Below are 115,343 nucleotides of genomic sequence, written 5' to 3' on the forward strand. Positions count from 1 at the left end.
TTAAATCCAGAGAAAAAAGAAGCAATGCGGGCGGCATAAAATTTAATTTGATGCGACAACTAACTTGAAAAACTCCGGTAATAAGTCTAAAGCGGTTGTTGTTTTTATGTCTTCTCATTTACTCCTCATTCGCTTCTCTTTGTGAATAGAGTTTTATTTAAGCAATTAAAAGCTGCGCTTTTCACGTGAGCAAGCTCGACGTCTACCGCCAAAGTGTAGATATGAGTTTTACTTGTAGACGCGAAGCTTGCTTGCGTGACGGGCAAAGCCCGTAAAGTGATTTATTCACAAAGAGGTTATGAGGCGCTGCGCTTTTAGAAGAAGTAATAGATCTAAAAAATTATTGTTTTTACGTCTTCTCATTTACTCCTCATTCGCTTCTCTTTGTGAATAGTGTTTTATTTAAGCAATTTAAAGCTGTGCTTTTCACGTGAGCAAGCTCAACGTCTACGTCAAAGTGTAGATATCAGTTTTACTTTGTAGACGCGAAGCTTGCTTGCGTGACGGGCAAAGCCCGTAAAGTGACTTATTCACAAAGAGGTTATGAGGCGCTGCGCTTTTAGAGGCAGTGATAGATAAAAAAGATTGTTGTTGGTCTTTATATTTTCTCATTCGCTTCTCTTTGTGAAATAGATTTTACTTTGCGTGTAGTGGTACAAATATTTATAAACAAAAAAACGCGACACTTTATTGCTAAAGTGTCGCGTTTTTAATGCGTTATACACACAAACTTAAAGCAAATTACATGCTTTGTGCGTAGTTATATAGCGCCTTTAAAATTGTAAGATTTTTTTCGCTGTCGTCATGTTCATGCGCTAGGTTTTCAAGGGTGATCATAAAATCTTGCGCATTAATCGATGGTTGATCTTCCCCGTGCATTAACTTGTTTTGGCAATACTGGCGCCATTGGTCAAGCTCTTGCTGGTTTAGCGTTTCAGGCCAGTTACGGGCGCGGTACCTAAACAACAACGTATTAAACTTTTTATCTTCAAAGTCTAACTTCAACCCAGCCAATTCATCTGGTTTAGCATCACGAATAATCGCAAACTTAGCTTTATCGGCATGGCTTGTAAAACCATCGTAAAGTAAGTAGTCAACGTTAGTGGTTGCGCTGTAATCGCCTTGCTCGTTAAACACCTCAGTTACTTTATCGCGAAGGTCGGTATTGGCTTTTAAAATAGCTAAGTTAGCTAAGCACTGCTCGCGGTCAATCCCCAAACGGGCGGCATTCTCAGGCAATAATGTTTTAGCAGGGGCTAAAATAGGGCACTTATTTAAATGCACTAGTTTTAAGCCAACAGGTAAATCGCCTTCGGCTAAATCTAAGCGTTTGGTGTATAAACGTTTGCGTAATTCTTCAACATTTAAATCAATAAGTACTTGCGGGCTTTGAGTTAAATCAAAACAAATAACCGCGTTTTTATTAACCGGATGAAAGCTCATTGGTGCAACCCAGCTGGTACAGCCTTGCGTTGCAGGTATGCGCGACGTGGTATGCACCAGCGGCGTCATGTTAAATACATCAACCAACTCAGCAAGCGCTTTTTTACCACGCAAACCAAAAAAGAAGTTATACAGCTTTGGCTGTTTTTCTTTTATTAATTTAGCCAGTGCAATAGTGGCGGTTACATCGCTTAGCGCATCATGCGCTGCAGCGTGTTCAATACCATTGGCTACGGTTAAATGCTCTAGCTTAAAGCTTGGGCTGCCGTCTTCTTTTAACGGCCATTCAATGCCTTCAGGTCGTAGCGCGTAACAAGCACGTACTAAATCAATAATATCCCAGCGGCTGTTATTGTTTTTGTATTCGCGCTCGTATGGGTCGTAAAAGTTACGGTAAAAGCTATAACGGCTTACTTCGTCATCAAACCGAATACTGTTATAACCGGCAACACAGGTGTTTGGTACACTAAATTCGGCATGAATTTTTGCTATAAACTCAGCTTCAACCAAGCCTTTTTTCATCGCCACTTGTGGTGTAATACCCGTAATTAAACACGCTTCAGGGTGAGGCAAGTAATCCGCTTGCGGCTTACAATATTCAATAAGCGGCTCGCCAATAATATTTAAATCAAGATCGGTACGAATACCTGCAAACTGGCTCGGCTTATCCTTTTGTGGGCTAGCCCCCCACGTTTCGTAGTCGTGCCAATAGATTGTTGCTTGATTTTGCTCTTGATATGCCATGCTGAAAACCCTGAGTAGTTAACTTAAAATCGCCTAAATGCGAGCCAAGTTACTAAAATAATGAATTATTTAGATTATGGCATATGGGCGAGGGAGTTTATAGGTTTGGGTGATAAATGAGGTGTTTGAAAATTCAGTTTATTAATATAAAGAAAATGGATGAATAAATCTGAAATTATTTTCTTTAAATTCACTGCGGTTAATAAGAACTTTTAGATTGCTTTATAAACAATTGTTATTAACTTTTTTAACTGTTAAGTTATTTAATTCGGTTGAATGGAAGTTAATTTTTATCATATTAAGGAAGAGTAAAGCATGCATGAAATCAAATGCCCACACTGCAAAAAAGCATTCAAAATTGATGAAGCAGGATATGCTGATATTTTAAAACAAGTTCGCGATGATGATTTTGATCAGCAGTTACACAATAGGCTTGAATTAGCCGAAAAGGAAAAGTTGAATGCAGTTCAACTTGCTAAAAGTGAAATTAGCAATGAAATGCAAAAAGCAGCCACAGCTAAAGATTCTAAGATCCAAGAGTTAAAATCTTTATTAGAAACTGGAGAAGTTTCAAAAAAACTAGCCGTAACTGAAGCCTTAAGTAATGTTCAAAAGGAAAGGGATGCACTAGCTAATGAACTTGAACAGGCTAAACGAGATAAACAAACAAGTTCTGAACTTGCCTCGGCGAAACTTACGAATGAACTACAGGTAACAACGGCTACAAAAAATAAAGAAATTCAGGAATTAAAAACCAAACTAGATAACATTCAACTAGAGCAAAAAGTGGCTATTAGTGGCGCAGTAAATTTAGTTGAAAAAGAACGGGACGAATTAAAAAGTAGTTTGAAGCACGCCGAACTTGAAAAACAAATAGCTGAAAAATCTCTCAAAGATAAATATGAAACACAGATAAAAGATCGTGATGATGCTATTGAACGTCTCCGTGATATGAAAGCCCGAATGTCTACTAAAATGGTAGGTGAAACACTTGAGCAACACTGTGATACTGAATTTAATCGTATAAGATCGACCGCCTTTCCAAGAGCTTATTTTGAAAAAGATAATGATGCTCGTGGAGGAAGCAAAGGTGATTATATTTTTCGTGATACGGATGAAGCCGGTACTGAAATAGTATCAATCATGTTTGAAATGAAAAACGAAATGGATACTACGGTAACTAAAAAAAGGAACGAGGATTTTCTCAAAGAGTTAGATAAAGACAGGATAGAGAAAGGCTGTGAGTATGCCGTTTTAGTTTCTCTTCTTGAACCAGAAAGTGAGCTTTACAACTCAGGAATTGTAGATGTTTTTCACCGTTACCCAAAAATGTATATAGTCCGTCCACAATTTTTCCTTCCAATCATTACGTTACTACGTAATGCATCTATGAAATCACTTGAATACAAAACTGAACTTGCCCTAGTTAAAGCACAGAGTGTAGATATAACAAATTTTGAAAATGATCTAGATTCATTCAAAACAGCTTTCGCTAAAAACTATGATTTAGCATCCAGAAAATTCCAAACAGCAATTGATGAAATTGATAAATCTATTGACCACCTGAAAAAAACCAAAGATGCGTTAATGAGTACAGACAGAAACCTTCGTCTTGCCAATGATAAATCACAGGACGTCACAATTAAAAAGCTAACACGTCGTAATCCAACGATGGCTGCTAAGTTTGATGAATTGAGTGATGCCAGTTCTTCTGATGACAAGTAATAATTTGGTTAAAGCATAAATATATAAAATGTAATTAATAGAATGGAAGCGAAGTAATATGCACGATTATCATGATCCAGTTAGGCATTTGAAATATCTTCGGCAGTCGTTATCTCAAGATAATGAAGCAATTGGTTTTTTTATTTCAGCTGGCTGTCCTTTATCCGTAAATATGCCTGATGGCCAATGGCCGTTAATTCCTGATGTTAAAAGCCTTACTATTCATATCAATGAGCAATTTAAAGCTAATACTCAATATCAATTGCTACTAAAGGTACTCCAAGAAGCTGGAAAAAATGTAGAAAATATAGAAGACATTCTTAGCTTTTTAAGGAGTCTATTATTGGTATCGAAAGGAGGGGCTGTAAGGGGGTTAACTGAGAGTGAATTGTTAGATCTAGAGAATAAAATTTGTTCAGTAATTGTAGCAAAGCTTGATGTGACCCTACCAGATCAAGAAACACCTTACCATCGCTTGTGTAAATGGATGGGATCTATAGATAGGAAAGTAGCTGTTGAAATATTTACCACAAATTACGATTTACTGATAGAGCAAGCATTAGAGGATTCAGAGGTTCCTTATTTTGATGGTTTTGTTGGATCTCGAAGATCTTTTTTTGATTTAAGAGCTGTCGAGGATTCTTTAATCCCTATACATTGGTCAAGGCTTTGGAAAATACATGGATCAATTAATTGGTACCAAGAAACTGAAAAAGATAAAGAAGGTAAAGATGTTAAAAAAGTCTACCGCTCTTCTGAAATTAAAGAAGGTGCATCACACTTAATATATCCATCACACCTTAAATACGAAGAAAGTAGGAAGATGCCTTATCTTGCTTTAATAGACCAATTAAATAGGTTTATAAGAAAAAAATCATCACTTTTAATTTTATCAGGCTATTCATTCAATGATGGGCATTTGAACGACACTATCGTCAATGCACTAAAAGCAAACCCAACAGGAATGGTACTTGGTCTTATGTTTGATACTTACGAATCAAAGAATGTCGAAGGAGAATTAGTTGACCGCTATCCGGAAGCATATAGGCTAGCAAATAAACGACACAATCTTAATATCTGGACGTATGACAAAGCAATAATCGGCACAAATACTGGTTCTTGGAGCGCACCAAAACATGATGACTATGACTATGATATTAAAAAATTTATTCATCGTAGTGACGCTGATGATGATGGGAAATTTGATACATTAATTAAGCTTGGTGACTTTTCTGTGTTTACCAATTTCCTGAAAAAGATAATTGGTTCTTCAAAGGAAGGGAAGGATGCCTAATCAAGAAACATACCTTGGTGATGTACAAGATGTCAGCGGTACTACAGTCAGTATTTCACTATCAGCAGAATCACTAACTGGTTTTGTATACATTGATGGACAGGGCTACAGAGTTGGTCAAATCGGTAGCTTTGTTAGGATACCAGTTGGCTATATTAATTTGTTTGGAATTATTAGTCAGGTTGGAGCAAGTGCGGTACCTAAAAACCAAATTGAAAACGAGGTTGTCGGCAATAGATGGATGACAATTCAGTTAATAGGAGAAGGTCCAAAAAATGGATTGTTTCAACGAGGCTTATCTCAATACCCTACTATAGGAGATGAAGTCCACCTAGTATCAGAAAAAGAACTTAAAAATATTTATGGGCAACCTGATAAACCTTACTTTGTAAAACTTGGGCATGTCTCCAATGCAGACTCTATACCCGCATTAGTTGATGTAAATAAATTGGTTACTCGGCACTCTGCTGTTGTAGGTACAACAGGCTCAGGTAAGTCTACGACAGTGGCAAGCATTATGAACGCATTGTCAGATGTTGAAAGATATCCATCTTCGCGAGTGATCATGCTCGACCTTCATGGTGAATACGGGCAAGCATTACAAGACAGAGCTTACATTTATAAAATTGATGGTAATTATAAATCAAAATTAAAAGAGAAAAAATTATACATTCCCTTTTGGGCGTTAAATTTTGACGAATTGTGCGAAATAAGTTTTGGGGAATTTAAAGACGAAAAAGTCAAAAATGTTGTTATGGAACGAGTTCTAAAACTTAAATTAGATTCGCTGAAAATATCGCCTAGAAAAGGGGCATCAGCTGATACTCTCAGTGTAGATTCCCCAATCCCATTTAGTATTCATCAGTTATGGTATGAATTATATGTTGAGACGTTTGGAACATATTATAAAGTAGCAGGTATACAACCAATCGATAGCCTTGCTTATGAGAAAGATGCAAATGGGATTGATTTAATTGGTGATGCTTCTAAAGGAATCGCTCCTGTTTTTAAACATGTGGAAACTGGAGCTGGTGAGGCTAAGATTAATTATTTACCAGGATCGCATCAAATAGGAAAACAGCTTTTATTGTTAGGGACAAAACTTAGAATTCCAAGATATGATTTCATTTTTAAGCCTGATAATTGGTTGCCAGATAAAGATGGTAAAGTTGTAGATGATTTAAATTTATTACTTAAAAATTGGATAGGTAGTGATAGGCCTGTGACCATTTTAGATCTCTCAGGTATTCCAGCTGATATTTTACAAACAACAATAGGTGCGTTACTTCGATTGCTTTATGAGGCACTATTTTGGGCTAGAAACCTATCTCAAGGAGGCCGTCATCGACCTTTATTAATTGTTATGGAAGAAGCGCATATATATTTAAACAATGACTCTAAAGGGATGGCATCTAAGATTGTTCAAAGGATAGTTAAAGAAGGTCGGAAATATGGTATTGGAGCTATGATTGTGAGCCAAAGACCATCGGAAATTAACCCGACAATACTTTCACAATGCGGTACTTTCTTTGCGTTGAGATTATCAAACGCTACAGATAGAGGACATATAACATCGGCTATATCTGATAATTTAGATGGTTTAACGGGGATGCTGCCAATATTAAGGACAGGCGAGGCAATAATATTGGGTGAGGCAGTTAAGCTTCCAATGCGGACAACCATTCAAGCTCCACCGAAGAATAGGCGTCCAGATAGTCAAGACCCTATCATTTATGATGAAGTACCTATTGAAGATTCACAAAACCCAGGTGGATGGGGGCTTGATATGGAACCTAATCCTAATTATGAAGAGCTCATTGAAACTTGGAGATCACAAAACCCTAAAATTGATAAAGTTAAATAACAAGGAAATAATTATGAATATGATAAATGTTGATTCTAGTAATGTAGCAGCAGTTGGCTATGATGAAGAGAGTACTACACTTCAAGTAGAATTTAATAACGGAAGTGCATACCAGTACTTTGATGTTCCAGAGCATTTGTTTAACGGTTTACGGGACGCTGACTCAGTTGGTGGTTTCTTAGCTGCAAATATTAAAGGAAGTTATCGTTACTCCAAAGTGTAATAAAGTTATTTAATCGAAGCCTATTAGCCTTAGCTAATGGGCTTTTTTGATTTCACCGCGATAGTAAAATGTCTTTATTAAACATAGTATTTGATATAATTGAAGAAAAATGCATTCGAATATTAACTTAGTACATTATATGCTGTAGTTTATTAAAAATTTATTTTAAATTAGACTAAAGTCTATAGGTTAGATTTATTCACTTATTAGGTTTGTTTTAATCGTTTGTCGGTTTTGTGTTAATTCTCTAAAGTTCAGTTGTCGGCAACAAGCACGGCTTAACCAACAGGACTACGACCATGAAACTTACTCTTATCAAAACTATCGCTCTTAGCTCACTACTTACATGTTCAGCTGCTGCAATGGCTGAGCAAAGTGATTACAAATTAATGGTTATTGAAACTGCAACAGCGCCACAGCCACTTGAGCAATCATTTAATAGCTGCGCACTGAATGTTAAGTCAAAAAATTACGCTGAGGCTGAAGCAATTTGTACTAAAGCAATTGCGCTTTTAAAAGACGCAGATGGCCCTAAATTTAAAGTACGCCAACTTACATCGTTTGCATTAAGTAACCGTGGTGTTGCACGTTTAAAAGCGAACAACGACACTGCTGGCCTTGCTGATTTATACGAAGCAAACCAAATGTCTACAAGTACAATGGTATCGCACAACTTAACTCGCGCTAAAGAAGAGCTTTCTTTATAAACACTTTATAAAGTGCTTACCAAAAGCATGTTATAAAATAGCGAGAGTAAAAAAGCCCATGTTAGGTTAATTCCTAACATGGGCTTTTTGTTTTATTTAATGCGTGAGTTAATACTTTAATAGAGTAGGGTGTGTATTTATAATTAATATTTTGGGTATGCTTGTTTAGGCTACGCGAATATAATGCGAGATAACCGAATAAAAAATAATAACCCTTCTGCTTTGCTTGTTTTGAGCAAGGTATCATTAAATAAATATTGAGATTTAAACCATGGCACCAGGAACCAGCCTAAGCGTACTTGAAATAAGTGCGATATTTTTATCAATTACCGCGTTACTCACCTATGTAAACCATCGCTTTATTGGCTTGCCAACAACCATTGGCGTTATGGTTATTTCGATGCTTTTATCTATCGGCGCTATATTTTTGGGCTTTTTAGGGTTTGATGATCTTATAGATTACGAAGTGAGCTTGCTCGATCAGTTAGATTTTACTGAAGTTTTGCTTGATGGCATGCTCTCTATGCTGCTTTTTGCTGGGGCGCTACATGTAAATGTTAGCGATTTAAGGCGCTATAAATTGCCAATCGGTATTTTGGCCTGTGTTGGTACGTTGCTATCAACGGTTATTATTGCAGGCGCGCTTTATTTAGTGCTTCCTTTGCTCGGTTTTGATTTAGCGTTTATTTGGTGTTTACTGTTTGGCGCATTAATTTCGCCAACCGATCCGATTGCGGTAATGGGAATTTTACAATCTGCGGGTGCGCCTAAAAGTATTGAAACCGTGATTGCGGGTGAATCGTTGTTTAACGATGGTATAGGCGTGGTTATTTTTGTGCTTTTATTGGGTGTTTTATCAAGTGGTGATATTCCTACAACCTATTATGTAGCGCACACGCTGGCGGTAGAAGCCGGTGGCGGTATTGTTTTTGGTTTGGTATTAGGTGGTATTTTATATTACTTACTTAAAAGTATTGATAGTTACCAAGAAGAAGTACTACTTACTTTAGCGGGCGTTATTGGTGGCTATGCACTGGCTAGCCATTGGCATTTGTCGGGCCCACTTGCAATGGTAATGATGGGGCTAATGGTGGGCAATCATGGACGTAGTATGGCTATGAGCGACAAAACACGCCATTACGTTGATTTATTTTGGGAGCTGATTGACGAAATTTTAAATGCCATTTTATTTGTACTCATAGGGCTTGAAGTCGTCATGATTGCATTTTCGAGTAATTTGTTTATTGCTGGTGGCTTAACAATTTTAATCGCGTTACTCGCACGTTTAATTGTTGTGGGTATAACAACCACTACATTTAATAAGCAATTAGAGTTGCCATCTGGCGCATGGAAAGTTTTAACCTGGGGTGGCTTGCGTGGTGGTATTTCGGTTGCACTGGTATTGCAACTACCTGATGGGAACGAGCGCGATATTTTGTTGGCTCTCACTTATGCGGTTGTGGTTTTTTCTATTTTAATTCAGGGTTTGAGTATTGGTAAAGTAGCCAAAACTATCCGTTAAATATAAATCGGTTAGATCAAACCTGTTAAATGTAATTTATTATAAAGCGTGTGAAATAGCTGTATTTCACACGCTTTTTATTTTTCTTATAAAAAAGGGTAATTAAAACGTAAAGCTGAGCTGCACACCGCTGTAAATATGTTCTTGTGCTTCCCAGTAGTCGCCATCTATTTGGCGTGCTCGGGTAAATACTTCTATTTTAAATGGCTTAAAGTGATAACCCGCACCTATACCTGCGTAACCGTCTATGTCGTTGTTCGATTTTTCTATTTGGTAGGTGTTATCGCCTCTATCGTTTTTAAAGGCGAGTTCGAACAGATCTAAGCCTAGCTCGGCGTATATAAAAAAGTCATTGAAATAACCAAGCTTCATGCCATTGTCCCACGTTATAAATTCTTCTTGCTCGCCTTGTTTATTATCGATTACTGCCGCGCCAATTGCGCTGGTAAAAACAACACCAAAGTTACTGTAATTTTGTTTGACCATCATTTCTACACCCGCAGATGTAATGCTGCTATCACCATTAAATTCTGATTTTATAAACATACCGGTGTTAGGCATGTCATTACCGAGCAAAAGCCTTGCGTTAGCATTTTGGCTAAATGATAAAAGCGTGCTTAATAAAACAAAAAGAGGAAGTATGTGTTTCAAAAAAGTTAATCCATTAATGATGAAAAGTTACCAGAGGCGTAATTATAAATACATAACTTAGTATTGCATGTAATTAAATGTATAAATTTGTTTGATTGTTATTCAGCTACGCCAAAGTAAGGTGTTTAAAATAAAACCAACTAAAAAAAGGCATAAAGAATTATATACATTTTAAAATGTAAAGTAGCGATTTTAGGCACGATTATTGGTTCGTAAGTTATTTAAATATATAGAAAAAGTTTAAACGTATTAGACTAAGGTCTATAGGTTAATTTTTCTCACTTATTAGGTTTGTTTTAATCGTTTGTCGGGGTTGTGGTAATTCACTAAAGTTCAGTTGTCGGCAACAAGCACGGCTTAACTAATCAGGAATATGACCATGAAACTTACACTTATCAAAACTATCGCTCTTAGCTCACTATTAACATGTTCAGCTGCTGCAATGGCTGATCAAAGTGATTACAAATTAATGGTTATTGAAACTGCAACAGCGCCACAGCCACTTGAGCAATCATTTAATAGCTGCGCACTGAATGTTAAGTCAAAAAATTATGCGCAAGCGGAAGCAATTTGTACTAAAGCAATCGCACTTTTAAAAGACGCAGATGGCCCTAAATTTAAAGTACGCCAACTTACGTCATTCGCATTAAGCAACCGTGGTGTTGCACGTTTAAAAGCGCATAACGATACAGCTGCACTTGCTGATTTATACGAGGCATCAAAATTGTCTAACAGCTCAATGGTATCGCACAACTTATCTCGTGCTAAAGAAGAATTATCGTTATAAAAAACCTTTATAACGCGTTTTATAAAGTGCTTACTACAGCATGATATAAAATAGCGAGAGTAAAAAAGCCGATGTTGGGTTAAACCCCAACATCGGCTTTTTCGTGTTTATTAACTTTGTACTGTGTTATTAAAAAATAAAAAAACTGTATTCTGCTATTTATTGTTTATTGTTTAGTGATTTGCATGGTTTTTAACTAATTGTAATTATTAAGTATTTTTATAGATGTTAGACTAAAGTCTATAGGTTAGATTTATTCACTTATTAGGTTTGTTTTTATCGTTTGTGGTAATTGAGCTAACACTCTAAAGTTTAGTTGTCGGCAACAAGTACGACTAACAAATACCAATTTTATTAAAACATGATTATTTTAGCGAATTAAATAACTCACTAACGGCGTTAAAAAATTACTTATATAGAACGACTATATTTCATAATTTTTGCCTTGTTATTAAGCTATTTACTTGACGCTAAAAAAGATCACTAGTTTAAACAATTGCCATAACAGGAATATAATCATGAAATTTACACTTTTAAAAACCATCGCTCTTGGCTCATTATTAACTTGCTCAGCTGCTGCAATGGCTAATCAAGGTGATTATAAATTAATGGTTATTGAAGACTCTGTAACTGCAGCCCCAGCATTTGAAAAATCATTTAATAGCTGTGCTTTAACTGTTGAATCAAAAAACTACGAAGAAGCAGAAGCTATTTGTACACAAGCAATTGCTTTACTTAAGCAAAGCCATGGTCCGCGTTTAAAAGTACGTGAACTTACATCGTTTGCATTAAGTAACCGTGGTGTAGCACGTATTAAGGCTCAAAAAGACACTGCGGGTATTTCTGATTTATATGAAGCGGTTCAAATTTCTAAAAACTCACTTGTAACGCATAACTTAACTCGTGCTAAAAAAGAGTTATCTTTATAAGAATGCTTGCATAAAGCACTTATAATTTAGCGAGAGTATAAAAGCCCATATTAGGTAGCACCTAATATGGGCTTTTTTGTATGTTTGCATAACCGTAGTTACTTATAAATACACTCATTTTAATAAAACAGCTTTACTGAATAATAGTGCTCTTAAGAGTGATTTTTATAGCCTTACGTTACTAATTTATATTGGTAAGTACTTGTTACCTAAAACATAGATCTATAAATATAGAAACATAGGTAAAAACATTATTTTTTGACGTGACTAAACTGTGCAGTAAAACGGGATTGTTTTGTTTAAGTTGTTGTTTTTAATTAATAATAAAGTCTAATGTCTTTGACTTTAATCTATTTTTATTTAAAATCGAAGTAATATATATTTTATAGCATTGACGACACGTGGATGCTAATCACTGTTTTGTGATAAATAGCTAGATATTATCTTGGTTTTAATTTTTAGTCCCACCTCCATATTACTAAAAATTAAACAAGGAATAGAGTAGTTATTAACTTGCGCAATAAAAATAAAAAGCGCAAATAAAGGGATTTAAAAATGCAATTCAAACTAAAAAAAATAGCTGCCTTGTTATTCGGGGTGGGTATTAGCCTTTCTGTATTTGCCGAAGATATAGAGCTATACGTAAACCATAATGTTGAAACCGACGAAAACCCTCGCGTGCTTATTGTGTTTGATACATCAGGAAGTATGAAGACTAAGCTGCCTAATGGGGGCCCTAAAAAAATCGATGCTGGTATAAGCGCGATGACCCAATTAGTAAGTGATAACAGCTCGATTGATTTTGGTTTAATGCGTTTTTATAGTTCATATGGTGGATATGTTTTATCTGATGTTGGGACTGATCACGATACTATCACGGATAAAATCGAAGAATTAAGTGCGGGTGGAAGCACGCCTTTAGCTGAGACTCTGTGGGAGGCTTATCGATACCTAAGAGGTTGGTATGTTGATTATGGTCGAAATAAAGGTGATAGGGATTATTCTGCCGAAACAGGGAATCGATATGACGGCTATGATTCTAAATACATCTCGCCCTTTAAAGCTGTTCAAGGTTCTGATGAGCGCTGTGACAACTCTATTAATGTGATTTTAATGACCGACGGTGATCCCTACAACGATAATCAGTCAGACTCAGATATAAAAGCATTATACAAATCTACTTTTGGCTCAAACCCAGCTAAAACAAGTGGCAGTTATTTAGCCGCTTTAGCTCAGATAATACATGGTACAAGAGATGTAGAGGTGGATTTGTACGACACCACGCCAGAGGTTGCTGATACCGGACGCGTTTTTACTATCGGTTTTGGTAGTGGCATGAGTACAAATGGTAAAAAGTTATTAGAAAAAACCGCTTTATTGGGAGGAGGCGAGTACTTACATGCAGATACATCGACTGAACTTTCTGAAGCACTTAATAATACAATATCGAAAATACGCGAAGTTAACGATAGTTTTTCATCTCCTACGGTAGCAAGTAACAATGTTGACCAAACACGTAGCCGAGAGTCAATTTACTTTGCGATGTTTTACCCTGAAACAGGCGCACGTTGGAGCGGAAATTTAAAAAAGCTTAAAGTGTCTGGTGCAAATATAGTCGATTCAACTGATAAAATAGCTCTTGATGAAAATGGGTTAATTGATGAGAAAGCTCGAACTTTTTGGCTGCCAACTAATAAGCCTGCAGATGGGAATTTAGTAGCTCAGGGTGGCGTAAATTTACTTTTATCAACTTTAGACCCTGATAGCCGTAAAATCTACATAGATAAAACGGGCAGTATTATTGATTTTACTTTTGATAAAGTACAAACCATTTTAAATTTAGCGACAAGTACAGTTACCGATCTTGCCCCTGATTTGATTCCTAATATCGGGTTAACTTTACAGGAGAGTGATATTAACTGGGCACGAGGGGTTGATGTTGATAATGAAGATGGTGATGACTCATCAGTAGATCAGCGAATCAATATTTTTGGCGATCCTTTGCATTCAAAACCGGTATCTATAGATTACGGCGATGGAAGTATTCATATACTTGTTGGTACCAATGCCGGCTTTTTACATATGTTCGAAGACAAAGGCGATACTGTTGAAGAAAGGTGGGCTTTTACACCTGCTGCCTTATTAAAAAACATTCCGGCTTTGCGGAGTAATCTCGCAAATACAAAAGTGTATGGCATGGATGGCCCTATAAGTGTGTTCTTTAATAATAAAAGTTTAAACACTGATGGTTTAAATGATGGCGTTGTTAAAGCAAGTGAGGGCGATGAAGTTTGGGCATTTACAGGCATGCGCCGAGGCGGTAAAAATTACTACGGCCTGGATATAAGTGACCCAAAAAAACCTAAAAAATTATGGAATAAGCCAATTGTTGGTGGCTCTGAAGAATTTAAATATTTAGCACAAACATGGTCTAAACCTCAAATTGCTTACATTAAAGCGTTTGGTGAGGATCCATTGCTGATATTTGGCGCAGGCTACGATACAAACAAAGATAATGCGATTAGAACAACAGATGAAACCGGGCTAGGTATTTACATTGTTAATGCTAAAACTGGCGAAAAGGTATGGGCGCTCACTCCAGATGAACATGGTTTTACCGGAGAGCACAGTATTGCAGCGGATGTAACTACGCTTGACTCAGATTACGATGGGTATATTGACCGAATTTATGCAACCGATACTGGCGGTAATATTTGGCGTGTAGATATTCCCACCGATGATGAAGATGAGATTACTCACTTTAAACTTGCTGAACTTGGCAGTACATTAGCGTCACAAGACAGACGTTTTTTTTATAAACCGTTAGTTGCTAGAACGCTGTTTAGTAAAGTTACTAAGACCAATTATGGTGGTGAAATGATCACCACCCGTTTAGACACCCCGTACGACGCAATTGTGATAGGCAGCGGAAATCGCTCAAACCCACTTGCTACTAATGAGCAAGATCAGCTGTATATGATCCGTGATGAAAACACCCTAACAAAAATATTTACTGAATTTCCAGCCCCAATAGTGCCAGATGATTTAATGAAAATGAATGAAGACCCATTTGGTAATGCACTTGATGACGTAGATAAATTTGTTAATCTTGAAGTTAAGTTAGCCGAATTTAAAGGGTGGCGATACGAATTAGGGACGGGCGAAAAGTCCCTTGCTGCAGCAACGGTCGTTGGTGGGGTTGCTTACTTTACTTCCTTTACGCCTGCATCTTCATCATCAACACAAAACCAATGTTCGTTAACGGGTGGCGGTGGTTCGCTTTATGCCTTTCATTTGCATTATGGAACGAAGGTTTATGACGATGTGAAATTTGCAACAAGTAATGATGTACCAGATACACCGAAACTATTTTTTGGGGAAGGCCCGTCGTGTGCAGATAATGATGCTGATGGTAAGTGCGATTGGGATGATGCAACGGATGTAACGCAAGTTAGTCAGTTTTATTTAATAGGCCCTGGGGTTAAAGGTTCTGATAAGCCGATAAAAGCTATTGAAATACTTGGGCCAAATTTAAATGTTGAAGGTGGAAAAGTTAAGCTAGTAAATGGCGCTGAACCAATTGGTTTTGGCTTTAAAACCCAACAAACATATATTTATAAACGCGAAGAAAACGATAGTCAGGCACATTAAAAACACAATGCAATAAACATAAGCCACCTTAATTAGGTGGCTTTTTAATTTTAAGAGCGAATCAAAAATGCTGATGGTTTGCTTATATAATTGTTTTATAGTTATCGAAGCGCTCTAAACCAACCCATGTATGATACACATTCGTTTACAAAATACTGCCTATCACTCAAGCCCTTTATTTTAGGTACCTGTAGTCCATATTAGTCAACAATAGCTGGTCTTAGTTATATTTAATTAACAAATGTAAGAGCAAAATTTAACATGACGTGTCACCATATAGGTACAGGGCATGTTAACTTGTTGCCATCCCCCCATAAATATTCAATAAATTTCTGTTGTTTAAATTTACTTGTTATTTATTAAAGTAACCAATTCAATTTATAACAATATGATTTTTAATAATAATTAAAGTGCAAAAAAGGAAATCTTTGTATGTCTTTTAAAAAAAGTCAGTTAGCTATTTCATTAGCGTTTACGCTAGGCCTTGTTGGATGTGGCGGCGGTGGCGATGATAAAGTGGTCGTTGTAGAGCCAGTTGTAGCTAAGCCTGACCCTATAAAAGTAGACCCCGTAGAAGTTAACACTATCTCTCTTACTGGAAAGGTTATTGATGGCTATGTATCTGGTGCAATAGTATGGCTAGATATTGATGGCGATGGTACTTTTGATGAGCAAACAGAACCTTCTGTAGTCTCTGAAGAATCGGGTAATTATAGTTTTAATTTTACAGAAGAGCAGGCGCTGTGTGTGCCGTATTCAACTATGTATGTTGATGTACCGGTTGGTGCAATTGACGAAGATTTAGGAGAGGTAACACAAGCGTATCAAATGTCATTTCCGCCCTCAATTGAGGCTTTGACTGATGAAGATATTCGAAATATATCCCCTTTAACAACCGTTATTTGGGAGCAGTTAAGCCTTCAATTACAAAAAAGTGGTAACAATAATTTAAGTTGTGATGCACTTAAAGAAAATACTGAGCTACTTGCAAACCTTCAAAGCGAAATAACAAATGTTATGCAAAACTTGGTTGCGCATTATAATTTGTCGACAGAGCAAATTTACTCAGATTTTATTGCTACTAACGACAGCGACGCTTACGACAGAGCACAAGCAATTGTTAAGGGACTAAAAGCGGCCTATAAATTCAAGCAAGAGCTAGATGCTCAGTATCCTGATGCAGAAGAAGTAAGAGCAGTGATTTACCAGGACACAGCAAAAGATGCAGAGTATGGATTTGAAAATGCATGGTACCGCGACAAAGTTATTTTTGCAGGCGCTGAGCTTATTTATGAGCAAGTAAAGCTTCAAAATACAGACGAACTCGACAAAATTGACGTTATTTTGTCTCGATTGGATTCAACAGATACGCCTTGGGGCGAAGAATCGTTAAATGGAAAATTAACAGTTAGAGACGATGTTTACATTAACGCCGATCGTACTTACCGATGCTCTAGCATTGAGAACGTTAGTTTTGAGCAAAGTAATGTGCTTTATGGCGTTGATAATACAAGCCCATCGGTTAACTTCCCAACAGCAGATGAATGCATTAGTGCTAATTTAGATACACCGTTCGAGCGAGGTTTTAGCATTAGCTATACTGAGTCAGGATCGTTTTACCAAACTGACTTTGCCTTTAGAGAGGAAAATGCTGACTTTCAAACATTATCTGATTGGGTAAATGTTAAAGACAAAGCTGCTGATTTAGAAACTCAAGATTTAGTTACTGTAATCGCTGCTATGCCTTATAAGTTTGATGACGAAACATCTATTGATGCTAGCTTTTGGCGTAAATATAAAACCACAGACAACGTACGTATTATTAAAACGATTGAAGGGAAATGGTTTAGAGATACTCGCCAAGAAGATGGAACAATGCTGCATGAGTGCGGTGAAAATGGTGTTGACTGGGTGCAATGCGAATAATTTAAAAGGCACTTTAATAAATATTAGCTTAATGCCAGTCAGTTAATAACTGACTGGCATTTTTTGTTTGAAAAAGCTTACTTTTATGTGCGCTTATAACTGTATACCTGATGAACTTTATTTTTAATCTGTTTTTTACTCGGGTTTACTGTAAAATTACTGGGTTAACATTTGTTAAGTGATGCTTACAATTGTTATTGCTCATTAAGTATTTAAACTAATTTAAGTAGAGCTTATGATTTTTTATATTATAGGGTTAAGTTTACTTGTTATTATTTTATGCGTTGCGCTTTATGTAATTTACAGCAATGTACATAAAAGTCGGGTAAGAAAATCCAAGGAATACAACGTACTGTTTGATAAAGACACGATAGTTGATGATTTAATCACTCAACTAACAGAAAAAAATCAAACACAAGAAAACCAAGATAAAACAGCTAAAGGTAAAGAAGAAATCCTTGCAACATTTGTTGAGTTACATCGCTCTGGTAGCTTTTGCGCACATTTGAGTGAACAGGAAATTATTTACTTTGTTAAAAAGAAATTAAACATGGAGAGTAATAAAAATGGATAGCGAAAAAGCAGTCCCAGCAGTGAAAAGTGACTCATTTATGAGTCGATTTGGTCGTCGTAATGTAATTGTTGTTTCATCAATTGTTGTTGTATTAGCCGTAATTGCAACCCTTACATCGCAAGTTGTTTCGTGGAATGAAGCAGATGAGCGTTTAGTACATCAATCGGCTTTTACAGGTAACTTAACCGTAATAAATCAAGCCGGCCCTTATTTAAAAGCGTTTGGTACTACATCGGCTTATAAAAAAGTAATTTCGATTAACTTTACGGGCGATGCCGGTGCAACAGCAAGCGCAATTGTACCGCTAATACCTATTCGATTTTTAGACACTACAACAGGTGGCGCACGAGGTGTTTCTCGTTTTAGATTGCCAGGCAATGTACCAGCAGCTGAATCGGGTGCTTTACGTGGTTTACTTAAAATACACGAAGAGTTTGGTTCACAAGAAACATTAATATCTAATTTATTAATGCGCGCAACCACTGAAAATGTAAAAGCGTCGGCGCGTATGATGTCGGTAGAGCAACATTACTCTGGTGGTAATGGTCAATTAAGCCAAGATTTTGCTGATCAATTAACAAACGGTATTTTTGTTACTGAACAAATTATTAGTACGGGTGAGCGCGATAAATCTGACGATTTAGGTAATTTAAGTAAACAGCAGCGTGTCACTATTAATATTAAAATGGACGATGAAGGTAATACACTGCGTAATGCACCTATTTTAGGCGCTTACGGTATTACAGTAGTTGATGCCAGCATTATTGATATTGACTATGAAAGCAAAGTAAATGCTCGCCTTGAAGCGCAAAAGCAAGCTGCTGCTGATGAAGCACTAGCGCGTCAAAACCTTAAAAAAGCTGAGCAACAAGCACGTACTGAAGTGGCTTTAGGTGAACAAGCAATTGCTAAGCAACGTGCTGAATCTGAAAAGCTAAAAATAAAAGAGCAAATTGATGCTGAGCGAATTAAGGCAAATGCTATTATTTCTGCGCAGCAACGAGTGGCTGTAAAAGCGGAGCTTGCAAAAGAACAAGAAGAGATTTTAAAGCAACAACGCTTAGAAGCATTAGGTATGGACGTTTTAGCTGAGGCTCGTTTAAGAGCTAAGTCTGCTGCACTTGATCCTAAGTATGTATTTGATGAAACGCTAAAAGCAGAAGTTAAAATTCAAACTGCTTTATTTACAAGCTTAGGTAATAGCCGTTTAGTGCCTGAAATTGTAATAGGCGCAGGCCAAGGCGAGCAAAGTAATGGCTCTGAATTTATGCGTTTATTAGCCGCTGACGCTGCATTGAGTCTTAAAAAGCGTTTAGAAAAAGATAAAAAATAAACGTTAGTTAAGTATTGTACAAATAATAAAAACGTTGGCTGACTTACATCGGCCAGCGTTTTTTATTGCGTAAATTTTGTTATTGTACTGTTTAGGTAAGCCTTGAGGCTTATTAAACATGTATTTAGGTAATAAAAGGTAAATAGTGAGCAGTTATGGATTCGAACAGTAATCAGTTTATTTTAGATTTAGGACAAGAGCATATTACCATTCAGCGACGATATGAAGCACTGGGAGCGTTTAACGATTTTTTGATTGCAGTGTGGTTTTTAATTGGCAGTTTTTTCTTTTTAAATGATGCATTAGTGCAAAGTGGCACATGGTTGTTTATAGCGGGCAGTGCTCAATTGCTTATAAAACCTGTTTTGAAGTTGATCAGCTTAGTACATGTTAGTCGGGTATTTCATTCAAATAAAACACCATAAATAAAACCATAAATACGACTCATGATGAGTTCAGTTATTATGGCTAATAATTTACCTTTATAGGTAAATCACTGGTTATGTAAATACCAAGGATTGAAAAGTGAAAGTACTAAAGTGGATTGTAATTGGAGTAGCGGCTTTATTAGTTATAGGTTTACTAATTCCCGAAAAAATAATGATCCCGGTACAAGGTGCCACAAGTAAAGATTGGAACCATAACACTTTTTGGTACGAGCCTTGGGGCAGATCGGGTGTACACAAAGGAATTGATATTTTTGGCACAAAAAATACCCCCGTAGTCGCCTCAACAAACGGGATAGTTATATTTTCAGGTGAGCTAACCCGAGGCGGTAAGGTGGTTGCGGTACTTGGGCCTAAATGGCGTATACATTATTTTGCGCATTTAAATGACTACTCAGTAAGCACAGGTGATGTAGTAAGCATAAACAGTCAAATTGGCTTGCTGGGTGACACCGGAAATGCGGCAGGAAAACAGCCTCATGTACATTATTCTATTTTATCGTTAGTGCCCATGCCTTGGCTTTATACAACGCAAAGCCAAGGCTGGAAAAAGATGTTTTTTTTAAGTCCACACGATAAATTAAAAACTAATTAGCCTGCAACTGGGGTTTTACCCGCGCGAATATTTTTAATGCTTTTAATAAACATATAAATACAGGTAGTGATTAAACAGCCTGCTAAATAAAACACAATACCGTTGGGTGCATCAGATAAATTTGCAGCAAGCATAGGGCCAAATACCGAACCAATACTGTAACTTAAAAGCATAACCTCAGTTGCCGAGACTATTTTTGCCATTGGCAATGAGTCGCACGCAAGTGTTATAGCAATTGGGTAAAGTGCAAAGCTGCACGCGCCTAGTATTAAGTAGCTCACTATTAATCCTGTTAAAGTGTTTGCTTGTAATATACCCACAGCACCGGCTGCACCTACTAAACAAAACATACCCATTAATAAGCTTTTTTCAAGCCGAGTAGATAAGTAACTCACGAGCGGCTGCACAACCATGCCGCCTAAAATAATAACCGCCATAAGTGTGCCTGTGTACTGAGCTTGATCAGCTTGCGCTGCAATATAAACCGGCATTAAGCCGTAAATAGGGCCCAGTAATAAGCCCGATGCTAAGCATCCGAGCATAGCTGGGTGGCTTAGTGTTTTTATTTCTTTTAGTGGTAGTTTTTCAAGGTGCTGTTTTTCGGGCTGACCTTTGGTTATTAACAAAGGCGCTAAAATAGCTAAAAATAATAACGAGGCTACAAATAAATAAGGCGTTGAACCTTCGGTGCCAAGCGGCCCTATAGCAAGCTGACCTACGGCGCTACCCCCATAAAGTGAGGTCATGTATAAGCCCAAACGTTTAGCACGCGACTTTGCTGTGTTGGTCATTAATAACCAAGACTCAACAACGACAAACACACCGGCAACAGCAATACCTGCAATAAAGCGAGCCGCTAACCAGTTACCCATATTTGGAATAGCAAGCTGTGCCAGTACGCTTACAATTAATAAGCTTAAAAATAATATAAAAGCGAATCGATGACCTATTTTTACCACCACGCGTTCAATGGTTGTAGCGCCAACAAGTAAGCCAAAGTAAAAAATGCTCGCAAGCCAAGGCGCTAGGTTTTCATCAAGTTTAAATGCGGGTAACGACAGCGGAATAAGGCTCATTAAAAAGCCGGATGCGATAGCAAAAAATGACAGCCCGATAACGGGTGCTAAAGGGTTATTAGAGGTGCTTGTGGCGGCTGATTCGGCCATTTGTGTTTATCGACTCATCAAGGTAAATAACCACTGTTTTAAAGTTTGAGAGGTTACTTTAATAATAAAATTTGCGCGAATTTAGAGCCAAATTAAAAATAAGTAAAGTGATATTTTATTAAACAGTATAAATAAATTTTAAAACGATCTTTTTGGTAAATTATCGGATCTATTATGCTTTTTATTGTAGTGTTTTTATGTAGATATTGTTTTATATTTGTGAGCATTTATGTCTGAATAGAGTTTTTTGTAATGCGAACAGACAGGCACATATCGCATGCTGCACGTAACTTTTTAAAGTTTGCGCAGCAGCACGTAGAGCAATATTTAGATACGCAGTGGGTGCGTAATGAATTACATAACTTAGATTTAAACTAGATTTAAAGTTAATTAATATCCGGTGTTGAGTCTCTTAAAATAAGCTTTGGCTGAAACACGTGCTTTACTGTTATGCCGCTTTTTTTATAAATATCTTTAAGTACTAAGTTAGCCGCAGCTCGGCCCATTTCAGGAACTGGGTTATCTATTGTAGTCAGTGTTGGGTAGAGGTAATTGGTAAAAATTACGTTATCGAACCCAATAATGGCTAAATCTTTTGGTAGGTTAAAACCGTGTTCGCGGGCGTATTTCATAGCACCCGATGCCATTTCGTCATTGGCACATACAAGAGCGGTTATTTGCGCTTTATTTTGAATAAAATGCCTTAAGCCGTCGCTGCCACCGGTTTCTTTAAAGTCGCCCACATAATACAAGCTTTCGTCAAAGGTTAGGTTGTATTCTGCTAGGGCTTTTTTGTGACCTTTTAAACGGTTTGACGCATCTTCTTTAAACTGCGGGCCTGCTATGTACGCAATGTTTTTATGACCTTTGTTGATCATGGCTTTAGTGGCTAAGTAGCCGCCCATTACGTTGTCGAGGCTAATGCAGTTATCTTCAATTTCCTTAACGTAGCGGCTCATTAAATAAATAGGGGTTTTGCCTTTACTTAACTCAATTAGGTACTCGTTTGATACCGCTTCTACGTGGGCAATAATAGCGTCGCAATTACGGCCTATTAAAAACTCAAAGCCGCTTTTTTCTTTTTTCTCATCACTGTGCCCAGGGGTAATAATAACGTGTTTACCCGCAATACGAAGATGCTCTTCAATGGCTGACATCATCTGACCAAAAAACGGACCATCCAACTCAGAAACTAAAATACCGACGCTGTTTGTAGTGCTAGACGCCAAAGAGCGTGCAATAGAACTTGGCTGATAGCCTAGCTCTTTCATTGCTTCTAATACCTTTTTTTTAGTTTTTTTGCTTACGTAGTCGTTGTCGTTAAGTACCCTTGAAACAGTTGATAAAGACACACCTGCCATTTCTGATACTTGATAAATTGTCGCCATTGATGTCCTAGCTTATATGTGTTTTTACTCGCGCTTTATAAAAATATAAAGCGCGAAGAATCATTAAAAGTTAATTTACACATTACTGCGTCTAATTGCTAAGTCTTCTGTTATTTTTTGCGTCATCGCTGAAGTAAGCGGATAAATAAGCATCAATGCGGCGCCTAAAAAAGCAAATGCGGCAGGTATCCAGCTCATAAGTAACTGCATACCAGGTAGGGCTTGCGTAATTGTTAGCTCATCCATACCGTTATAGCCGTAGCCTGCAAGTACCACTAATACTAATGCACCTGCAAAACCACCACCGGTTTTTTGTACAAATGTACCTGCAGAATAAATAAGGCCTGTAGCGCGGCGTTTGTTTTTCCACTCTGAATAATCGGCTGAATCACCAAGCATACTAAAAAATAATGTTGGCATCATCGCGGCAAAAAATTCAGCAGCGCAACCAAAGGTAAATACAGCAATAAGGTTATCGCTAGGGACCCAGTAAAATGCGGTAGTGAGTATGCCGCTTAGCATTAGCGATGTAATAAATAGGTTTCGTTTACCCATAATTTCGGCCAGTTTACCTGTGGCAAGTGCGCCTAATATAGATACAACCAACAAGGCGATAAAGTATTGCCCAGCCATGAGTTCATTAGCTACGTGGTACTTAAAGTAGTACGCAATTACGCCGTATTTTATGCCGTTAAACATCATGGTTAAAAAACCAATACCCAGTAATACCAGCCAAGGTTTGTTGGTTAGAAGATCAACCATGTCACGCTGTGATCCCGTTAAGCTTTGCTTATCTTTATTGAGTAATTTTTTAATAACGAATGTCATTGCAGCCATAACAAGGGCAAAAAATACGCCGCTGTATAAATCGCGGTAATAAAAAAACAGGGTGGTAGCAAGCAAAGGTAGGATTATAAATGGCAGGCTTTTGGTTAAATCAAACAACTCTGATTTTAAATTGCCTTCATTTGAGGCGTGCGGTGTTACACGCTCTTTGGTAGTCGCAAACGTTATAATCATTAAAATAATAAGTAAGCTGGCAAATAAGTACATAGTAAGCTGATAGCCTTTGGCATCGTCGCCGCCACCAAAAAAAGCTACTAGCTCAGGTAAAAAACCCATAACCAATAAGCCACCAGTAAATGCACCTGCAAACCTAAAACCAGAGAGCTTTGTGCGCTCTGTATCGTCTGGTGTCATTACGCCCATAAGTGCCGAGTAGGGCACGTTACTTACGGTGTAGGCAAGCGTTAAACCTATGTAGGTTACGTAGGCATAAATAAGTTTATTGGTGGTGCTAAAGTCGGGTGTAGTAAAACACAACACCATAAACAAGCCCAAAAATGGTGCCGAGTAGAGTATCCACGGGCGAAATTTACCAAAGCGCGACTGCGTTCTGTCGGCAATCATACCCATAATAATGTCGGTTACGCCATCAGATAGCCTTACCACCAAAAACAACATGGCAGCGGCGGCTGCCGATATGCCAAATGTATCGGTGTAAAACACCGCTAAATAAGCAAGCGCACCGCGCCATACTAAATTAGCGCCGGCATCGCCCATGGCGTAACCGACTTTTTCGTATAAAGGGAGTTTGTTCACAGTGTGTGTTCTTATTGTTATAAGCTGATAATTTATCGGCTAGTTATTAGGTTACTGTACGCTTTACCGCTGGCTTTAACAGTTCGTTTTTGTGTGTTGTAGTCTACGTGTACTATTCCAAAACGTTTTAAATATCCTTCTGCCCATTCAAAGTTATCCATTAGGCTCCACGCAAAGTAACCATCTACTTTTACGCCTTGCTCAGCTGCGTTATGTAGGGCATTTAAATGCTCGTGGTAATATTCAATACGGTCGTTATCTCTCACTTCGCCGTCTTTAAATTCGTCAGCCATGGCTGCACCGTTTTCGGTAATATAAATAGGCGGTAGGGTGTATTTTTCGTTTAACGATACAAGTAATTCTGTAAGCGCTTTAGGGTAAATTTCCCAGCCTATATCGGTCATTGGCGCTTTATGTGGCAGCTCATGGTAAAAGTCGGTTTCGCTTGCTTGATAATGCATGCGGGTATAAAAGTTAACCCCTAAATAATCCAGCGGTTGAGCAATTATTTCCATGTCGCCATCTAAAATATCTGGGCGGTGAGCTTTTGGTAATTGCTTAATAATATCAGGGTATTTACCTTGCATTACAGGCTGCATGTACCATTGGTTAATATAGTCATCAGCAAATGCAGTGGCTTTTAAATCATCTTCACTTTGGGTAACGGAGTAACAAGGCGTAAAGTTAAGTACAATACCGTTTAGCGTATTTGGGCTATTTTTAGCAAGTACTTGCATAGCTAAACCGTGACCTAGTAATAAGTGGTGCGCGGCTTTACGACCAAATTCGCGGCCTACTATGCCAGGCGCATGTACGCCAATTTCGTAACCTAAGTAAGAGCTACAAAACGGTTCGTTTAAGGTGGCGTATGAGTGCACACGTTCCCCAAATGCTTTGGTAATTAAATCTGCGTAATGGGCAAATTCGTAAGCGGTGTTACGGTTTAGCCAGCCACCTTCGTCTTCAATGTGTTGTGGTAAATCCCAGTGGTATAGCGTTACAAAAGCTTTAATGTTACGGCGTTTTAATTCATCTAAAATGTCGGTATAAAACTTAACGCCGGTCGGGTTTAAGTGACCGCTTTTAGTCATTACGCGCGGCCACGAAATCGAAAGTCTGTAAGCGTCTACACCTAATGACTCAATTAGGTTTATATCGTCTTTCCAGCGAGTGTAGTGCTCGCAGGCTACGTCGCCATTTGAATTATCGACTATTTTGCCTTCTTTACTGCAAAAGGTATCCCAAATACATGGCAAGCGATCGGTTGCGCCGCCTTCAATTTGAAATGAGGCCGTAGCTACACCATAAGTAAAATTTTTGGCTAAAAGTGGTGAGCCACTAGGTAAAGATAATTGTTTCATTAAGAGAAAACCTCTGTTTCTTTGTAGTAAATTTTGCTTTTATTTATAGTTTATAAATCGCATTAATGGAAGCGCTTCCATATTTAATTTGATTAATCACTAAGGATGGTATTTAATAACTTTAAGGAAGCGCTTCCATATTTAGGTTAGTGGCTATTGTTAAGCAGGTCAATAGTTAAATTTAAATAACAAATAGGCGTTTCACAAAAACACACTGACACAACACAAGGCTATAAAATGAAAAAAAGCTTAAACACTAACAGGTTACACATGCTCCCCATTTTAATAGGAGGATTGTGCGTTTTAAGTGGGTGTAATAAACAAGAGGTTAGCGCAAATAATAGCCAAGGCGCCGTAGCCAAAAAGGCTGAGCATGAGCAAGGTGATTTATCACTTTGGCCAACGCTTACAAGCAAGGTAGTTAAAACGCCTGAAATTGAAAATACAATTGCACAGTATTTAAAAACAATGACGCTTGAGCAAAAAGTAGCGCAGATGATCCAACCTGAAATTCGCGATATTAGTGTTGAAGACATGCGCAAATACGGTTTTGGTTCGTATTTAAATGGCGGTGGCTCGTTCCCAAATGCAAATAAGCATGCAACGCCTGCAGATTGGATAACGCTTGCTGAGAGCATGTATCAGGCCTCGGTTGATGACTCAATTGATGGCAGTAAAATTCCGACCATGTGGGGCACTGATGCAGTACATGGCCATAATAATGTGATTGGGGCGACGTTATTCCCGCACAATATAGGTTTAGGTGCTGCTAATAACCCAGCATTAATTGAGCGAATTGCAGCGGCTACGGCAATAGAAGTAATGGCAACGGGCATAGATTGGGTATTTGCACCAACAGTAGCGGTAGTACGCGACGACCGATGGGGCAGAACGTACGAAGGCTACTCAGAAGACCCTGCAATTGTGCGTGAATATTCAGCCGCAATTGTAAACGGATTGCAAGGCAGAGCCGATGAGGACTTTTTAAGTGACAAACGCGTAATTAGTACCGTTAAACACTTTGTAGGCGATGGCGGCACGGTAGATGGTGACGATCAGGGTGACAACATTGATAGCGAAGAGGTTTTATATAACATTCATGCACAAGGTTATATAGGTGGCTTAACAGCAGGTAGTCAGTCGGTTATGGCATCGTTTAATAGCTGGAATGGAAAAAAAAATCACGGCAATAAATACTTACTTACCGATGTACTAAAAACAAAAATGGGTTTTGATGGCTTTGTTGTAGGCGATTGGAACGGGCACGGACAAGTTGCAGGCTGTACAAATGAAAGCTGCCCGCAAGCTGTTAATGCAGGGCTTGATATTTTTATGGTGCCAACGGGTGCCTGGAAGCCGCTTTATGAAAATACAATTAAACAAGTAAAAGCGGGCACAATAACAATGGCGCGAATAGATGACGCCGTAGCACGTATTTTACGCGTTAAATTACGCGCGGGTTTATTTGATAAACCAAGTCCCGCAAATCGAAAATATTCAGGTAAATTAGAACTAATAGGTGCGCCAGCACATCGCGATATTGCCCGCCAAGCCGTACAAGAGTCGTTAGTATTACTTAAAAACAACAACCATTTATTACCGCTTAACCCATCAAACAACATACTTATAGCAGGCGATGCGGCCGATAACATAGGCAAGCAATCGGGTGGTTGGAGTATTACGTGGCAGGGAACTAATAATCAAAATGCAGATTTTCCTGGAGCAACGTCTATTTATGCAGGGTTAAAAACGCAAATAGAGGCTGCTGGCGGTAATGCTATTTTAAGCCCAAGTGGCACGTTTGATACCAAACCCGATGTAGCCATTGTTGTATTTGGCGAAGAACCATACGCAGAGGGGCATGGCGATAAAGATAACCTTGAGTTTGAACGTAACAATAAACGCTCTCTTAAAATATTAAAAACATTAAAGCAGCAAAATATACCGGTGGTATCGGTGTTTATATCGGGCAGACCAATGTGGGTTAATAGCGAGCTAAACGCGTCAGATGCATTTGTAGCAGCATGGCTTCCTGGCACTGAAGGACAAGGCATTGCAGATGTTTTATTAGCGGATGTAAGTGGGCAGGTACAATACGACTTTAAAGGTAAGTTGTCTTTCTCGTGGCCTAAATCGCCACTGCAAACCGCAGTAAATAAGGGCGATACTGATTACTCACCATTATTACCCTATGGCTTTGGCTTAACGTATGAAGACGAAAGTACGCTTGGCAATAATCTAAATGAAGACTCAGGTGTTGATATTAGTAACCTTGCGCCGCTATCTATATTTAATGGCAGCTTTAAAGCACCGTGGCGTTTGTTTTTAAATTCAAACAGCGAGCAGCACCAAGTAGCAAGTAACAGTGTAAAGCTTGGCGGCATCACTTACCGCACTGAAGACAAAGCGATTCAAGAAGATGCGATGCAATTTAATTTTGATGGTACTGCAGCCAGCTACATCGAAATTAATAGTAACTTTACCGAAGACAAAGTGGCCTACATTGAAGCAAATTCGGCCCTTAGCTTTAGCTATAAAGTAAACCAAATACCTAGCTCAAAAACATACCTTGCAATGAAGTGCGAACAAGGTTGTGGTGGCGAGCTTGATATTACCAATGAACTTGAAAATGCTACTTTAAATACATGGCAAACCATGAGTATAGATTTAACGTGTTTTGCTAAAAAGGGCGTTGATTTTGCCAGAGTAACCAGCCCTTTTATTATTAAAACGGCAGGAGAGCTTAACGTTTCAGTTGCAGATATTAGCTTTGAACCACAAAGCGCTAAAAGCGCCGTGGTTAAGTGTGAATAATAAAACGTAAAAGTTGTTGTGTGTACCCAAAGCCCTGAGGGCGTGTTGATCTTTGTGGATTGAAATTTGTTCAATCTAGGGGCAATTTAATCGCGGCGAGAGGTTTGTAACCTAGTGGGCTAAGTGAAAACCGAGCAACAAAGAGTAAATTGCCCCTAGGCAGAACCCTACGGGCAGCGCATGTTTGGCATTTATGCTACGTTATCGCCTATTTATGGGGAATAACCACACTACATAGGCTCTGCCTTGCCTAAAAACCAAACATACTGCTGCAAATTCAACCACCAAAGAACAACACGCCCTGTTAAGGGCTTTTTTTATGCTGGGCAATACTGCTTTAAAAACTCATGATGAGGTGGTAATTGGCTTACGCGTTGTTCTATTTGTTGCTTAATACCGTGTAAAAAACGGGTGAGTTCTTCATCGCTCATCATGCTGGCTATTAAGTGATGTTGATTAGGCTCAATACCTTGACCAAGCATAACTTGCACCCACGAATCGACTCTAAAAATATCGCCATCGTCTAAAAATACACGGCCGGTTTGCTTAAACAGATTAATTTTATGCTGAAGTGTTTTTGGCACTTCCATGGCGCTACAGTGTTGCCAAAACTCACAGTCATCGCGATTAGTTACTTTGTAGTGCAGCACAATAAAGTCGCGAATATTTTCAATTTCGCTTTTAAGCTGTTTGTTGTATTCATCAATGGCGTGATTAGTAATGCCATTAAACGGAAATAAACGCATAAAGCGAATAATACCCGACATAATTAAGTGAATGCTGGTGGACTCAAGTGGCTCTACAAAACCGCTGGCAAGACCAAGCGCTAGGCAGTTTTTGTTCCAGCCTTTTAAGCGCCGCCCAGTTTTAAATTTAATAACACGGGGCTCTGTAAGCGGTTCACCTTCAATATTATTTAATAATAGCGCTTTGGCTTGCTCGTCATCCATATATTGGCTGCAATAAACCAATCCGTTGCCGACACGGTTTTGTAGCGGTATACGCCATTGCCAGCCGCTTTTATGGGCAATAGATCGGGTAAGTGGCAATACGGTCTCGTTGGTTGATTTTGTTTGCACCGCAATGGCGCTGTTACACGGTAGTAAATGCGACCAGTCTTCGTAGCCAGTATGCAATGCTTGCTCTATTAATAAGCCTCTAAAGCCGGTGCAATCAATAAAAAAGTCGCCGTTAATGTGCTCGCCATTATTTAAAATCAATGATTCTATATGGCCCGTTTTAGTGTTTTTTACTACTTTTTGTATTTTACCTTCAATGCGTTTTACACCTAATGGCTCTGAAAATTCACGTAAAAACTGCGCGTAACGCGTAGCATCCATATGGTAAGCATAGTTAATGGGGTTTTGCTGATTAAACGCAAATTTACCGCTTTTAGCCGCTTGCAGCTCGTAGCAGTAATCGCCAAATGGGTTGTTTATTCCTAAAGTTTTACCTTGCAGCCAAAAGTGATGAAATTCACCCGCCCAACATTCTTTGCCCGTTGCGCCAAATGAGTGAATATAATGCGTGTTTTCATCGCCCCAGTTTTCAAAGCTAATACCGAGTTTAAAACTGGCTTGAGTGGCTTTCATAAATGCTTGCTCGTTTATACCCAGCAATTTATGAAATGTACGAATAGGCGGAATTGTTGCTTCGCCAACACCTACAGTGCCAATATCGTCAGATTCAACAAGGGTTATGTTTATATTGTTACCAACTAGTTTAGCAAGTGCCGCTGCGGCCATCCAACCTGCAGTGCCGCCTCCAGCAATTACTACGTTTTTAACAGCGTTTGTTTTAGTCATTATGTGGCTGCCTATTATTTGATAAAAGGTGATTTAAAAGCGCGCGATTACTTGGCAGTCCATTTAAACACTGCGCTATTTTTTCGCGATTTTGCTGATAATAGTAATCCCCAGCACGTGGGTCGTTAAATGTATTTTGTGCAGATACTGTTTGTGTATTAAAGCCCATGCCATATAAAACGTATTGGTAACTGCTTGATGAAAACACTTCTTCGTTTTCAATAAAATCAAAGCGGCTAGGGGGTTGAAATTGCCAAAGTTTAAGTAAGTTTTGCAGGCGCTCGGGCGCGGTATTTAAATTACTAATATCTTGCCAATAAGGAGTGTCGTCGCGCTCGCTTAGCACATAATGAAGTTTTAAAAACTCAATAACGCGCTGCCAACGCGTGCTAAAACGTTCATTGAAACGCGTTTCAAGCTGGCTCATGTGGGTGCGGTTTTGTGGAAGTTGCTCGCTTATCATGCTAATTGAAAGCTCAACCATGGCAAGTGCTGACGCTTCAAGAGGCTCTAAAAAGCCAGCTGACATACCTACGGCAACACAGTTTTTAATCCAAAATTCTTGCCTGTAACCAGGGCTGAATTTTAATACGCGGTAGTTAAGTTGCTCAGCTTGTTGCTCACTGGTACTTTTAGCTATGTAGCTTTTTAGAGTATTTGTTGCGCTTTCATCGCTTTGATATTTACTACTAAATACATAACCTGTACCACGGCGCGTTGGCAGGGCTATATCCCAAATCCAACCGTTACTTTGCGCTGTAGATAACGTAGCAGAGGCAACTGGCTGTTCGGTGTTTGCATTAGGTATTTGCGCCGCAACAGCGCTGTTATTAAATAAAATATGATCTTGCGCTATAAACTCACTATTAAAATGCTCACCAATTAAACGAGCGCAAGAGCCTGAGCAATCTATAAATAAATCACCCGTTATATCGCCATTATTATTTGTTTTTAATGAAGCAATATAGCCATGTTCGTCGTTAATAACCTCGGTTACATCGTCAGTAATATGCGTAACATTTAGGTTTTTAACACAGTGATTTTTTAAAAATTCAGCAAATTTACCCGCATCTAAATGATAGCCATAGTTGGTAACTGCTGCATATTCGGGTGTTTGTAATTGCTTTGGTGCTAGTGCTGCTTGGCATACAAAGCTTTGCATATTAACAACGTCGGCAAATTTTTGATTAGGTGCAATACGTTGCCAGCTGGCGTGTAAATTAGTGTGCTCGTAGCCTTGTGGATTCATAAAAGGGTGGTAGTAGTTTTCTCCCTCGCTAAGGTTGCGCCAATTTATAAATTTAGAACCTTGCTTAAATGACGCGTCGCACTGGGTTATAAAATCACTTTCTTTAATGCCAATGCGCTGTAGGGTGTTGCGCATTGACGGCCACGTGCCTTCGCCCACACCCAATATAGGCACATTTGCCGACTCCACTAACGTTACATTAAGGTGCGGGTGTTCGGCGGCTAATAAGCCTGCGCTTAGCCAGCCGGCAGTACCACCACCTAAAACGACTATTTTTGTTATTGGTTTGGTCATGAGTTAACACCCTAAAGTTGATAACAATTAAACTAGCATTAATACTGTTTTAAATACAAAAAAGCCGCTAGTAAAAACTAACGGCTTTACTTTGTATTACCTTTAGAAGTTGTAACGCATACCAATATTGTAACGTGCACCTAGCTGTTGTAGGTTCCACAATTGAACTGACGTACGGCCATGTTCGCGGCTGTTTTGTTCAGTAATATTAAGGCCTTCAACAAAAAACGATAGTTGTTCGCTGTAGTTGTACGCAACATTAAAGTCGATTTGATAATATTCTTCAGTAAAGCCTGGCTCATTTACGTATCGAGCTGCGCTATTTAAAAACTTATCACGCCAGTTGTAAGCAATACGTGCTTGAAAATCATCGTTTTCGTACATTGCAATAAAGTTAGCTGTATCGCTTAAACCCACTAATGCAAATTGTGTTGTAGTAGGGTCAGCGTTTACATCAAAGTCTATGTCGCCATTAACAGTGGTGTAGTTTGCTTGCACACCAAAGCCGCTTTCACCAAAAAAGTGCTGAAAGGCAACTTCAAAACCATCAATAGTGGCATTTTTATTGTTTGTAGGTACTTGTGCTGTAAATTCTAGTAATGGGTCATCAGCATTTGCAATTACATCGTAAGCGGCTTCAAACTCTTCGTAGGTCATTGAGTCAAAATCAACGTTGTTTTCTGTTGCTGCAACCATTTGGAATAAGTTTGAATCGGTTACTGCAAGTCCGCGAGATTCTAGCTCAGCAATGGCAGCTTGTGCGCGAGGGCCCGCTGTTGCATCGCGTAATCCGTAGTAGTTTTGCGTCATTGGCGTTAAACCAATAAAGTTTTCGATGTCTTTCGTGTAGTAACCTACCGACACATAGCTTGTTTCTGCAAAGTACCATTCAGCCGATACATCAATATTATCTGATTCAAGTGGCACTAAACCAGGGTTACCTGTTGATGCTGTTGCCTGTGACGAACCAGCGAGCAGAGTCGGACCACTTGGTACACCCACGGTTGCTGCAGAGCTTAAGTTATCGTAAGTTGGGCGTGCAATAGTGGTGCTATAAGAAAAACGTGCTTTTACGTTTTCAATTACTTCTATGTCAAAGTCAAAGCTTGGTAAAAAGTGATCGTAGCTAGATTTAAGCGAAAAATCTTCTTTGTCAGAACCATAGCGTACATTGAAGTCGTTATTGCCTTCCCACGCTACGGCGTTAGGTAAATCGATATTAGCCGTTGAGGTAATGTCGGTAGACTCTTGGCGTGCGCCAATTACGATGTTGTATGGCATATCGCCAATGTAACCGTTGTAAGTAAATTGCACAAACGCAGCGGTTATATCTTCTTCAATGGTGCGATTAGTTGCAAATGCGCCATCGGCTGCAAAGTTAAAGCCGTATTCTTCACCTGCCCAGTAACCAATTTGCGATGCGCTGCCGGTATAACCTTGGTTGAACGAGCCAGATGTATCGTAGTCGTCAAACTCAGCTAAAAAGTTTGTTGGGTTTAGGTAGCCATCAGGTAGTTCGCCTGGGTTTTCTATACCCCAGTTACCCATTGTATTACGTGTTAGTGATTGCAGTGAATGGCTTTCCATAGAGCGAGACTCTATACCAAAGTCAATTGCACCGTTTTCAATTTCGTATTTACCATGGATTCTAAATTCTGTTATTTCAGACTCTTGGCGAGCAAAGTTAGAATCTAAAATAGACGTACCCACATCAGAGGCATCTAATGTGTTATTACAATTTAAGTTGTCTCGGCGGCAATCATCAAAATCGATACTCATTGATGGAAGCTCACGGCTAAAATCAACTTCTTGTGCGTTAACTACGTTTGCGCCCAAGCCTGCGTTTACCCAGCTGCCGTAAGGTGCATCTGGTTTGCTAGTGGCTTTTGAATTGTGCGCATCAAACATAAAGCTCAATTGTGAATTGAAATAGTATTCAACGTTTAAACCAATAGAGTCGTTTTGGTTAACTTGGTTTAGCTCTTGAAACGCTAAACCTAAATCGCGTGTTTGCTGATCGCGACGCTCTTCTCGGTAGTAAATCGGGGTTTTTACCGTGTTATCGTCAAATGTTAGCGCGCTTTTGTAGTTATCCATCCATATTGATTGCTCAGCACGGGCTTCGAACAAATCTTGTTTAGAATACGTGTAATCAAGCGTGGCTGTTAAATCGTCAATAGGGCTGTACTGCAGCGTTAATTGTGCGTTTGTACGAGTACGTTCTCTGTCGGCAATGGTGTAGCGCAAATCTGATGGCATTGAATAAAGCTGGCCAACAGCGGGTGCATTAGTTAAAACAATATCGTCTGCAGCTTGTGGGATTGTGCCGTCAAAAGCAGATGTATTCCATTGATTTACAAACGCACCGGTAGATGAACTATCACGTTGTTGCATACTTGCTGTAAGTGAGGCACCAAATTTAGCTTCACTGTCGGTCCAGCTAATTAAGCCCGAAAGCTCTGGTGTTATGTCATCACCAACGCGGTTTGTTGAGTCGTGTAATGCTTTTACGCCAATGCTTGAAACAAAGCCTGGATTGTCGAGTGGGCGAGCCGTATTAATATTAATTGTTGCGCCAATACCACCAGATGCAATGCTTGCTTTACCCGTTTTATATACTTCAACCGATTTAACGCTATCAGACGCTAAGTTTGCAAAGTCAAAAGCACGAGAGCTTGGTGTACCACCGCCTGCAGGCAAAGAAGCCGCCGGCATAGTACGTCCGTTTAGGGTTACCATATTGTAGTCGGGGCCAAAACCACGAACAGTCACTTTAGAGCCTTCGCCGTTTGAACGATCAATCGACACACCCGTAATACGCTGTAGTGATTCGGCTAAATTGGTATCGGGGAACTTACCAATATCTTCAGCTGATATAGCATCTACAACACCGGCGGCGTCGCGTTTTAAACGAGTCGACTCTTTAATACTACTTTTAAAGCCAGTAACTTGAATTACTTCAACATCGGTATTTGCTTCTTGTGCATATACCGGAAAAGAGATTGATGCGCCTAAAATCAGAGATAGGCTGGTCGCTATCTTTGTTTTTCTTACAATATGGTTGGACATTCGGTTTCCCTCGTACTTTTATCATTATTATTAACAGCTTGTATGGGGCTGTTATTGTGTAATTATAAACATTGTCAAATGTATGGAAGCGCTTCCAGAAAAATTCATTTAACTGAGTTTTGTGGAAGCGCTTCCAGAAATGCTAGTTTAAATTTTAAATAGGGTCAACTATTGTTTTAATAAAATGAGACTAAATTGTTTTTAAAATGTATGTTTTTTGGATTTAATTTTATTTAAATTATAAATTACAGGTGGTTATAAAAACCGTTTTAAATAGTTGTGTAACAACATTTTATTATAAGAAAACCAATTATTGATTCATTTAGTTATTTAAACACTTTAATAAGGTGTTTAAACCGGCTTTTAATACGCACTAAAATTAGTAAGTCGGCCGTTGGTCACTCAACTAACAAAATAGGTACATTTACTAACTTAGCAAAAATGCCTATGTAGTGATTATGTACAACGCAATTGATGAAAAAGCATCAAACGGCGGTTCTATCTCATTTTATGAATCGGTCATTAAAAAATCAGCAACTGTTTAAAAAATCGTTAATTAAATCACTAAAAAGTAACGTAGTTTTTGCAGAAGATGGTTTAAAAATAAACTTATAAAGTATTACGCATAAGAGTGTTGCGAGTCGCTAGTTTTATCGCTATTTTAAAGGCTCTCTCATAGATGGATTTTATTATGCGCATTAAATTTTTAGCGAGCTTTTATTCTTTCTTCTTGTTTGCACTGTTTGGTTGTGACGACCAAAGCATGGCAATGCAAGATAGCCCTCAGCTAAATAATAATGTAAGTAACTTACCCTCTGATCTCAAAGTAAACACGCCTTCAGCAGCTCAAACAAACGAACCCGCTTTAGTGGTCGGTATGCTAGCAACACATTGTAAAAGTAATGAAGCAGCCTACATTAACGCAAAAATGCATAAAGTTGTTCGTAACCCAGATGAAAGTACAGCCTACAAATTAGAACCTACCGATAAAGTGCTTTCTATTTGTGTTGCAAAAGATGACTCGTCGCTTAGTTATCGATTTGGTAGAGTTAATGACATAGGGCTTGAAAAAGAAGCAACACCGGATGCACCATTTGGTAGTTACTACAGGCAAGTAGGGCGTATTGGCGAGAGTATTTTATTTTTCAGTAACGGCGAATATCATTATTATATTATTAACTCAGGCGGTATGGGCAGCGGTGTAACCGTTAATGTTTATAAAAACGATACATTAATAACTGAGCTGTTTTCGGGTAATGATCCTTACGATGATTTTGTTATAGCAACCGATTTAAATTTCCCTAAAAAATTGGTTATCGAAAAACAGCCATTTAATAAGCAAATGCAGTAAATAATGACTCCACAGCAGCAAAACGTTATAGAGCAAGGGCATTGGTTTAAAAACCGTAGCGCTTATTTAAAAAGCTTTTTATTAACGCAGGGCAAAACGCTCTCGCTAAAAGCTCAGCAATCATTATTTTTGCGAGGTGATAAGCACGATGGAATTTATGCAGTGCTTAGCGGCGTGGTGCGTATTAGTGGCGTAAGTAACGAAGGCAAAGAAGCCGTATTGAGCTTTATTGATTCATCATTGTGGTTTGGCGAAGTTACCTTGTTTGATGGTGGCCTGCGTACTCATGACGTATATGCACAAACTGACGTTGTGCTTTTTTACGTTCCCCAACGCGAGCTTGAACAGCTATTAAACGAACAGCCACAATATTGGCAAGAGTTTGGTTTATTGCTGGCACAAAAATTACGCCTAATGTTTACCTCAATGGAAGATCACGCATTACTAAGCGCTGAGCAAAAAGTATGCAATCGACTTTTAATGCTCAGCGAGCATACAGAGCACTTAACACCGCTTGTTTTATCTCAGCAGCAACTTGCTGATATGACCTACCTAACGCGCCAAACTATTAATCAAATATTGCAACAGCTTGTTAGCCTACAAGCCATTAGTTTGGGGTATCAACGCATAACTGTTTTAGATAAACAAAAGTTACAGGCGCGTGCTACACAAGCTTAAATAGAGACTTTTTTATTTAGTTGGAACCAAAATTGCTACAGGTAATGTAACGCAACAATGGATTTGAGCTAATGACTACAATAACCTTTAAAAATCAATATAGTAACTATAACTCTCCTGCAGTAAATAAAGCGGCAGGACTAAGCGAAGTTGCGGCAACTAATACCCTCCCTAATGAAAAAACAAGTGATGCTAAAGGCATTACATCAGCTCCTAAAAAACCAACTTTTTTAGAAAGTGCCCAAGAAGCGCTGGTTTATCAGCGCTTAGGTGTAAACAAAAACAAAATAGACGAATTAAAAGCGACAATAGAAGAGCTCATTAAAGAACAGCAAAGTGAGGGCGCAGACCCTAGCGCTATTGCTGATAAAATTGAGGAACTTCAAAAAATGCTCGAGCAAGAGTATCAAAAAGGGCGCGAGCAAACGGATATGAAAGGTGAGCATGAGCCGGGTAAAATAATTTCTGCATTTGTTTAATTTACAAAATGTCGGATACCTGACATTGTTGTTGTGTCTACTTTTGCTAAAGTAAGTTTTATATATAAAAATAAAGGCAAAACAATGAAAACTCTTCAACAGCAACTTGGTAAATATGGTTTATATCATCGTTCTAAGCGTAATGTACTAACGCACTTTTTTGGTATTCCGCTCATTGTATTTGCGGCGTTGTGTTTACTAGCGCGCATTCAAATACCCCTTGGTAGCTTTGTAATTGATGGCGCACAACTTTTTGTATTAGCGTCGGTTGTTTATTATTTTATGCTGAGCTTTTCGCTTGGCTTTATTATGGCCGTAATATTCACCTTACTCCTTGTTGGTGCTCAGCCTATTGCGGCAATGGCGTTTTGGCCTTGGTTGAGTATTGGCGTAGGTGTGTTTGTATTTGGCTGGGTACTGCAGTTTATTGGGCACTATTACGAAGGTAAAAAACCGGCGTTTGTAGATGACCTAATTGGTTTAATTATTGGCCCTTTGTACGTAACCGTTGAGCTACTATTTTTAATGGGCTTTTACAAAACATTAGAAGATGAAGTAAACGCAATAGCAGGCCCTACAAAGGCGTAAAATACATTACTAAGTACTTTAATAAAACCTAATAAATAACAATAAAAGGCAGATAACGCATGCAATATAATAATAAAACCGTGTGGATCACCGGGGCATCGTCAGGTATTGGTAAAGAGCTTGCTATACAATTTGCTGAGCTTGGAGCGCGCGTTATTTTATCGGCGCGCAATGTAGATAAACTAAACGATTTAAAAGCAACGCTTAAAGGTGAAGGGCACTTAGTTGTGCCGCTGGACTTAGCTCAGCCAGAGCATGTACTGAGTACAATAACAGCGAAAATGAGCGAGCTTCCTGCAATTGATATTTTAATTAATAACGGCGGCGTATCGCAGCGCAGTTTATTTTTAGAAAACGACTTTAACGTGTATCGTCAATTAATGGAGGTTAATTACTTTGGCTTAATTGCACTGACTAAAGCGGTATTACCTACTATGGTGGCAAGGCGCAGTGGCTCAATTGTGTCTATTAGTAGTGTGGCGGGTAAAGTAGGTTCAAAATTTAGAACAGGTTATTCGGGTTCTAAATATGCGGTTGTTGGCTTTATGGATTGCCTACGTGCAGAAGTAGCACAACATAATATTCATTGTTTAACAATTTGCCCCGGCTCTATTAAAACAGCAATTGCGCATAACTCGTTAAACGAGCAAGGCATAGCGCAAAATAAACCAGAAGAGTCGATAGAAAATGGCATGGATGTAAGCGTAGCTGCTAAAAAAATGATTAACGCCATTAGTAATAAAAAAGACGAAGTGATTGTGGGTAAAGGTTTAAGTGGTTGGGCGCCTACAATTAAGCGCTTTTTTCCAACTTTGTTTAATAGGCTAAGCGCAAAAACAAACTATAGGTAGCATCGTTTATTTCAAAGGCGTAAAATGCCGTAAATTTGATCAATTTAGAAAAGGATTCTAAATGAAGTATTTATGGCTGAGCCTATTTTTTATTGTATTAATTTGGTCTGGTATCAACCCAAAAGATCAATTTACATGGCTGCTTGAAGTTATTCCCGCAATTATTGGTTTAGTGCTGCTAGCAAGCACTTATAGCCACTTTAAACTTACCCCTATTTTATACACCTTTATTTTAGCGCATTGTATTGTGCTGATGATTGGCGGGCATTACACCTACGCCGAAGTCCCATTGTTTGATAACCTATTTGGTAGCGAGCGTAATAACTACGACAAAGTAGGGCACTTTTTTCAAGGGTTTGTACCTGCACTACTAGCACGCGAAATTTTACTGCGCAAAAAAGTAGTAAATGGTCGAGGCTGGTTAATCACCTTTGTTATTTCGGTATGTTTAGCATTTAGCGCATTTTACGAATTAATAGAGTGGTGGGTTGCAGTACTAAGCGGCGAAGACGCAGAAGCATTTTTAGGCACGCAAGGTTACGTGTGGGATACCCAATCAGATATGGGACTGGCGTTATTTGGGGCTATTTGCTCGTTATTGCTGCTTTCAAAAGTACACGACAAACAGCTAAAAAACGTTAAAGATTATTTATAAAAACGCTTATAGAAACATCTATACAAATATTGATTAAAACTTGAGATAGGTGTGCTTTATGTGCTCCAGGGCGTGTTGTTTTTATTTTTTGATCTGAGACGCAGTTTGCTGTTGTATTACTCTATTCGTGTATAAACGCATAATAACTTCGAATATAAATGCGATAAAGAAAATTGAAAGAATGTAATAAACAATATGAGGCATTGCTTTAGATGAATACGCAATGGCAAAAAGTGCTGCGCCAAAAGAGCCGACAACAGCCGCAATAACACAGGATATTTTCGCTTTAGTTTCTTTAACTTTAAATAAGTGACCGGTGTGAGTAAAACCTTGGATCAATAATACAGAGATAGCCGCTATACTGGCAATTTGACTTAAATCTAATAATAAAATCATTGGCACAATAAGAATTGCTGAGATTAATAACCCTTCTGTATTATTAAAAACATGATATTCATATTGTTTAGGCAAGCTACCTTCCTTTGCTAACGTATAACCAATTTGTGTAACAGCATATAATGTGGCATTGATCGCTGATGCGGTGGCAAGTAAGGCTGTAATGGCTATAATCTTGAATCCCCATTCGCCTAATGCAGGGCGAACAGCTTCAGCTAAAGCATAATCCTTATCTTGCAGAATAGTTGCCAATGATAAATTACCAAACACAGCAACAGAAACAGCTATATAAAGAACAGTAACAAGTAAAATTGCAATAACCATGGCTTTTAGCATAGTTTTTTCTGGGCTTTGCATATCTTCAACACTATTGGTAATTACGCTAAACCCTTGAAAGGCAAAAAATGTTAAACCTAAGGCATAAAAAACATTTAAAGTATCGGGTGCATGAGTTAACGATAATCGTGCGGGTTGAATGTAAAACAATGCTAATACGGTAAAAATAATTAAAGCGAATAGTTTAATAACCACAATAAGGTTTTCAGCTTTTGCGACAATTGATGCACCAATAAAATTTACGATAACGAAAAAAGACAACACACTAACTGAAAAAATATTAATGAATAAATGAGTATCCTCTTTTGGAAAGTAGGTCGCGGCATAGGTTCCAAAAGATTTGCATACAGCAGCTATTGCTACTAATTGAGCAAAATAAAAGAGCACCCCAAGAGCACCAGAAAATACGCCTTCGCCGTAACCGTGAATAAGATATTCAACAATCCCACCTCGGCTAGGGTAGCGAACAGCAAGTTTACTTAATGAATAGCCACAAAATAACGCGATAATTGCTGCAATTGCAAAAGACATAGTAACTAAATTTCCCGCAATTACACCCGCTTCTCCAATAACGATAAAAATACCAGCGCCAACCATTGAGCCAATACCCAAAAATATCGCACTCCATAAACCAAATGCTTTCTTTTCTGCTGGTTGCTCTATTTTTTGTATCATTATTACTGCCTTTTTATATAGCTCACTATTAAGAAATAAATCAGATTAGAAAAGCAGTGAGTCTTACTAAACGGAGGAAAGAACATGGCCTCGCCTGAATCGATTTATTATAAAGCTATTGGTATATTTTACCTTTGTGCTTTAACCAACCACCAACATGATATCCATTGGGATCTTTATGAGTCCAATGTACTACGCCCCCCTTTTTATTCCACTCATACTCACCATAAAATTGAACAGTATCACCTTTTGAAAGCAAATTAATTCTTGGCGCAAGATCAATATTATGTGCAATTAAAATAGTAATGCCTGTACTTAATTTAAGAATAAACTTTTGATGACGCGAGCCATTATTATCGTCGTTTAATATACGAATAACGATTCCAGAGCCCTGTACTTGAACGTTACTTTGATGATTTTTGTATGCTTCATTCAGGGATGTAGCATTTGCAAAATTTGACCAGTGTAAAAAAGTAAAACCGAGTAAAATATATATTAATAACTTACGCATACACTAAACCCTCCTTAGTTCTATAATGCCACTAAAGCGACTAAAATATTTGAAGTACAAACAGCATACAGATAAAAATATCCATTTTTAATGGAGGTTATCTGTAGAGGCTTCCAATATATTCATAACAGCTTATTAAATCCAACGTTAAGGCGTTATACCCCCCCAAACGGCTTAGATTACCTTGTTCAATAATTCCACTTAAAAACATTATTGTAAATAGGTATTTATACGAGTGATAAAATAAGTTTTTTGTTGTTTTACTTGAGGATAATTAGAAAGTACTAAAGACGTCCTGAAAGAGGGAGAGGGAGTTTGTGATTTAATTTTCTAAACGTATCCACCGGCTTTTAAAGCAAGGCGAATACGTTTTGACATATGCATTTATTTAGCTTTTTTAGCCTCAAGAACTTCTATTTCACTCCAAATTTTTTCGGCTTCGGCGCTTAACATGGCGTAACTCTTAATATCGCCTTTACGCTGTGCTTGCATACCTTGTTCTAATTTTGCGTCGTACTCTTTGCGTAATTTTTTTGTTGGATCTGACTTAAATATCGAAAACATGGTGACTCTCTTAATTACTTTAATATATTTACTTAATAATTATACATACGATGCGACGAAGAAAATCGATTCTTAAAAATATAAATTAGTCGGCACCTAAAAATTGAATAATTACTCTATTAGGGTTGAAAACTTAAAATTTGAGCGTACACTTGTGCGCTGAAGTTTGAGCGTACACGTGTAAGTTCAAAATAATTAAGATTTGATAGAGATTTAATCATGATTACTCAAGTATTAAACCAATTTTCAAAATGGTTTTTACACCATCAAAGTTTTGCAGGCTATATAGAGCCAATAATGCAGGTGTTTAAACCTGCATGGCGTGCAGGGCAGTTTAGAGCGCAAGTAGTTAATACAGCTGTGCTTGATGGCGGTTTTTTAAGTGTGCAACTTAAGCCAAGCAAACAATGGCAGGCGCATACATCAGGGCAGCATATAAGTTTAACGCTTGAAATTAATGGGCGATTATTAACACGCGTTTTTACCGTGGCTTCAAGCGCTCAGCAATTTAAAAATACTGGGTTAGTGCGTTTACTAATCAAAACAAATACGCAAGGGCGCTTTACAGGCTTACTTAGTAGCGCATTAAAAGCGGGGTTGTGGTGCAATATTTCTGCGCCAAGCGGCGACTTTGTATTTAAAAACACACATACACCAGCCACTTTTATTGCAGGCGGCTCGGGTATAACACCTATGCTAGCTATGCTTGATGATTACTTAAACCAAACTACGCAAAAAGTGTCGTTGGTGTATTACGCAAAAGCCACTGAGCATCAATGTGTTGATGAGCTGAGTGAGTTTGCGGCGAAATTTGAGCATTTTTCGTTTTTATTATTAACGCGCGAGCAATCAAACGATATAACCAGCAATATTAAGCCGTGGGAAAACCCAGATATTTACTGCTGTGGCCCTGCAGCATTTATGCAAACGGTGAGTGATTTTGCTAAAACGCATAAGCTAAATTACTACCAAGAAGCCTTTGGTTTGGCGCTGCCTAGCTTAAACGACGACAGCCAATTTAATGTAAAAATTAACGCCAGTGCCCATGTTATATCGGGCAACGATGTTTTACTGACTCAGTTTGAAGAAAAAAAGCTCCCCGTTAAACGCGGTTGCGGTATTGGTATTTGCCATCAATGCCAATGTATTAAAAAGTCAGGCGTGGTACGTAATTTAAAAACAGGTGAATTGAGTGACAACGGCGAGCAATTAATCCAACTTTGCGTAAGCCAACCTGTTAGTGATTTGGAGTTACAACTATGAAAAACATTAACTATGACATGCTCGCAAGCGAGCTAGATGCCATTAAAATGGATACCCTTGGCAAAGTTGGCCAACAAGATGCCGACTACATTCGCTCTGTTGTACGCAAACAGCGAGTGTGTGAATGGAGCGGGCGAATTTTGCTAATGCTTGGTTTTATTCAGCCCTTATTGTGGGTTGCAGGTGTATTGTTATTAGCGCTTGCTAAAATTTTGGATAATATGGAAATTGGTCACAATGTAATGCATGGTCAATACGATTGGATGAACGACAAGCAACTTAACTCACAGCATTATGAGTGGGACATAGCGTGCGATGGACAAAGTTGGCACCGCGTTCATAACTTTGAGCACCATACGTATACTAATATTATTGGTAAAGACAGAGACTTTGGTTATGGCTTGTTGCGTTTAAGTGATGATTTTAAGTGGCGTTTTAAAAATGTATGGCAGTTTTTTACGTATATTAATTTAAGTGTGTTATTTCAGTGGGGCGTGTCGTATCACGAGTTGGCTGCAGAGCGTGTTTTTATTGGTAAAAAGAAAGAAAACCGTGAAGGGCTTGTTTCACACTCTACATTAAAGCATCGCTTTTTTAGTAAAGGCGCTCGCCAGTTAATTAAAGATTATGCGATATTTCCGTTACTTGCAGGGCCTTTATTTTTATGGGTATTGGCCGGTAATTTAGTAGCCAACTTAATCCGTAATTTATGGACATCGACCATAATATTTTGTGGTCACTTTACTGAAGAAACGCAAACTTTTAAACAAGAAGACTGCGTAAACGAAACCCAAGGGCAGTGGTATTATCGCCAAGTACTGGGCTCGTCTAATATTAAAGGGCCGCATTGGTTTCATGTTTTAACAGGGCATTTGAGCTGCCAAATAGAGCATCACTTATTTCCTGATATGCCGTCTTCGCGCTATCAAGAAGTAGCGCCTCAAGTACAAGCTGTTTTGAAAAAACACGGTGTTGATTATCATACGGGTGGTTTTTTTAGACAGTACACGTCGGTGTTAAAACGTATTATTAAATATTCGTTTAAATAAACATGTTTTAATTAACGAATGAAAAAATCGGTCTGTGTAACTACACTGACCGATTTTTTTGTTTATAGCACCCAATGCGGTTGATTAGTAAACAGCACTTGCAAAAATTTCTCATAGTTAATTAAAAAAGCCTTACTTTAGCTATGGTTAAATGGCGTGTGATTGTCATACAATGGAGGAAAATAGACCACACAAGAGAGATTAAAATGGCCGCATTTGGTACCGTGTTTATGCCGCAGATGATTCAAGCTCGTTTTTCTGATAATAAATGGAGCGAAAGCTCAATTGTCCCTTCCGATAAACTTGAACTTCATGCTGGTGCGCACGTTCTTCATTATTCAAGTACATGTTTTGAAGGCTTAAAAGCCTTTCGCCATGAAGATGGTTCTGTTTATCTTTTTAGAATGGATGCAAACATTGCACGCATGCAACAAAGCTCAGCGCTATTAAGCTTACCGAGTTTTGACAGCGATATGCTAAAAACGATGATTATCGATATTATGCGTGAATACGCAGATGAAACGCCATTACCGCCGGGCTCTATGTATATTCGCCCAACGCACATTGGTACTGAGGCTGCAATTGGTAAAGCGGCAGCGCCATCAATGAGCTCGCTTTTATACACGTTACTATCGCCAGTAGGTGATTACTTTGCCGGTGGTGCAACTGCACTGCGTGTATTGCTTGAAGAAGATGGTATGCGCTGCGCTCCGCACATGGGTATGGTAAAAAGTGGTGGTAACTACGCCAGTGCTCTAGCACCTATTAGTGCTGCACGTATAAAGTACCAAGCAGATCAAATTTTATTTTGCCCAGGTGGCGACGTACAAGAAACCGGTGCTGCTAACTTTATACTTATTGATGGCAACGAAATTATTACTAAAGCGCTTGATAGCACGTTTTTACACGGTGTAACGCGTAATAGTATTTTAACCATAGCCAAAGATTTAGGTATGACGGTAAGCGAGCGTAACTTTAGCGTTACTGAGCTACTAGAGCGTGCTGCTAAACCAGGTACTGAAGCGGCGCTTTCGGGCACTGCAGCTGTACTAACTGCTGTGGGTACGTTTATTCATAACGATAAAGAATACAAAGTAGGTACTGGCGAGCCAGGCCCAACGACTGCGCGCCTTCGCCAAGCATTGAACGATATTCAATGGGGTAAAAGTGAAGATAAACATGGTTGGTTAACTAAAATTTAGTTTTTAATTTAACCCATTAAAAAAGCCACCTAATTAACTTTAATTAGGTGGCTTTTTACGTGGTTTTACAATTTAGCTTATTAGAACTTCATTTCTATTTTACCGTACACGTAGCGTCCGTTAAATCCATACGGCGAGAAGCTAGAGTAAGCAAATAAACGTGAGAAGGTGGTTACATCGTCAACATTTTCACGGGTTGCATCTGGGTAAACATCAAAAATGTTATTAGCCCCTAAGCTCAGCGATACGGTTTCGCTAAGCGAGTAGGCTACATCTAAGTCGGTTATCCATTTAGGCTTTAGCACTTCGTTACGTTCTGGGATATCTGAAGGGTCTTGAGTTTCGCCGTAACGTGTTGTTCTAAGCGTGGTACGAATATCATCGTTAGTCCACGTTGCGCTTAAGTTGTACTTATTACGTGGTGTGCTTACTTCAAAACGACGCAGTTCGTTACCAGAGAATAAGTTGTCTTGATCGAACCCTGCACCTTGTAGCTGTGCTGGTGGGTCGATGATATTGGTTACTTCATTTTTACCGTAGTTATAACCTAAGTTAAAGGCTAAATCGCCGTAACCATCGGTTGCCACATTATAAGAGGCAACCACATCAACACCACGGGTTTTACTGTCAATTGCGTTTAAGAAGAAACGACCTTGGTTAGCGCCTGTACCTTCAAGAAGTTGCTCAATAGCAGCGCCCGATAAGTTGTTTGATAGCACAATGCGGTCATCAATTAATATTTGGTAGTAATCAACCGATAAGCTGAAATTAAAGTCGGTAGACCATGTAAAACCAACGCCGTAGTTTGTTGCTTCTTCAGCATCAAGACCTGGTGAGCCCAGTGCTTTTGCTACATCGCTGCTTGGTGCGAACGTACCAGTTTCGGTTGGTTCGCCATCAACAAATACGGTGGCTACTGAGGTAAAGTATTGCTGCTGCAAAGAAGGTGCTCTAAAACCAGTAGATACAGAGGCGCGTAGTGCTAGGTCTTCAGTTAATGAATAACGAGTTGCAATTTTACCGTTAAGTGTATCGCCAAAGTCTGAGTAATCTTCATAACGGGCGGCAACCGCTAAATTCCAATCGTCGGTTAGGTAGGTTTCAAGGTCTATATACAAGCTCACGTTGTGGCGGCTATTGTCGCCCTCAGATTCGGGTGTAAACCCCGGGAATACTTGTGCGCCCGCTGCGCCAAATGGGCCATCAATTGGGTCGGTTACTGCGCCTCCTGGGCCAAATGTACCTTGTGCATATGATGCTTCTTCGCCTGCATCTATTTGGTATCCTTCGCGGCGATACTCAGCACCTACAGCTACGTTTACAGAGCTTTCTAAAAAGCTGACGTCTACCTCGCGGCTAAAATCAACGTTTAAAGTAAGTTGATCGTAGGTAAGTGTTCCTGCATCAAAGCTTGTTTGGCTAGTAGGGCCATATGAGGTATTTAAGCTATTTATAACACCAAACTCAAATGCATCTTGACCATATACGGCCGATACATCGTAATTCCATTCACTTACAAAACCTTTAGCGCCAAGTGCCAGTGAAAAGTCATCTATATCTGAGGTAATAACAGGTAAAAAGCCATCAGGGTATACTTCTTCTATATTACGGCTATCGCTTGCACGGCGATAAAACCCGCCGCCTTCGCCTTCACGTTTGCTGTAAGAGCCAAACGAATATAAGTCGACTTCGTTTGTTAACTGGTAACCTGCGTTATAAAACATTGAAAAATCTTCAACATCGCCATTACCAAAGTTATGGTTATATCGATTTACGGTAAGTTCACGTGGGTCAAGCGCGCCATCTACTGATCCGTCATCTATGCGTGCGTAGTTTTCACGTTGGTCGTAGTCTGAGCGGTTAGTTGAATGGCGGTCGCGGTATTCTGTTGAGATGTTTAAAAAGCCATTATCGCCAAGCTCAAAACCCATATTACCTTGCAGCGTTAATGTTTGACCATCGGTTAAAGAGCGATCGCCCCCTTCGGTAAATGCTAAATTACCATCACTGCCTTCAGATACTGATTTTAGCTGTGGTACACCGTCCATTTCGGTTACGTTAGCACCATATATAGCCGCAACTGAACCACCGCTGCTGGCACTTTTAAGTACAATATTAATAACACCAGCTATAGCGTCAGAGCCATATTGCGCTGCTGCACCATCGCGTAATACTTCAATACGGGCAATAGCATTTGCAGGTATCGCATTTAAGTCAACCGATGATGAACCACGACCCGTTGAGCCATTTAAGTTAAGTAATGCGTTGCTGTGGCGGCGCTTACCATTAACAAGCACTAAGGTGTGATCGGGTGCTAAGCCACGAAGCTGAGCGGGACGTACATGGTCGCTGCCATCAGTAAGTGATGCTTGTGGGAAGTTAAAGCTGGGTAATAAACTGCTAAGCAGGGCATTCGTTTCAGTAAAGCCTGAGTTTTTAAGTGCATCTGCACCAATTATATCGATGGGTACTGCGCTGTCTTCTACTGTACGGCCTAATCGGCGAGAGCCAATTACGCTTATTTGTTCGATGTTTTCTTCTGCTTTAGTGTCTTGCTCTGCAGCATTTACGCAGAGCGAACCAAGTAGTGCAGCAGACGCGCTCATTGCGAGTAATATTTGTGGTACCGATTGCTGTAATTTAAATAACGGTTTTCTATTCATGCTGTATTTCCCCATACCCATTGAATTATTTTAGTTTTGAACAAAAAGATTAATACCAACCCGCAATAATACTTAATCATTTTTAGGGGCTAAACGTGCCGTTACCTGCGTTAAAAAATTCTCATTTAGAGCAACTAAATAGCGAATTTTTTGCCTAGCTATCAACACGTTTTTCCATCCTCAAAATAGATCACTTAATTAAGCGGATTGGTATAAACTTTTTTGTTACCTTGAAGATATACTTAATTAACAAAGTCAGTCAATTGAATAACATTCAATTAATTTAGGTGTTTTTATAATTACATTTGATTGTTTTTTATAATGACCATTGTTTTAGTTATATAGCGAAGGTGACTGCTAAGTAATTGATGGGTAATGAATTATATTCAAAAGTTAAATTTAACGTTTAATTAACTGGTAAGATGAGATTGATGGTTTTAACTAATTACGAGAATGAAGGCGTTTCTATTGGGCTGTGACTAGGTGGGTATTAAGTTACAAGTATTACTAAAAAAGAAAAAGATAAAGCCATTCATCAAATGTTAATTAAATTAACATTTTATGGGCGTTTTATATTTTATGTCCTATTTATTAGAACCTATACTTTAAAACATGAAACAATTTTGTTTTTATAAGTAATTAGTATAAAAAAGAGTGCTAAAAATAGTGTTAAAATTTAATTTTTCCAACAAGCATATCTTTAAACATTACCCAATCTCCCCACAAACTGTAAAAAGGGTGTTTAAAAGTAGCTGGGCGGTTTTTTTCAAAAAAGAAATGCCCGACCCACGCAAACCCATATCCAATAACAGGTAATAGCCACAATAGACTGTATTGTTGTTTTATTAATGCCATTGCGATTACAGCAAGAACAAGTGTACTTCCTATAAAATGTAAGCGGCGGCAAATCACATTGCGATGTTCTTTTAAATAATAAGGGTAGAAGGCTTTAAAGCTTTTAAACGTGGGGTTTGTACTTTGCATAGTGTGCTCTTTTATTGTTTTTTATTTTAATGAGGGTTGTGCTATTAAAGCGTAAGTTTACATTTGTTTACAGCGATAAATGGCGCTTAACGCATCTAAATAGACAAAAGGGCTAAAAGTTAATAACTTAGGCGCACTATTAATAAATAAGAATGGAACTCAGGATGTTTAAACACACTCTAGCATGTGCTGTAATTGTAGCGCTTAGCGGCTGTTCAGAGCCAACTAATACGGTAACTCAAGAAGAAGTAAAAGCACCAATGAAGCAAGTTAACGCAGTTATATACCCAGAAACAAAAAAAGGCGATATCGTAGACACCTACTTTGAAGAAGCGGTTAGCGACCCATATCGTTGGCTTGAAGATGATATGAGCGACGAAACTGCCGATTGGGTTAAAACGCAAAACAATTTAACGTTTTCTTATTTAGAACAAATACCTTATCGCGATAAGTTAAAGCAGCGCCTTGAAAAACTAATGAACTACGAAAAAATAGGCGCTCCTTTTACTGAAGGCGATTACACCTATTTTTATAAAAACGATGGCCTGCAAAATCAATATGTTTTGTACCGCAGTAAAGATGGCGGCGACGTTGAAGTATTTTTAGATCCAAACAAGTTTAGTGACGATGGCACGACGTCTATGTCGGGTTTATCGTTTTCAAAAGATGGGTCATTACTCGCGTATCAAATATCTGAAGGTGGTAGCGACTGGCGTAAAATTATAGTGATTGATGCACACACTAAAGAACCTGTTGAAGAAGCGCTTGTTGACGTTAAATTTAGCGGCATAGAGTGGCTAGGTAACGAAGGTTTTTATTATTCAAGTTACGACAAACCTAAAGGCAGTGAGCTTTCGGCTAAAACAGATCAGCATAAAGCGTATTACCATAAGCTAGGTACTGCACAGTCTGCTGATAGTGTTGTATTTGGTGAAACTGATGAGCAAAAACATCGCTATGTAGGCGCTGATGTAACCCATGACGGCCACTACCTACTTATTTCGGCAAGTACGTCTACTTCAGGCAATAAGCTGTTTATAAAAGATCTAACAAAAGAAAACAGTGAGTTTGTAACGGTTGTTGGAAATACTGATTCAGATACATCAGTTATTGATAACGAAGGCAGCAAGCTGTTTTTAGTTACTAACCTCAATGCACCAAACAAAAAAGTAGTGACGGTTGATGCAAGTAACCCAAGCCCTAAAAATTGGGAAGATTTAATTCCTGAAACCAAAAACGTACTAAACCTTACAAAAGGTGGCGATACCTTTTTTGCCAACTACATGGTTGATGCGATTTCGCAGGTAAAACAGTACAACAAAAAAGGTGAGCTAATTCGCGAAATTACATTACCAGGCGTGGGTACTGCACGTGGTTTTGGCGGTAAAAAAGATCAAACAACGCTTTATTATTCGTTCACTAACTACAAAACACCAGGTACTACTTATACGTTTGATGTAGCTACGGGTGAATCGGGTGTTTATCGTAAGTCGGCTATTGATTTTAATAGCGATGATTACACGTCTGAGCAAGTGTTTTACACCTCAAAAGACGGTACTAAAATACCGATGGTAATTACCTATAAAACAGGCATTAAGCTTGATGGTTCAAACCCTACTATTTTATACGGTTACGGTGGTTTTAATATTAGTTTAACGCCAAGCTTTAGCCCCGTTAATGCAGTATGGCTTGAGCAAGGTGGTGTGTACGCCGTTGCTAATATTCGCGGTGGTGGTGAGTACGGTAAAGACTGGCACAATGCCGGCACTAAATTGCAAAAGCAAAATGTGTTTGACGACTTTATTGCGGCTGCTGAGTATTTAAAAGATAAAAAGTACACGTCTAAAAAGCGCTTAGCACTTCGCGGTGGATCTAATGGTGGCTTGTTAGTTGGTGCAGTGATGACGCAGCGCCCAGACTTATTTCAGGTGGCTCTACCTGCTGTAGGCGTACTTGATATGCTACGCTACCATACATTCACTGCGGGCGCTGGTTGGGCATACGACTACGGTACCAGTGAGCAAAGCAAAGAAATGTTTGAATACATTAAAGGTTATTCACCACTTCATAATGTAAAAGCAGGTGTTGAGTATCCAGCTACTATGATCACAACTGGCGATCATGATGACCGCGTTGTCCCTTCACATTCGTTTAAGTTTGCAGCTGAGCTTCAAGCAAAGCAAACGGGTAATAATCCAACGCTTATTCGCATAGAAACAAATGCAGGGCATGGCGCAGGTACTCCAACGAGTAAAACAATTGAGCAGTACGCCGATATATTTGGTTTTACGCTATATAACATGGGCGTAGAGTCGTTATAAAAGCGCTTTAACTAAATAGCTAACTTTAATAGCTGAGCAAAAAGGCCGAGTAAATTTAATTTACTCGGCCTTTTTAATGTTTGTTAGTAGTTAGTAGTTAGTAGTTAGTAGTTAGTAGTTAGTAGTTAGTAGTTAGCTATTGCATAGGTGAAAACAATCGTTGATACGTTTTATAAGCGTACTCGTCGGTCATTCCGCTTAAGTAATCGCAAATTATGCGCATCCCTTGATTTTGTTTTTCGGCTTCTATGTATTGTGCTTGTGTAGTTTCGGGTAATAAACGCAGCGGATCGCTAGCAAACGCGGTAAATAACTCTATTAGTAAGTTTTGACCTTTAAACTCTATTTGCTGCATTTCGGGGTCGCGTATTAAACGTTGAAACACAAAATGCTTAAGTATTTGCAATACACTGTCGTATTGGGCATCTAATTTAGCGGTGTACTTTAAAATAGGGCATTCAAAGTTATCGTTTTGAATATCTAAATGTATATGAATAATAAAGGTATTAACCAGCTCACCTATGGCATCTTTTCGCTCATAATCATTTTTTGAAAACAAGCGCTGGGTCAGCGACTCAAGCATGGTGTTTAACCAGTCAAAGTTTAGTGCTTTTAAATGAGGTAGAGCATGAGTTTGCCAATCGTCTAGCGTAAGTACATGGGTTGCAATGGCATCTTCTAAGTCGTGTACGGCGTATGCTATATCGTCGGCATGTTCCATTATGGCGCTGTCGAGCGATTTATACGTTGTTTTAGCGCGGTACTTATCAATAGCGGCATGTTTACCTAACAATGTTTTATCGTTTTGACTTAGTGGTTCTACTATCCAATTGAATATGGCTGCATCGTCGTTGTACAACCCTTTGGCAGGTCGCCAATCATCTGCTTTTATAAATGCACGACCGGTTGTATCGTTGGGAATGGTATGCCAAAGCGTATTAATAAACGCGGGGTATTTTATAAAACCTAATAAAGTACGACGAGTTAGGTTCATACCGTGCCCGTTACTGTAGGGCTCAAGTTTTGCAACTATGCGCAGTGTTTGTGCGTTACCTTCAAAACCACCGTGATCGCGCATCATGTAATTTAGCGCTATTTCACCACCATGGCCAAAGGGTGGATGGCCAATATCGTGCGCCAAACACAGTGTTTCTAGCAGTCCGGTTGATGGAAAGTGCGTAAAGTCGCTATGTTGCGCTTTTAAGTGGCGCAATATGCCAGTACCAATTTGCGATACTTCTAAAGAGTGGGTAAGGCGAGTGCGATAAAAGTCGTTTAGGCCAATACCCATAATTTGGGTTTTTGCTTGCAAACGCCTAAATGCAGCGGCATGAATAATACGCGAACGATCGACCTGCCACGGCGAGCGATTATCGTTAGGACGATGTTTATATTGCTCTATTATTCGGCTTTGCCATTGTTTATCCATACTGCTTACTCACACATCGTTAATATTATTAAACTTTGCTCAGTATACCCATGGACTTATAAATTGCGAATGAACAAATGCACTACATAGGCTCTGTTTTATCTAAAACCCAAATACACTGCTGAAAATTCAACCGTAAAAGGTCATCAAACCCCAGTTATTCGCGTTTATAAAGTGGCTTAGGTATAATGCACCTTCGTATGCTTGTGTATAAACCATGCATAACTAAGTTTAATAGAGAGAATAGATGTTAAAAACGATTTTTAAGCTTTTACTAACCGTGTTTTTTGTATGGGCGCTTGCATATCCGTTTATACAAAATGACGATGTTGAACTAGACGAGCAAACGTCAGAACAACCAAAAAAAGTGAAGAAAAAAGAAAAACCACTACATAATGTAAAACTGCCAAAGTTTTCAGAATTTAGTGATGTTAAAGAAAAAAAACATGCATTTTTTAGCTTTATTCGTCCGCACGTTGAAGCTGAAAATAAAAAAATATTACAGCAACGCGCTAAGCTCGAAATAGCACGCATGATGTTACAAAACGAATTACCTTTAGAAAAAAAGCAAAACAAAGATATTGCTAAAATTTTAAAGTCGTATGACTTACCAACCACGGTTGATACGCTAATACTTACGCAAGCATTGCGCCGTGTTGATGTAATTCCTAAAGAATTAGCGCTTATGCAAGCTGCAAACGAATCTGCATGGGGCACTTCGCGTTTTGCACGTATTGGCCTTAACTTTTTTGGTCAGTGGTGCTACACAAAAGGTTGTGGCATGGTGCCAAAACGCCGTAATACCGGGGCTGCGCACGAAGTTGCTGCGTTTAAATCGGTAAGAGCTGCTATAAACTCTTACTTTAAAAACATAAATACGCATCCTGCTTATAAAGATTTGCGCGCAATACGTGAAAACTTACGTCTTGAGCAAAAACCAATTTTAGCGACTGAACTTACACATGGTTTAATGTCTTACTCTGAGCGCGGTGAAGCGTATATAGAAGAGTTAAACACGATGATTAGCCAAAATAGAGCCTACTTTGATGAATAAATACATTTTTAATTGTACCAACGCTATTGTGTTAGTGCTACTGAGCATCAGTGCATTTAATGTAAATGCGAGAGAATTTGTGATGTCGTATGACGGTTTTTACGACCGCTTAAAAGTTGTTAACAAAGGCGATTTTCAATATGCGCGAGTTAACTTTTACATTAGTGATATTGGTACTAATGAAACATGTGCGATTAAAAGCGGTACTATTTTAACCGAAAGAAACGAGTATCCACTTAACTTTACCGATAAAGCACAATTACTATTGCCGTTCGATAAGCAGCTTGATACCGATAAAGCGGTTATTGTAGTAGAGCCGCTCAATCCTGTGCACGATTGCCAATTAAAGTTACAAATAGAAGCAAACGAACTTGAAGGTTTAGCATTTTCAAAGCAGTCGTTATATACCATTAACGAAGAACTTGATGAACTATTAACTGATTTGTCGGGCTTTTTTGTAAGTAAATTAATGTGGTTTTTATTACCAGAGCAAAAGGGCGTAGCAGTTACATTTAAAAGCCCAATGCAATTTGATGATGAAAATATAACGTGTGAAAAGTCAGTGTGTTATTTTGCAGTTGAAGATAGCTGGGAAGATGATAGCGCAGTGCTTGGCGATATATCGAACGTTATTAAAGTAACGCCTTGGATTGTTAAGTAACTCACATACAAAAAGCGGCATTTAGCCGCTTTTTTTGTACCAAAATTAGTACTCGTTTTTAGTCTTTGGTTTTTATTTAATAAGTGGTGCTGATGAATCTCGCTGCATTAAAGTGGGTTCAAAAAAGCGATTTATAACAAGGTTTTTATTTTGATATACGTCTTTCAGCACTAATTTAGCTGCCATTTCGCCCATTTTCCCGACCGGATTATCTATGGTCGTGAGTGTAGGGTAAAGATAGTTTGCAAAAATAACGTTATCAAATCCAACAATCGATAAATCAATTGGTAAATTATAACCGTGCTCTCTTGCATACTTCATAGCACCGGAGGCCATTTCGTCATTGGCGCATACCAGTGCAGTAAAGCTAAGTTTTTCATCAATAAAATGTTTTAAGCCTTTACTACCGCCAGTTTCGTTAAAGTCGCCAATATAAAAAAGCGTAGGATCAAATTTAACACCAGCCTCTGTAAGTGCTTGTTTGTGACCTTCTAAGCGGTTAAAAGCATCGGCTTTAAACTGCGGGCCTGCAATATATGCTATTTGTGTATGGCCTTGATTTAATATCGATTTAGTGGCTAGGTAACCACCTAATTGATTATCTAGACTGATACAGTTGTCTTTTAGTTGCTCTACGTAACGGCTCATTAAATAAACGGGTGTAGAGCCTTGGCTTAGTTTTATTAGGTAGTCGTCTGAGACGGCTTCTACGTGCAAAATAATGGCATCGCAGCGTCTGCTAATTAAAAACTCAATGCCTTCTTGTTCTTTGTCTTCTTCACTGTGCCCGGTGGTAATAATAACGTGTTTACCCGCAGCACGAAGCTCTGACTCAATACCTGCCATCATTTGGGCAAAGAAAGGACCATGTAACTCAGACACTAAAATACCGACACTGTTAGTACAGTTAGAGGCTAAAGATTGCGCTATTGAATTAGGCTTGTAGCCAAGCTGCGCCATAGCATCAAGCACTTTTTGTTTAGTTTTATCGCTTACACGGGTATTTTTGTTCATCACGCGAGAAACGGTGGCTAACGATACGCCCGCAAGCTCTGAGACTTGATAAATTGTTGCCATGTTATTTGTTCACTCGCTTATCCTTAACTACTTCGGCTAAATAATACCTTAGAGTATATATCTTAACTAGCTGTTAGTTTAGATTGAATATTTTCAACAACCTGATTAGTCAGTGTATATTTTTTCATTATGTAGGCAACAAATAATGAGCCAAAAGCAGGTAGTACAGTGAATGACAGTAAAATACCGTGCTGGGTATCAAGAGTTTGTACTGCATCGGCCTGATAACTGTAAAAAGATAACAACCAGCCTGCAATTGCGCCGCCTACAGCCACGCCCATTTTAATAAAAAATATAACGCCTGAATAAACCAAACCCGTAATGCGTACACCTGTTTTTTCATGCCCATAATCTATGGTGTCGGCCATTTTTGCCCACAACAACGGGGTTGCCATATCTAAAAAGAATTTCCATAAAATAAAGGCAGTAAATGCGAGTACTAATTGATCTTTACTAATAAAGTAACTAAAACCACAAATAGCGGCAGCAATAACTTGTAAGCTTATGTAGGCCTTTATTTTACAAAAGCGCTTTGCAAGTGGTTGAGCTAAAGCACAACCTACCATGCTGGCTGCAACACCTAGCGTCATAAATAAAGTGATTAAATCGTCTCGACCTAAATAGTACTTTACGTAGTAAACAGCAAGCGTAAGCCTTAATACTTGCCCGGTAAGTAAAAAGAATGCAGCTAAGCAAAGTGTTCGCCATTGATCGTTTTTAATTAATGCTTTAACACTTTGGGCAAAAGGAATGTTTTGCTCTTTAGGCTGTTGTATACGCTCTTTTGTACCTAAAAAACAAAGTAAAAACAGTACAAGGCCTAAAATACTCATTGCTGTCATTGTGTATTGATAGCCCTTGGCTGCATCGCCTTGGCCAAAATACTCAACCATTGGCATAGTGCAACCCGCTACAATAACACCACCTAACATACCAAATACAAACCGATAAGACTGAATGGTTACGCGCTCTTTTGCGTCGCTTGTAAGTACGCCACCTAAAGCACAATACGGAATATTAATAGCGGTGTAGACAACCATAAGCAGAGTGTAAGTAGTAAAGGCATAAATTATTTTATCGGTGCCTTCTAAATCGGGCGTAGTGAACGCTAAAATACTAATAATGGCAAAAGGGAGGGCAAGCCAAAGTAAGTAGGGGCGAAAGTGGCCCCAGCGCGTATGTGTTTTATCAGCAAGGTTACCCATTAATGGATCGGTTACGGCATCAAAAATACGCACTGCTAAAAACATAGTACCTACAACAGCAGGCGATAAACCCACTACGTCTGTGTAGTACAGCATTAAAAACATCATAACTGTTTGAAAAATAATATTACTGGCGGTGTCGCCTAAGCCATACGCTATTTTTTCTTTTACACTGACCATGATTGTTTATCCCGCTTTATACTTGTTTTTAGTTGTGGGTATACTCTTATCTTTTAGAGATGAGTTCTTTATAAGCTAAGCCACTATTTTTAATGGTGCGTTGCTGCGTCTTATAATCTACATACACAATACCAAAACGTTTTAAATAACCTTCTGCCCATTCAAAGTTATCCATTAAGCTCCAAGCAAAGTAGCCATGTATAACAACACCTTGTTCAATCGCATTATGAACCGCATTTAAGTGATCATTATAGTAATTTAAACGATCTAAGTCGTTAACTTCACCATTATTATATGTATCGGGCATGGCTGCGCCATTTTCGGTTATATAAATAGGCGGTAGCGTGTATGTTTTATTAAGCGATACGAGCAAATCGGTGAACGATTGCGGATAAATCTCCCATCCCATATCAGTTAACGGACCCGTAGGTGCAATGGGTTCATAAATGTCAGTAGGATGCGCTTTATAAATTTGGCGGGTATAAAAGTTAATGCCTAAGTAATCAATTGGCTGAGAAATTAATTCCATATCACCAGGGTGTATGTCTGGTAAATGATCGCTTGGTAATTGGTTAATTATATCGGGGTATTTACCATCCATTATTGGTTTCATGTACCACTGATTTAAGTAGTCATCAGCGTATTTGGCACTGTCTATGTCTTGTTGATTATCGGTAAGTGGATATGCGGGTGTAAAGTTAAGCACAATGCCGTTTTTAGTATTAGGCGATGTTTTATTTAGCACGCTCATAGCCAGACCATGAGCGAGTAGTAAGTGATGAGCTGCTTTTTTACCATACTGCTTGCCTACTAGACCTGGGGCATGTATGCCAATTTCGTAACCTAAAAACGCGCTGCAAAAGGGTTCGTTTAATGTAGCGTACGAATACACTCGTGTTCCAAATGCGTTAGTAATTAGTTCTACGTATTGCTCAAATGCATAAGCTGTTTTTCTGTTGAGCCAGCCGCCTTCATCTTCAAGGTGTTGCGGTAAATCCCAGTGGTACAAAGTAACAAAGGCTTTTATATTTTTTCGTTTTAGCTCATCTAAAATATCAGTATAAAACTTAACGCCTACAGGATTTAACTTTCCGTCTTGAGTCATCACGCGAGGCCATGAAATAGAAAGCCTGTATGCATCAACACCTAGAGACTCTATTAAATCTATGTCTTGTTGCCAATTATTGTAATGATCGCAGGCAATATGACCATGTGAATTGTCAGCAATTTTACCTGCAGTACTACAAAAGGTATCCCAAATACACGGTAAGCGATGCTCATATCCGCCCTCTATCTGAAATGATGCTGTAGCTACACCATAAACAAAGTCTTTTGTTAATAGAGGTGAATTAAATGGTAATGATATTTTTGTCATTGGTTACAAACCTTTTTGAGAACTTAATTGCACGCTTAGCGCTTATTTTTACTGACTTTCAGCGGGTACAAAGCATTATTAAAAATAAAAGTTGTTGAAATATGTAACATGTTCGTATTTAATTAGCTGTGAAAGCGCTTACATTTTTAGATTAATGTTAATTAATCTTCAGGTCAACTCTTAAATACTGCGCCTTAGCGGGGTTTGTATTAATTACTTACTGAAGATCAATTTATAATAATAAATTGCGGAGAGCACATGGCTAGTTCAGCACCACTGACATCACACACACAGTCGCAAAACCACCAAGATAAAAACTATGGTTTTGCACTTACATCTTTAACTTCACTGTTTTTTATGTGGGGTTTTATTACTTGCTTAAATGATATTTTGATTCCGCATTTAAAAGCGGTTTTCGATTTAACGTATGTACAAGCAATGCTTGTGCAGTTTTGCTTTTTTGGCGCTTACTTTTTAATGTCACTCCCTAGTGGACACATTGTTAAAAAGCTTGGTTATAAAAAAGGAATCGTGGTTGGGCTTTTAATTGCGGCAGTAGGGTGTGTCTTATTTTACCCAGCAGCGTCTTTACATAGTTATCCTGTATTTTTATTCGCTTTATTTGTACTTGCCAGTGGCATAACGTTATTACAAGTATCTGCAAATCCTTATGTAAGTTTGTTGGGTTCAGCAAAAACAGCGTCGTCTCGTTTAACGCTTACTCAAGCTTTTAACGCGTTAGGTACTACGGTTGCGCCATCATTTGGTGCTCTGTTAATTCTGGACTCAGCGTCAGAAGCCTTTTTAACACCTGCACAAAATGCAGAGTCAGTTCAACTTCCTTACCTCCTTTTAGCTGCAATGCTTATTTTACTAGCCGGTATTTTTGCATGGCTTAAATTACCAGACATTATGAGCGAGCAAAAAGAAGCGGCTAAAAACTCAGAAAAAATTGAAGGCAGTGCATGGCAATACCGTCACCTAACATTAGGTGCTGTGGGTATATTTATGTATGTTGGCGCAGAAGTGGCAATTGGTAGCTTTTTAGTAAGCTTTTTAGCGCAAGAACATATTGCAGGACTAAAAGAGCATGCTGCAGCTCATTACATCACTTATTATTTTGGTGGTGCTATGGTTGGGCGTTTTATTGGTGCTGCTGTAATGCAAAAATTACCCGCTGGTAAAGTACTTGGCTTTAACGCGACCATGGCTATTATCTTAGTCGTTATTGCCATGAGCACGTCAGGTCAATTAGCAATGTGGTCAATACTATTGGTTGGTTTATTCAATTCTATTATGTTCCCCACTATTTTTAGTTTAGCGTTAAATGGGCTTGGTAAGCATACCGCTCAAGGCTCTGGTATTTTGTGTTTGGCGATTGTAGGTGGTGCAATAGTGCCACTTTTACAAGGTGCACTTGCTGATAGTGTGGGTGTTCAACTTTCGTATGTTTTACCTATTTTATGTTACATATTTATCGTGTTCTATGGTTTAAGCGGTAGCAAACCAGTTCAAGCGCAGGAGACTCTATAATGAAAACCCCTTTTACACTTAATAAAATAGCCTTAGCAACATTAATTGCATCAGTAGGTACTTTATCGGCTTGTTCAAACGACGCAGTGACATCGGTTGAAAGTAATGAAACGTTATCTAAAACAGCGCAAATTTGGCCAAAACTTAATATTGCTGTTAAAAAAGATGCCGATATTGAAGCTAAAATAGTTAACTATTTAAAAGCAATGACACTTGAGCAAAAGGTTGCTCAAATGATTCAGCCAGAAATTCGTGATATTACCGTTGAAGACATGCGTAAATATGGCTTTGGTTCATATCTTAATGGCGGTGGTGCATTCCCTAATGGCGACAAACACGCAACACCAATGGACTGGGTAGCCTTAGCAGAGAGCTTTTATCAAGCTTCTGTTGATGACTCACTTGATGGCAGTAGTATCCCAACTATGTGGGGCACCGATGCAGTACATGGTCATAATAACGTAATTGGCGCGACGCTTTTTCCACATAACATTGGTTTAGGCGCGGCTAATAACCCAGATTTAATAGAGCAAATAGCGTCTATTACCGCAGTAGAAGTAATGGCTACGGGTATTGATTGGGTATTTGCACCCACAGTTGCCGTAGTGCGCGACGATCGCTGGGGCAGAACGTACGAAGGCTACTCTGAAGATCCAAAGATTGTTCACGATTACTCAGCAGCGATTGTAAATGGATTGCAAGGTAAAGCCGATGGCGACTTTTTAAGTGATAAGCGTGTTATTAGCACGGTTAAGCACTTTATTGGCGATGGCGGCACCGTTGATGGGGATGATCAGGGAAATAATATAGATAGCGAACAATCGCTATTTGATATTCATGCCCAAGGTTATGTTGGTGGTTTGTCGGCGGGTAGCCAATCGGTTATGGCGTCTTTTAATAGCTGGAATGGCGTTAAAAATCACGGCAATAAATACTTACTTACTGATGTATTAAAAACACGTATGGGTTTTGATGGTTTTGTAGTGGGCGATTGGAATGGTCATGGGCAAATTGAAGGCTGTACTAACGAAAGTTGTGCACAAGCCGTTAATGCAGGCCTTGATATATTTATGGTGCCAACAGGTGCCTGGAAGCCTCTTTATAACAATACAATTGCGCAAGTTAAGTCAGGCGAAATTAGTATGTCGCGTATTGATGATGCAGTGAGCAGAATATTACGCGTAAAACTTCGCGCTGGTTTATTTGATAAACCAAGCCCGGCTAAGCGTCTTTACTCGGGTAAAACAGAACTTATTGGCGCGCAAGAGCATCGCGAAGTCGCACGTCAAGCTGTGCGCGAATCGCTTGTATTACTTAAAAATAAAAATAACCTATTACCTATCGAAGCTAATCAACGCGTACTTGTTGCAGGTGATGGTGCTGATAATATAGGTAAACAGTCGGGTGGTTGGAGTATTACGTGGCAGGGGACTAATAATAAAAATGCTGATTTCCCTGGAGCAACGTCAATTTACAAAGGGCTTGAAGAACAAATATCTGCAGCAGGTGGAAGTGTTACTTTAAGTGCTGATGGTACGTTTGAACAGCGTCCTGATGTTGCTATTGTTGTATTTGGTGAAGAACCTTACGCAGAAGGGCACGGCGATAAAGATAACCTAGAGTTTGAGCGCGGAAATAAAAAGTCATTAGCACTTTTAAACTCGCTAAAAGAGCAAGGTATTCCTGTTGTATCGGTGTTTATATCAGGTCGACCTATGTGGGTGAACAGTGAACTTAACGCATCTGACGCGTTTGTAGCTGCATGGTTGCCAGGTACAGAAGGCGCAGGTATTGCTGATGTTTTATTAAAAGCGGCAGACGGCACCATTCAAAATAACTTTAAAGGTAAATTATCGTTTTCTTGGCCTAAATCAGCGGTACAAACTGCGGTTAATAAAGGCGATGAAAATTACGACCCATTACTTCCTTATGGTTTTGGTTTAACGTACGGCGATAAAAACGTGCTAGCTGACGACCTTGATGAAGACTCTAAACTTGATAACTCAGGGCTTACGAGTATGGATATACTTGTTGGTGCACCTGTAGCGCCATGGCGCTTATTGTTAAAATCGGGCGATGAGCTTTTAGATGTATCGAGTAGTACACATGAATTTGGTGCAATTAAATACCGAACTGAGGACAAAATAGTACAAGAAGACGCGCGCCAATTTAACTTTAGCGGTGCAGAAAAAGCCAGTGCTGAAATAGTAACAAGCTTTGCAGAAGATACCATTGCCTACGTTGAAGCCGATAGTGTGATTAGTTTTGATATTAAATTAAACGAAGCACTAACGAGTGATATAGCACTTGCTATGACTTGCTCGGGTGAATGTGGTGCAAGCATTGATTTAGCAAACGTAGTGGATAAAACCATTGAGAATAAATGGCAGTCAGTATCAATCGATTTAGGTTGTTTTGCTGATAAGGGTGTTAATTTTGCAAACCTAACAAGCCCATTTAGCTTACGCAGCAATGGTAAAGCATCAATTTCTGTGGCTAATATTCAGTTTGTGCCAAATAAGGCAGGCGAAGCTACACTGTCTTGTAAGTAGTTTATTAACTCTATTGTGTGTATACCAAAGCCCTTCGAATGAAGGGCTTTTTTTATGTAGAGGATTAATACTAACCTGCATAAATACTTGAGCTAATTGATATAACTAAAAAAGAACAAGTCGCTATAAATACAAAGGGTTACCACGTTTTTATAGGAAGAACCTTTTTTATAATAGCTTGTAAAATAATTAACACTGCATTAAGAGGTTTTTTTCGTCAAAGCTAACTACTTTATCTCTGCCGGTTTCTTTAGCAAGATAAAGGCGTTTATCAGCCAACGACAGTAAGTCTTTTACACTCATTTTACCATTTACAGAGTGACTCACTCCCGCGCTCACAGATAGTTTTATATGCGCGTTTTGATAATAAAACGGATGCTTAGAAATATTTTCACGTAAGTGCTCTGCATATTCTTTAGCTGCTCGTAGGGAATAGTCTGGTAGTAATATTGCAAATTCTTCACCGCCTATTCTGGCGCAAATACCCTCATCAATAAATTGCTCTTTTATGTGCTGCGCAATCCATTTAATTGCTTGATCGCCCGTGTCGTGGCCGTACTTATCGTTTACATGCTTAAAAAAGTCGATATCTAGAATAATTATAGATACATTTATATCATTGTTATTAGGTTGTTTAAGGACTGCTTTGGCGTTATTAAAGAAACCTCTGCGATTAAATAACTGTGTAAGAGAGTCGGTATTGGCAAGGTTCGATAGCGTATATTCACTATTAGAAAATAACAAAAATGGCAGTATAAGAGCACTCAGTGTGGCTAATAGTAAATGACTAATAAGCACAATTTGCAAAGGGGTTGCTACATCTTGAATACTCGAACTAAGTACCGGTATTGATAGAAATATAGCATTTAAAAACATAACTCCACTGTGCACTAAAAAGCAGGTAATTAACGCCTTTTTCTGGGCTTTAGCAACAAAGCTCATGCTTTTGATTAAATACGCTGTGTAAATAAATAATCCGGAAATTACTAAACTCGTTAGCATTTTTGCTGCACCGAAAGGATAAATTGCCAATAACAATAAGCTAGAAAAACCAAATATGCAGTAAAGAGGCATTAAGCTAATATTTTGTACGTTTTTGTATTTATATAGTCCAACAATAATTAAAAGTGGGCTAGTAATCATTGAAACACTAGCTAAATAGTGGGTTATTAAAGGAAAGTCTATGAATAAGCGCAAACATGCCAGTATTTCGGCTAATGCAAATGTGGCACAGGCTAAACCAAATAATAAAAAAGATGTTTGTTTTTTATATTTATAAATTGAGAGAAAAAATAAGCTTATGAACAAGTTAAGGATAAAAGAGAAGAAGATCACAGTAGGCAAATGAAACATGATTTATTCTCTTTATTATAAAATGATGAAATATATATTTAACTAACTGTTGTAATTATTATGTATTAATAAGAAAAGGTCAATTCAGTTAAAAGGATTGCTTTTTCAATTTTTATATTTTACCTCAAGAATTATTAACGCCCGCTAAACCAAACTCTCTAAAGCTGATTTAATATCAGGATGATGAAAACGATAATTATAAACGAGTGCCTTTTTAGGGACTACAAATTGTCCCGTTGTTAGTAAGTCTGACATTTCACCCATTAATAGTTTAAGTACTGCAGTGGGCATAGTGATAAATGCAGGTCGCGATAACGCCTCGCCTAAGCTTTTACCAAATTGAGCATTGCTTACAGGATTTGGCGCAGTTGCGTTAACAGGGCCAGATATTTCTGGATGCTTAATAATAAAAAGTATTAGCTGAATCATATCGTCGATGTGTATCCACGACATTCCTTGCTCGCCATTACCAATTGGGCCGCCTAAACACAATTTAAAAGCGGGTAGCATTTTACTTAATGCTCCACCTTTTTTAGCTAAAACAATACCCGTGCGCAAAAGGCACACTCTGGTGTGTTCTGATTGCGCGAGTAGCGCTGCATTTTCCCAGTCTTTACAAAGCTGGTGGCTAAATTCGTCGTGTGGGTTTTCAAAAGTTTCATCAATAGGGTTACTATTTTGTCGACCATAAAACCCAACGGCGCTTCCAGATATATAAGTATGCGGGGCAGTGCTACAAGCTTTAATAGCTTCACTAATTTGTTGTGTAACACCAATACGGCTGTCGCGTATTATTTGTTTTTGTTTGTCGCTCCAGCGTTTATTTACAATAGGTTCGCCAGCTAAATTAATAACAATATCAACAGTGTTAAAATCTACTGCATTGACATTGCTTACGGCTTTAACTTTATGGCCCAATAATACGTTTGCTTTAGTTGGATTTCGGCTAAGCACAGTAACAGTATTATGATGAAGTAAAAAAGGGCATAAGTGCTTACCAATTAATCCCGTCGCGCCAGTAACAAATATATGCATTATTAATCCTTACAATAAAATAGTAGCAAGTGATTAAAAAACATACTCGCTAGCAAACAGCTTTGCAAATTTATACGTAAAACAGGCTTTTATGATCACTTCGTAATTATTTCATTTAATTACCTTTTGCCTTACACTAAAGCCATATCATTAATAAAAGGATTAATAAATTGGCAAGTTTAACTGGAGTAAATAAAAGCTTAATAGTTTTTGCTTCCTTAGTGGTCGTACTCGCGGGGATAAAAGCGGCAAGTGTAATTATTATTCCGTTTATTTTGGCGGCGTTTATTGCCATTATTTGTAATCCGCTTATCAAGTTTTTTGCGCGCTACCGAATTCCTAAAGGCATTGCTGTTATGTTGGTAGTGCTTATTATAGTTGGCTTAGGTGTAAGCCTTGGCGGGCTTGTAGGGCAATCAATAAACGATTTTTCGCAGCAACTTCCTGAGTATAAAACACAACTCAAAGAAGAATTTGTATGGCTTGTAGATTTAGCATCTCAATACAACATACTGATTAATAAAGAACAGTTAATCAATATGTTCGACCCAGGTAAAATGGTTGATGTAGCCACTAATATGCTCACCGGTTTAGGTGGCGTAATGGCAAACATGTTTTTAATTATTTTAACCGTTGTTTTTATGTTGTTTGAAGGGCCAATGCTGAGCAAAAAAATACACATGGCACTTGAAGATCCCGATAGCAAAATGAAGCAAATTGACCGCTTTTTAGAGTCTATTAATTCATATCTGGCAATTAAAACACTAGTAAGTTTAGGTACGGGTATTATTGCTGCGTTTTACTTATGGATTTTAGACGTTGACTACTTTGTGCTGTGGGGGGTATTGGCATTTATGTTCAATTACATTCCTAATATTGGGTCAATTATTGCGGCTGTACCGGCTGTATTACTTGCGCTTATTACTCAAGGTCCGTTAATTGCGGGATTGGTTGCTGCAGGTTATTTAACAATAAATACGGTAATGGGCAATATTGTAGAGCCTAAGTTTTTGGGCAAAGGGCTGGGCCTTTCAACATTAGTGGTATTTTTATCATTAATATTTTGGGGCTGGTTATTAGGTACTGTGGGTATGCTTTTATCTGTGCCATTAACGATGATTGTAAAAATAGGCTTAGAAGCCAGTGCTGAAGGTAAGTGGGTTGCCACTCTACTAGGCAGTGGCGAAGACGTTGCTAAAAATAACTAACATTTATAACCATCAAGGGCTGTAAAATTAAAGCCCTTGATGGTTAAGTTATCAGTAAATACAGGGCTATTAATTAACAAACAATTTAATAGCGTCATCCACCGCGTTTATTGCGCCTTCTAAATATCCAGCTTCTTGTTTTGCAAACTCACTCGCTACAAAATGAATGTTCAAGTTATTTAATTGCTCATCTAAGCCTGAAAAATCAAATTCTGGGTGCTGCGAAGGCTGAGTTTGATCGTCTCTATTAGCTACAAACTTATCGTCTGCCCAGTCTTTAATAAAATACCCCGTTGCCTTTTCAGCATCTTTACCATAAAAGTAGCTAAGCTGCTGGGCACAGGCTTGAATTAATTGCTCTTTAGTTACTTGGTTTCGTGATAAGTAGGGCACACCTATAAAGCCAAATAATGCGGCGTAATTGCCATCTTCAGCACTGGCATCGTGAATTTCGACCATAGGGCCTACGCGACTAAAGCATTGTCCTGATAAGTTTTTATCACGCCAAAATGCATGTTCAAAAGTAGCTATAAATTTGGCTTGTCCTGCCATCCATGTAGGTACACTACTAAGGCGGTTTATGAGCGTTGGAGTAGCCCATAGTTCAGGTGTTAAGTGTGTTGTAACCATACGAGCAGGAATTGCTGAAATTAGTTTTTCAGTAGTAAATTGCTTTATGTTACCTAAGTGATTAACCGTAATTTGCCAGTTATTATCACCTTCTTTAAGCTCAGTGACATTGTGTTCTAATAACACTGAATCAGGATTAAGTTGCTCGTATAAGGCTGTTATTAAAGTATTCATGCCGTGTTTGAGTCTAAATAGTTGCATATCTCCAGCACCTGCAATTTGTTGAGGTTGCTTGGAATTAGGCGCTTGATATAACACATCACCTTTGTTGTATTGCTCAAATATACTTAAGCGGAGTGACTTTACTAAAGCTTGAATTTTTGGTTGGTGGGGAAATATCCACGTAGGACCCAAATCAAAACTAACATCGTTATTTATTGGTGATTGCGCAGCAAAAATTCGGCCGCCTAATTGCGATTTGGCTTCCAGTAATAAGTACTCAATATTAAGCAGTTGTAATTTATACGCACTGTATAAGCCGGCCAGTCCGCCACCTATAATTATTACTGGTTTAGTCATTTGTTTACCTATTAGCTATTTAGCAATCTACTAGTAGGTAGTTTGTTTTGATATGAATAAATTGTCAAGTAGGCTAAAGGGAACGAGTAGATAAACGTAACTAGTTTAGTGTGCTTTAAGTTACGTTAAAATGGGTGTTTTAGTGATTCTGTAAATTGATTTATAAGCTCAATTTCACAGAGTTTATAGCTAATGGCTGCTGTTGTCGCATTAGGAAGTTTTATTAAGTAACGCCATTGGCAGGCACTCTCAAGGTACTTTTCGTTATTTTTAATGCTGCGCATAAATAACGGTAATACTTGCGTATTGCCTGTGCTTTCTTGTGATTTAGTTAGCTCATATTTGCGCTTTTGTATCCAACTGCCTTGTGCTTGCTTTGCTTTATCAATCTGGCTATCTAGGCATTGAATATACCGCTTAGCTTCATCGGTTGTTGCTTTAGCGGCTAAAGTACATGCCTCATCTGCAAAGCTGTACTGGCTTGTAGTTAATAGCACAATGGCAGTAAGTTTTAATAAATAGTTACTTTTTGTCATTGTAATTAAACTCTAAGATAAATTGAGCGCCGGCTAAGTTATCAGCATCGGTAATGGTAAGTGTCCCGTTATACGACTTAACTAAATCAGATACAATCGCCATGCCTACGCCGTGTCCGCTTTCGTATGTATCGAGGCGAGTACCACGTGTAAGTAAAGATTCACGTTTATCCTCTGGCACACCAGGGCCATCATCGCTAATTCCAATACACAGAGTTTTACTTTGGATTACTTGTATTTCTACTTGCGAGCGACACGCTTTACAGGCGTTATCAATCAAGTTACCGAGTAATTCCATTAAATCTGTTTGGTCACCTAGAAAGTAATCTTTTTCGGTTACGGTGCAGGTAAAAATAATATCTTTATCACGGTATACTTTTGCCATAGCACTGAGTATTGAATCAAGTACAGGCTTAATAGGTGTTTGCTTTTTCCACGTGTCTGATGCACCGGTTGCAGCACGCTTTAATTGGTGCTCGATCATCACATTAATTCGGTCGAGTTGTTCTTGTGCATCGGCATCGTTTGCCAATGGACTTGATTTTAGTACTGCAAGCGGTGTTTTAAGTGCATGAGCAAGGTCGCTTAATGAGGCTCTGTAGCGCTCTTTTTGGCGCTGTTGCGACTCAAGTAGCAAGTTTAGGTCTGCTTTTATTGTTTGCAGCTCTACAGGGTAGAGGCCTTTAATTTCTTGAATATCACCCGATTCAATCGCTTTTATCTCTTTATCGAGTCGTTGGAGTGGGCGAGCGCTCCAAATGAAACCAATCGCCATTAGGCCTGCAATTGCAATCCCCATGATAAACATCCAATCTACAAGGGTTTGCTTAAAGCCATCCATTATACGAAGTAGAGCGTCGTTACGTTTGACTAATATAAAGCGAGCTTGTTCTGATTGATCTATGTTGTTTAAAATTACAGTCAGGCTAAGTTGCCAGTACGCGGTATTATTATACTCCACGCGCCTGAAGTCGGCGGCACCGGCTTTGGTTTCTATTTGCTCTGGTACATAGTTTAAATTTACAGCCGATTCTGAGTTCCAAACAGGGTCATCATCGCGGTAAATCATTGCGTAGGTGTCTGAATTTAATCTGTTTAACTCAGGCGCTAAAATAGTGCTGGGCATAATAATACCATGCTCAGTAAAGTCGACTTCAGATATTAGCGAGTAGAGCTGTGCCTCGAGGGTTTTTTCTGTCGCATCAACAAGTGAAGCGTAATACGCTTTGCCTATTGAATAAAATAAGATAGGGAGTGCGACTAATAAAACAAAGACAAGGATAAATCCTTGCCTTATTTTTAACGATATTTGCGGTATTACCACTGGCTTTTAAGCCTGTAACCACGCCCACGTAGTGTCTCTACTGGGTTTAGTACGCCTTCTGGATCAAGCTTTTTACGCAAACGTAGTACAAATACCTCAATTACGTTTGAATCAAGGTCAAAATCTTGGTCGTAAATATGCTCAGTAAGTTCTGATTTAGAAATTACTTTTTGCGGATTTACCATTAAGTATTCAAGTACTTTATATTCGTAAGCTGTAAGGCTAAGTTCTTTATCATCAACCCATACTTGTTGTGAACGTGTATGAATTTTAATTGGACCCGCAGTCATTTCTGGATTTGCTTTACCAGCACTGCGACGAATTAATGCATTACAACGTGCAATAAGTTCTTCAACATGAAATGGTTTTGTAAGGTAGTCATCTGCACCTGCATCTAAACCTTCTACTTTATCCTGCCAGCGATCGCGCGCTGTTAATATTAAAATAGGGATAGTAATGCCTTGTGCTCGTGCTTTATTGATTAGCTCAATACCGTCTATTTTAGGTAAACCTAAATCAACTACGGCCATATCAAGCGGGTATTCTGTAATGTGGAAAAGACCTGCTTCACCATCGTGACATAAATCCACGCTGTAACGTTCTTTTTCTAAAGCATTACGTAGGTTATCTGCTAAATGTAAATCGTCTTCAATAACTAAAATTCGCATTTGTTAATCCTTTTTCACTTCGCCGGTTTTTTTATTTATATGTAAATCAACGACGTGGCCGTCAGATTTGAGTATTCGTACGGTATAAAAATCTGTTTTTTCGGTAATTTTTAAGGTCTTACCGCCTATTGTTTTCTTTGCAAGTATTACGGCTTTCTTTTTGTCCACCTCAGCATGAGATGCTTGGGTGGCCGTCGCTGCTTGAGCAAAGTTAGCTAAGCTAACACAAGCAATAAAACCGAGGCTTAATAATACGCGCATAATGGAAAACTCCTAGACCAGACCCACTTAGTTTAATTAACTAAGTTACTAAAATTCAAGTAAAAACGCTAAATTCGCTTTTATCTCAGTAATTTTAATTAAAATCTTGTGAACAAACCCTGAATTACAGTGCAACACACGCTCTTAGGGTTTAATACACTTTTAAGCAGGGAACACTTTTTTGAAAGGTTTAACAATTGTATTTTCATAGATGCCAGCGGCAACGTAAGGGTCAGCTGCTGCCCACTCTCGAGCTGCTTCTATTGACTCAAACTCAGCAACAACTAATGAACCGGTAAAACCTGCTTCTTGAGGATCTTCACTATCGACTGCCGGAAACGGACCCGCAGTTAATAAACGGTTTTGTGAATCAAGCTCACTAAGGCGTGCTAAATGTGCCGGGCGTGCTGCTTTTCTAAGCTCTAAGCTGTTTTCAACGTCTGTTGAGTGAATCATGTACAACATAAGGAATCTCATAAAAATTGTTAAATTTGATTAACGCAATACTACCACAGCGTTGAAAATTGGTGAATTAAAAGCGTATTTACACAGGTTTACACTTCGATTTTATTTTTAAGCTGTAATTGCTTGAAAATATCTGTGTAACACTGGTAGAGTCGCTGAAATATACAAAATAATAAAAAGGTTTTATGCATGAGCGAAAATAGAGAACGATTTAGTTCCCGTCTCGGATTCATAATGGCAGCGGCAGGTTCGGCTGTTGGTATTGGTAATTTAGTTGGTTTTCCGGTTTCTGCTACCAAAAATGGTGGTGGCGCATTCTTATTAATTTACGCTTTATTTGTCGTGTTCATTTGTTTACCAGTCATGATGGCTGAAATGGCAATGGGTCGTAACGCTCAAAAAGATCCACTTGGTTCGTACAAGCTATTATCTAATAACGATAAAAAATGGAAGCTAGCAGGTTTTTTAGCGGTGCTTACACCATTTATGATTGCTGTGTTTTATATGGTAATTACGGTTTGGATTTTTGGTTACTTAACGCAAACAGGCCTCGGTAATTTAGATTTACTTGCAGATCCTGGCCACTTTGGTGTTTTTATTAATAGTTACACTGTGTTTGGTTATATGGCCGTTGTGGTTATTATTGTTAACTTAATTTTATTAGGGGGTGTTAAACAAGGCATAGAAAAAGCCGCTAAATTTTTAATGCCAGCCTTACTTTTCATGCTACTTGCTTTAGTTACTTATGTATTAACGCTTGATAACGCAATGGCCGGTGTTAAATACTACATTATTCCTGATTTTTCTAAGATGAGTGCAAGTGTACTTAATGGCGCATTAAGCCAAGCGTTTTTCTCGCTATCGCTGGGTATGGGTATATTAATGACTTACGCGTCGTATATTTCTAAAAAGGATGACATTGTAAGTAGCGCGAAAATGGTCGCTATTACAGACTCACTCGTTGCGTTTGTAGCGGGCCTAATGGTGTTGCCCGCTATATTTAGCTTTGATCCAAACACAGACCCATCAGCACTTTCTGACTCGTCTGTATCAATGATTTTTGTATACCTACCTAAAATATTATTAGCACTGCAAAATGATATTGGTTATGTAGGTGCGTCTATTGTTGCGTTCTCATTCTTCTTATTAGTATTTTTTGCAGCGATTACTTCACTTGTTTCAATAGTAGAAGTACCGACAGCAACACTAAGTGACCGTAAAGGTATTAGCCGTAAAAAAGCATTGGGCATCCTTACACTTTCAACCGGTGTACTTACTATTTTATGTACAATGTCGTTTGGTATGATTGACAGCCTTACTTCGTTCACCAGTTATGGCGGCGTTAATAAGAGCTTTTTTGATATTATTGTTGATGTATTTTACGACACAATTTTACCGCTTAATGGCTTAATGGTGTGTTTGTTTGTAATGTACCGCTGGAAAAAAGCACGCTTAACGCAAGAGCTAAGCTTAGGTTCGCCTAATTATGCGGGAAGCTTGATGGAAAAGTACGTTAACTTTTCACTTTCAACGTTTATTCCTGTCATTCTAGCTGTGATATTTATAAATACAGTGGCGACTAAGTTTTTTGATTTAAAAATATTTGGTTTTTAAATAGACCTCTTTAAAAGCTTATTGAATAATATAATGCCGCTAAGCTTAGCGGCATTTTTTATAGGCGTTTTTTTACAGGTATCTGGTCTAACTATTATACCAACCTGCATAAATCTTTGATCAATTTAACGAATTAAATTGCACTATAACGTCGTTAAAAATTTTTTATTTACGACTGCATGGATGCAGGAGGTAGAGCAATGCAGGGAGCAATTGCCGAGAACAACTAGATACAAAAATTTTTGCCTAGTTCTAGCGTAATTTTCTTAACGTTAAATAGACCCCATATATAAGCAGATTGGTATTAAAGAGATTTAAAATGAATAAAATTATTATTGGGTTTGCTTTTGCTATTTCATCATTTGGCGCATTTGCACAAAGCGCTGATGGTTGGCCAGAAGGCGGTGCAATGCACACCGGCAATACTTATAATTTAGAGGGTAATAGATACAAAACTAAAATCAGTAAAATGATGGATGAAATTTACGCGCAACTAACTGATGATTACCAAGTTGATGCAGTTAAAGCGCAAATATCAGCATGGGAGCAGTATATAGATGCTACATGTAATGTTGTTGGAGTAGCAACAGGTGCTGGTGGCTCGTGGCCCTCAACGTATAGTGTTAAATGCGAAAGAAGCCTAAGTTATGATAGATACTTTGCGACTAAAAATGCGCTAAAGTGTGTTAATAAATTGAGCAAAGAAGAGTTTGTAGGGCGTAGCGAAAAGTTAAATTGTTTAATTCAAACATTAAATATAAAAATATTTTAAGACCTACATAGCGCTACAGCTAAATTATACAGTTAGCTGTAGCATTTTAGGCTTATAGCAACTCAATACTTACTGTTGCGCCTTTTTCGATATTGCCGCTTTGTGCTGGCACTACAATTAAGCAGTTAGCTTTACTAAGCGACGAAAGTACACCCGAGCCCTGTTTATTAAACGGGGCAACCATCAAGTCACCTTGCTTGTTAATTGTTGCTGTACCGCGTTGAAAGTCGGCTCTTCCTGGGCGCTTTTTAATAACGGATGTAGTAACAGCGTTAAAACGCATTTTAGGGTTTACTTCACCAAGACCCGACAGCTTTTGCAGTGCCGGCTCTACTAACTGATTAAACGTAACTGCAGCCGACACAGGGTTACCTGGCAAGCCAAAAAAGTAACTGTTAGCTAGTTTACCAAAGGCAAAAGGTTTGCCTGGTTTCATGGCTATTTTCCAAAAGTGAATTTCGCCAATTTCGTTGAGCACTTCTTTAGTAAAGTCAGCTTCACCAACCGATACACCGCCTGAGCTTATTACGGCATCGGCAAGTTCGTTCGCTTTTAAAAATGCATTAGTGATGAGTTCTTTGTCATCAGGAATAATTCCTAAATCAATCACGTCTATATTTTTTTGTTGCAGCGCACTAATAATAACAGCGCGGTTGCTTTCAAAAATAGCGCCTTGCTTAAGAGGCTGACCAGGTTCTATTAGCTCATCGCCTGTAGAAAGTACGGCTATTTTTAAGTTTCTTACTACGTCTATATTGGCAATTCCCAAAGATGCAAGTAACCCCACATCAACGGCTTTTAATTTATCGCCTGCTTTTAAAATAACATCGTCGATTGCAATGTCTTCACCAGCAAAACGCACGTTTTCATTTAGCTCAGGTTGCGCAGTAAACGTAATTTTATCGCCATCAACCGAGGCGTTTTCTTGCATTACAACCCCGTTAGCTCCGGGTGCAATGGCTGCGCCGGTCATTATTCTTACGCATTGCCCTGGGGTAAGCGTTTTTTCAAAAACTTGCCCCGCAAACACGCTACCTACTTGTGTATAGGTTAAGCTTTTATCTGAAATACATAGCGCATAGCCATCCATTGCGGAGTTGTTATGCGCTGGTACGTTTATAGTTGATTTAACATCGCTTGCTAAAACGCGATCAACGCTTTGCATTATAGTGATGGTTTCAACGTCTTTAACTGGCGTTATTGAGCCAAGTATATTTTGTATTGCAGTTTCAATTGGCAATAAACCGGGTGCATTGCAAACATCGTTCATATATATTGCTTACTTAAATCATTTTATTTTGAAACAATACTTATAATGTCAAAGCTTTACAATACATGGTTGGGTTATTTTTTGCTTATCGCATGCATGCTTTCGTGCGGCGTAAACGCAAAAGAAACGCTGCAAGTAGCCGTAGCGAGTAATTTTAAAACTGTATTGCAAACCCTACTAAAAAAATCCCCATTACCTAATGTTGACGTGAAAATATCAGCCGCTTCTAGCGGTGTTTTATATTCGCAAATAGTGCATGGCGCGCCATTTGATGTGTTTTTATCGGCTGACGATTTTCGACCGCAATCACTTATTAAAGAAGGCTATGCCGAGCAAAGTAGTTTAATCACTTACGCGTTAGGCGAACTTGCTTTGTGGCAACCAAAAGCTGAAAAAGTAAATGATAAAGTAGCCATTGCTAATCCGCGCTTTTCACCATACGGGCGTGCCTCAGAGCACTACGCTAATAACCATTTTAAAAAGCCAGTAAATTATGTGTACGGTAATAATATTACGCATGCTTTTCAGTTTGTTGAAAGCGGTAATGTAGGAGTAGGGCTGGTGGCTGTTTCATCACTAAAGGCAGCTTACAGTAACACGCAAGATCAAAAATATTTAGATTACACCGTGCTGCCTACCAATCAATATCCCGATATAATTCAACAAGGCGTTATTATTAAGTCGACTAAAAAGCGTGCTAGCGCTAAGCAACTCATGCAATTTTTAATGACGCAGGCTACGCAGCAGCAGTTAATTGAATTAGGTTACAGAATAAAGGACAATAATGCTTCAAAGTGATTTAACCGCGCTGTGGTTAACTATAAAACTTGCCTTTATAACCGCAGTGCTCCTTCTTGTTTTTTGTATTCCACTGGCTTACAAGCTCGCTGGCTATAATGGTAAATTTAAACCATTTTTAGAGGCATTAATTGCAATGCCTTTAGTGCTGCCACCTACGTTATTAGGGTTTTACTTACTTGTTTTATTTTCGCCTGATCACGCTTTTGGGCAGTTTTGGTTTTGGCTAACGGGTACACAGCTTGCGTTTAGTTTTCAGGGTGTGGTTATTGGCTCGCTTTTTTATTCACTGCCTTTTGTTATGCAGCCACTTGTGGCTGGGTTTAAGCATATTAATCAAACCTATAACGAAGCTGCCATTGCGCTTGGGTTAAGCCCGTTTAAACGCTTTGTGCATTTAATTATTCCGCTTTTAAAACCGAGTATTGGTAGCGCATTTGCTTTAGGCTTTGCGCACACATTGGGTGAGTTTGGTTTGGTATTAATGATTGGCGGCAATATTCAGGGGCAAACACAGGTGGTGTCTATTGCGCTTTACGACCATGTTGAATCGTTAAATTATACGGCGGCACATCAGCTTTCACTTATTTTACTGGCTATTTCGTTTGCCTGTTTAGTGCTGTTATTTAAGTTTAATAAAAGCATTGTAGGGGTTAAGCAATAACATGATTAAGTTAAGCCTTTTTAAAGCACTCAATAATTTTGATTTAGATATAAACCTTAAGCTTGAGTCGTTTAATGTATTGGGTGTTTACGGGCCTTCTGGCTCGGGTAAGTCAACATTGCTGCGTTGTATTAGCGGTTTAGAGCCGGCAAAAAGTGTTTATGTAAACAATCAGCCAGTGCATGAGTTACCAAGCGATAAACGCGGTATTACGCTTCAGTTGCAATCGTGCCCGTTGTTTCCTCATTTAGATGTGGCAGGTAATTTAGCGTTTACACAAAAACACTGTGGGAATAAGCAAACCAGCTTAAGGTTAGAATACGTTGTTAAAACACTTGAATTACAAGACTTACTAAATCGTGATGTACAAAGCTTATCGGGTGGCGAGCGCCAACGTGTAGTATTTGCGCGCACTTTACTTGCCGGTCAAAAATTTATCATGCTTGATGAGCCTTTTAGTGCGCTTGATTGGTCATTGCGTTTTAAAACGCTCACTAAACTTAGCGAGTTTGCAGTTAAATTTAATATTAAATTTATAATAGTAAGTCACTCATTAAAAGAGCTGCTATTTTGCTGCGATACCCTTATTCAGCTTGATAAAGGTAAGGTGATAAACCAAGGTGCAAGTTCGCACGTTGCAAAAGCTATTTACGCAAACGACAGGCAAACACCGCTGAGCTTAATTAATTACGATGTGGTTAAATTTGATGAAGACTACGGGCTATATCAACTGCAATTACAGCAAAGTGAGCAGCCGCTTTTTGTGCTTCCTGCACTTGTAGATAGTAGTAATAAGCTAATTATAGAAAGTGAGCAAATGTCGTTTAGTGCGTTAAAACCTGAGCAAACAACGCACAGTAATGTTTTAAGGTCGGTATTAACTCAGGCTGAGCTTATTAATAATAAGTGGCAGTTAACGCTTAATGTAGATGGGCAAACTTTGTATTGCTTGGCTTCAAGACGAGTGTGGGACAAAAACGACTTTAAAGTGGGCGATGTGTTTTATACAACAATCAGTAATCTAGAATAACTAAATGCTGCACACCGCACATTGACTGTTTTTAGCTATTTTAAAACGATTAAACTCCATGCTTAAGCCATCCACCAGCAGTAAGTGCTCGCTTAAACCACTTGGCAAACCAGCAAGCATTTTTAGCGCTTCAGTCGCCTGAATACTCCCAATTAGCCCCACAATAGGGGAGAGCACACCAGACTCAGAGCAGCTTTGTGTTTGTTCACTAAAAAATTGTGATAAACAGCCATAACAATGGCTGTTTTCATCCATAGTAAAACACGCGACTTGTCCTTCCATACGTATTGCAGAGCCTGACACTAGCGGAACTTTAGCTTTAAAACAGGCGCTATTAAGTGCATTGCGCGTTGCTAGGTTATCTGAGCAATCAATCACTATATCAATGTTATTAAATAATTGTTCTGTAGAGGTACTTGTATCAAAAAATTCCTCAATGGTGTTTATGTCTATTTCACTATTAAGCGCGTTAAGCTGTTTTTTAGCAGCACTGCATTTTGAACTACCAATATCACTTTCTTTATACAGTATTTGCCTTTGCAGGTTGGTCACGTCTATTTCATCGTTATCAACTAAGGTAAGCGTCCCAACGCCAGATGCCGCTAAGTATTGACCTACCGCACACCCAAGCCCACCCACACCAATAATTAAAGCATGCGATTGCCATAGCTGCTCTTGTCCGTCTATATCAAGCTGCGGCAGCATAATGTGCCGAGAATAGCGCAGTTGCTGCTGGTAAGTTAATGGTGGCTTTTGCATTTTTAAAATCTCAACCTTTTTTTGAACAATACCAAGTTGTTAAATCCAAGAGCAAGTAGTAACGCTTTTTATTTGCACTCTAACAACCCAGAGCCCTTCACTCATATAGTGCAACTATAACGTATAAAAACAACTGTTGCATGTAACTATATGAAATTTATGGTTTTTAATTAGTGGCTCAGTAATTGCTATATCGGGTTAACTTAAATTTAACAAACATTGAGCTGCTACTCATATAAAAGGGTGGGGCATTAATAAAACAATAATACGTTTACGAGGAAAATAAACATGCAACCGAGTTCTGGGTTTAACCTAATATCGTTTAGCGGAAAAATGAAAGTATTGCATCTAAGTTGGATGGTCTTTTTTGTGTCATTTTTTGTATGGTTTAACCATGCTCCTTTATTAGGTGCCATAGCGGGTTCACTTGGGATCACCATGGCACAAGTTAAAACATTACTAATTTTAAATGTAGCGTTAACTATTCCAGCGCGTGTTGTGGTGGGTATGCTAACCGATAAATTTGGTCCCCGTATTGTTTATGCGGCACTACTTATTAGCTGTAGTATTCCATGTTTTATGTTTGCTATGGCAACTACATTTGAGCAAGCCGCAATAGCGCGCTTTGCTTTAGGCTTTATTGGTGCTGGCTTTGTTGTGGGCATTCGTATGGTGAGTGAATGGTTTCCTGCTAATGAGTTGGGTATAGCGGAAGGTATTTATGGCGGTTGGGGTAATTTTGGATCAGCAGCAGCGGCTATGTTATTGCCAATTATTGCACTAATGTTTGGTGGCGAAGATGGTTGGCGTTATGCAGTAGGTTTAACCGGTGTATTAAGCGTTATATTTGGTATTATTTGGTACCTAAATGTAACCGATACACCAAAAGGCGGTACATACTTTAAACCTAAAAAAGTAGGCGCAATGGAAGTAACCAGTAAAGGCGACTTTGTATTACTGCTTATTATGAAAATTCCTATGTACGGCGCATTAGCATTACTTACTTGGAAGCTTTCACCAACTGGTGCTAACCTAATTTCGGCTAATTTTGTACTTGCCGTGTATGCTTTTTTAGTTCTGCTTTATATTTACGAAGTGTATAAAACCTTTGACGTAAATGGTCATATTTTTAAAGAGCCTGTACCCGAGTCGCATCGTTATGAGTTTAAGCAAGTAGCTGTTTTAAATATTTTATATTTTACAACCTTTGGTTCTGAGCTTGCGGTTGTCTCTATGTTGCCGCTGTTTTTTATGGATGTGTTTGCGCTTGATATGGTGTATGCCGGTATTTTAGCCTCTGCTTACGCATTCATGAACTTAGCATCTCGCCCTGGTGGCGGTTGGATTTCAGATAAATTAGGTCGTCGTATTACCCTTATTGTACTTACAATGGGTCTTGCTGTTGGTTATTTTGTAATGGGCTTAGTTGATGCATCTTGGCCTTTATGGCTTGCAGTTGTTGCAGCTATGGCATGTTCGTTCTTTGTGCAAGCTGGTGAAGGCGCTGTATTTGCCGCAGTACCACTAATTAAGCGTCGTTTAACTGGGCAAATAGCTGGAATGACAGGTGCTTACGGTAATGTTGGTGCAGTAGTGTACTTAACGGCATTATCACTTGTTGATTATCAAACCTTCTTTTTCATTATTGCGGGTAGTGCATTACTTGGCTTAGGCGCACTGTTTTTTATGAAAGAACCAGACGGACACATTACCGAAGTAAATGAAGACGGCACCGTTGAACTTATTTCAGTGACTTAAGGCATTATTGACTATGTTTGATGAAACACACCAAGCTAAAGCGCTTGAAAATGAACTCAACGTTTCATTTGGCGGGCACAGCGCTAAAGGGTTAAAAGCAGAAAACCAAGATGCGTTTGCTGCTCTTAATACCAAAGCGCAAGAAAAAGAGTCTAAAGGCGTTATTGCCTGCTTAGCCGATGGGTGTTCATCAGCAAAAAATGCTAAACAAGCGTCTCAACTTTCGGTTACTCATTTTATAAATGAGTATTTAAATACCCCTGAAAGTTGGGCGGTTAAAAAGTCAGTGTCGAAGGTGTTAGCAAGTTTAAATCAGTGGCTTTATTCGCAATCAGTTAATTACAATCACTTAGGTCAGCGCCAAGCCGATTGGATGACGACTTTTACAGCACTTATTTTAAAGTCGGCAACGGGTTATATATTTCACTTAGGTGATACGCGTATTACTCGCTTGCGAGGAAATAAAATAGAGGCAATAACACGGGATCACAAAGTAAACGATACGCTAACGCGTGCACTTGGCGCACAACTTCATCAAGAAATAGATGTATACGAAGTTGACCTAAAAGCAGACGATATTTATATATTAACCTGCGATGGCGTACACGATGTGCTTCCAAGTAGTGATATAGCTAAATTAATTAACGAGCACACTAATTTAGAAAATGCAGCTAAAGCAATTACCGAACTTGCATTAGCGCGAGGCAGTGACGACAACGTAAGTTGCTTACTGGTAAAAGTAGAAAATATTGCCGAGCAAAAGTTAGATGAGCTTTATCATTCGCTAACACGACGAAAAATTCCACCTGCGCTTAATGTGGGACAAAAAATTGATGACTACACGGTTATTCGTAAATTGCATGCCAGTAGTCGCTCGCATATTTATTTAGTGCAACAAGCGCCCGATATACCGCCAGTGGTTTTAAAAGCACCTTCGGTTAATTTTGAAGATGATGTGCACTACCTTCAAGGCTTTATAAGAGAAGGCTGGGTAGGGCAACGCATAAACCACCTTAACGTGATGAAAGTACTAAGCACGCAATCGCAGAGTCGTTTTTTGTATCATATTTGTGAGTACATGGACGGACAAACACTTAGTGATTGGAAGCACGACGTGCCGCACCCAGAAATAACCCAAGTGCGCAGTATTATTGAACAAATAGTACATGCACTAAGGGCGTTTCAGCGACTCGATATGGTACATCGTGATTTAAAACTCGATAACGTAATGATAGATGCGCACGGAAAAGTAACGCTCATTGATTACGGCACTGTAAGTGTTGCAGCTATGGACGAGTCGGTTAAGCAAATTGCGGATGATTGCCCACAAGGCACTGCCGACTACACCGCACCCGAAACACTTATTACTATGCACGCCGATTTTAAAAGTGATTTGTTTTCACTTGGCGTTATTGCATACGAGTTATTGTGCTCAAAATTGCCTTACAAACCATTGCCACTTAACCACGTAGCGCCAAAAGATTACAGCCATTGGCACTACACAAGTATTCGTAAATACAGAGCCGATATTCCGTTTTGGTTAGATCAAGCCCTTATGAAAGCGCTTGCCCCTAAACCAGAACTCAGATACCAAGCTTTTTCTGAGTTTATAAACGATATCAACAAACCTAATCCTTATTTAGAAAGTACCGCTAATAAAAGCTCAATAATGAAACGCGATCCAGTTATGGTGTGGAAATGTATTTCGCTGTGTTTATTTATTGCTTTGGTATGTGTATTAATAATTAAAACGTAGAGAACCAAAATGCTTAACTATAAGAACAACTTACCTATTATTTTTATACTGGGTTGCTTCACTGCGCCTTCAATAAGCCAAGCTTCACAAACGGGTCTTGATTTTAGACTGCGTTTTGAAAGCGTTGATCAAAACAATGCTTTAAAAGATGCAAGCGGCTTAACACTTAGAACCCGCTTAACGCATCAAACAGACGAGGTGAATGGTTTTTCAGCCCTTATTGAAGTAGAAGATACTCGCAGCCTATTAGGCGTAGATGATTACAATAATACGGTGGGAAAAAACACTAATTACTCTGTTATTGCAGACCCAGAAAACACTGAGATTGACCAAGGTTTTGTTAAATATGCCCGCGATGGTTTATCGCTAAAAGTAGGACGCCAAGTAATAGCCCTTGATGGGCAGCGTTTTGTTGGGCACGTAGGTTGGCGCCAAGACAGACAAACCTTTGATGCAGCAACCATTAATTACGCATTTAATAACATAGATTTACAATACAGTTATTTAAATAAGCGTAACCGCATATTTGCTGACGATAAAGACATTAAATCGTCCGATCATCTTATTAATGCAAGCTTTAAAACAGACTACGGTAAAGTGGTTTTATACAGTTACTTATTAAGTGACGATGCACTACAAGACGACAGTTTAGACACTTATGGCGTCTCTTTTAACGGTAATAAAACCCTAAACGACATAAAATTTTATTACAAAGCGGAGTATGCAACGCAGTCTGCGTCAACAAGCGTGAGTGATTTTGATGCCGATTACTATGCACTTGAAGGCGCTGTTGATTTAAATGGTTTGGGTATAAAAACAGTAACATTAAAAGTTGGCATAGAGTCACTTGGCTCTGATAATGGCGATTACGGGTTTGCAACACCACTTGCCACGTTACATAAATTTAATGGTTGGGCAGATACGTTTTTAAATACACCCGCACAAGGCTTGGACGACACTTACATAAGCTTAAATGGTAAAGCGTTTGACGGAAAATGGTTGGTGGCTTATCACAGTTTTGATGCTAATGAGCAATCAAATGGGGTTGACGATTTAGGCAGTGAGCTAAACGTACAATACGTTAAACCTATTAATAAACAATACGCAGTGGGTGTTAAATACGCTGATTACTCAGCGGGCGATACCGCTGCTAATAAAGTCGATACTCAAAAATTATGGGTATGGATGAGCGCTAAATTTTAATCCTTTGTTGTACTTAATTTCCCTTCTAACTTTCTTCATTAATTTATAGCGATACAAGATGGTGCAGTTGCACCATCTTGTGGGGCTTTACGCTTTTCACCTCTGCACCAATGTAGGCAACTTACTGATTTTAAATGCTTATATATTTGGCTTACATATTGCTATAACAAACCTATAACAAATCATTCGATTTCAATTTTAGTCAATTACTAAAGTAGATATCATTTTAAGGTGAGTAAATGCTAAGTAAGCAGCGTGTTGTAGTAGTAGGAAACGGAATGGTGGGGCACCATTTTGTGCAGCAGCTGGTTTCTCAAAATCAAGCTGATGAGCAATTTGAAATTACGGTATTAAGCGGTGAAGACCGTTTAGCGTATGACCGCGTGCAATTATCGTCTTTTTTTAAAGGTAAAACCGCAGACGACCTCGCACTTACATGCAATAAAACCTATGACGATTGGCAAGTACGCTTTCATACTCATTCTAAAGTGGTTGACATAAATCGTGATGCGCAAACTGTAACGACCGCTAAAGGGGAGTCGTTTGAATACGACAAGCTTGTGCTTGCTACAGGTTCATTTCCATTTGTACCTCCTATACCGGGTAAAGATCGTGAGCATTGCCTTGTTTATCGCACCATTAACGATTTACACGCAATAAAAAACTCAGCCCACGGTAGTAAAGTAGGCGTGGTAATTGGTGGCGGTTTACTGGGTCTTGAGGCTGCAAACGCATTAAAGCAATTGGGTTTACAGACTCACGTAATAGAATTTGCACCGCAACTTATGGGCGTACAAGTTGATGCGGGTGGCGGTCGGCTACTAAAAAACAAAATTACAGATTTAGGCGTTACTGTGCATACATCGGTAGCAACTGAGGAGATAGTAGAGGGTGAGAACTGCCGTTACAAAATGTGTTTTAAGGGCGGTAAAACCCTTGAAACCGATATGATTGTATTCTCAGCAGGTATTCGCCCTTATGATAATTTAGCCCGCGAGTTTAATTTAGAGTTAGGCGAGCGCGGCGGTATTGTAATTAATAACCACTGCCAAACGAGCGATAAAAACATATACGCAATTGGTGAATGTGCACTGTGGAATAATTTTATTTTTGGCTTAGTGGCACCCGGTTACGCCATGGCTAAAATTGCAGTTGGGCATATTTTACAACAGACCCAGCAAGGTTCCTTGCAAAGTAATGGCTTAGACAATAAAGCCGATGAGTTCAGTGGTGCCGATATGAGCACCAAGCTTAAATTAATGGGTGTTGAAGTGGGCTCTATTGGCGATGCACATGCACGCAGCGAAGGCGCAATAAGCTATTACTTTGAAGACCAACCCAATGGCATTTATAAAAAAGTAGTCACTAATTCACAAAGTAATAAACTGATTGGCGCCGTGCTTGTTGGCGATACCAGCGATTACGATAATTTACTGCAATATCATTTAAACGACATTGAACTTACCACCGCCCCCGAAGCGCTCATTATGCCCCTTGCCGGCGATATCGCAGAGCTAAGCGCCGACGACTTGCTTGATGACGCTATTATTTGCGCTTGTCATAAAGTAACTAAACACACCATTGAACAAACAGTCGCTAAAGGCTTTATAGACCTAGCAAGTGTGCAGCAAAGCACCAAAGCCAGTACAGGCTGTGGAGGTTGTGAAAAGCTCGTTCAAAACGTAATAAACAGCGCACTCGCTAAAGCAAGTAACACTATTAACGTAGTTACTCTTAATGAGCCTGTTAAACAGCCCGCATAAATTAAAGCACACTAATTAAAGCACATTAAAAGAGAGCAGTATGGCAACCGTAAACACGTCACCAACTATAAATAAAACGAGTTTAAAACAAACAACATGTGCTTACTGTGGTGTAGGGTGTGGTGTTGATATTTCACTTTTTAATAATGTGCCAACCAAGCTTGAAGGCATGCGAGAGCACCCCGCAAACTTTGGTCGTTTATGTGTAAAAGGCACCCATTTGCTCGACACCACAGGCAGTGATAACCGCTTAACGTCACCCCTTATTAATAATCAAGCTGTTACGTGGGATGAAGCCACCGACCATGTTGCCAATAAATTTAACGACATAATACAAAAGCACGGACCCGATGCGGTGGCTTTTTATGTGTCAGGGCAGTTACTTACTGAAGATTACTACATCGCTAATAAATTAATGAAAGGCTACATAGGCTCAGGCAATATTGATACAAATTCGCGCCTGTGTATGTCGTCTGCTGTGGCAGGTTACAAACGCGCTTTTGGTGAAGACGTAGTGCCGTGTACCTACGAGGATTTAGAGCAAACTGAGCTGCTTATTTTAATTGGCTCTAATGCCGCATGGACGCATCCTGTTTTGTATCAGCGAATGGAGCGTGCAAAGCAGCTAAACCCAAATATGAAAGTAGTGGTTATTGATCCGCGAAAAACCGACACCGCTGAGCTTGCCGACACATTTTTAAATATAAAACCAGGCAGTGACGCCGCGCTTTATAACGGCTTACTTAATTATCTACATGAGCATAACCACCTCGACACGCAATTTATTGCTCAGCACACAAACGGCTTTGAAAGCGCACTGCAAGAGGCAAAAAAATGGAGCTGTGAGGCAGTTAGCGACTTTTGCGATATAGCAATTGAGCAAGTTACTGAGTTTTACGCACTATTTGCTAACAGCCCAAGTGCGATTAGCTTTTATTCAATGGGTATAAATCAGTCAAGCTCGGGTGTAGATAAATGCAACGCCATTATTAATGCGCATTTAGCCTCAGGTAAATTACTTAAGCCAGGCAGTGGTCCGTTTTCGATTACGGGGCAACCCAATGCGATGGGTGGGCGCGAAGTAGGTGGTTTGGCTAATCAGTTAGCGGCGCATTTAGATATTGAAAACGAAGCGCATCAATCACTTGTGCAACGTTTTTGGCTCTCGCCAACTATTGCTAAAAAAGCAGGCAACAATGCCATCGATATGTTTGATGAAATAGCCGCAGGTAAAATAAAAGCAGTGTGGATAATGGCAACAAACCCAATGGTGAGCTTGCCCAATAACGCCGCTATTAAAAAGGCATTAGAGACCTGCGAGCTGGTAGTTGTATCTGACTGTATTGCAAAAAGTGATACATTAAAATTTGCCGATGTTGCTTTTCCATCAACCGGATGGGGCGAAAAAAACGGCACAGTAACCAACTCAGAGCGCAGAATATCAAGGCAGCGCCCGTTAGTAGCGCCTTATTCAGGAGCTAAAAACGATTGGCAAATTATGTGCGATGTTGCTAAAAAAATGGGCTTTGAAGGGTTTGATTTTACAGACCCAAGTGGCATTTTTGAAGAATGGGCACAATTAACCGATTTTGAAAATAACGGCAGCCGATTGTTAAACCTCTCAGGTTTAGTTGGGCTCACACAAAATCAGTATGATAATTTAAAACCCATTATGTGGCCTGTTGTTAAAAACGAGCCTTATAAAAACGGTCAGGTTTTTACAGATAACCAATTTAGCACCGCTGATAAAAAAGCGCGTTTTATACCCATAACGCCGAAATTACCTGTGCAAAAAACATCAAGTGATTACCCGTTTGTAATGAACTCGGGTCGTATACGAGACCAATGGCATACTATGAGCCGCACGGGTAAAAGCACTGCGCTTTCATCGCATATTACACGCCCGTACATTGAAATTAATCCGCTTGATGCCAGTAAATTAGCAATAAAACAAAACGATTTAATAAGTGCGATTGCCCAAACTGGGCAGGTTACCGCGCATGCAAAAGTAACCGATGCCGTGCGAAAAGGTGAATGCTTTATGCCTATTCATTGGAACAAGCAATTTGCGTCATCAGCAACAGTAAGTGGGTTGTATCAATCGGTAGTTGACCCTCTATCTGGTCAGGCTGAGTGCAAACACGGCGCTGTTAATATAGTTAAAGCACCCTTTGTGCAATATATGCAGCTGTTTGCTAAAAACGAACTTGTTATAGACAGTGATTTTTGGCTCAAAATTAATGCAAGTAATTGCTTTAATTACCAATTGGCGCTTAATGAACCAAAAAGTGATTTACTGTATTACTGCCAAACCTTAACCGGTTTACAAGGGCAGTGGTCGGCTATGAATACGGCAAAAGCCATACATGTGCAGTGTATTCAAAACGATCAATTAGCGTTTGTTGGTGTTATTTCTAATGAACAAAAAGAAATATCACTTGAGTGGATAAACCATTTATTTGCAGAGCCATTATTGACTTTTACACAGTTACAGTCTTTGCTTTATGCAACCCCCGATGAAGAATTTACCCAAGGCGCGCAAGTGTGTAGCTGCTTTAAAGTAAGAGAGCAGCCAATTATAAACGCCATTAAAAACGGTGCAAACACAGTCGAGCAATTGGGGTCTGAACTTAAATGTGGGACGAACTGCGGTTCGTGTAAAACACAATTAAGCCAATTAATAAAACAACATTACAAAGCAGGTTCTAGCAGCATTGATGTTGCGGTTGTAATGTAAAGAAAAAAGGAAGCATATGCTTAATGATCAATTTGGTCGGCAGTTTAACTATTTGCGCCTCTCAATAACCGATGTATGTAATTTTAGTTGTAGTTATTGTTTACCAAACGGGTATCAGTGCGATACGCCGCGTAATTTTTTAAATAAAAACGAAATTAGCACGTTAGTAAATGCGTTTGCAGAGCTTGGTACTAAAAAAGTGCGTATTACAGGTGGCGAACCATGCTTGCGAAACGACGTAACCGATATTATAAAGCTTTGTAAAAACACGCCCGGCATAGAAAAAGTAGCTATTACTACAAACGGATTTAATTTATTAAAGAAAATTGATGAATTTGCTGAAGCAGGGCTTGATGCGCTTAATGTCAGTATTGATAGTTTAAATCCGAGTATGTTTAAACTCATAACAGGGCACGACAAACTTAACCTTATTTTAAAAGGGATTGAACGCGCGGTAGAGCTGGGCATAAAAGACATAAAAATAAATGCAGTGCTTGCGAAGCAGTTTAATAAAAACCAATTGAAGGATTTTTTAGCGTGGGTAAAGCACCACAAAGTTACGGTACGCTTTATAGAATTAATGGAAACCGGTGACGGCGCCACCTTTTTTGAAGAAAACCACTTAAGTGGGCAAACGGTTAAAGCCCAATTACTCGACCAAGGTTGGTTACAAGTAGTTAGGGGTAAATTAAACGGACCCGCTGAGGAATTTTGTCATCCTGATTACGATGGTCGTATTGGTTTAATAATGCCGTACAGTAAAGACTTTTGTAAAAGCTGTAATCGCTTAAGGGTGTCGGCGCTGGGTAAATTACACTTATGCTTGTTTGCCGAGCAAGGTATAGATTTACGCGAACTGCTAAACGAGGATGATACTGCAGCGACCGTAAAGGCAATTCGAGCCGCTATGGGCAATAAAGAAATAAGCCATGAGCTAGATAAGCGTCTAACAGGTGCGACAACTCACTTAGCCATGTTAGGCGGCTAATATGGGAGCTGATGTGAATACTCATATAAAAGCTAATATAAAAGCTAATATAAAAGTTAAGCGAGATTTTACAGGTGTTGTGCTTGCTGGTGGTAAGTCATCAAGAATGGGCACAGACAAAGCCGATTTAGTTTTAAAAAATAAAACGCTATTGCAAAATGCGTGTGATTTATTAAAAGAGGTAGGCGCTAAAAACATATTGGTAAGCCGCAACGTTACAAATCCAGTCAAGTCATTGAACCATTATTCACCGAGTGATTATCCCTCAGAAAAGTACGTTAAAGATATATACCCAAATAGTGGACCCCTTGGCGGAATTTACTCAACATTAATAGCCACCGAGCACGATTTACTTATTACTGCGGTAGATATGCCTCTACTTACGAGGAGTTTGTTAAGCACAATAGTGCTGGCTTCTCAGTCAAATAACGTACAAAGTGTGAGCAATCAATTAAATCAGTCACAAATACATGCTTGGCACTTTGAAAATGAACCGCTACCGCTGTATATTCGTAATACAAGCAGTGTAAAAAATCATTTAAAACACATACTCACAAACGCAAACAGTCATAAATCAATAAAACAGTTTACCCAAAGCATTGGTGTGCAAACGCTTTTATGTAATAAAGCGCATGCATTAATAAACACCAATACACCGGCGCAATTTAAAGCTGTAAATGAGCATTTTGACCTAAGCATTAACCAATTGAGAAGAACATTATGAGCCACACAAGCGATACACAAATACCTTTAAACATTGCCGTACTTACAGTAAGCGACACGCGCGATGCGATTACCGATACTTCTGGTCATTACTTAATTAAAGCGCTAACTGAGGCGGGTCATCACTTAGCAGATAAAGAAATTGTAAAAGATGATGTTTACCAAATGCGCGCTATTGCATCGCAGTGGATAGCCGACGACACCATTCACGCTATTTTAGTGACTGGTGGTACAGGATTTACCGAACGTGATTCAACACCTGAGGCATTTGCGCCGCTATTTGATAAAAGCGTAGACGGCTTTGGCGAGTTATTTAGACATATATCGTACGGTGAAATTGGTAACTCAACTATTCAATCACGTGCACTGGCAGGACTTGCTAACAACACGGTTATTTTTTGTATGCCAGGCTCTACAGGCGCATGTAAAACAGCGTGGACAGGCATTATAAAAGATCAACTTAACTCAATGCATAAACCGTGTAACTTTGCACCGCACATTACCATTGGTAAAAAGTGTGAATCGCGTGAGCAATAGTATGTTAAGCCACGTTGACGAAAACGGCCAAGCGAATATGGTTGATGTATCGCTCAAAGACGTAACCCTGCGCGATGCCTCAGCTGAAGCTTTTATTAGCATGAGTAAGCTTGCCTTTGAGCAAGTAATGCTTAATCAAAACAAAAAAGGCGATGTGTTAGGAGTGGCACGTATTGCGGGTATTCAAGGCGCTAAAAAGTGCGCCGATTTAATTCCGCTTTGTCATCCGCTTGCACTTACTAAAGTCGCTGTTGATTTTGAACTTGATGAAGCAAACAGCCAAATTAAAATAACCAGCTACTGCAAACTTGCCGGTAAAACCGGGGTCGAAATGGAAGCGCTAACGGCGGTATCTGTGGCTAGCCTTACTTTGTTTGATATGTGTAAAGCAGCCGACCCACTAATGGAAATTAGCGGCATGCGCGTTACTCAAAAAGCTGGGGGCAAAAATGGCAGTTGGCAACGCGATTAATCCAAACGATGCTATATCTAGCGCCGGAAAAGTAGAGTTATTGTTTTTTGGGCAACTAAAAGAGCGGTTAAAGTGCAGTAAATTAAGCCTTGAGATTACGCAGCCGCTTAGTATTTCAGAGCTTAAATTAAGATTAGTTAGCCAATACCCGCATTGGCAACCGTGGCTTGAAGAGCGTGAGCTACTTGCAGCGCTTAACCAAACTATGTCATCAAGCAACGAAATAGTGAAAGCAGGGGATGAGCTTGCCTTTTTCCCGCCGGTTACAGGTGGCTAATGAGCATACATATTCAAGTACAAACCGATGATTTTAATGTAGGTGACGAGCACAATACGCTTTGTAGTAATAATAAAAGCGATGGCGCTGTTGTCACCTTTACAGGATTGGTAAGAGAGTTCAGCAGTGGCGATAACGTTACTGCACTTGAGCTTGAGCACTACCCTGGTATGACCGAGCAACTGCTTCAATCTATTGCAGAGCAAGCACAAACTCGCTGGCAACTGGCGAGAATATGTATTATTCATCGCGTTGGTTACTTAGCACTTGGCGAGCAAATTGTATTTGTTGGCGTAACGTCCCGCCATCGCCAAGCCGCGTTCGAAGGCGCACAATTTATAATGGATTATTTAAAAAACCACGCCACGTTTTGGAAAAAAGAGCACTTTAAAGACTCATCAAACTGGGTTGAGTTTAAACAAAGTGACAAACAAGCGCTGGGTAAATGGGAAAAGTGATGCAGATATTTCATTACTTGTGCTCTACAGAGGTTATATAGCTCTCAGTTTGCGTGTGAAGTCTGCGTTTTTCGTGTTATAAATCAGCAATATTAGATTGTTATCTCGACCCAAGTTTGGAAGACATATGCGCACATCAAAAATGTTATATTTTACAATATTATTACTTGTTCTACTTTCAGCTTTTCTTGCTGTATGGGTATATGATTTAAAAGAAGGTAAAGATTTACTAAGCTTTACCATATCAACAGTAAGCTTTTGTATAGCCGTATTAGCTTTATTTATTACTGTTAGAACATATACATCAATTGATAGTGTAAATAACATTAGTAAAATGGAAGGTAACATTTTAGATAATGAAAATTACGTAACCTCACTTCCAGAGTTAATTAATCAGTTTAAGTCCCAAGATGAAAATACACTAGAGAAAGAAATTTTTGACTCTATTGAGCATAAACTAAAAAAAGAGTCAGAAACCGCCGTTCTTTTTGCCGATACCCTGCAATATATAATTGACCTAATTGTTTTATTTCCAGCTGTTTTTAATGCATCAGAAACTAACAAAGTGCTTTATAAAAAGCGTATGGATACAATTTTGTCAGAAGTTGATAGGCGCTGTGAAATATTGCACTCGGTGAGTAAAGGTAATTCAATTCAAATAACGGAAACAATAAAGCTATTTAAAGCTGTTGTTTCTTACCAAAGTTTTGTAGCTGATGATAATTTTAATATTCATGCAGACTTACTTCATGTGAGAGGTCCAATTCTTCGTAATCCAGTGACAAAAACCATTTATCATAATTACCTAGGTTTGTATTACAACAAAAAAGGCATGCATTTATTACGAGAGTCGCTAAATATGAACTCTGTAGATGTTTTGTCGATTGATGGTTTAGAGCTGGCTAAAAAAAATATTAATACCATAGAGCCATCAATACTTGAAGAAGTAAGTATGTATCTTAAATCTGCCGCTGAGCAGTTCGATAAAGCACTTAAAGTATCTAGCGAAGATGTTATGTGGCCTGGTTTTATTAATTACAATAAAGCACGTACGGTATATTTTTTAGCTTTACTATCAAATAGCGAACTTAATTGGTTAGATATTCTCGACGAAGCAATAGAGTCTCGCAGCAGGTTAAATCGACTAATTGACGAAATTTTAATGATAGACAGATCAAAATCAGCCAATATTGTTAGCACACATTTAAGAGAATTTTTTCTATATCAAGAAGAGTTAGCACGTACAGTAAAATTGAATATTTTACTGTCGAATAATCTAACCAGACAAAATAATGCACCTATTATATATAAAGGGATTAATATCTCTGATATATCAAACGAAAAACTAACTGACTTATTTGTTTCAATACAAAAGTTTTCTACAGTTAGTATTTACCAAGAAAAAATCATAAGTCGACTTAAGAATAACCTCGCTGTGACAAACTAACAAAGCTTCAGCGAGAAAGTTGGGGATATACTATTTTTACGGCTTTTTTCTCATCATAAAAAAGCCACCTACCTATGCATGAAAAGTCATAGCAAGAATAAATGGCTCTTTATTAAAATGTTTTTTGGACTGAGCTTATTTTATTACACTTTTCCAATGCTCAAATCAGGCATTAAATTGAGCCTGTTATGAATGGCATGATGGATGAAAGATAACTTAGTTCGCACCGCTTGAGTAAGTACAAATGGGTAGGCATCGGCAAGTCCCATGCTGCGATTTAGTGAATTTAGAATGATCGAAAATTCCATCCAAGTATCTAAAATAGCATCAATCGATGTTTGTGAATTAAAGTAATAAGCACTTTGTGGCAATCGAAGCTCGTCTGCTTCATCTAATTCAAACTCATTACCCGTTGTTGAGCCTGTAATTGAAAAGTTTTTGGCTGTTTCAAGCGTATCGATAATATGCATGTAATGCGCCCATGTTTCTGCCCAGTCTTCATAAGGGTGCATAGTAGCGTATTCACTAATAAAGGTTTCATGCCAGTTAGCTGGCGCACCTTGCTTGTAATGAGTATCGAGCGCTTGCTGGTAATCTAATTCGTCATCACCAAAATATTGCTTACATAAAGTATGTTTTTTTGGTGAATTTGCGATTAGTTGATCAAAATAATAATGACCAAGTTCATGGCGAAAATGACCAAGTAAAGTCCGATAACGCTCACCCATTGCTATTTTAGCTTGAGAGCGTGCTACGTCGTCTGCTTCAGCTAGGTTTATAGTGATATGCCCGCAATCGTGTCCTGTAAATACAACGTCCTGACCTATAATAGGGCTTACAAAGTGATCGCTTACGTTACGGTCTGCTATAAAATCGAAGCTTAATCCGCTTTCAGGTTCTTGAATCGTTGTATTTAAAGGGAGTGATAATGACTTTAATGTATACAAAGCGCGACGTTTTGCTGTCTCCATTTTTTTCCATAATGGAATATGTTCAACAATACTTAAATCGGGCACCGTTTCATTAAAGCGGCACGAAAAACACAGCACTTCGTCTTTATCGGCAACAGGTATAAATGTGTCTAAATTAACCATACCATTGCATACGTGATACTGAGCGTTGTTATCACATTTTTTATAAAAAACTTCAGGCGCTTCTGCTTTGTAAAATAACCCCGATTGCTCATCAATTTCATAGGGTTCAACTTGGTCGAACTCATCATCAATACCCACGGTTCTACCGCAAGCCAAACAATGGCTGCTTTCAAAAAATAAAATAAGTTGATCTGTGCAATTACATTTAAATGTTTTCATATGTTACCGAATAAAAAAGAGACCGTATAAACCACTTTTACTTAGCGCTATGCTATTGGAGGATAGTGGTTAAATCCTTTTTAAAAGTTCAGACTTTTTAATATTAAATTCATCATCACTCAACGCATTAGAGTCGCGAAGTTGTGCTAACTTTTCAATAATTTGAAGTGTTTCGTCTACCGAGTATTGCCCCACAGTATTATTAGCCGGTGCTTCAACTTGGTTTGGTGTTAACGATGCAAAATTCGGCTGCGTTACTTGCTGCGTAAAATCTTTTTGAGGTTCTGGAGGCGTTGGCGTTTGCCCTGAAATTAATGGCAGGGTATTTACATTAATTGTCCCCCACTGACTGTTAAATGTAAGAGAGGTATTATTGCCTTGCTGTTGGCTTACACCACCAATATTATGATCTAACGTGTCGTATACGCTCACTTGTCCATTTAATTCAACGGCTAAGCGATTAGGGAATATAGCGTAGCGAATATTATTTTGCGCACCACTGCTAAATGGGCTGCCTAGATTACCTGGCCACCATTGATTGCTGCCAGGCGTTCCTGCAGGAATAACCGGAAATATTTGGTTATTGCTCAATATATTAGCAAGTTCGTTGCACAAGTTATCAACGGTTGATTTTAAACCGTTGTTAAACATGTCGCCAACCATTGTCATTCCGCCACGCATCCATTGACCAGAACCACCAAGTTCTGGGCAATTAAACTGTGCCATTGAGCAACCGCCGTTATTAACGCTAACTAACATGTGAATTACTGCATCGTGACTGAGGTTATAACGAGATGCTATACCATTAACTAAGTTTTCACCGACATCTGTTAGCTTTTGCATAAGAAAATATCCTATTAGGTAGATTGGGTTGATTTAAAAAATCTGAAAATACGCTAGTGCTGCATTACCTTTAGCATTGATGATAATGAAAAATTAACAGGTTAGTGAGATGTGTTGGTTTTTCAAATTGGACGTGTTCTGTTTTGTTTGAAATTAAAACACACCACTGTAAAACTAATCTTTAAAACAAGCATCTTTGTATTAAAAGTTGCTTGTTTTATCTCATCGAGATTGTTAGTTTTACTGTAACGTAAGCGGTTAAAAATCGATCTAGTATAGCACCGTTACTTACTTTAACAGCAGCTTTATTGTGAACTATTTCTTACTATTTAATGATTATTTTTAATGATTTTTAAACTCTAAATAAATACTTTTAATTATAACCGTTTAGCGTTATAAATAACGGAGTAAGTATTTTGAAAAATTAACTTTATTTGTTTTATTTCAATATTTTAAATTAATTAGCTTTAATTGTAAGTTATTTTAAAGCACTATTTTGGTGCATTTTCTGCACCATTAAAAATCTAAAATTGATGGTTTAAATTACACTAAGTTTACTATTTATTGAATTGGTGTGTTTTTCCTATTAATTAGGTCAAAACCTTTATGCATAACGTTGCTTTGTGCAAGAGCCGCGAGTGGATGAACAGTACTACTTAAGCAAGTCTTTTGGTATAAAAATTGCACAAGTGAATTAGTCCAAATAATATTTTCAGCGTTATATTGTGGCCATACATTATTAAAGGGGAATTAATAGATGACAATTACAGTTGGGATTTCGCACCATACTCAGTATAAATACGATCGGTCAGTTAATATGGGGCCGCATATATTCCGATTACGTCCAGCGCCACATAGCCGTACAAAAATTAAAAGTTATTCTTTAAAAATAGTTCCAGAAGATCATTATATAAATTGGCAACAAGACCCTTTTGGTAATTACCAAGCGAGGGTGGTGTTTAACAAGCCAACTACCGAATTTAGTTTTACAGTTGATTTGGTCGCCGAACTAACGGTTATTAATCCTTTTGATTTCTTTTTAGAAGATTACGCCGAAAACTTCCCGTTTGTTTACGATGCTATTTCAAAGTCAGAACTCACTCCTTATTTAAAAAAACGCAAAGCCAGTCCAAAATTTAAAGAATTAATTGAATCTTTAAACCCTAAAGAGCCGCTTAGAAGCGTTGATTTTTTAGTGGCTGTTAATCAAGCTATTTATGAATTAGTAGGTTATGGCATTCGTTTAGAACCCGGTGTGCAAACGGCAAACGAAACAATAAGTAAAAAAACAGGTTCGTGTCGTGATTCTGCTTGGTTGTTAGTACAATTGTTTCGTCATTTAGGGTTGGCATCTCGATTTGTATCGGGTTACCTAGTACAGCTAACCTCAGATCAAAAATCACTAGATGGTCCAAGTGGTCCAGAAGAAGACTTTACCGATTTGCATGCATGGACCGAGGTGTATATTCCGGGTGCAGGTTGGATAGGGCTTGATCCTACCTCGGGTTTATTTGCTGGTGAAGGTCATATTCCATTGGCGTGTACGCCAGAGCCAAGCTCGGCAGCGCCGGTAACCGGCGGTATAGACGACTGTAAATCGGAGTTTAGCTTTTATAATAAAGTAACGCGTGTACACGAAGACCCACGTGTTACTAAGCCTTATTCTGAGGCGCAGTGGGCGGCAATTAACCGCTTAGGTCAGCACGTTGACAATGTTTACAATGAAGAAAACATACATTTAACTATGGGTGGCGAGCCTACGTTTATTTCTATTGACGATATGGAACATCCTCAGTGGAATACTGATGCCGATGGTAAAGAAAAAAGAATATTAGCTCAAAATTTATTTGTAGAAATGAATAAAGTATACACAAAAGGTGGCTTTACTCATTACGGACAAGGTAAATGGTATCCGGGTGAGCCATTACCACGTTGGCAATATGCGTGCTATTGGCGCAAAGACGGCGAGCCTTTATGGCAAGATGCTGCACTATTAGCCGATCCTAATAAAGATTATAAATTTGATCATACTGATACTAAAAAGTTTGCTGATAAACTGTGTGACTCACTTGGTCTTGAAACCAAGGCACTTACTACGGCTTATGAAGATTTTTTATATCACATGTGGCAAGAAGCCTCATTACCTACCGAAATAAAGCCAGATCAACCAGAACTTCTCCATGCAATGAGCCGAAAAGGCTTTTTAGCTAAAATGGATAAAGGCATAGAAAAGCCTGTTGGCTATGTTCTACCTTTAAAATGGAACGATAGTAAAAACTGTTGGCAGTCGTGTACGTGGGAGTTTAAACGGGGTCATTGTTTTTTATTACCGGGTGAATCACCACTTGGTTATCGCCTACCTTTAGACAGCCTTGAGTGGAGCGGCAATATTATTGACCGCGACCCATTTGATATTCCAGAAAATTTTACCAAAGCTAAAAAGCTTAAAAAGGGCTTTATTGGTAAAGAAATGGTTAAAACTGCGCTTGTAATGGAAGTGAGAGAGGGGCGTTTATATATATTTATGCCACCAACAAGTCATTTTGAACATTACATGGGTTTAATAAGTAGTATAGAGAGTGTGGCTAAAGAACTTAAAATGCCGCTTGTTATTGAAGGCTATAGCCCACCTAAAGATAGCCGCGTAGAAAAATACGCTGTAACGCCAGATCCAGGTGTTATTGAAGTAAATATTCATCCTTCAACATCGTGGGATCAATTAGTCAGTCGAACTACAACGTTATACGGTTTAGCAAAAGAATGCCGATTAGGTACCGATAAGTTTATGGCAGATGGTCGCCATACTGGTACTGGTGGTGGTAACCACGTAACGCTTGGTGGCGAAACACCTGAGCAAAGCCCATTTTTACGCAGACCTGATATTTTAAGAAGTTTTATTACCTATTGGCAGCATCATCCTGGTTTGTCGTATTTATTTTCGGGGCTTTTTATTGGTCCTACAAGCCAAGCGCCGCGAGTGGATGAAGCCCGTGATGAAGTTTTATACGAGCTAGAAATTGCCTTTTCGCATATGCCCGAAGGTGAGGTGCCTGAACCTTGGTTAGTTGATAGGTTACTGCGTAATTTATTAGTGGATTTAACGGGTAATACACACAGAGCAGAGTTTTGTATTGATAAGCTCTATTCACCCGACTCAGCCTCAGGTCGTTTAGGGATTGTAGAATTTAGAGGTTTTGAAATGCCTCCACATTCACAAATGAGTTTAGTGCAAATGCTACTGTTGCGTACTTTACTTGCTTGGTTTTGGAAAAAACCTTACCACAAGCCATTAATACGTTGGGGTACAGAGTTACACGACAAGTTTTTATTACCACAATATGTAGAAAACGATTTAGCTGAAGTAAGCCGCGATTTACAACAGGCAGGTTTTCAATTTCAGTTAAGTTGGTTAAATCCATTTTTTGAATTTAGATTTCCGGTATGTGGCACGCGAGAACTTGATAACGTAACACTTGAGCTTAGAACCGCAATCGAGCCTTGGCATGTACTAGGCGAAGAGGCAAGTGCGTCGGGTACGGCGCGCTATGTAGATTCGTCATTAGAAAGAGTACAAATAAAAGTACAAGGAACAATGAGCGATCGCTATGTTGTAACGTGTAATGGTCGAAGAGTGCCGCTTAAACCGGTTAAAGGTAAAGCAAAAGATGAAATGGTCGCGGGTATACGATACAGAGCTTGGCAACCACCTACAGCGCTTCACCCAACTATTGGCGTACATGCTCCATTAGTTTTTGATTTAATTGATACGTGGGAAGGTCGTTCAGTTGGAGGCTTTGTATATCATGTGAGCCATGCTGGAGGTCGTAATCCTGAAACACTACCGGTTAATGCATTTGAAGCCGAAGGGCGCAGAGTTGCAAGATTTTGGGAGCATGGGCATACACCATCGTTACTTGCATCAGCAGAACCAAGCTGGAGCCCATCGGCGGTTACGCATAGTTTTCAATCGGCGCAAAGCGCAAGTGAATACGTGGTACCTGATGAAGAAAGTAGTAATCCTGATTATCCAAATACCTTGGATTTACGCAGGCAGCCTAACTTTAAATAATAATTGATAGTTGTGTCATTCCACTTTGAAATTATTTAAAGTGGAATGACTAAATATTTTTAAAGCATCATTATGAACACGGCTATTTACTATAAATTGGAGCGCTTTCAGCTTGTATATTAACAATAACGCGATGCCGGAATTGCCTGAGTGGTTGTCTTTATACCTTGATAAATCACATGGACATGATGAACTAGCAAACCACAGTGGTTTAAACCCAGACCATTGGGATACTTTATTTAAGCGTTTAGCTAGTCTAACAGCAGATGATGTTAGTAGCCGCGCTACAGAAATTAGCCAATTGCTACAAAATGGCAATATTAAAAATGAAAGCAATAAGCAGTGGCATTTTGACCCATTGCCATTTATGTTATCTAAAGCCGATTGGGCGTTGCTTGAAGAGGGAATAAAACAAAGAACCCTTTTATTAAATAAAATTCAGCAAGATATTTACGGTGACCAAACACTATTAGTTGATGGTCATATTCCTGCAAAGCAGCTTTTTCAAGACCCTAATTACTTACGCGAAGGTTTTAGTTTACCTAGTAATGAATTAACACTTTTTTTTACTGCATTAGATGTTTACCGCACGCCAACAGGCGAATTTAAAGTACTAAGCGATCACTGCCAATGCCCGTTAGGCTTAGGGCTATTAATTAAAAGCCGTATTATTGCAAGGCGTGTAATGGCTGAAGAATTTGCCGAATGTAATGTTCAGCAAATTAAAGAATTTTTAAATTTATTCCAAGAGGGTATTAATGAATATACCCATTATATGGATGACCCACGAATTGTAATTCTCACCCAAGGAATTGATGACCCTAACTACAACGAGCATGCATTCCTATCTACCTACTTTGGCTACACGTTAGTACAAAGCGCCGACTTAACCGTACGTGGTGGTGACGTTTGTTTAAAATCGTTACAAGGCTTGGGTAAAATTAATGTCATTTTACGCTGGGTTTCTGATCGTTGTATTGACTCTTTAGAGCAAACTGAATATTCACTTCATGGTATTCCGGGCTTATTACAATCTGTACGACAAGGGTCGGTTAAGGTTTTAAACCCGTTTGGTAGTGGTGTGCTCTCGTCACCTTCAATAAAATGCAACTTAGAAAAGTTATCGCAGCAAATTTTAAAACAACCGCTGTTGTTAGGTGAGCCAAATTACTTAAGTGTAAAAGAAGCGCAAGCCATTGATTGGAATAACCTCGAACTACTATCTGCTATAGACCCTACACTTAAGTTAGATGGAGTGCTAGACGAGCAAGAAATAAAGCTACTTATTAGCAAAGAACCCGATAATTACTTTTTCCAAGAAAAGCCTTCCTTTAGCAGTGCACCATTTTGGCATGACGGGCAATTAATCTCCAAGCCAGTGGTGTTTAGGTGTTATGCATTAACCACAGAAAATGGCGTAGAAGTACTTCCTTCAGCACTGTGTTTTTCGAACGAAAAAAGTAACAATCCGAGAATATCTGGTTGGATCAAAGATACATGGATAAATACAGCCGATAGAGTTGATTTAGGCGAGCATAATCCACCGGTGCCAATTAGAAAAAGAATGGATGTAACGCTACTCGAAGGGGTTATTTCGAGCCGTACGGCTGAGCACCTTTTTTGGTTGGGCCGATACTTAGAACGCTGCGAAAACACCATACGTATATTGCGTATTTTTATAGACAAGTACACCGAGTTTTCTGTTTACCCAGATTCAATACGAAAAAGTATAGTTGCACGGCTTTCTAATGCCATTAGGTCGCAATATATTGTTTATCCCTATATAGAACCTGATTTAAAACTAGATGGCATTGATGTAAATCTGTCTAAAGAAACCGCCTTTCAACTCCTTGCAGACGAGCAATGCGCTGGCAGTATTATTAATACATTAAAGTACATTGCAAATGCGTCGGTGCAAATTCAAGAATTACTATCTCATGATAGCCGCCGAATAATTGATGATATTAATGAGCAAATTAAAGTATTTAAAAATGTAAATATTAATATTCCAACGCGTGCAATGCAAAGCAGCCTAGATAGAGTTATAGGCTCAATTATGGCTTTTAATGGCTCGATTACAGATTGTATGCCAAATAGTAACGGCTGGTTTTTACTCGAAATGGGCAGAAGAGTAGAGCGTAGCTTACAAATTACATCACTAAGTGCAGCTTTATTAACCAAAGAGTTAGACGAGCCCGAAGAGCTTGGCTTACTTGAAGCCGTGCTAAGTTGCCAAGTTAGTTTAGTTACGCATAAGCGCCGATACAGAATGTATCAAACCATTGGTACAGGGCTTGAGCTATTACTTTTAGATGCTGAATACCCACGTTCTTTATTATTTCAGTTAGAGGAAATTAATAAGTTGTGTAAGCATTTACCCACAAAACGCAGACAAGGCGTAATTGCGGCACACGAAAAAGCAATTTTACTGTCTAAAACAAGTTGTTATGTAACTGAGAAAGATTACCTACAAAAAAGTGAAAATGGACAACGTAACCAGTTAATCGAATTTAACCATAATACGCGTATGAACTTAGATACATTTTGTGATGTATTATTACTACAGTATTTTTCTCATACCCAAACGGCAAATAAATTGAACTGGACTAATATTGAGCAAGCTCAATCGTGAAATATAAAATAAAGCACTCGACTACATACAACTATTCAGACTTTGTTAGTTTGTGTCAAAACCAAGCGCGATTAACGCCAAAAACGAATCGCGGGCAAATATGCCACAGTAGTCGTGTAGAAATTGAACCTACACCGACTTACTTACAAACATTTACTGATTATTTTAATAATCAGGTAACAGCGTTTGAAATAGCAATACAGCATAAAAAACTTAAAGTAACGATGATCAGCGAGGTAGAACTATTAGTCGGCGCTAATAGTAATTTAGAGAGCGTTGATATTGCTTGGCGAAAAGTACGTGATTTATTGGTTAAACCAAATACAGCGGAATTATTAAAAACGTCTGAATTTGTACTACCTTCACAGCTTATTCCAATAGATAAAGGAATTAAGGAATACGCATTAATTTCGTTTGATGCACACAAAAATATAATTTCTGCATGCAAAGATTTAATGGCACGGATTTTTCATGAATTTCATTATGATCCTGGTTTTACAACAATTAGTACGCCTTTGAGCACTGTTTTTGCACAAAAAAGGGGCGTTTGCCAAGACTTTGCACACTTTGCGCTTGCATGCTTACGCAGCGTAGGGTTAGCAGGTCGATACGTAAGTGGGTACATAGAAACCATGCCGCCAGAAGGCGAAGAAAAGCTAGAAGGTGCAGATGCAACTCATGCATGGTTTGCGGTATTTGTGCCAAACTTTGGTTGGGTTGATTTTGATCCAACAAATAATGTTTTACCACGCGATCAGCATATTACTCTAGCCGTAGGGCGAGACTTTTCTGACGTAACTCCTTTAAAAGGAGTGGTATTTGGTGGCGGTAGTCAACTGCTTGATGTAGCGGTTGATATGATTCGAATGGAATAGCAGTTTAACTACGTCATATATGATGATGGATAAGGTGAAAGAGTGTATGAAAATTGATTGGAAAGCGTACCAAACAAAAGGTTTCTTTGATGAATTAATTGATGCACAAGGAAACGTTAGATCGCATGGAACACAATTAGCACAATTTTTTGCTAATTTATCGGGCGAAGAATTAGTAAAAGCCAGAGCGGTTGCTGATTTAGCTATTAAAGAAATGGGTATTACTTTCACGGTTTACAACGAAGGTAATATGATTGATAGAGCCTGGCCGTTTGATATTATCCCTCGAACTATTGGTAAAAAAGAATGGCAAAGCGTAGAGGTTGGTTTAAAGCAACGTGTTGAAGCGCTTAACCTTTTTATAGATGATTTATACCACGACCAAAAAATAATAAAAGATGGTGTTTTTCCAAAAGGATTACTAGAAAAATCAGTTAACTTTCGCCAGCAATGCGTGGGAATAAACCCGCCAAATAAAATATGGGCGCATATTTGTGGCTCAGATTTAGTACGCGATGGCAGCGGTACAATGTATGTGCTTGAGGATAACCTGCGTGTTCCTTCTGGTGTATCTTATATGCTTGAAAATCGCTCTGTAATGAAGCGTGTATTCCCTGAATTATTTGAGCAAGTGTCGATTTTACCTGTTGATGATTACCCTTCACAATTATTTGATATGCTAGCGGCAATGTCGCCTCGTCCACAAGATAAACCAGAAGTCGTGGTACTTACTCCTGGGGTATTTAACTCCGCTTATTTTGAGCATTGTTACCTTGCCCAAGAAATGGGTTGCGAACTGGTAGAAGGGCGCGATTTAGTTGTTGAAAAAGATGACTGTGTATACATGAGAACAATCACAGGGCTACAACGAGTTGATGTTATTTATCGTCGTATAGATGATTTGTATTTAGACCCAGAAGCCTTTTTACCAGAATCCCAACTTGGCGTTCCTGGATTAATGCGTGCTTGGTCTAAAGGTAATGTGGCTTTAGTTAATGCACCAGGCGCAGGTGTTGCTGACGATAAAGTAGTTTACGCCTATGTACCTGAGATGATTAAGTACTACTTAGGCGAGGAAGCTAAACTTGCTAATGTCCCAACGTTCAAATGTTTAGACCCGAAAGAATGCGACCATGTGATTAAAAATATCGATAAGCTTGTTGTTAAACCAGCAAATGAATCTGGCGGATATGGATTATTAATTGGTCCTAAATCGACTAAAAAAGAACAAGAAGCGTGTATTGCTCAAATTAAAGCGGACCCACGAAACTGGGTAGCTCAACCAACATTAGATTTATCAACAGTACCAACATTTGATGGTAATAAACCAGATGGTCGACATACCGATTTAAGACCGTTTATTTTATCATCAGGTAAAGATACGCAAGTTACCACTGGCGGATTAACGCGTGTTGCTATGGTTAAAGGCTCTTTGGTGGTTAATTCATCACAAGGTGGTGGCAGTAAAGATACTTGGATTGTTGACGAAGAGGCTAAATAATATGTTATCAAGAGTAGGCGAAACATTATATTGGGTATCTCGATACATTGAGCGTGCGGAAAATGTAGCTCGTTTAATCAACGTTAACAATTTACTGATGATGGACTTACCCAAAGGCGTATGTACTGGCTGGGAGCCATTAATTGATATTATTGGTGTGCGTAAAGCGTATTCAGAAAACCATACTGATTTTACTGAACAAAAAGCATTAAGGTATTTACTTGTTGGTAGTGATAACAGCTCGTCAATTTTAAACTCTATTACCTCGGCACGAGAAAGCGCGCGTACAATCCGCGATGTAATACCTCGAGATGTATGGGAAGAAATTAACTCTCTTTATTATTATGTAAAAGATAATCAAAAAGAAGGGATAACAAAGCGCGGACGTTTTGATTATTTAAAAAAGATTATAGATTCAGCCCATCAAATATTTGGGGCGTTAGATGCCACAATTAATCATGATCAGGGCTACGTTTTTATCCGCTTTGGTTCGATTATAGAGCGCGCAGATATGACATCGCGAATTTTAGATATTCGCTCTGCTACGTTAATTACTAATGAAGAAGAAGTGAAGCCGTTTGATAATATTCAGTGGATCAGTTTATTGCGTTCGTTAAGTGCTTATCAAATGTATCGCCAAGAAATGGGCGTTAGAGTACAGCGTGCTGATGTAATAGAATTTGTGATGCACAGCAAAGTATTCCCACGATCTATTTTATTTTGTATGAATGAATTAAAAGCATTGGTTTTACCTTTGCCAAACTCAACAGAAATTATTAAATCAATTGATAATGCAATTGTTGAGTTAGAAAATAAAGACGTACGAGTACTTAAAAATGGTCTGTTGCATGACTTTATCGATGAAATACAAATAGACTTAGCTGGAATACATAACGGACTAGCCGAAACGTATTTTTTAAAACAAGCAGAATAATAAAAACTGTATATTGTGAAATGACTGCTTAGGGCGTGTTGAACTTTGGTGGTTGAATTTACAGCAGTATGTTTGGTTTTTAGGCAAGGCAGAGCCTATGTAGTGTGGTTATTCCCCATTAATGGGCGATAACGCAGCATAAATACCAAACATGCGCTGCCCTCTGGGTTCTTTCTAGGGACGATTAACTCTTTGTTGCTCGGTTTTTACTTAGCCCACTAGGTTACAAACCTCGCGCCGCGATTTAATCGCCCCTAGATTGAATAAATTTCAATCCACAAAGATAAACACGCCCTAGTCTTGAGCGGTCATTTTTTTGCTTAAATTTATTTATAATAATTTTAAAACCTGCATAATTAATCTTTACTTCCTCATCCGTTGGTATTGCAATGAAAATCATCTCGACTAATATCTCTAAAATTAAAACTCTTATTCATAATGGTAAAGAGGTGAAAACGGGAATATTCAAAACCCCAACTAACGAACCTGTAGTGATTGAAAAGCTAAACATTATAGGTGACGAGCAAGCTGATTTAGTTAATCACGGCGGGGTAGATAAAGCGGTATATGCTTTTTCTCACAATCATTATGAGTATTGGAAACAAACCCTCGAGAATGATGATTTGGCAGTAGGTGCCTTTGGCGAAAACTTCACGATTTCTGACCTTGATGAAGCGAATATACACATAGGTGACCATATTCGAATTGGTACTGCACTGCTTGAAGTAAGCCAGCCTCGTGTACCCTGTTTTAAACTCGCTATCGCCCTTAATAATAAAAACAGTCTTAAACTGTTTACGCAGCATTACTGCACTGGCGTTTATTTTAGGGTACTAGAGCAAGGCGTTGCAAAAACGGGTGATAGTGTTGTTATCGAGAAGAAAGCCTCGCACGACATATCAGTTAAAAAACTGTTCCAGGCATTTTTTGATAAAAAATACGTAGGTTATGAAGACATACTTTTAGAAGCATTAACTTTGCCAGAGCTTGCTGTAGAGTGGCAAGAAAAGCTAAAGAAGAAGCTTGCTATTAAAAGTGAATAAAGCAGTTTAAAACTGTTTTATTCCCGCGCTATCACTCTTTAAAAAGTGTTGCTGCAACCTATTTATTAAACTTTGAAGAACAGGTCCTGTTGATTGGCTTCTTGAAACAACGCATCCCACAGGAGTAAGCCAACCGCCTTGTTCATGAGTAACGGGTAGCGTTACCACTTCAGCTTGGTTTATATACCTCTTAATAGCAAACTCGGGTACAAGCGCCCAACCAATACCCTGAACTACTAAGTCGATAAGGGTTTGATGTGTATTTGCGTACCAAATTCTAGAGCTAATTGCGTAGCTAAACCATAACTCTTTTTGGCTAAGGCTGCGATGAACACATTGCCTATGGGCTTTTAAATCATTGCTTGTTACAGCCTTTAGCTTTGCAAGCGGGTGTTCTGGTGATGAAATCGTTAAAAATCGAGCTTGACCTAATAGAAAAAAATCCATATCAACTTTTAGTTCCCCATCACTATAAATGATACCTACTTGTGCTTTTCCTATTTTTACTAAGTTTTCTACATCGTCAGTTGTTGTCGATATTATTTCGAAATTAGTAATCGGGAACTGATCAGCAAGTGGGGCAATCACTTTTAAAATATCTTGATTATTTAGGCTTTCATCAATAGCTATAATTACCTCATGCTCATAATTTTTTGCTAATGCATCTACTTTTTGGTCAAAATACTTTTGCTGATGAAGTATAGAGTATGCGACAGGTAACAATGCCTTACCACTGATCGTTAAGCTGGGTATATTTTTATTACGCGTAAACAATGTTTGATTAATCGCTATTTCAAGATTAGAAATAGCTTGGCTAATTCCCGATTGTGCACGGTTAAGCTTTCGGGCTGTTGCCGAAAAAGATCCTGTTTCTACCACGGTTACAAAAATTTTTAGTTGCTCAAAACTATACATATCATTCAACTTAAAGGTGAGTACTTATTTGCTCATCTTATCACTAAAGGTGATGGCTACTAACTTTGCAAATAATTAAATTATGTCACTATTATTTTCTTTAATTATTTGGCGTAAAAGGGGTTAATTATGGATGCAAAAATGGGGTCGCTAGAGAGGATGTTTCAGGCTGTTTTGTTTGAAGTATTAGCGGTAACGCTGTCGATTATTGGTTTGGCTGTATTTACAGAGCATGCAATATCGGCTTTATCAGGCACTATGATTATAATTGCAACGATTGCGATGTGTTGGAATTTTGTTTTTAATTGGTTTTTTGACAAAGTAGCTACCGGTGCAAAAGAGCAACGTTCTGTATTATTCCGTATTTTTCACGTGATTTTATTTCAAGGCGGGTTACTTGTTTTTACTATTCCCGTAATGGCGAGCATTTTAAACGTAGGCTTATGGGAAGCATTAATAATGGATATCGGCGTAACTTTTTTTATAACCCTTTACGCTTTTACTTTTAACCTAGTGTACGACCACACACGAGCCTATATTTTTCATTCAAAAAATGCTGCATGTTAATACACTTTTTAAATATGGGATGACTTAACAAAGTTTTGTATTTAGCTACTGGTGTATTTGCCAATGCACCAGTACTTTTAGAGGCGTAATATTACCCAAGTTTGCTTTATAGTGGCAAAAAACTAATAAAGGATCTTTTTATTAAAAGTGAATAAAGCTAAATATCAACTGTTATTCATAGAGGAGCTAGTAAAAAAGATAAAATCTGCTATACCTAAGGTTATAAATACTATAATTATTATAGTGTTATTTAAAGATTTTTGGGTTAGTAGCTAAAATAGGTGTCGTATATGAATATCTCAAGAAAACTGATGCTTATTGTAATATTAACTGCAGCAGAGATAAGTATTACTGTCTACTCAGCTTTTGAAATAGCTAAAGGGGCTAAGTTTCATCAACTTAACTTTCTTCATTTAAAGTATACACATCAACTTACCAAGTCAGTTAAAAAAATAGAAAATGATATCCCCATAGATATAAATGCCATTGAGTCGGATATATTGTTAATTAGGCAGCAACCTATTGAATGTATTGAACAAATAAACCCGTTAAATTATGCTGTTATGAAAGTTATTAACACAGATCATACATTAACAATCTGTGAAAACGATATTGAAATTGCTGATAAAGCCTTATTGTCGGTTAATCAGTATAAAAAGGGGGAACTTAGTAGAGACGCTTTTTTACTAAATCTTAATACTTCGCTAAGTGGCTTTAATAAAAATACGGAGCTGTTTGAGGAACCAATTAGAAAAACAGTATCGTTTATACTAATGACGTTAATTCCACTTGTTATAATCATATCTTTTTTTAATATTCTTTTTATAAGTTATCTTTCTCGCACAATATCGAGCTCTATTCGAAATCTAACTCTACTTTTATCAAGTAAGCCCGAAAACAATATTAATCTGGACGATGAACTTGATATAAAAACGTCGGGTGAATTAAAAGCACTCGTTATCGCGGCCAGACAGCGAATTAAAAATGATCTTTTAAATATTGAAAACAGTATTGAACTCAAAGAGATTATAAACAGCCAAACAGCTTCCCTGCAGCAAGCAAATGATGAGCTTGCCCAGTTTGCTTATCGGGCTTCCCATGACCTGAAGTCACCGCTGTCAGGGGCTAAATCCTTAGCGCATTTTGTTATCGAAGATATAAAAGCGGGAGACACAGAGGAGGCAAGCCGAAATGCACTGGTTATTTATCAACAAATGGAAAAGTTAGAAACACTTGTTGTTGATATTTTATTGTTAGCCAAAGCTGAAATTGGTAATGAAGATAAAGATGTAATTGACTTTAATCAGTTAATTACTGATATGAAAGAACGACTGTCTTGGCTCATGAAAGATAATCCTTGTACGCTCGAAACAACAATTAATCTATCAGTACCTATAAGGTCGGAAAAAGCACGTTTTGCTCAAATTATTGAAAATTTGATATCAAATGGGTTGAAGTATTACGACAGAAATAAAGACTCGCCTTATGTCCGCTGTGACATTTTTAATGAGCAAGAGACGTTTTTTATTACTGTTACAGATAACGGAATGGGAATACCACAAAAGCATCAAAGTGAAGTGTTTGATATGTTTAAGCGATTTCATGCACAGGCGAGCACAGGCTCTGGTTTAGGGATGGCGCTGGTTAAAAAACATATTGAGTATTTAAATGGTGAAGTATCACTGCAAAGCTCTGATGAAGGTACGACGTTTAAAATAATAATACCAATGGATAAGCTAACATGACAAAAATTAAACCCCCTATATTAATTGTCGATGACAATGAAGTTGACCGGTATATTCTTAAAAGATTAATTAAAGAGGCTGAATTAGATCTTACAATTTTTGAAAAAAAAGATGGCCAGGAAGCATTAGAATTTCTAGAAAATTATGAAGCTAACAGAAAAGAGTACCCTGATGGATTTCCTCCAATACTCATATTTTTGGACATCAATATGCCAAGAGTCAATGGTATTCAGTTTTTAGAAGAGTTTTCTAAACTGAGGAAGATGATAGAAATCAGCTCTTGTGTGGTTATGATGTTTAGCTCATCAGAAAGAGAAGAAGAAAAAAAGATTATAATGTCACACGATTTTGTTAAAGGTTACCTTGTAAAAGGAAGCTTTCAGGCAGCAGAGTTAAAAGAAAAAGTATTGGCTGTCATCGGTCAGCATTTGGAAAAACACAGCTGATTTGCATGTGTTTTAAGTTTTAACCCACTAGGCTGTGCCAATTGGAGAACCTTTAGTTTGAGTATGTGGCACAAACCAAAGGTTTTTAGCTTAAGGTTATAAAGGTGTTTGATTTAAGTTTTAATTTTACAAAGGCTCAAAATAACCTATTTATTAAAGGCTTATTTTTTACTATAGTCATCGAGCAGCAAATTAATTTCGTTTACAGGCATAGGCTTTGAAAAGAGAAAACCTTGTAAGTAGTCTATATTTAATTTTTTACACAGCTGATGCTGGGTTTCAGTTTCGATTCCTTCAGCTACCACAGAAAAATCTAGTTTTTTCAGCATTAAAGATAAGCTCTCGATTATTTTTAATCGCTTATTATTTTCTCCACCTAACGATTGCATGCTTTTGTCTAATTTTACTATATCAATAGGGTAGGAAATAAGGTGAGATATGGATGAATAACCCATACCAAAATCGTCCAAAGCAATCCTAAACCCTTTATTAGACAAAGAAGTTAATATTTCAATCACTTCTTTACTGTTTTCCATAAAAGCTGTTTCTGTTATTTCCAGAATAATACTACTGGTTTTTAAATTGTATTTTTCGACCGTCTCTAATAGATACGTTTGTAAAACTTCTCTTTGCAGCTGTATCGGTGAAATATTAATAGATAGAGTTAACGGCGTTTGATAGTCTTTCTGCCACAAAGATAACTGCTTTAAAGCACTCGCAATTATCCATTTTCCAAGAGGGGCTATTAATCGGCACTCTTCAGCAATAGGAATAAACTCATCGGGGGTATAATTAACGGTTGTATCTGGCCAACGGATAAGGGCTTCGACACCTGTCATTATTTGTGTTTTTGAACAATAAACAGGTTGATAAAATAGCCTAAAGTTTTTTTCCTCTATATGCTCTTTTATACTATTTTGAATATCTACCCGACGACTAAATTCATATTGATATTGCTCTTTGTAAAAGCTTATTCTACTTTTACCACTTTGCTTTGAGCGATACATTGCAATATCAGCACATTTTAGCAGTTCATGAGATTCAGTAGCATCATTTGGGTATATGGCGCTTCCAATGCTAACACTGCAATTTAAAGTTCTGCCTTCATGCAAAAAGGGTTTAGAAACTTCAGCTAAAATTCTATTTGCTATCATACCTATTTGATTAATATTGCAAATTCCACCTATTATAACTGCAAATTCATCGCCTCCTAAGCGTGCAAATCCTTCGTTTTGCCTCAGGCAACTATGAATCCTTTCTACTGTTTGTATTAAAATTTCGTCGCCAACACTATGCCCAAGCGTATCATTAATATTTTTGAAGTTATCTAAATCTAAAGCAAGTAACGCCACGCAGTTTTTAGCACGTTTATTGTTAGCTATCATTACTTTTAGTATTTCTTCAAAATGATATCGATTAGACAAACCAGTAAGCTGATCCCGTTCTGCCATATGCTTTACAGCAAGATAACTGTTGTGCATACGTTGTTCTGCCTCGAAGCGTTTTTTGGCATATATAAGCGCTTTATTTAAACTATCCCTCGTTATATCACCTTTTGGTAAAAAGTCTTGAGCGCCTGCTTCTATACACTCAATAGCCAAAGCTGAGTTCTCTGAGGAGCTAATCATGATAATTGCGGTGTTACCGAGTTTAGGCTTTGCACGCATTTCAATTAGCATTTCAATGCCATCTTCTTTAGGCATATTATAATCGAGTAGTATTATATCAAAGTGCGTGTCTTCAATGGCTTTCAAGCCTTCGGATACGCACGTTACCTCGGTAATGTCATGATGATGAGAGCCATCAGAAATAAGCATTTTTTTAATTAATTTGCGATCAACTAAGTCATCATCAACAATTAAAATATTCATAAGTTCCTTCTAAGAGCAGCATCTACATGATGCTCGTTTATAATTGATAATTTCATAGTTAAACTTTGGGCCAAAAAATAGTGAATGTACTGCCAAGTTCCCCATCGGAGGCTACTTCAATTTTGCCCCCATAATTAATAATGAGCTTATTGGCAATACAGAGTCCAATGCCGCTCCCTTCAACATCATCTCGAGATTGCAATGTCTGAAATAACTTAAATATGAGTGAAAAATATTTAGGGTCAATTCCAGGGCCATTATCTGTTATCTCAATAATGTAATATTGATTAGAGGGGATAAGTGAAATATCGATAACCGGGTGCTCTTTATTGTTATGTTTTATTGCATTACTAATAAGATTTTGAAAAACAATTTTAAAAGGGATCAGCGGTATATCGAGTACTTCGTTATTGGCGTGTATATCAACAGTGACAGCTTGTGAAACTTCTAAAATTTGTTCTATATCTTGGTAAATACTTTCTAAAGATATGTTTGCATGAGTTGAATCACAGCTATTTATTCTCGAGTAGCTTAGTAAATCTTCTAGCAGTACTTGCATTCTATTAGCCCGGCTGAGCACAAGCTGAAAGTTTTCTAGGTGCTCTTGAGGGAGTAAATCTTTGCAATCATCATAAATCCACTCTAATAAACGTTTTATAGCATTTAATGGTGACTTGAGATCGTGTGAAGCAATACTGGTAAATTCATCTAGTTCATCGCTCATTTTTTGTAATTTTTTGATTAGGCGATCTTTTTCAGTTTCGTCTTCTTTTAGCTCGCTAATTGTTGAGTGAAACTTAGAACTGTTTATTTTATCTAATGAATTTTTACGTTGGACTAACTGATTAACAAAGTTTTTTTGTAAACTATTTAAGATTAATTTTTCTTTTTCGGTAAGTAGTGAATCACTTGCTCGCTCGAATACCAACCATCCAAATTTAAGGTTTGAGGGCAAAATAATAGGTGATACCACTCTAAATATTTTAGGAGCATGCTCGATAATCGATTCATTAAAAACGTCATCAGATAGTTGCTCTTTAGCTACTGTTATTTTTGAACCTGATTTATATAGCTCGACAGCACGTTGAGGCAGGTTAGCAACAATAGAGAATGAGCTTGCATCAAAAATGTTTAAAATTAGCTCAGCAAAGCTTTTTAAGCTTGTTTGAATGTCATTATCAAGAGAAGTCGTTAATTGCTGCTCATCTATTAATGATACACCTTCTAAATAACTCTCTACATTGGGCATTCAAACTCCTACAACAGTATTAAATAAATATGCCTCATTAAAATGAGATGCAACAAATGATTAACTTATTGTAGTTGATTATTTTGAATGTGTTGAATTATTCACTTTATAAATTAACGCCAAATTAAAGCCTTACCTTATTATAGTCAGTAGCTTATGAATCTATTTTCTAATAAGGTAAAACTAAGTCTGATCGTGAAATTTATAACTGAATAAATAAGTATTATGTTGGGTAGTGTTCTTACCAAAGATCAACATGCCCAAGTAAAAACAGCATATTTAATCGCTCATTTGTATAATTGTTTGCGCTACGCTAAATAAGGTTTTATGCGTATCCATTGCTTGTTTTTGTAGCTGTTTATGGGCTTGCTCTTCAGTGAGCTTTAACTGCTCAATAAGTATGTACTTGGCTTGGTGAATTACCTTTTGCTCACTAATTACTTTTTTAGCGTCAAGTAACGCTTGGTTTATTTGTTTAATATGTTGGCTTTGCTCGATAATTAAATCGTACATACTTTTATTACTATTGAGCTTATCGGCTGCTATGTTTTGGCTCACTTCTGGCTCTGGTTGCTTAACGGCTAATTGGCCAAAAGTAGGGGCTATGTGTTGCTCTACCATATTGTTAAGTACCTGCTTATTTGTATTTAAGCTACGTTGAGCACAGGCTATTTGCATAGCTGCGGTATCAATTAACTGATCTGCTATATTTTGTTCAATTTTGTGCATTATATCTATGCGCGTAGTGGTTACTTCGTACCATACTTCGCTTAGTTGCGAGAGCGGTTGAGCGTTCTCGTCATCGAGCTTTTGCAGTAAACTTCTAAGTTGCTCTACCTGATTATTAACCTGATGCGTTGTTAGTGTGCCAAAACATTTTAAAAGGTGCGCATCGGCGTACTCATTAAAAAAGTCAAAGCTGTGGTTTTGCTCTTGTACAAAATGCGCGAGTTGTTGTTTTTGTTCTGTGGTAAATTTACTCGCTGCAAATGCTTGTGCACCACAGGCACGCTCTTGTCCTGCGTATTCTTTACCTTGCATAAAATTAAAAAATGCGACTAATAAGCGCGTTATTTTGGGATCGCTTGCGCCATCAGCTGCCTCTAAAATAATATTGAGTAAACTAGCAATTAACTGAGTGAATGACTGCGTAGCATGTACCGCACTAATGTTTTGTTGTGCTATTTGCTTGCGCAATACCGGTAATGCATCGAGTGCTTGTAAGCTATAGGTAATTAAATTAAATAACCGAGTATGGCCAGTATCGGCGTTGTCGTTTATAAATGTTTGTTTAAGAGAATCATAAAATGCAGTTTGTGCGCTGTCGCTTAAAGGGATTTGTTCTTGTAATTGGGTTTTAAATCGCTCTCGATTTGAGGCCAAAAATATATTACTCATTGCGCGTTCTTTTTGTAACTGATGTACAAAATCGCCTAATTTAGTAAGCGAGGCACAACTGTTTTGTAATTGCTTTAGCGCGTGTATTTCTTGATACTTTGCTGCTAATAAAAACTGTTTTGTGAGAGGATTGCTTGTCGCCATTGGTATTATTCCACACTTTTTTGTTTTTAAAGTGCAACCACTGTTCCAATCATTAATAAATTTCATCATTGAATTTAAAATCAAGCTAATACAATTGCTTAAAGTGTTGTTTTTGTTTGTCACTGTGTTTCTATAATTTAAATTACCATTACTTTTAACTTATTTGGTGCATTTAAACATGTTATTGCACACAACTTGAACCCAAATTAAAAACAAAAAAAGCGCCTACTCCTGGGGAGGTAGTAAGCGCGAAAAGTGCATTATTCATTTTGTATCATGCGTTAACATTTATACTGTTTAATAACTCAGGGCTAATTGCCATTTTATGATTTATTACTTCACCAATCATAATAAGGGTAGGACCTTGGAAGTTATGTTTAGCATGCTCACTTACTATTTGCTCAAGCGTACTGGTAATTACTTTTTGCTTAGTGGTAGTGGCATTCTCTATTAGTGCAATGGGTGTATTACTTGGCCAGCCCACTGATTGCAAACCGTTGCTTAGCGTTTGTAAGCGCGAAAGCCCCATATAAACCACTAAAGTGGGGTTGTTGTTTGCAGGCATAAACGCGTAATTTTGCCAATGAGGTTGCTTGTTAGGATCGGCAAACTGCGCCGTTAAAAATGTAACACTACGCGCTACATCGCGTGCAGTGAGCGGAATACCCGTATAAGCAGAAGTAGCACAAGCCGTTGTAACACCCGGAATAATAGCAAAATTAATATTATGCTTGGTAAGCGCATCGGCTTCTTCGTTAATACGTGCAAATATACTCGGATCACCGCCTTTTAAACGCACTACGTTTAAGCCTTGTTGCGCGTATTTAACCAGTAGTTCGCAAATGTTAGCTTGGGTCATCGAATGCTTACCAGCACGTTTACCTACAAATACACGCTGCGCTTTTTTAGGAAGCGTTTTTAATAAATCATCGCTTACTAACCAATCGTATAAAATAACATCGGCGGTATTAATTAAACGCTGCGCTTTTACCGTAATTAGCTCTGCGTCTCCTGGGCCCGCACCAATTATATAAACGTTGCCGCTTTTAGCACTGCGATCATTTGAGCTTGTTAGCTTAGTAACAAGCTTATTTAGCCACACGTTTTCAATACCCGAAAAATAAGACAGTACACTCATAATATTCCCCTAAGCCACAGCTGTTGTAACTTTTGGTTCAGAGCTTATAAATACACTGCCGTCTTCAATTTTTGCATTAAAAACCGGTAAGTGTATTGCTTCTGCTTCTAAACATTCGCCTGTTTCTAGGCAAAAGTGTTGCTTATATAAAGGCGATGCGACAACTAATTTATTGTCGATTGAGCCAATAATGCCACGCGATAATACGTTGGCTTTGCCAATCGGGTCGTAGTTGCTAATGGCAAACACAGCCGTTGGATTTTGTGGAATGTAAAAAATAGCCACTTGCTGATTATTAACTAATGCGCATACGCCGCTATTAGCCACTAAGTTGTCGATTGTTCCAATATTATGCCAAGACATCAGCTTGCTCCTCTTCAACTTCCATTACTGGAATACGGTTCTGTGTATTACGTTGCTCACGTTTTTCGGCTTCTGTCGCAGGGCGAATTTGGTTACGCTCTTGCACAAATAAAATGTTGTCGTCGGTTTCGGGGCTATTAACAAACTGGCGGAATCGTTTGGCAGCATCTGGGCTTTCAATCGCTTTTTTCCATTCACAGGCATAGGTTTGTGTAATTAACTCCATTTGCGCTTCTAGCTCGTCACAAATACCTAAGCTGTCGTCAATAACTACGCTTTTAAGGTAATCTAAACCGCCTTCAAGGTTTTCCATCCATACCGAGGTACGCTGTAATTTGTCAGCCGTTTTAATGTAAAACATAATCACGCGGTCAATGTATTTAATGAGTGTTGGCGTGTCTAAATCGGTCGCAAATAAATCAGCATGTCGAGGGCGCATACCGCCATTACCACACACGTATAAGTTCCAGCCGTTTTC

The 115,343-nt window shown here is 38.5% G+C and carries 93 protein-coding genes and 1 pseudogene (1 of these 94 running past the window's edge); 57 read left to right on the forward strand and 37 right to left on the reverse strand.

Annotation, left to right across the window (positions count from 1 at the left end; translation table 11 throughout):
• Positions 1–741: 741 nt before the first annotated feature.
• Complete coding sequence (gene sbcB / locus I6F50_RS00005) at positions 742–2,187, reverse strand: exodeoxyribonuclease I (protein WP_197174953.1); 1,446 nt, start codon at positions 2,185–2,187, stop codon at positions 742–744.
• A 315-nt stretch (positions 2,188–2,502) separates the two neighbouring features.
• On the opposite strand from sbcB, the gene I6F50_RS00010 reads away from it, so the two are divergent.
• The 6 genes from I6F50_RS00010 (at position 2,503) to I6F50_RS00035 (ending at position 9,522) form a co-directional block, all read left to right on the forward strand.
• Positions 2,503–3,912, forward strand: coding sequence for a DUF2130 domain-containing protein (locus I6F50_RS00010; protein WP_197174955.1), 1,410 nt, complete (start codon positions 2,503–2,505; stop codon positions 3,910–3,912).
• 58 nt (positions 3,913–3,970) lie between these two features.
• Positions 3,971–5,206, forward strand: coding sequence for an SIR2 family protein (locus tag I6F50_RS00015; RefSeq protein ID WP_197174957.1), 1,236 nt, complete (start codon positions 3,971–3,973; stop codon positions 5,204–5,206).
• Positions 5,199–7,070, forward strand: a complete 1,872-nt coding sequence (locus tag I6F50_RS00020; protein WP_197174960.1) for an ATP-binding protein — start codon at positions 5,199–5,201, stop codon at positions 7,068–7,070. The genes I6F50_RS00015 and I6F50_RS00020 overlap by 8 nt, the downstream gene beginning before the upstream one ends.
• Positions 7,071–7,083: 13 nt before the next feature.
• Positions 7,084–7,293: a KTSC domain-containing protein gene (locus I6F50_RS00025; protein WP_024604007.1), complete on the forward strand. Its 210-nt coding sequence runs from the start codon at positions 7,084–7,086 to the stop codon at positions 7,291–7,293.
• A 299-nt stretch (positions 7,294–7,592) separates the two neighbouring features.
• A complete protein-coding gene (locus I6F50_RS00030) occupies positions 7,593–8,000 on the forward strand; it encodes a hypothetical protein (RefSeq protein ID WP_101162764.1) in 408 nt (135 codons plus the stop codon).
• Positions 8,001–8,271: 271 nt separating this feature from the next.
• Positions 8,272–9,522 carry a sodium:proton antiporter gene (locus I6F50_RS00035; RefSeq protein ID WP_024590868.1) on the forward strand — a complete coding sequence of 417 codons (1,251 nt, stop codon included), beginning with the start codon at positions 8,272–8,274 and terminating at the stop codon, positions 9,520–9,522.
• 102 nt (positions 9,523–9,624) lie between these two features.
• Here I6F50_RS00035 and I6F50_RS00040 read toward each other — a convergent pair whose 3' ends face one another.
• Positions 9,625–10,173 carry a hypothetical protein gene (locus I6F50_RS00040; RefSeq protein WP_039488156.1) on the reverse strand — a complete coding sequence of 183 codons (549 nt, stop codon included), beginning with the start codon at positions 10,171–10,173 and terminating at the stop codon, positions 9,625–9,627.
• 379 nt (positions 10,174–10,552) lie between these two features.
• Between I6F50_RS00040 and I6F50_RS00045 the strand changes: the two genes are divergently transcribed.
• The 8 genes from I6F50_RS00045 (at position 10,553) to I6F50_RS00080 (ending at position 20,414) form a co-directional block, all read left to right on the forward strand.
• Positions 10,553–10,960 (forward strand): hypothetical protein, encoded by a 408-nt coding sequence (locus I6F50_RS00045; protein WP_197174962.1) that lies wholly within the window; start codon positions 10,553–10,555, stop codon positions 10,958–10,960.
• Between the two features lie 518 nt (positions 10,961–11,478).
• Positions 11,479–11,889, forward strand: coding sequence for a hypothetical protein (locus I6F50_RS00050; protein WP_010553497.1), 411 nt, complete (start codon positions 11,479–11,481; stop codon positions 11,887–11,889).
• A 555-nt stretch (positions 11,890–12,444) separates the two neighbouring features.
• On the forward strand, positions 12,445–15,540 hold the full coding sequence (locus I6F50_RS00055; RefSeq protein ID WP_197174964.1) for a pilus assembly protein: 3,096 nt from the start codon (positions 12,445–12,447) through the stop codon (positions 15,538–15,540).
• Between the two features lie 432 nt (positions 15,541–15,972).
• On the forward strand, positions 15,973–17,466 hold the full coding sequence (locus tag I6F50_RS00060) for a hypothetical protein (RefSeq protein WP_197174966.1): 1,494 nt from the start codon (positions 15,973–15,975) through the stop codon (positions 17,464–17,466).
• A 235-nt stretch (positions 17,467–17,701) separates the two neighbouring features.
• Positions 17,702–18,040, forward strand: a complete 339-nt coding sequence (locus I6F50_RS00065) for a hypothetical protein (RefSeq protein WP_008137861.1) — start codon at positions 17,702–17,704, stop codon at positions 18,038–18,040.
• On the forward strand, positions 18,033–19,373 hold the full coding sequence (locus tag I6F50_RS00070) for an SPFH domain-containing protein (protein ID WP_010553499.1): 1,341 nt from the start codon (positions 18,033–18,035) through the stop codon (positions 19,371–19,373). Before I6F50_RS00065 ends, I6F50_RS00070 begins: the two co-directional genes overlap by 8 nt.
• A gap of 155 nt (positions 19,374–19,528) precedes the next feature.
• Positions 19,529–19,798 (forward strand): YrhK family protein, encoded by a 270-nt coding sequence (locus I6F50_RS00075; RefSeq protein ID WP_007583304.1) that lies wholly within the window; start codon positions 19,529–19,531, stop codon positions 19,796–19,798.
• A 100-nt stretch (positions 19,799–19,898) separates the two neighbouring features.
• Positions 19,899–20,414 carry a M23 family metallopeptidase gene (locus I6F50_RS00080; RefSeq protein WP_197174968.1) on the forward strand — a complete coding sequence of 172 codons (516 nt, stop codon included), beginning with the start codon at positions 19,899–19,901 and terminating at the stop codon, positions 20,412–20,414.
• Here the strand turns inward: I6F50_RS00080 and I6F50_RS00085 are convergent.
• Positions 20,411–21,580, reverse strand: a complete 1,170-nt coding sequence (locus I6F50_RS00085; RefSeq protein ID WP_197174970.1) for an MFS transporter — start codon at positions 21,578–21,580, stop codon at positions 20,411–20,413. The two genes, I6F50_RS00080 and I6F50_RS00085, sit on opposite strands and share 4 nt — an antisense overlap.
• A 243-nt stretch (positions 21,581–21,823) precedes the next feature.
• Here I6F50_RS00085 and I6F50_RS00090 point away from each other — a divergent pair.
• A pseudogene (locus tag I6F50_RS00090) lies at positions 21,824–21,958 on the forward strand (LysR family transcriptional regulator); the annotation flags it as partial.
• A gap of 8 nt (positions 21,959–21,966) precedes the next feature.
• Here the strand turns inward: I6F50_RS00090 and I6F50_RS00095 are convergent.
• From I6F50_RS00095 to I6F50_RS00105, 3 genes are all read right to left on the reverse strand, one after another.
• Positions 21,967–22,968, reverse strand: a complete 1,002-nt coding sequence (locus tag I6F50_RS00095) for a LacI family DNA-binding transcriptional regulator (protein ID WP_166421328.1) — start codon at positions 22,966–22,968, stop codon at positions 21,967–21,969.
• A 75-nt stretch (positions 22,969–23,043) separates the two neighbouring features.
• Positions 23,044–24,570 carry an MFS transporter gene (locus tag I6F50_RS00100; RefSeq protein ID WP_197174972.1) on the reverse strand — a complete coding sequence of 509 codons (1,527 nt, stop codon included), beginning with the start codon at positions 24,568–24,570 and terminating at the stop codon, positions 23,044–23,046.
• A 32-nt stretch (positions 24,571–24,602) separates the two neighbouring features.
• On the reverse strand, positions 24,603–25,931 hold the full coding sequence (locus I6F50_RS00105) for a GH1 family beta-glucosidase (protein ID WP_197174975.1): 1,329 nt from the start codon (positions 25,929–25,931) through the stop codon (positions 24,603–24,605).
• Between the two features lie 237 nt (positions 25,932–26,168).
• Between I6F50_RS00105 and I6F50_RS00110 the strand changes: the two genes are divergently transcribed.
• Complete coding sequence (locus I6F50_RS00110; protein WP_197174977.1) at positions 26,169–28,745, forward strand: exo 1,3/1,4-beta-D-glucan glucohydrolase; 2,577 nt, start codon at positions 26,169–26,171, stop codon at positions 28,743–28,745.
• Between the two features lie 317 nt (positions 28,746–29,062).
• On the opposite strand, the gene I6F50_RS00115 is transcribed toward I6F50_RS00110, so the two are convergent.
• From I6F50_RS00115 to I6F50_RS00125, 3 genes are all read right to left on the reverse strand, one after another.
• Positions 29,063–30,550, reverse strand: coding sequence for a tryptophan halogenase family protein (locus tag I6F50_RS00115; RefSeq protein ID WP_197174979.1), 1,488 nt, complete (start codon positions 30,548–30,550; stop codon positions 29,063–29,065).
• Entirely contained in the window at positions 30,543–32,093 is a 1,551-nt protein-coding gene (locus I6F50_RS00120; RefSeq protein WP_197174981.1) for a tryptophan halogenase family protein, read from the reverse strand. Before I6F50_RS00120 ends, I6F50_RS00115 begins: the two co-directional genes overlap by 8 nt.
• Before the next feature lie 102 nt (positions 32,094–32,195).
• On the reverse strand, positions 32,196–35,162 hold the full coding sequence (locus I6F50_RS00125; protein ID WP_197174983.1) for a TonB-dependent receptor: 2,967 nt from the start codon (positions 35,160–35,162) through the stop codon (positions 32,196–32,198).
• A 691-nt stretch (positions 35,163–35,853) separates the two neighbouring features.
• Between I6F50_RS00125 and I6F50_RS00130 the strand changes: the two genes are divergently transcribed.
• From I6F50_RS00130 to I6F50_RS00155, 6 genes are all read left to right on the forward strand, one after another.
• Positions 35,854–36,513 carry a hypothetical protein gene (locus tag I6F50_RS00130; RefSeq protein ID WP_231611891.1) on the forward strand — a complete coding sequence of 220 codons (660 nt, stop codon included), beginning with the start codon at positions 35,854–35,856 and terminating at the stop codon, positions 36,511–36,513.
• 3 nt (positions 36,514–36,516) lie between these two features.
• The gene (locus tag I6F50_RS00135) at positions 36,517–37,191 is read left to right on the forward strand and encodes a Crp/Fnr family transcriptional regulator (RefSeq protein ID WP_010553509.1); all 675 of its coding nucleotides are present in this window, start codon (positions 36,517–36,519) and stop codon (positions 37,189–37,191) included.
• A 71-nt stretch (positions 37,192–37,262) separates the two neighbouring features.
• Positions 37,263–37,670, forward strand: coding sequence for a hypothetical protein (locus I6F50_RS00140; protein WP_197174985.1), 408 nt, complete (start codon positions 37,263–37,265; stop codon positions 37,668–37,670).
• Positions 37,671–37,754: 84 nt separating this feature from the next.
• Positions 37,755–38,258 carry a DUF962 domain-containing protein gene (locus I6F50_RS00145; RefSeq protein WP_008137888.1) on the forward strand — a complete coding sequence of 168 codons (504 nt, stop codon included), beginning with the start codon at positions 37,755–37,757 and terminating at the stop codon, positions 38,256–38,258.
• 59 nt (positions 38,259–38,317) lie between these two features.
• On the forward strand, positions 38,318–39,109 hold the full coding sequence (locus I6F50_RS00150; RefSeq protein WP_197174986.1) for an SDR family oxidoreductase: 792 nt from the start codon (positions 38,318–38,320) through the stop codon (positions 39,107–39,109).
• Between the two features lie 61 nt (positions 39,110–39,170).
• Complete coding sequence (locus I6F50_RS00155) at positions 39,171–39,764, forward strand: DUF2238 domain-containing protein (RefSeq protein WP_197174988.1); 594 nt, start codon at positions 39,171–39,173, stop codon at positions 39,762–39,764.
• An 81-nt stretch (positions 39,765–39,845) separates the two neighbouring features.
• Here I6F50_RS00155 and I6F50_RS00160 read toward each other — a convergent pair whose 3' ends face one another.
• From I6F50_RS00160 to I6F50_RS00170, 3 genes are all read right to left on the reverse strand, one after another.
• Entirely contained in the window at positions 39,846–41,171 is a 1,326-nt protein-coding gene (locus tag I6F50_RS00160) for an APC family permease (protein ID WP_269435046.1), read from the reverse strand.
• A gap of 115 nt (positions 41,172–41,286) precedes the next feature.
• Positions 41,287–41,682 (reverse strand): DUF3465 domain-containing protein, encoded by a 396-nt coding sequence (locus tag I6F50_RS00165; RefSeq protein ID WP_166421669.1) that lies wholly within the window; start codon positions 41,680–41,682, stop codon positions 41,287–41,289.
• A gap of 384 nt (positions 41,683–42,066) precedes the next feature.
• On the reverse strand, positions 42,067–42,246 hold the full coding sequence (locus I6F50_RS00170; protein WP_166421668.1) for a DUF6435 family protein: 180 nt from the start codon (positions 42,244–42,246) through the stop codon (positions 42,067–42,069).
• Between the two features lie 219 nt (positions 42,247–42,465).
• On the opposite strand from I6F50_RS00170, the gene I6F50_RS00175 reads away from it, so the two are divergent.
• From I6F50_RS00175 to I6F50_RS00185, 3 genes are all read left to right on the forward strand, one after another.
• On the forward strand, positions 42,466–43,509 hold the full coding sequence (locus I6F50_RS00175; protein ID WP_197174990.1) for a flavin reductase family protein: 1,044 nt from the start codon (positions 42,466–42,468) through the stop codon (positions 43,507–43,509).
• Positions 43,506–44,558: an acyl-CoA desaturase gene (locus I6F50_RS00180; RefSeq protein WP_197174991.1), complete on the forward strand. Its 1,053-nt coding sequence runs from the start codon at positions 43,506–43,508 to the stop codon at positions 44,556–44,558. Before I6F50_RS00175 ends, I6F50_RS00180 begins: the two co-directional genes overlap by 4 nt.
• Before the next feature lie 143 nt (positions 44,559–44,701).
• Positions 44,702–45,760, forward strand: coding sequence for a branched-chain amino acid aminotransferase (locus I6F50_RS00185; protein WP_269435047.1), 1,059 nt, complete (start codon positions 44,702–44,704; stop codon positions 45,758–45,760).
• A gap of 80 nt (positions 45,761–45,840) precedes the next feature.
• On the opposite strand, the gene I6F50_RS00190 is transcribed toward I6F50_RS00185, so the two are convergent.
• Both I6F50_RS00190 and I6F50_RS00195 read right to left on the reverse strand, forming a co-directional pair.
• Positions 45,841–48,423, reverse strand: coding sequence for a TonB-dependent siderophore receptor (locus I6F50_RS00190; RefSeq protein WP_197174992.1), 2,583 nt, complete (start codon positions 48,421–48,423; stop codon positions 45,841–45,843).
• A gap of 669 nt (positions 48,424–49,092) precedes the next feature.
• Complete coding sequence (locus I6F50_RS00195; protein ID WP_165741976.1) at positions 49,093–49,407, reverse strand: DUF962 domain-containing protein; 315 nt, start codon at positions 49,405–49,407, stop codon at positions 49,093–49,095.
• Positions 49,408–49,571: 164 nt separating this feature from the next.
• Here I6F50_RS00195 and I6F50_RS00200 point away from each other — a divergent pair, with 164 nt between their 5' ends.
• Positions 49,572–51,728 (forward strand): prolyl oligopeptidase family protein, encoded by a 2,157-nt coding sequence (locus tag I6F50_RS00200; protein WP_197174993.1) that lies wholly within the window; start codon positions 49,572–49,574, stop codon positions 51,726–51,728.
• A gap of 136 nt (positions 51,729–51,864) precedes the next feature.
• Here the strand turns inward: I6F50_RS00200 and I6F50_RS00205 are convergent, their stop codons facing one another.
• Positions 51,865–53,157, reverse strand: a complete 1,293-nt coding sequence (locus I6F50_RS00205) for an anti-phage deoxyguanosine triphosphatase (RefSeq protein WP_197174994.1) — start codon at positions 53,155–53,157, stop codon at positions 51,865–51,867.
• 247 nt (positions 53,158–53,404) lie between these two features.
• On the opposite strand from I6F50_RS00205, the gene I6F50_RS00210 reads away from it, so the two are divergent.
• The gene (locus tag I6F50_RS00210) at positions 53,405–54,211 is read left to right on the forward strand and encodes a glucosaminidase domain-containing protein (protein ID WP_165740759.1); all 807 of its coding nucleotides are present in this window, start codon (positions 53,405–53,407) and stop codon (positions 54,209–54,211) included.
• Positions 54,204–54,872: a DUF2987 domain-containing protein gene (locus I6F50_RS00215; RefSeq protein ID WP_165727732.1), complete on the forward strand. Its 669-nt coding sequence runs from the start codon at positions 54,204–54,206 to the stop codon at positions 54,870–54,872. The genes I6F50_RS00210 and I6F50_RS00215 overlap by 8 nt, the downstream gene beginning before the upstream one ends.
• 72 nt (positions 54,873–54,944) lie before the next feature.
• Here I6F50_RS00215 and I6F50_RS00220 read toward each other — a convergent pair whose 3' ends face one another.
• From I6F50_RS00220 to I6F50_RS00230, 3 genes are all read right to left on the reverse strand, one after another.
• Positions 54,945–55,949 (reverse strand): LacI family DNA-binding transcriptional regulator, encoded by a 1,005-nt coding sequence (locus I6F50_RS00220; protein ID WP_165726368.1) that lies wholly within the window; start codon positions 55,947–55,949, stop codon positions 54,945–54,947.
• A 62-nt stretch (positions 55,950–56,011) separates the two neighbouring features.
• On the reverse strand, positions 56,012–57,334 hold the full coding sequence (locus I6F50_RS00225; protein ID WP_165727734.1) for a glycoside-pentoside-hexuronide (GPH):cation symporter: 1,323 nt from the start codon (positions 57,332–57,334) through the stop codon (positions 56,012–56,014).
• A 46-nt stretch (positions 57,335–57,380) separates the two neighbouring features.
• Positions 57,381–58,709: a GH1 family beta-glucosidase gene (locus tag I6F50_RS00230; protein ID WP_197174995.1), complete on the reverse strand. Its 1,329-nt coding sequence runs from the start codon at positions 58,707–58,709 to the stop codon at positions 57,381–57,383.
• Positions 58,710–58,967: 258 nt separating this feature from the next.
• Between I6F50_RS00230 and I6F50_RS00235 the strand changes: the two genes are divergently transcribed.
• Together I6F50_RS00235 and I6F50_RS00240 are read left to right on the forward strand one after the other, a co-directional pair.
• Positions 58,968–60,242 carry a sugar MFS transporter gene (locus I6F50_RS00235; RefSeq protein ID WP_165721849.1) on the forward strand — a complete coding sequence of 425 codons (1,275 nt, stop codon included), beginning with the start codon at positions 58,968–58,970 and terminating at the stop codon, positions 60,240–60,242.
• Complete coding sequence (locus tag I6F50_RS00240) at positions 60,242–62,794, forward strand: exo 1,3/1,4-beta-D-glucan glucohydrolase (protein ID WP_197174996.1); 2,553 nt, start codon at positions 60,242–60,244, stop codon at positions 62,792–62,794. Before I6F50_RS00235 ends, I6F50_RS00240 begins: the two co-directional genes overlap by 1 nt.
• 189 nt (positions 62,795–62,983) lie before the next feature.
• Here I6F50_RS00240 and I6F50_RS00245 read toward each other — a convergent pair whose 3' ends face one another.
• Together I6F50_RS00245 and I6F50_RS00250 are read right to left on the reverse strand one after the other, a co-directional pair.
• Positions 62,984–63,937, reverse strand: a complete 954-nt coding sequence (locus tag I6F50_RS00245) for a GGDEF domain-containing protein (RefSeq protein WP_197118788.1) — start codon at positions 63,935–63,937, stop codon at positions 62,984–62,986.
• A gap of 354 nt (positions 63,938–64,291) precedes the next feature.
• A complete protein-coding gene (locus I6F50_RS00250) occupies positions 64,292–65,182 on the reverse strand; it encodes a TIGR01777 family oxidoreductase (protein ID WP_165727742.1) in 891 nt (296 codons plus the stop codon).
• 170 nt (positions 65,183–65,352) lie between these two features.
• Between I6F50_RS00250 and I6F50_RS00255 the strand changes: the two genes are divergently transcribed.
• Positions 65,353–66,390: an AI-2E family transporter gene (locus I6F50_RS00255; RefSeq protein ID WP_007585280.1), complete on the forward strand. Its 1,038-nt coding sequence runs from the start codon at positions 65,353–65,355 to the stop codon at positions 66,388–66,390.
• A 69-nt stretch (positions 66,391–66,459) separates the two neighbouring features.
• On the opposite strand, the gene I6F50_RS00260 is transcribed toward I6F50_RS00255, so the two are convergent.
• From I6F50_RS00260 to I6F50_RS00285, 6 genes are all read right to left on the reverse strand, one after another.
• Complete coding sequence (locus I6F50_RS00260; RefSeq protein ID WP_197140181.1) at positions 66,460–67,539, reverse strand: FAD-dependent oxidoreductase; 1,080 nt, start codon at positions 67,537–67,539, stop codon at positions 66,460–66,462.
• A gap of 125 nt (positions 67,540–67,664) precedes the next feature.
• Positions 67,665–68,075, reverse strand: coding sequence for a hypothetical protein (locus I6F50_RS00265; RefSeq protein ID WP_007585278.1), 411 nt, complete (start codon positions 68,073–68,075; stop codon positions 67,665–67,667).
• On the reverse strand, positions 68,062–69,399 hold the full coding sequence (locus tag I6F50_RS00270; RefSeq protein ID WP_007585276.1) for an ATP-binding protein: 1,338 nt from the start codon (positions 69,397–69,399) through the stop codon (positions 68,062–68,064). The genes I6F50_RS00265 and I6F50_RS00270 overlap by 14 nt, the downstream gene beginning before the upstream one ends.
• Positions 69,393–70,067: a response regulator transcription factor gene (locus tag I6F50_RS00275; RefSeq protein WP_007375447.1), complete on the reverse strand. Its 675-nt coding sequence runs from the start codon at positions 70,065–70,067 to the stop codon at positions 69,393–69,395. The genes I6F50_RS00270 and I6F50_RS00275 overlap by 7 nt, the downstream gene beginning before the upstream one ends.
• 3 nt (positions 70,068–70,070) lie before the next feature.
• On the reverse strand, positions 70,071–70,328 hold the full coding sequence (locus I6F50_RS00280) for a PepSY domain-containing protein (protein ID WP_002959808.1): 258 nt from the start codon (positions 70,326–70,328) through the stop codon (positions 70,071–70,073).
• A gap of 162 nt (positions 70,329–70,490) precedes the next feature.
• Entirely contained in the window at positions 70,491–70,793 is a 303-nt protein-coding gene (locus I6F50_RS00285) for a YciI family protein (protein WP_010552536.1), read from the reverse strand.
• A 189-nt stretch (positions 70,794–70,982) separates the two neighbouring features.
• Between I6F50_RS00285 and I6F50_RS00290 the strand changes: the two genes are divergently transcribed.
• Both I6F50_RS00290 and I6F50_RS00295 read left to right on the forward strand, forming a co-directional pair.
• Positions 70,983–72,407 (forward strand): sodium-dependent transporter, encoded by a 1,425-nt coding sequence (locus tag I6F50_RS00290; protein WP_010552537.1) that lies wholly within the window; start codon positions 70,983–70,985, stop codon positions 72,405–72,407.
• Positions 72,408–72,726: 319 nt separating this feature from the next.
• Positions 72,727–73,179 carry a DUF1311 domain-containing protein gene (locus I6F50_RS00295; RefSeq protein ID WP_165727747.1) on the forward strand — a complete coding sequence of 151 codons (453 nt, stop codon included), beginning with the start codon at positions 72,727–72,729 and terminating at the stop codon, positions 73,177–73,179.
• A 52-nt stretch (positions 73,180–73,231) separates the two neighbouring features.
• Here I6F50_RS00295 and glp read toward each other — a convergent pair whose 3' ends face one another.
• On the reverse strand, positions 73,232–74,449 hold the full coding sequence (gene glp / locus I6F50_RS00300) for a gephyrin-like molybdotransferase Glp (protein ID WP_197174998.1): 1,218 nt from the start codon (positions 74,447–74,449) through the stop codon (positions 73,232–73,234).
• 45 nt (positions 74,450–74,494) lie between these two features.
• Between glp and modA the strand changes: the two genes are divergently transcribed.
• Genes modA through I6F50_RS00315 form a run of 3 tightly spaced genes read left to right on the forward strand, consistent with a single transcriptional unit; the run spans position 74,495 to position 76,941 of the window.
• Entirely contained in the window at positions 74,495–75,247 is a 753-nt protein-coding gene (modA, locus tag I6F50_RS00305; protein ID WP_197174999.1) for a molybdate ABC transporter substrate-binding protein, read from the forward strand.
• Positions 75,234–75,911 (forward strand): molybdate ABC transporter permease subunit, encoded by a 678-nt coding sequence (modB, locus tag I6F50_RS00310; protein WP_002959821.1) that lies wholly within the window; start codon positions 75,234–75,236, stop codon positions 75,909–75,911. Before modA ends, modB begins: the two co-directional genes overlap by 14 nt.
• A gap of 1 nt (position 75,912) precedes the next feature.
• Positions 75,913–76,941 carry an ATP-binding cassette domain-containing protein gene (locus tag I6F50_RS00315; protein WP_197175005.1) on the forward strand — a complete coding sequence of 343 codons (1,029 nt, stop codon included), beginning with the start codon at positions 75,913–75,915 and terminating at the stop codon, positions 76,939–76,941.
• Here I6F50_RS00315 and moeB read toward each other — a convergent pair whose 3' ends face one another.
• Positions 76,942–77,700 carry a molybdopterin-synthase adenylyltransferase MoeB gene (gene moeB, locus I6F50_RS00320; RefSeq protein ID WP_165727753.1) on the reverse strand — a complete coding sequence of 253 codons (759 nt, stop codon included), beginning with the start codon at positions 77,698–77,700 and terminating at the stop codon, positions 76,942–76,944. It lies immediately after the preceding gene.
• 288 nt (positions 77,701–77,988) lie between these two features.
• On the opposite strand from moeB, the gene I6F50_RS00325 reads away from it, so the two are divergent.
• From I6F50_RS00325 to I6F50_RS00380, 12 genes are all read left to right on the forward strand, one after another.
• Complete coding sequence (locus I6F50_RS00325) at positions 77,989–79,458, forward strand: NarK family nitrate/nitrite MFS transporter (RefSeq protein WP_165727755.1); 1,470 nt, start codon at positions 77,989–77,991, stop codon at positions 79,456–79,458.
• 13 nt (positions 79,459–79,471) lie between these two features.
• Positions 79,472–81,214 (forward strand): bifunctional protein-serine/threonine kinase/phosphatase, encoded by a 1,743-nt coding sequence (locus I6F50_RS00330; RefSeq protein ID WP_197118784.1) that lies wholly within the window; start codon positions 79,472–79,474, stop codon positions 81,212–81,214.
• Between the two features lie 9 nt (positions 81,215–81,223).
• The gene (locus tag I6F50_RS00335; protein WP_197175006.1) at positions 81,224–82,417 is read left to right on the forward strand and encodes an alginate export family protein; all 1,194 of its coding nucleotides are present in this window, start codon (positions 81,224–81,226) and stop codon (positions 82,415–82,417) included.
• A gap of 239 nt (positions 82,418–82,656) precedes the next feature.
• Complete coding sequence (locus I6F50_RS00340; protein ID WP_197175007.1) at positions 82,657–84,180, forward strand: FAD-dependent oxidoreductase; 1,524 nt, start codon at positions 82,657–82,659, stop codon at positions 84,178–84,180.
• Between the two features lie 40 nt (positions 84,181–84,220).
• Complete coding sequence (locus I6F50_RS00345) at positions 84,221–86,917, forward strand: nitrate reductase (RefSeq protein ID WP_197175009.1); 2,697 nt, start codon at positions 84,221–84,223, stop codon at positions 86,915–86,917.
• 16 nt (positions 86,918–86,933) lie between these two features.
• Positions 86,934–87,905 carry a GTP 3',8-cyclase MoaA gene (gene moaA / locus I6F50_RS00350; protein ID WP_149602496.1) on the forward strand — a complete coding sequence of 324 codons (972 nt, stop codon included), beginning with the start codon at positions 86,934–86,936 and terminating at the stop codon, positions 87,903–87,905.
• A gap of 1 nt (position 87,906) precedes the next feature.
• Entirely contained in the window at positions 87,907–88,629 is a 723-nt protein-coding gene (locus I6F50_RS00355) for a molybdenum cofactor guanylyltransferase (RefSeq protein ID WP_197140209.1), read from the forward strand.
• Complete coding sequence (moaB, locus tag I6F50_RS00360; protein ID WP_024609783.1) at positions 88,626–89,165, forward strand: molybdenum cofactor biosynthesis protein B; 540 nt, start codon at positions 88,626–88,628, stop codon at positions 89,163–89,165. Before I6F50_RS00355 ends, moaB begins: the two co-directional genes overlap by 4 nt.
• Before the next feature lies 1 nt (position 89,166).
• Entirely contained in the window at positions 89,167–89,637 is a 471-nt protein-coding gene (moaC, locus tag I6F50_RS00365) for a cyclic pyranopterin monophosphate synthase MoaC (protein ID WP_007585237.1), read from the forward strand.
• Entirely contained in the window at positions 89,615–89,914 is a 300-nt protein-coding gene (locus I6F50_RS00370) for a MoaD/ThiS family protein (protein WP_197140211.1), read from the forward strand. The genes moaC and I6F50_RS00370 overlap by 23 nt, the downstream gene beginning before the upstream one ends.
• Complete coding sequence (gene moaE, locus I6F50_RS00375; RefSeq protein ID WP_197159525.1) at positions 89,914–90,372, forward strand: molybdopterin synthase catalytic subunit MoaE; 459 nt, start codon at positions 89,914–89,916, stop codon at positions 90,370–90,372. Before I6F50_RS00370 ends, moaE begins: the two co-directional genes overlap by 1 nt.
• 127 nt (positions 90,373–90,499) lie before the next feature.
• The gene (locus I6F50_RS00380; protein WP_197175010.1) at positions 90,500–91,819 is read left to right on the forward strand and encodes a hypothetical protein; all 1,320 of its coding nucleotides are present in this window, start codon (positions 90,500–90,502) and stop codon (positions 91,817–91,819) included.
• Positions 91,820–91,962: 143 nt separating this feature from the next.
• Here the strand turns inward: I6F50_RS00380 and I6F50_RS00385 are convergent, their stop codons facing one another.
• Together I6F50_RS00385 and I6F50_RS00390 are read right to left on the reverse strand one after the other, a co-directional pair.
• The gene (locus tag I6F50_RS00385) at positions 91,963–93,132 is read right to left on the reverse strand and encodes a putative zinc-binding metallopeptidase (protein WP_197175012.1); all 1,170 of its coding nucleotides are present in this window, start codon (positions 93,130–93,132) and stop codon (positions 91,963–91,965) included.
• 69 nt (positions 93,133–93,201) lie between these two features.
• Positions 93,202–93,975, reverse strand: a complete 774-nt coding sequence (locus I6F50_RS00390; protein ID WP_007585227.1) for an SHOCT domain-containing protein — start codon at positions 93,973–93,975, stop codon at positions 93,202–93,204.
• Positions 93,976–94,732: 757 nt separating this feature from the next.
• Between I6F50_RS00390 and I6F50_RS00395 the strand changes: the two genes are divergently transcribed.
• From I6F50_RS00395 to I6F50_RS00420, 6 genes are all read left to right on the forward strand, one after another.
• On the forward strand, positions 94,733–98,044 hold the full coding sequence (locus tag I6F50_RS00395; RefSeq protein ID WP_197175014.1) for a DUF2126 domain-containing protein: 3,312 nt from the start codon (positions 94,733–94,735) through the stop codon (positions 98,042–98,044).
• Between the two features lie 112 nt (positions 98,045–98,156).
• Positions 98,157–100,676, forward strand: a complete 2,520-nt coding sequence (locus tag I6F50_RS00400; protein ID WP_024593781.1) for a circularly permuted type 2 ATP-grasp protein — start codon at positions 98,157–98,159, stop codon at positions 100,674–100,676.
• Positions 100,673–101,551 carry a transglutaminase family protein gene (locus I6F50_RS00405; RefSeq protein WP_024590933.1) on the forward strand — a complete coding sequence of 293 codons (879 nt, stop codon included), beginning with the start codon at positions 100,673–100,675 and terminating at the stop codon, positions 101,549–101,551. The genes I6F50_RS00400 and I6F50_RS00405 overlap by 4 nt, the downstream gene beginning before the upstream one ends.
• Before the next feature lie 46 nt (positions 101,552–101,597).
• Positions 101,598–103,052 carry a circularly permuted type 2 ATP-grasp protein gene (locus I6F50_RS00410; protein WP_197175015.1) on the forward strand — a complete coding sequence of 485 codons (1,455 nt, stop codon included), beginning with the start codon at positions 101,598–101,600 and terminating at the stop codon, positions 103,050–103,052.
• Between the two features lies 1 nt (position 103,053).
• On the forward strand, positions 103,054–103,986 hold the full coding sequence (locus I6F50_RS00415) for an alpha-E domain-containing protein (protein WP_165721829.1): 933 nt from the start codon (positions 103,054–103,056) through the stop codon (positions 103,984–103,986).
• 389 nt (positions 103,987–104,375) lie between these two features.
• Entirely contained in the window at positions 104,376–105,029 is a 654-nt protein-coding gene (locus I6F50_RS00420) for an MOSC domain-containing protein (RefSeq protein ID WP_101163847.1), read from the forward strand.
• A gap of 6 nt (positions 105,030–105,035) precedes the next feature.
• On the opposite strand, the gene I6F50_RS00425 is transcribed toward I6F50_RS00420, so the two are convergent.
• Positions 105,036–105,944: a LysR family transcriptional regulator gene (locus I6F50_RS00425; RefSeq protein WP_024593784.1), complete on the reverse strand. Its 909-nt coding sequence runs from the start codon at positions 105,942–105,944 to the stop codon at positions 105,036–105,038.
• Between the two features lie 129 nt (positions 105,945–106,073).
• Between I6F50_RS00425 and I6F50_RS00430 the strand changes: the two genes are divergently transcribed.
• From I6F50_RS00430 to I6F50_RS00440, 3 genes are all read left to right on the forward strand, one after another.
• Positions 106,074–106,511: a PACE efflux transporter gene (locus I6F50_RS00430; protein WP_007585216.1), complete on the forward strand. Its 438-nt coding sequence runs from the start codon at positions 106,074–106,076 to the stop codon at positions 106,509–106,511.
• Between the two features lie 290 nt (positions 106,512–106,801).
• Positions 106,802–108,256, forward strand: a complete 1,455-nt coding sequence (locus I6F50_RS00435) for an ATP-binding protein (protein ID WP_197175016.1) — start codon at positions 106,802–106,804, stop codon at positions 108,254–108,256.
• On the forward strand, positions 108,253–108,702 hold the full coding sequence (locus I6F50_RS00440) for a response regulator (RefSeq protein WP_010552557.1): 450 nt from the start codon (positions 108,253–108,255) through the stop codon (positions 108,700–108,702). The genes I6F50_RS00435 and I6F50_RS00440 overlap by 4 nt, the downstream gene beginning before the upstream one ends.
• 161 nt (positions 108,703–108,863) lie before the next feature.
• Here the strand turns inward: I6F50_RS00440 and I6F50_RS00445 are convergent, their stop codons facing one another.
• The 6 genes from I6F50_RS00445 to nirB all read right to left on the reverse strand — a co-directional run.
• On the reverse strand, positions 108,864–110,573 hold the full coding sequence (locus I6F50_RS00445; protein ID WP_197175017.1) for a GGDEF domain-containing response regulator: 1,710 nt from the start codon (positions 110,571–110,573) through the stop codon (positions 108,864–108,866).
• Positions 110,574–110,631: 58 nt separating this feature from the next.
• The gene (locus I6F50_RS00450; RefSeq protein ID WP_197175018.1) at positions 110,632–111,822 is read right to left on the reverse strand and encodes an ATP-binding protein; all 1,191 of its coding nucleotides are present in this window, start codon (positions 111,820–111,822) and stop codon (positions 110,632–110,634) included.
• Between the two features lie 279 nt (positions 111,823–112,101).
• Positions 112,102–113,364: a nitrate regulatory protein gene (locus I6F50_RS00455; protein ID WP_007585210.1), complete on the reverse strand. Its 1,263-nt coding sequence runs from the start codon at positions 113,362–113,364 to the stop codon at positions 112,102–112,104.
• A 274-nt stretch (positions 113,365–113,638) separates the two neighbouring features.
• Complete coding sequence (gene cobA, locus I6F50_RS00460) at positions 113,639–114,502, reverse strand: uroporphyrinogen-III C-methyltransferase (protein WP_197175019.1); 864 nt, start codon at positions 114,500–114,502, stop codon at positions 113,639–113,641.
• A gap of 9 nt (positions 114,503–114,511) precedes the next feature.
• Complete coding sequence (gene nirD, locus I6F50_RS00465; RefSeq protein ID WP_002959861.1) at positions 114,512–114,865, reverse strand: nitrite reductase small subunit NirD; 354 nt, start codon at positions 114,863–114,865, stop codon at positions 114,512–114,514.
• Positions 114,852–115,343, reverse strand: partial view of a nitrite reductase large subunit NirB gene (gene nirB / locus I6F50_RS00470; RefSeq protein WP_197175020.1) — the 3' end only. Its footprint extends 2,082 nt past the window's final position; 492 of the gene's 2,574 nt are visible here — the last part of the coding sequence; the start codon falls outside the window, past its right edge; the stop codon is at positions 114,852–114,854. Before nirB ends, nirD begins: the two co-directional genes overlap by 14 nt.

It is taken from the genome of Pseudoalteromonas sp. NZS127_1, from assembly GCF_015864295.1.
GTDB lineage: Bacteria > Pseudomonadota > Gammaproteobacteria > Enterobacterales > Alteromonadaceae > Pseudoalteromonas > Pseudoalteromonas arctica.

What these genes read in the sequence shown, in the direction of transcription:
- I6F50_RS00335 (WP_197175006.1), top strand. Translation starts at nt 81,224, where the DNA reads ATGCTTAACTATAAGAACAACTTACCTATTATTTTTATACTGGGTTGC.
- modB (WP_002959821.1), top strand. Translation starts at nt 75,234, where the DNA reads ATGCTTCAAAGTGATTTAACCGCGCTGTGGTTAACTATAAAACTTGCC.
- I6F50_RS00265 (WP_007585278.1), bottom strand. Translation starts at nt 68,075, where the DNA reads ATGACAAAAAGTAACTATTTATTAAAACTTACTGCCATTGTGCTATTA.
- moeB (WP_165727753.1), bottom strand. Translation starts at nt 77,700, where the DNA reads ATGCAAAAGCCACCATTAACTTACCAGCAGCAACTGCGCTATTCTCGG.
- glp (WP_197174998.1), bottom strand. Translation starts at nt 74,449, where the DNA reads ATGAACGATGTTTGCAATGCACCCGGTTTATTGCCAATTGAAACTGCA.
- I6F50_RS00420 (WP_101163847.1), top strand. Translation starts at nt 104,376, where the DNA reads ATGAAAATCATCTCGACTAATATCTCTAAAATTAAAACTCTTATTCAT.
- moaE (WP_197159525.1), top strand. Translation starts at nt 89,914, where the DNA reads ATGAGCATACATATTCAAGTACAAACCGATGATTTTAATGTAGGTGAC.
- I6F50_RS00130 (WP_231611891.1), top strand. Translation starts at nt 35,854, where the DNA reads ATGCGCATTAAATTTTTAGCGAGCTTTTATTCTTTCTTCTTGTTTGCA.
- I6F50_RS00195 (WP_165741976.1), bottom strand. Translation starts at nt 49,407, where the DNA reads ATGCAAAGTACAAACCCCACGTTTAAAAGCTTTAAAGCCTTCTACCCT.
- I6F50_RS00330 (WP_197118784.1), top strand. Translation starts at nt 79,472, where the DNA reads ATGTTTGATGAAACACACCAAGCTAAAGCGCTTGAAAATGAACTCAAC.
- I6F50_RS00200 (WP_197174993.1), top strand. Translation starts at nt 49,572, where the DNA reads ATGTTTAAACACACTCTAGCATGTGCTGTAATTGTAGCGCTTAGCGGC.
- I6F50_RS00445 (WP_197175017.1), bottom strand. Translation starts at nt 110,573, where the DNA reads ATGAATATTTTAATTGTTGATGATGACTTAGTTGATCGCAAATTAATT.
- I6F50_RS00415 (WP_165721829.1), top strand. Translation starts at nt 103,054, where the DNA reads ATGTTATCAAGAGTAGGCGAAACATTATATTGGGTATCTCGATACATT.
- moaA (WP_149602496.1), top strand. Translation starts at nt 86,934, where the DNA reads ATGCTTAATGATCAATTTGGTCGGCAGTTTAACTATTTGCGCCTCTCA.
- I6F50_RS00290 (WP_010552537.1), top strand. Translation starts at nt 70,983, where the DNA reads ATGAGCGAAAATAGAGAACGATTTAGTTCCCGTCTCGGATTCATAATG.
- I6F50_RS00220 (WP_165726368.1), bottom strand. Translation starts at nt 55,949, where the DNA reads ATGGCAACAATTTATCAAGTCTCAGAGCTTGCGGGCGTATCGTTAGCC.
- I6F50_RS00015 (WP_197174957.1), top strand. Translation starts at nt 3,971, where the DNA reads ATGCACGATTATCATGATCCAGTTAGGCATTTGAAATATCTTCGGCAG.
- I6F50_RS00275 (WP_007375447.1), bottom strand. Translation starts at nt 70,067, where the DNA reads ATGCGAATTTTAGTTATTGAAGACGATTTACATTTAGCAGATAACCTA.
- I6F50_RS00165 (WP_166421669.1), bottom strand. Translation starts at nt 41,682, where the DNA reads ATGCGTAAGTTATTAATATATATTTTACTCGGTTTTACTTTTTTACAC.
- I6F50_RS00065 (WP_008137861.1), top strand. Translation starts at nt 17,702, where the DNA reads ATGATTTTTTATATTATAGGGTTAAGTTTACTTGTTATTATTTTATGC.
- I6F50_RS00385 (WP_197175012.1), bottom strand. Translation starts at nt 93,132, where the DNA reads ATGAAAACATTTAAATGTAATTGCACAGATCAACTTATTTTATTTTTT.
- I6F50_RS00410 (WP_197175015.1), top strand. Translation starts at nt 101,598, where the DNA reads ATGAAAATTGATTGGAAAGCGTACCAAACAAAAGGTTTCTTTGATGAA.
- I6F50_RS00345 (WP_197175009.1), top strand. Translation starts at nt 84,221, where the DNA reads ATGGCAACCGTAAACACGTCACCAACTATAAATAAAACGAGTTTAAAA.
- I6F50_RS00030 (WP_101162764.1), top strand. Translation starts at nt 7,593, where the DNA reads ATGAAACTTACTCTTATCAAAACTATCGCTCTTAGCTCACTACTTACA.
- I6F50_RS00380 (WP_197175010.1), top strand. Translation starts at nt 90,500, where the DNA reads ATGCGCACATCAAAAATGTTATATTTTACAATATTATTACTTGTTCTA.
- I6F50_RS00055 (WP_197174964.1), top strand. Translation starts at nt 12,445, where the DNA reads ATGCAATTCAAACTAAAAAAAATAGCTGCCTTGTTATTCGGGGTGGGT.
- I6F50_RS00050 (WP_010553497.1), top strand. Translation starts at nt 11,479, where the DNA reads ATGAAATTTACACTTTTAAAAACCATCGCTCTTGGCTCATTATTAACT.
- I6F50_RS00235 (WP_165721849.1), top strand. Translation starts at nt 58,968, where the DNA reads ATGGCTAGTTCAGCACCACTGACATCACACACACAGTCGCAAAACCAC.
- I6F50_RS00010 (WP_197174955.1), top strand. Translation starts at nt 2,503, where the DNA reads ATGCATGAAATCAAATGCCCACACTGCAAAAAAGCATTCAAAATTGAT.
- I6F50_RS00340 (WP_197175007.1), top strand. Translation starts at nt 82,657, where the DNA reads ATGCTAAGTAAGCAGCGTGTTGTAGTAGTAGGAAACGGAATGGTGGGG.
- I6F50_RS00285 (WP_010552536.1), bottom strand. Translation starts at nt 70,793, where the DNA reads ATGTTGTACATGATTCACTCAACAGACGTTGAAAACAGCTTAGAGCTT.
- I6F50_RS00170 (WP_166421668.1), bottom strand. Translation starts at nt 42,246, where the DNA reads ATGTTTTCGATATTTAAGTCAGATCCAACAAAAAAATTACGCAAAGAG.
- I6F50_RS00390 (WP_007585227.1), bottom strand. Translation starts at nt 93,975, where the DNA reads ATGCAAAAGCTAACAGATGTCGGTGAAAACTTAGTTAATGGTATAGCA.
- I6F50_RS00180 (WP_197174991.1), top strand. Translation starts at nt 43,506, where the DNA reads ATGAAAAACATTAACTATGACATGCTCGCAAGCGAGCTAGATGCCATT.
- I6F50_RS00435 (WP_197175016.1), top strand. Translation starts at nt 106,802, where the DNA reads ATGAATATCTCAAGAAAACTGATGCTTATTGTAATATTAACTGCAGCA.
- I6F50_RS00035 (WP_024590868.1), top strand. Translation starts at nt 8,272, where the DNA reads ATGGCACCAGGAACCAGCCTAAGCGTACTTGAAATAAGTGCGATATTT.
- I6F50_RS00185 (WP_269435047.1), top strand. Translation starts at nt 44,702, where the DNA reads ATGGTTAAATGGCGTGTGATTGTCATACAATGGAGGAAAATAGACCAC.
- I6F50_RS00205 (WP_197174994.1), bottom strand. Translation starts at nt 53,157, where the DNA reads ATGGATAAACAATGGCAAAGCCGAATAATAGAGCAATATAAACATCGT.
- I6F50_RS00115 (WP_197174979.1), bottom strand. Translation starts at nt 30,550, where the DNA reads ATGACTAAAACAAACGCTGTTAAAAACGTAGTAATTGCTGGAGGCGGC.
- I6F50_RS00230 (WP_197174995.1), bottom strand. Translation starts at nt 58,709, where the DNA reads ATGACAAAAATATCATTACCATTTAATTCACCTCTATTAACAAAAGAC.
- I6F50_RS00075 (WP_007583304.1), top strand. Translation starts at nt 19,529, where the DNA reads ATGGATTCGAACAGTAATCAGTTTATTTTAGATTTAGGACAAGAGCAT.
- I6F50_RS00210 (WP_165740759.1), top strand. Translation starts at nt 53,405, where the DNA reads ATGTTAAAAACGATTTTTAAGCTTTTACTAACCGTGTTTTTTGTATGG.
- I6F50_RS00295 (WP_165727747.1), top strand. Translation starts at nt 72,727, where the DNA reads ATGAATAAAATTATTATTGGGTTTGCTTTTGCTATTTCATCATTTGGC.
- sbcB (WP_197174953.1), bottom strand. Translation starts at nt 2,187, where the DNA reads ATGGCATATCAAGAGCAAAATCAAGCAACAATCTATTGGCACGACTAC.
- I6F50_RS00395 (WP_197175014.1), top strand. Translation starts at nt 94,733, where the DNA reads ATGACAATTACAGTTGGGATTTCGCACCATACTCAGTATAAATACGAT.
- I6F50_RS00225 (WP_165727734.1), bottom strand. Translation starts at nt 57,334, where the DNA reads ATGGTCAGTGTAAAAGAAAAAATAGCGTATGGCTTAGGCGACACCGCC.
- moaC (WP_007585237.1), top strand. Translation starts at nt 89,167, where the DNA reads ATGTTAAGCCACGTTGACGAAAACGGCCAAGCGAATATGGTTGATGTA.
- I6F50_RS00325 (WP_165727755.1), top strand. Translation starts at nt 77,989, where the DNA reads ATGCAACCGAGTTCTGGGTTTAACCTAATATCGTTTAGCGGAAAAATG.
- I6F50_RS00240 (WP_197174996.1), top strand. Translation starts at nt 60,242, where the DNA reads ATGAAAACCCCTTTTACACTTAATAAAATAGCCTTAGCAACATTAATT.
- modA (WP_197174999.1), top strand. Translation starts at nt 74,495, where the DNA reads ATGTCAAAGCTTTACAATACATGGTTGGGTTATTTTTTGCTTATCGCA.
- I6F50_RS00135 (WP_010553509.1), top strand. Translation starts at nt 36,517, where the DNA reads ATGACTCCACAGCAGCAAAACGTTATAGAGCAAGGGCATTGGTTTAAA.
- I6F50_RS00095 (WP_166421328.1), bottom strand. Translation starts at nt 22,968, where the DNA reads ATGGCGACAATTTATCAAGTATCAGAAATGGCAGGTGTGTCTTTATCA.
- I6F50_RS00280 (WP_002959808.1), bottom strand. Translation starts at nt 70,328, where the DNA reads ATGCGCGTATTATTAAGCCTCGGTTTTATTGCTTGTGTTAGCTTAGCT.
- I6F50_RS00120 (WP_197174981.1), bottom strand. Translation starts at nt 32,093, where the DNA reads ATGACCAAACCAATAACAAAAATAGTCGTTTTAGGTGGTGGTACTGCC.
- I6F50_RS00370 (WP_197140211.1), top strand. Translation starts at nt 89,615, where the DNA reads ATGGCAGTTGGCAACGCGATTAATCCAAACGATGCTATATCTAGCGCC.
- I6F50_RS00155 (WP_197174988.1), top strand. Translation starts at nt 39,171, where the DNA reads ATGAAGTATTTATGGCTGAGCCTATTTTTTATTGTATTAATTTGGTCT.
- I6F50_RS00025 (WP_024604007.1), top strand. Translation starts at nt 7,084, where the DNA reads ATGAATATGATAAATGTTGATTCTAGTAATGTAGCAGCAGTTGGCTAT.
- I6F50_RS00315 (WP_197175005.1), top strand. Translation starts at nt 75,913, where the DNA reads ATGATTAAGTTAAGCCTTTTTAAAGCACTCAATAATTTTGATTTAGAT.
- moaB (WP_024609783.1), top strand. Translation starts at nt 88,626, where the DNA reads ATGAGCCACACAAGCGATACACAAATACCTTTAAACATTGCCGTACTT.
- I6F50_RS00440 (WP_010552557.1), top strand. Translation starts at nt 108,253, where the DNA reads ATGACAAAAATTAAACCCCCTATATTAATTGTCGATGACAATGAAGTT.
- cobA (WP_197175019.1), bottom strand. Translation starts at nt 114,502, where the DNA reads ATGAGTGTACTGTCTTATTTTTCGGGTATTGAAAACGTGTGGCTAAAT.
- I6F50_RS00245 (WP_197118788.1), bottom strand. Translation starts at nt 63,937, where the DNA reads ATGATTACTAGCCCACTTTTAATTATTGTTGGACTATATAAATACAAA.
- I6F50_RS00250 (WP_165727742.1), bottom strand. Translation starts at nt 65,182, where the DNA reads ATGCATATATTTGTTACTGGCGCGACGGGATTAATTGGTAAGCACTTA.
- I6F50_RS00455 (WP_007585210.1), bottom strand. Translation starts at nt 113,364, where the DNA reads ATGGCGACAAGCAATCCTCTCACAAAACAGTTTTTATTAGCAGCAAAG.
- I6F50_RS00260 (WP_197140181.1), bottom strand. Translation starts at nt 67,539, where the DNA reads ATGACTAAACCAGTAATAATTATAGGTGGCGGACTGGCCGGCTTATAC.
- I6F50_RS00110 (WP_197174977.1), top strand. Translation starts at nt 26,169, where the DNA reads ATGAAAAAAAGCTTAAACACTAACAGGTTACACATGCTCCCCATTTTA.
- I6F50_RS00145 (WP_008137888.1), top strand. Translation starts at nt 37,755, where the DNA reads ATGAAAACTCTTCAACAGCAACTTGGTAAATATGGTTTATATCATCGT.
- I6F50_RS00045 (WP_197174962.1), top strand. Translation starts at nt 10,553, where the DNA reads ATGAAACTTACACTTATCAAAACTATCGCTCTTAGCTCACTATTAACA.
- I6F50_RS00020 (WP_197174960.1), top strand. Translation starts at nt 5,199, where the DNA reads ATGCCTAATCAAGAAACATACCTTGGTGATGTACAAGATGTCAGCGGT.
- I6F50_RS00060 (WP_197174966.1), top strand. Translation starts at nt 15,973, where the DNA reads ATGTCTTTTAAAAAAAGTCAGTTAGCTATTTCATTAGCGTTTACGCTA.
- I6F50_RS00125 (WP_197174983.1), bottom strand. Translation starts at nt 35,162, where the DNA reads ATGTCCAACCATATTGTAAGAAAAACAAAGATAGCGACCAGCCTATCT.
- I6F50_RS00140 (WP_197174985.1), top strand. Translation starts at nt 37,263, where the DNA reads ATGACTACAATAACCTTTAAAAATCAATATAGTAACTATAACTCTCCT.
- I6F50_RS00190 (WP_197174992.1), bottom strand. Translation starts at nt 48,423, where the DNA reads ATGAATAGAAAACCGTTATTTAAATTACAGCAATCGGTACCACAAATA.
- I6F50_RS00430 (WP_007585216.1), top strand. Translation starts at nt 106,074, where the DNA reads ATGGATGCAAAAATGGGGTCGCTAGAGAGGATGTTTCAGGCTGTTTTG.
- I6F50_RS00150 (WP_197174986.1), top strand. Translation starts at nt 38,318, where the DNA reads ATGCAATATAATAATAAAACCGTGTGGATCACCGGGGCATCGTCAGGT.
- nirD (WP_002959861.1), bottom strand. Translation starts at nt 114,865, where the DNA reads ATGTCTTGGCATAATATTGGAACAATCGACAACTTAGTGGCTAATAGC.
- I6F50_RS00105 (WP_197174975.1), bottom strand. Translation starts at nt 25,931, where the DNA reads ATGAAACAATTATCTTTACCTAGTGGCTCACCACTTTTAGCCAAAAAT.
- I6F50_RS00215 (WP_165727732.1), top strand. Translation starts at nt 54,204, where the DNA reads ATGAATAAATACATTTTTAATTGTACCAACGCTATTGTGTTAGTGCTA.
- I6F50_RS00175 (WP_197174990.1), top strand. Translation starts at nt 42,466, where the DNA reads ATGATTACTCAAGTATTAAACCAATTTTCAAAATGGTTTTTACACCAT.
- I6F50_RS00070 (WP_010553499.1), top strand. Translation starts at nt 18,033, where the DNA reads ATGGATAGCGAAAAAGCAGTCCCAGCAGTGAAAAGTGACTCATTTATG.
- I6F50_RS00355 (WP_197140209.1), top strand. Translation starts at nt 87,907, where the DNA reads ATGGGAGCTGATGTGAATACTCATATAAAAGCTAATATAAAAGCTAAT.
- I6F50_RS00425 (WP_024593784.1), bottom strand. Translation starts at nt 105,944, where the DNA reads ATGTATAGTTTTGAGCAACTAAAAATTTTTGTAACCGTGGTAGAAACA.
- I6F50_RS00160 (WP_269435046.1), bottom strand. Translation starts at nt 41,171, where the DNA reads ATGATACAAAAAATAGAGCAACCAGCAGAAAAGAAAGCATTTGGTTTA.
- I6F50_RS00085 (WP_197174970.1), bottom strand. Translation starts at nt 21,580, where the DNA reads ATGGCCGAATCAGCCGCCACAAGCACCTCTAATAACCCTTTAGCACCC.
- I6F50_RS00450 (WP_197175018.1), bottom strand. Translation starts at nt 111,822, where the DNA reads ATGCCCAATGTAGAGAGTTATTTAGAAGGTGTATCATTAATAGATGAG.